107 protein-coding genes (1 of these 107 running past the window's edge) are annotated in these 113006 nt (G+C 68.5%); 64 read left to right on the forward strand and 43 right to left on the reverse strand.

Annotated elements, in window-relative coordinates; translation table 11 throughout:
- Window positions 1-40: 40 nt before the first annotated feature.
- The gene (locus tag AC1RIF_RS18255) at window positions 41-1645 is read right to left on the reverse strand and encodes an acyl--CoA ligase family protein (protein WP_492602780.1); all 1605 of its coding nucleotides are present in this window, start codon (window positions 1643-1645) and stop codon (window positions 41-43) included.
- Window positions 1646-1793: 148 nt separating this feature from the next.
- Between AC1RIF_RS18255 and AC1RIF_RS18260 the strand changes: the two genes are divergently transcribed.
- A complete protein-coding gene (locus AC1RIF_RS18260; protein WP_492602781.1) occupies window positions 1794-2645 on the forward strand; it encodes a helix-turn-helix transcriptional regulator in 852 nt (283 codons plus the stop codon).
- Here AC1RIF_RS18260 and AC1RIF_RS18265 read toward each other — a convergent pair.
- Window positions 2635-3924 carry an MFS transporter gene (locus AC1RIF_RS18265; RefSeq protein WP_492602782.1) on the reverse strand — a complete coding sequence of 430 codons (1290 nt, stop codon included), beginning with the start codon at window positions 3922-3924 and terminating at the stop codon, window positions 2635-2637. The genes AC1RIF_RS18260 and AC1RIF_RS18265 overlap by 11 nt on opposite strands.
- Window positions 3925-3998: 74 nt before the next feature.
- On the opposite strand from AC1RIF_RS18265, the gene AC1RIF_RS18270 reads away from it, so the two are divergent.
- From AC1RIF_RS18270 to AC1RIF_RS18295, 6 genes are all read left to right on the forward strand, one after another.
- A complete protein-coding gene (locus tag AC1RIF_RS18270; protein ID WP_492602783.1) occupies window positions 3999-4706 on the forward strand; it encodes a FadR/GntR family transcriptional regulator in 708 nt (235 codons plus the stop codon).
- Window positions 4707-4895: 189 nt separating this feature from the next.
- Window positions 4896-5057 (forward strand): hypothetical protein, encoded by a 162-nt coding sequence (locus AC1RIF_RS18275; RefSeq protein ID WP_492602784.1) that lies wholly within the window; start codon window positions 4896-4898, stop codon window positions 5055-5057.
- Between the two features lie 238 nt (window positions 5058-5295).
- Complete coding sequence (locus tag AC1RIF_RS18280) at window positions 5296-6456, forward strand: magnesium and cobalt transport protein CorA (RefSeq protein ID WP_492602785.1); 1161 nt, start codon at window positions 5296-5298, stop codon at window positions 6454-6456.
- A 220-nt stretch (window positions 6457-6676) separates the two neighbouring features.
- Complete coding sequence (locus AC1RIF_RS18285) at window positions 6677-7204, forward strand: OsmC family protein (RefSeq protein ID WP_492602786.1); 528 nt, start codon at window positions 6677-6679, stop codon at window positions 7202-7204.
- 74 nt (window positions 7205-7278) lie between these two features.
- On the forward strand, window positions 7279-8352 hold the full coding sequence (locus tag AC1RIF_RS18290; RefSeq protein WP_492602787.1) for an ATP-dependent DNA ligase: 1074 nt from the start codon (window positions 7279-7281) through the stop codon (window positions 8350-8352).
- 3 nt (window positions 8353-8355) lie between these two features.
- Window positions 8356-9402: a DNA polymerase domain-containing protein gene (locus AC1RIF_RS18295; RefSeq protein WP_492602788.1), complete on the forward strand. Its 1047-nt coding sequence runs from the start codon at window positions 8356-8358 to the stop codon at window positions 9400-9402.
- A 31-nt stretch (window positions 9403-9433) separates the two neighbouring features.
- Here the strand turns inward: AC1RIF_RS18295 and AC1RIF_RS18300 are convergent, their stop codons facing one another.
- Window positions 9434-10465 carry a phosphotransferase family protein gene (locus AC1RIF_RS18300; protein WP_492602789.1) on the reverse strand — a complete coding sequence of 344 codons (1032 nt, stop codon included), beginning with the start codon at window positions 10463-10465 and terminating at the stop codon, window positions 9434-9436.
- Window positions 10458-11603, reverse strand: a complete 1146-nt coding sequence (locus AC1RIF_RS18305; protein ID WP_492602790.1) for an Rv3169 family protein — start codon at window positions 11601-11603, stop codon at window positions 10458-10460. The genes AC1RIF_RS18300 and AC1RIF_RS18305 overlap by 8 nt, the downstream gene beginning before the upstream one ends.
- Window positions 11604-11711: 108 nt before the next feature.
- Here AC1RIF_RS18305 and AC1RIF_RS18310 point away from each other — a divergent pair, with 108 nt between their 5' ends.
- Window positions 11712-12344, forward strand: coding sequence for a TetR/AcrR family transcriptional regulator (locus AC1RIF_RS18310; protein ID WP_492602791.1), 633 nt, complete (start codon window positions 11712-11714; stop codon window positions 12342-12344).
- A 91-nt stretch (window positions 12345-12435) separates the two neighbouring features.
- Here AC1RIF_RS18310 and AC1RIF_RS18315 read toward each other — a convergent pair whose 3' ends face one another.
- The 4 genes from AC1RIF_RS18315 to AC1RIF_RS18330 all read right to left on the reverse strand — a co-directional run bounded on the left by AC1RIF_RS18315 (window position 12436) and on the right by AC1RIF_RS18330 (window position 18262).
- Complete coding sequence (locus AC1RIF_RS18315; RefSeq protein ID WP_492602792.1) at window positions 12436-15051, reverse strand: hypothetical protein; 2616 nt, start codon at window positions 15049-15051, stop codon at window positions 12436-12438.
- On the reverse strand, window positions 15041-15919 hold the full coding sequence (locus AC1RIF_RS18320) for an SMP-30/gluconolactonase/LRE family protein (protein WP_492602793.1): 879 nt from the start codon (window positions 15917-15919) through the stop codon (window positions 15041-15043). Before AC1RIF_RS18320 ends, AC1RIF_RS18315 begins: the two co-directional genes overlap by 11 nt.
- Entirely contained in the window at window positions 15916-17550 is a 1635-nt protein-coding gene (gene casG / locus AC1RIF_RS18325; RefSeq protein WP_492602794.1) for a steroid-24-oyl-CoA synthetase, read from the reverse strand. Before casG ends, AC1RIF_RS18320 begins: the two co-directional genes overlap by 4 nt.
- A gap of 106 nt (window positions 17551-17656) precedes the next feature.
- Window positions 17657-18262, reverse strand: a complete 606-nt coding sequence (locus AC1RIF_RS18330; RefSeq protein ID WP_492602795.1) for a TetR/AcrR family transcriptional regulator — start codon at window positions 18260-18262, stop codon at window positions 17657-17659.
- A gap of 282 nt (window positions 18263-18544) precedes the next feature.
- On the opposite strand from AC1RIF_RS18330, the gene AC1RIF_RS18335 reads away from it, so the two are divergent.
- The 10 genes from AC1RIF_RS18335 (at window position 18545) to AC1RIF_RS18380 (ending at window position 28939) form a co-directional block, all read left to right on the forward strand.
- Entirely contained in the window at window positions 18545-19807 is a 1263-nt protein-coding gene (locus tag AC1RIF_RS18335; RefSeq protein ID WP_492602796.1) for a serine hydrolase domain-containing protein, read from the forward strand.
- Window positions 19808-19820: 13 nt separating this feature from the next.
- Complete coding sequence (locus AC1RIF_RS18340; protein ID WP_492602797.1) at window positions 19821-20027, forward strand: dodecin; 207 nt, start codon at window positions 19821-19823, stop codon at window positions 20025-20027.
- A gap of 129 nt (window positions 20028-20156) precedes the next feature.
- The gene (locus tag AC1RIF_RS18345) at window positions 20157-21848 is read left to right on the forward strand and encodes an FAD-dependent oxidoreductase (protein WP_492602798.1); all 1692 of its coding nucleotides are present in this window, start codon (window positions 20157-20159) and stop codon (window positions 21846-21848) included.
- A 110-nt stretch (window positions 21849-21958) separates the two neighbouring features.
- Entirely contained in the window at window positions 21959-22972 is a 1014-nt protein-coding gene (locus AC1RIF_RS18350; protein ID WP_492602799.1) for a L,D-transpeptidase, read from the forward strand.
- A 152-nt stretch (window positions 22973-23124) separates the two neighbouring features.
- Entirely contained in the window at window positions 23125-24057 is a 933-nt protein-coding gene (locus AC1RIF_RS18355) for a carbohydrate ABC transporter permease (RefSeq protein WP_492602800.1), read from the forward strand.
- Entirely contained in the window at window positions 24054-24956 is a 903-nt protein-coding gene (locus AC1RIF_RS18360) for a carbohydrate ABC transporter permease (RefSeq protein WP_492602801.1), read from the forward strand. The genes AC1RIF_RS18355 and AC1RIF_RS18360 overlap by 4 nt, the downstream gene beginning before the upstream one ends.
- A gap of 33 nt (window positions 24957-24989) precedes the next feature.
- Window positions 24990-26321 carry an ABC transporter substrate-binding protein gene (locus AC1RIF_RS18365; protein WP_492602802.1) on the forward strand — a complete coding sequence of 444 codons (1332 nt, stop codon included), beginning with the start codon at window positions 24990-24992 and terminating at the stop codon, window positions 26319-26321.
- Between the two features lie 21 nt (window positions 26322-26342).
- Complete coding sequence (locus AC1RIF_RS18370) at window positions 26343-27437, forward strand: ABC transporter ATP-binding protein (RefSeq protein ID WP_492602803.1); 1095 nt, start codon at window positions 26343-26345, stop codon at window positions 27435-27437.
- A 22-nt stretch (window positions 27438-27459) separates the two neighbouring features.
- Window positions 27460-27786, forward strand: coding sequence for a YnfA family protein (locus AC1RIF_RS18375; RefSeq protein ID WP_492602804.1), 327 nt, complete (start codon window positions 27460-27462; stop codon window positions 27784-27786).
- 118 nt (window positions 27787-27904) lie between these two features.
- On the forward strand, window positions 27905-28939 hold the full coding sequence (locus AC1RIF_RS18380) for a type IV toxin-antitoxin system AbiEi family antitoxin domain-containing protein (RefSeq protein WP_492602805.1): 1035 nt from the start codon (window positions 27905-27907) through the stop codon (window positions 28937-28939).
- Between the two features lie 36 nt (window positions 28940-28975).
- On the opposite strand, the gene AC1RIF_RS18385 is transcribed toward AC1RIF_RS18380, so the two are convergent.
- From AC1RIF_RS18385 to AC1RIF_RS18425, 9 genes are all read right to left on the reverse strand, one after another.
- Complete coding sequence (locus tag AC1RIF_RS18385) at window positions 28976-30934, reverse strand: M13 family metallopeptidase (protein WP_492602806.1); 1959 nt, start codon at window positions 30932-30934, stop codon at window positions 28976-28978.
- An 80-nt stretch (window positions 30935-31014) separates the two neighbouring features.
- The gene (locus AC1RIF_RS18390) at window positions 31015-31155 is read right to left on the reverse strand and encodes a DUF559 domain-containing protein (RefSeq protein WP_492602807.1); all 141 of its coding nucleotides are present in this window, start codon (window positions 31153-31155) and stop codon (window positions 31015-31017) included.
- A gap of 120 nt (window positions 31156-31275) precedes the next feature.
- Window positions 31276-32259, reverse strand: coding sequence for a peptidase associated/transthyretin-like domain-containing protein (locus tag AC1RIF_RS18395; protein WP_492602808.1), 984 nt, complete (start codon window positions 32257-32259; stop codon window positions 31276-31278).
- A 197-nt stretch (window positions 32260-32456) separates the two neighbouring features.
- Window positions 32457-33389, reverse strand: coding sequence for a PaaI family thioesterase (locus tag AC1RIF_RS18400; protein WP_492602809.1), 933 nt, complete (start codon window positions 33387-33389; stop codon window positions 32457-32459).
- Window positions 33386-33682: a hypothetical protein gene (locus AC1RIF_RS18405; protein ID WP_492602810.1), complete on the reverse strand. Its 297-nt coding sequence runs from the start codon at window positions 33680-33682 to the stop codon at window positions 33386-33388. The genes AC1RIF_RS18400 and AC1RIF_RS18405 overlap by 4 nt, the downstream gene beginning before the upstream one ends.
- Window positions 33683-33727: 45 nt before the next feature.
- Complete coding sequence (locus AC1RIF_RS18410; RefSeq protein ID WP_492602811.1) at window positions 33728-34492, reverse strand: pirin family protein; 765 nt, start codon at window positions 34490-34492, stop codon at window positions 33728-33730.
- A 211-nt stretch (window positions 34493-34703) separates the two neighbouring features.
- On the reverse strand, window positions 34704-35669 hold the full coding sequence (locus tag AC1RIF_RS18415; protein ID WP_492602812.1) for a pirin family protein: 966 nt from the start codon (window positions 35667-35669) through the stop codon (window positions 34704-34706).
- A 132-nt stretch (window positions 35670-35801) separates the two neighbouring features.
- Complete coding sequence (locus AC1RIF_RS18420) at window positions 35802-38276, reverse strand: LuxR C-terminal-related transcriptional regulator (RefSeq protein WP_492602813.1); 2475 nt, start codon at window positions 38274-38276, stop codon at window positions 35802-35804.
- Window positions 38277-38576: 300 nt separating this feature from the next.
- A complete protein-coding gene (locus AC1RIF_RS18425; RefSeq protein ID WP_492602814.1) occupies window positions 38577-39458 on the reverse strand; it encodes an alpha/beta fold hydrolase in 882 nt (293 codons plus the stop codon).
- Between the two features lie 226 nt (window positions 39459-39684).
- On the opposite strand from AC1RIF_RS18425, the gene AC1RIF_RS18430 reads away from it, so the two are divergent.
- Window positions 39685-39975: a hypothetical protein gene (locus AC1RIF_RS18430; RefSeq protein WP_492602815.1), complete on the forward strand. Its 291-nt coding sequence runs from the start codon at window positions 39685-39687 to the stop codon at window positions 39973-39975.
- A gap of 37 nt (window positions 39976-40012) precedes the next feature.
- Here AC1RIF_RS18430 and AC1RIF_RS18435 read toward each other — a convergent pair whose 3' ends face one another.
- Window positions 40013-40258: a hypothetical protein gene (locus tag AC1RIF_RS18435; RefSeq protein ID WP_492602816.1), complete on the reverse strand. Its 246-nt coding sequence runs from the start codon at window positions 40256-40258 to the stop codon at window positions 40013-40015.
- A 158-nt stretch (window positions 40259-40416) separates the two neighbouring features.
- On the opposite strand from AC1RIF_RS18435, the gene AC1RIF_RS18440 reads away from it, so the two are divergent.
- Window positions 40417-40821, forward strand: a complete 405-nt coding sequence (locus tag AC1RIF_RS18440; protein ID WP_492602817.1) for a VOC family protein — start codon at window positions 40417-40419, stop codon at window positions 40819-40821.
- A 3-nt stretch (window positions 40822-40824) separates the two neighbouring features.
- Here AC1RIF_RS18440 and AC1RIF_RS18445 read toward each other — a convergent pair whose 3' ends face one another.
- Window positions 40825-41814: a sigma-70 family RNA polymerase sigma factor gene (locus AC1RIF_RS18445; protein WP_492602818.1), complete on the reverse strand. Its 990-nt coding sequence runs from the start codon at window positions 41812-41814 to the stop codon at window positions 40825-40827.
- A 197-nt stretch (window positions 41815-42011) separates the two neighbouring features.
- On the opposite strand from AC1RIF_RS18445, the gene shbA reads away from it, so the two are divergent.
- Window positions 42012-42590 carry an RNA polymerase sigma factor ShbA gene (shbA, locus tag AC1RIF_RS18450; RefSeq protein ID WP_492603135.1) on the forward strand — a complete coding sequence of 193 codons (579 nt, stop codon included), beginning with the start codon at window positions 42012-42014 and terminating at the stop codon, window positions 42588-42590.
- Between the two features lie 11 nt (window positions 42591-42601).
- Here shbA and AC1RIF_RS18455 read toward each other — a convergent pair whose 3' ends face one another.
- The gene (locus tag AC1RIF_RS18455) at window positions 42602-43222 is read right to left on the reverse strand and encodes an FHA domain-containing protein (protein ID WP_492602819.1); all 621 of its coding nucleotides are present in this window, start codon (window positions 43220-43222) and stop codon (window positions 42602-42604) included.
- 92 nt (window positions 43223-43314) lie between these two features.
- Here AC1RIF_RS18455 and AC1RIF_RS18460 point away from each other — a divergent pair, with 92 nt between their 5' ends.
- From AC1RIF_RS18460 to AC1RIF_RS18475, 4 genes are all read left to right on the forward strand, one after another.
- A complete protein-coding gene (locus AC1RIF_RS18460; protein ID WP_492602820.1) occupies window positions 43315-44151 on the forward strand; it encodes an alpha/beta hydrolase in 837 nt (278 codons plus the stop codon).
- Window positions 44152-44165: 14 nt separating this feature from the next.
- Window positions 44166-45143 carry an alpha/beta fold hydrolase gene (locus AC1RIF_RS18465; RefSeq protein WP_492602821.1) on the forward strand — a complete coding sequence of 326 codons (978 nt, stop codon included), beginning with the start codon at window positions 44166-44168 and terminating at the stop codon, window positions 45141-45143.
- A gap of 99 nt (window positions 45144-45242) precedes the next feature.
- Complete coding sequence (locus tag AC1RIF_RS18470; protein ID WP_492602822.1) at window positions 45243-45587, forward strand: YciI family protein; 345 nt, start codon at window positions 45243-45245, stop codon at window positions 45585-45587.
- A gap of 6 nt (window positions 45588-45593) precedes the next feature.
- Window positions 45594-46865, forward strand: a complete 1272-nt coding sequence (locus AC1RIF_RS18475; protein WP_492602823.1) for an RNA polymerase sigma factor — start codon at window positions 45594-45596, stop codon at window positions 46863-46865.
- A gap of 66 nt (window positions 46866-46931) precedes the next feature.
- Here AC1RIF_RS18475 and AC1RIF_RS18480 read toward each other — a convergent pair whose 3' ends face one another.
- Window positions 46932-48158, reverse strand: a complete 1227-nt coding sequence (locus AC1RIF_RS18480; protein WP_492602824.1) for an erythromycin esterase family protein — start codon at window positions 48156-48158, stop codon at window positions 46932-46934.
- A gap of 112 nt (window positions 48159-48270) precedes the next feature.
- On the opposite strand from AC1RIF_RS18480, the gene AC1RIF_RS18485 reads away from it, so the two are divergent.
- On the forward strand, window positions 48271-48978 hold the full coding sequence (locus tag AC1RIF_RS18485; RefSeq protein WP_492603136.1) for a MerR family transcriptional regulator: 708 nt from the start codon (window positions 48271-48273) through the stop codon (window positions 48976-48978).
- A gap of 100 nt (window positions 48979-49078) precedes the next feature.
- Window positions 49079-50281, forward strand: a complete 1203-nt coding sequence (locus AC1RIF_RS18490) for a PucR family transcriptional regulator (RefSeq protein WP_492602825.1) — start codon at window positions 49079-49081, stop codon at window positions 50279-50281.
- On the opposite strand, the gene AC1RIF_RS18495 is transcribed toward AC1RIF_RS18490, so the two are convergent.
- Window positions 50278-50676 carry a DUF5313 family protein gene (locus AC1RIF_RS18495; RefSeq protein WP_492602826.1) on the reverse strand — a complete coding sequence of 133 codons (399 nt, stop codon included), beginning with the start codon at window positions 50674-50676 and terminating at the stop codon, window positions 50278-50280. The genes AC1RIF_RS18490 and AC1RIF_RS18495 overlap by 4 nt on opposite strands.
- Before the next feature lie 35 nt (window positions 50677-50711).
- A complete protein-coding gene (locus AC1RIF_RS18500; RefSeq protein WP_492602827.1) occupies window positions 50712-51194 on the reverse strand; it encodes a MarR family winged helix-turn-helix transcriptional regulator in 483 nt (160 codons plus the stop codon).
- A 162-nt stretch (window positions 51195-51356) separates the two neighbouring features.
- On the opposite strand from AC1RIF_RS18500, the gene AC1RIF_RS18505 reads away from it, so the two are divergent.
- A complete protein-coding gene (locus AC1RIF_RS18505) occupies window positions 51357-52601 on the forward strand; it encodes an acyl-CoA dehydrogenase family protein (RefSeq protein WP_492602828.1) in 1245 nt (414 codons plus the stop codon).
- Between the two features lie 46 nt (window positions 52602-52647).
- Here AC1RIF_RS18505 and AC1RIF_RS18510 read toward each other — a convergent pair whose 3' ends face one another.
- Window positions 52648-53853 (reverse strand): M20 metallopeptidase family protein, encoded by a 1206-nt coding sequence (locus tag AC1RIF_RS18510; protein WP_492602829.1) that lies wholly within the window; start codon window positions 53851-53853, stop codon window positions 52648-52650.
- A gap of 98 nt (window positions 53854-53951) precedes the next feature.
- On the opposite strand from AC1RIF_RS18510, the gene AC1RIF_RS18515 reads away from it, so the two are divergent.
- Window positions 53952-54995 carry an Lrp/AsnC family transcriptional regulator gene (locus AC1RIF_RS18515; RefSeq protein WP_492602830.1) on the forward strand — a complete coding sequence of 348 codons (1044 nt, stop codon included), beginning with the start codon at window positions 53952-53954 and terminating at the stop codon, window positions 54993-54995.
- Window positions 54996-54997: 2 nt separating this feature from the next.
- Here the strand turns inward: AC1RIF_RS18515 and AC1RIF_RS18520 are convergent, their stop codons facing one another.
- A complete protein-coding gene (locus AC1RIF_RS18520; RefSeq protein ID WP_492602831.1) occupies window positions 54998-55759 on the reverse strand; it encodes an IclR family transcriptional regulator in 762 nt (253 codons plus the stop codon).
- A gap of 69 nt (window positions 55760-55828) precedes the next feature.
- On the opposite strand from AC1RIF_RS18520, the gene AC1RIF_RS18525 reads away from it, so the two are divergent.
- From AC1RIF_RS18525 to dmpG, 3 genes are read left to right on the forward strand one after another with little or no spacing between them, the layout of a single operon-like run.
- A complete protein-coding gene (locus tag AC1RIF_RS18525) occupies window positions 55829-56653 on the forward strand; it encodes a 2-keto-4-pentenoate hydratase (protein WP_492602832.1) in 825 nt (274 codons plus the stop codon).
- Window positions 56650-57594, forward strand: a complete 945-nt coding sequence (locus AC1RIF_RS18530; RefSeq protein ID WP_492602833.1) for an acetaldehyde dehydrogenase (acetylating) — start codon at window positions 56650-56652, stop codon at window positions 57592-57594. The genes AC1RIF_RS18525 and AC1RIF_RS18530 overlap by 4 nt, the downstream gene beginning before the upstream one ends.
- Complete coding sequence (gene dmpG, locus AC1RIF_RS18535) at window positions 57591-58622, forward strand: 4-hydroxy-2-oxovalerate aldolase (RefSeq protein WP_492602834.1); 1032 nt, start codon at window positions 57591-57593, stop codon at window positions 58620-58622. The genes AC1RIF_RS18530 and dmpG overlap by 4 nt, the downstream gene beginning before the upstream one ends.
- Before the next feature lie 83 nt (window positions 58623-58705).
- Here the strand turns inward: dmpG and AC1RIF_RS18540 are convergent, their stop codons facing one another.
- Entirely contained in the window at window positions 58706-60109 is a 1404-nt protein-coding gene (locus tag AC1RIF_RS18540; protein ID WP_492602835.1) for an FAD-binding oxidoreductase, read from the reverse strand.
- Window positions 60110-60395: 286 nt separating this feature from the next.
- Between AC1RIF_RS18540 and fdxA the strand changes: the two genes are divergently transcribed.
- The 4 genes from fdxA to AC1RIF_RS18560 all read left to right on the forward strand — a co-directional run bounded on the left by fdxA (window position 60396) and on the right by AC1RIF_RS18560 (window position 64154).
- Window positions 60396-60719, forward strand: a complete 324-nt coding sequence (gene fdxA, locus AC1RIF_RS18545) for a ferredoxin (RefSeq protein ID WP_492602836.1) — start codon at window positions 60396-60398, stop codon at window positions 60717-60719.
- Window positions 60716-62110 (forward strand): FAD-dependent oxidoreductase, encoded by a 1395-nt coding sequence (locus tag AC1RIF_RS18550; protein ID WP_492602837.1) that lies wholly within the window; start codon window positions 60716-60718, stop codon window positions 62108-62110. The genes fdxA and AC1RIF_RS18550 overlap by 4 nt, the downstream gene beginning before the upstream one ends.
- A gap of 64 nt (window positions 62111-62174) precedes the next feature.
- Window positions 62175-63014, forward strand: coding sequence for an IclR family transcriptional regulator (locus tag AC1RIF_RS18555; RefSeq protein ID WP_492602838.1), 840 nt, complete (start codon window positions 62175-62177; stop codon window positions 63012-63014).
- Window positions 63015-63152: 138 nt separating this feature from the next.
- A complete protein-coding gene (locus AC1RIF_RS18560) occupies window positions 63153-64154 on the forward strand; it encodes an AraC family transcriptional regulator (protein WP_492603137.1) in 1002 nt (333 codons plus the stop codon).
- 100 nt (window positions 64155-64254) lie between these two features.
- On the opposite strand, the gene AC1RIF_RS18565 is transcribed toward AC1RIF_RS18560, so the two are convergent.
- Genes AC1RIF_RS18565 through AC1RIF_RS18575 form a run of 3 tightly spaced genes read right to left on the reverse strand, consistent with a single transcriptional unit; the run spans window position 64255 to window position 67460 of the window.
- Window positions 64255-65715 carry an aldehyde dehydrogenase family protein gene (locus AC1RIF_RS18565; RefSeq protein WP_492602839.1) on the reverse strand — a complete coding sequence of 487 codons (1461 nt, stop codon included), beginning with the start codon at window positions 65713-65715 and terminating at the stop codon, window positions 64255-64257.
- Entirely contained in the window at window positions 65712-66308 is a 597-nt protein-coding gene (locus tag AC1RIF_RS18570) for an NADPH-dependent FMN reductase (protein ID WP_492602840.1), read from the reverse strand. Before AC1RIF_RS18570 ends, AC1RIF_RS18565 begins: the two co-directional genes overlap by 4 nt.
- 18 nt (window positions 66309-66326) lie before the next feature.
- Window positions 66327-67460: an LLM class flavin-dependent oxidoreductase gene (locus tag AC1RIF_RS18575; RefSeq protein ID WP_492602841.1), complete on the reverse strand. Its 1134-nt coding sequence runs from the start codon at window positions 67458-67460 to the stop codon at window positions 66327-66329.
- Between the two features lie 239 nt (window positions 67461-67699).
- Between AC1RIF_RS18575 and AC1RIF_RS18580 the strand changes: the two genes are divergently transcribed.
- The 3 genes from AC1RIF_RS18580 to AC1RIF_RS18590 are packed head-to-tail and all read left to right on the forward strand — an operon-like array spanning window position 67700 to window position 70323.
- A complete protein-coding gene (locus AC1RIF_RS18580; protein ID WP_492602842.1) occupies window positions 67700-68770 on the forward strand; it encodes a cupin domain-containing protein in 1071 nt (356 codons plus the stop codon).
- Window positions 68771-68775: 5 nt separating this feature from the next.
- Complete coding sequence (locus AC1RIF_RS18585; protein WP_492602843.1) at window positions 68776-69597, forward strand: fumarylacetoacetate hydrolase family protein; 822 nt, start codon at window positions 68776-68778, stop codon at window positions 69595-69597.
- Between the two features lie 9 nt (window positions 69598-69606).
- Window positions 69607-70323, forward strand: a complete 717-nt coding sequence (locus AC1RIF_RS18590; protein WP_492602844.1) for a maleylpyruvate isomerase family mycothiol-dependent enzyme — start codon at window positions 69607-69609, stop codon at window positions 70321-70323.
- 101 nt (window positions 70324-70424) lie between these two features.
- On the opposite strand, the gene AC1RIF_RS18595 is transcribed toward AC1RIF_RS18590, so the two are convergent.
- Window positions 70425-71030, reverse strand: coding sequence for a TetR/AcrR family transcriptional regulator (locus AC1RIF_RS18595; protein ID WP_492602845.1), 606 nt, complete (start codon window positions 71028-71030; stop codon window positions 70425-70427).
- A gap of 204 nt (window positions 71031-71234) precedes the next feature.
- Between AC1RIF_RS18595 and AC1RIF_RS18600 the strand changes: the two genes are divergently transcribed.
- From AC1RIF_RS18600 to AC1RIF_RS18620, 5 genes are all read left to right on the forward strand, one after another.
- Window positions 71235-72572 carry an MFS transporter gene (locus AC1RIF_RS18600; RefSeq protein ID WP_492602846.1) on the forward strand — a complete coding sequence of 446 codons (1338 nt, stop codon included), beginning with the start codon at window positions 71235-71237 and terminating at the stop codon, window positions 72570-72572.
- Between the two features lie 72 nt (window positions 72573-72644).
- Complete coding sequence (locus AC1RIF_RS18605; protein ID WP_492602847.1) at window positions 72645-73442, forward strand: class II aldolase/adducin family protein; 798 nt, start codon at window positions 72645-72647, stop codon at window positions 73440-73442.
- Between the two features lie 92 nt (window positions 73443-73534).
- Complete coding sequence (locus tag AC1RIF_RS18610; protein ID WP_492602848.1) at window positions 73535-74365, forward strand: SDR family NAD(P)-dependent oxidoreductase; 831 nt, start codon at window positions 73535-73537, stop codon at window positions 74363-74365.
- Window positions 74362-75903 (forward strand): class I adenylate-forming enzyme family protein, encoded by a 1542-nt coding sequence (locus AC1RIF_RS18615; RefSeq protein ID WP_492602849.1) that lies wholly within the window; start codon window positions 74362-74364, stop codon window positions 75901-75903. Before AC1RIF_RS18610 ends, AC1RIF_RS18615 begins: the two co-directional genes overlap by 4 nt.
- A gap of 108 nt (window positions 75904-76011) precedes the next feature.
- The gene (locus tag AC1RIF_RS18620; protein WP_492602850.1) at window positions 76012-76776 is read left to right on the forward strand and encodes an SDR family NAD(P)-dependent oxidoreductase; all 765 of its coding nucleotides are present in this window, start codon (window positions 76012-76014) and stop codon (window positions 76774-76776) included.
- A 48-nt stretch (window positions 76777-76824) separates the two neighbouring features.
- Here AC1RIF_RS18620 and AC1RIF_RS18625 read toward each other — a convergent pair whose 3' ends face one another.
- Window positions 76825-77361, reverse strand: coding sequence for a CGNR zinc finger domain-containing protein (locus AC1RIF_RS18625; protein ID WP_492602851.1), 537 nt, complete (start codon window positions 77359-77361; stop codon window positions 76825-76827).
- A 123-nt stretch (window positions 77362-77484) separates the two neighbouring features.
- On the opposite strand from AC1RIF_RS18625, the gene AC1RIF_RS18630 reads away from it, so the two are divergent.
- Window positions 77485-79032 (forward strand): FAD-dependent monooxygenase, encoded by a 1548-nt coding sequence (locus tag AC1RIF_RS18630; RefSeq protein ID WP_492602852.1) that lies wholly within the window; start codon window positions 77485-77487, stop codon window positions 79030-79032.
- A 2-nt stretch (window positions 79033-79034) separates the two neighbouring features.
- Here AC1RIF_RS18630 and hutG read toward each other — a convergent pair whose 3' ends face one another.
- From hutG to hutU, 11 genes are all read right to left on the reverse strand, one after another.
- Entirely contained in the window at window positions 79035-80000 is a 966-nt protein-coding gene (gene hutG / locus AC1RIF_RS18635) for a formimidoylglutamase (RefSeq protein ID WP_492602853.1), read from the reverse strand.
- Window positions 79997-81202 (reverse strand): imidazolonepropionase, encoded by a 1206-nt coding sequence (gene hutI / locus AC1RIF_RS18640; RefSeq protein ID WP_492602854.1) that lies wholly within the window; start codon window positions 81200-81202, stop codon window positions 79997-79999. Before hutI ends, hutG begins: the two co-directional genes overlap by 4 nt.
- Window positions 81203-81255: 53 nt before the next feature.
- Entirely contained in the window at window positions 81256-82695 is a 1440-nt protein-coding gene (locus AC1RIF_RS18645; protein ID WP_492602855.1) for a purine-cytosine permease family protein, read from the reverse strand.
- A 179-nt stretch (window positions 82696-82874) separates the two neighbouring features.
- Window positions 82875-84239, reverse strand: coding sequence for an FAD-binding oxidoreductase (locus AC1RIF_RS18650; protein WP_492602856.1), 1365 nt, complete (start codon window positions 84237-84239; stop codon window positions 82875-82877).
- A 13-nt stretch (window positions 84240-84252) separates the two neighbouring features.
- Window positions 84253-85329, reverse strand: a complete 1077-nt coding sequence (locus tag AC1RIF_RS18655) for a histidinol-phosphate transaminase (RefSeq protein ID WP_492602857.1) — start codon at window positions 85327-85329, stop codon at window positions 84253-84255.
- Complete coding sequence (gene hutH, locus AC1RIF_RS18660) at window positions 85326-86885, reverse strand: histidine ammonia-lyase (protein WP_492602858.1); 1560 nt, start codon at window positions 86883-86885, stop codon at window positions 85326-85328. The genes AC1RIF_RS18655 and hutH overlap by 4 nt, the downstream gene beginning before the upstream one ends.
- 157 nt (window positions 86886-87042) lie before the next feature.
- The gene (locus tag AC1RIF_RS18665; RefSeq protein ID WP_492602859.1) at window positions 87043-87834 is read right to left on the reverse strand and encodes an IclR family transcriptional regulator; all 792 of its coding nucleotides are present in this window, start codon (window positions 87832-87834) and stop codon (window positions 87043-87045) included.
- Window positions 87835-87963: 129 nt separating this feature from the next.
- Window positions 87964-88629: an IclR family transcriptional regulator gene (locus AC1RIF_RS18670; protein ID WP_492602860.1), complete on the reverse strand. Its 666-nt coding sequence runs from the start codon at window positions 88627-88629 to the stop codon at window positions 87964-87966.
- Between the two features lie 52 nt (window positions 88630-88681).
- Window positions 88682-89830, reverse strand: coding sequence for a CaiB/BaiF CoA transferase family protein (locus AC1RIF_RS18675; RefSeq protein WP_492602861.1), 1149 nt, complete (start codon window positions 89828-89830; stop codon window positions 88682-88684).
- Between the two features lie 21 nt (window positions 89831-89851).
- Window positions 89852-91015 carry an acyl-CoA dehydrogenase family protein gene (locus AC1RIF_RS18680; protein ID WP_492602862.1) on the reverse strand — a complete coding sequence of 388 codons (1164 nt, stop codon included), beginning with the start codon at window positions 91013-91015 and terminating at the stop codon, window positions 89852-89854.
- 320 nt (window positions 91016-91335) lie between these two features.
- A complete protein-coding gene (hutU, locus tag AC1RIF_RS18685; protein ID WP_492602863.1) occupies window positions 91336-93012 on the reverse strand; it encodes a urocanate hydratase in 1677 nt (558 codons plus the stop codon).
- A 264-nt stretch (window positions 93013-93276) separates the two neighbouring features.
- Between hutU and AC1RIF_RS18690 the strand changes: the two genes are divergently transcribed.
- The 3 genes from AC1RIF_RS18690 (at window position 93277) to hutC (ending at window position 98456) form a co-directional block, all read left to right on the forward strand.
- Window positions 93277-96684 carry an NAD-glutamate dehydrogenase domain-containing protein gene (locus tag AC1RIF_RS18690; protein ID WP_492602864.1) on the forward strand — a complete coding sequence of 1136 codons (3408 nt, stop codon included), beginning with the start codon at window positions 93277-93279 and terminating at the stop codon, window positions 96682-96684.
- 156 nt (window positions 96685-96840) lie between these two features.
- A complete protein-coding gene (locus AC1RIF_RS18695) occupies window positions 96841-97599 on the forward strand; it encodes an HpcH/HpaI aldolase/citrate lyase family protein (protein WP_492603138.1) in 759 nt (252 codons plus the stop codon).
- Window positions 97600-97700: 101 nt separating this feature from the next.
- On the forward strand, window positions 97701-98456 hold the full coding sequence (gene hutC / locus AC1RIF_RS18700; protein ID WP_492602865.1) for a histidine utilization transcriptional repressor HutC: 756 nt from the start codon (window positions 97701-97703) through the stop codon (window positions 98454-98456).
- 54 nt (window positions 98457-98510) lie between these two features.
- On the opposite strand, the gene AC1RIF_RS18705 is transcribed toward hutC, so the two are convergent.
- Window positions 98511-99299: an alpha/beta fold hydrolase gene (locus tag AC1RIF_RS18705; RefSeq protein ID WP_492602866.1), complete on the reverse strand. Its 789-nt coding sequence runs from the start codon at window positions 99297-99299 to the stop codon at window positions 98511-98513.
- A 54-nt stretch (window positions 99300-99353) separates the two neighbouring features.
- Here AC1RIF_RS18705 and AC1RIF_RS18710 point away from each other — a divergent pair, with 54 nt between their 5' ends.
- From AC1RIF_RS18710 to hypE, 16 genes are all read left to right on the forward strand, one after another.
- Window positions 99354-99707: an ArsR/SmtB family transcription factor gene (locus tag AC1RIF_RS18710; protein ID WP_492602867.1), complete on the forward strand. Its 354-nt coding sequence runs from the start codon at window positions 99354-99356 to the stop codon at window positions 99705-99707.
- An 83-nt stretch (window positions 99708-99790) separates the two neighbouring features.
- Window positions 99791-100120 (forward strand): hydrogenase maturation nickel metallochaperone HypA/HybF, encoded by a 330-nt coding sequence (locus tag AC1RIF_RS18715; RefSeq protein ID WP_492603139.1) that lies wholly within the window; start codon window positions 99791-99793, stop codon window positions 100118-100120.
- 3 nt (window positions 100121-100123) lie between these two features.
- On the forward strand, window positions 100124-100987 hold the full coding sequence (gene hypB, locus AC1RIF_RS18720) for a hydrogenase nickel incorporation protein HypB (RefSeq protein ID WP_492602868.1): 864 nt from the start codon (window positions 100124-100126) through the stop codon (window positions 100985-100987).
- 118 nt (window positions 100988-101105) lie between these two features.
- Entirely contained in the window at window positions 101106-102191 is a 1086-nt protein-coding gene (locus AC1RIF_RS18725) for an NADH-quinone oxidoreductase subunit B family protein (protein WP_492602869.1), read from the forward strand.
- A 40-nt stretch (window positions 102192-102231) separates the two neighbouring features.
- Window positions 102232-104025: a nickel-dependent hydrogenase large subunit gene (locus tag AC1RIF_RS18730; RefSeq protein WP_492602870.1), complete on the forward strand. Its 1794-nt coding sequence runs from the start codon at window positions 102232-102234 to the stop codon at window positions 104023-104025.
- Between the two features lie 8 nt (window positions 104026-104033).
- Window positions 104034-104966, forward strand: coding sequence for a NifU family protein (locus AC1RIF_RS18735; protein ID WP_492602871.1), 933 nt, complete (start codon window positions 104034-104036; stop codon window positions 104964-104966).
- Window positions 104963-105634 carry a DUF5947 family protein gene (locus tag AC1RIF_RS18740; protein ID WP_492602872.1) on the forward strand — a complete coding sequence of 224 codons (672 nt, stop codon included), beginning with the start codon at window positions 104963-104965 and terminating at the stop codon, window positions 105632-105634. The genes AC1RIF_RS18735 and AC1RIF_RS18740 overlap by 4 nt, the downstream gene beginning before the upstream one ends.
- Window positions 105631-106272 carry a DUF6084 family protein gene (locus AC1RIF_RS18745; protein WP_492602873.1) on the forward strand — a complete coding sequence of 214 codons (642 nt, stop codon included), beginning with the start codon at window positions 105631-105633 and terminating at the stop codon, window positions 106270-106272. Before AC1RIF_RS18740 ends, AC1RIF_RS18745 begins: the two co-directional genes overlap by 4 nt.
- The gene (locus tag AC1RIF_RS18750; RefSeq protein WP_492602874.1) at window positions 106269-107726 is read left to right on the forward strand and encodes a hypothetical protein; all 1458 of its coding nucleotides are present in this window, start codon (window positions 106269-106271) and stop codon (window positions 107724-107726) included. Before AC1RIF_RS18745 ends, AC1RIF_RS18750 begins: the two co-directional genes overlap by 4 nt.
- Window positions 107723-107842 (forward strand): DUF6893 family small protein, encoded by a 120-nt coding sequence (locus AC1RIF_RS18755; RefSeq protein WP_492602875.1) that lies wholly within the window; start codon window positions 107723-107725, stop codon window positions 107840-107842. The genes AC1RIF_RS18750 and AC1RIF_RS18755 overlap by 4 nt, the downstream gene beginning before the upstream one ends.
- Before the next feature lie 4 nt (window positions 107843-107846).
- Window positions 107847-108344, forward strand: coding sequence for a hydrogenase maturation protease (locus tag AC1RIF_RS18760; protein WP_492602876.1), 498 nt, complete (start codon window positions 107847-107849; stop codon window positions 108342-108344).
- A gap of 3 nt (window positions 108345-108347) precedes the next feature.
- A complete protein-coding gene (locus tag AC1RIF_RS18765) occupies window positions 108348-108614 on the forward strand; it encodes a HypC/HybG/HupF family hydrogenase formation chaperone (protein WP_492602877.1) in 267 nt (88 codons plus the stop codon).
- A complete protein-coding gene (gene hypF / locus AC1RIF_RS18770) occupies window positions 108611-110995 on the forward strand; it encodes a carbamoyltransferase HypF (RefSeq protein ID WP_492602878.1) in 2385 nt (794 codons plus the stop codon). Before AC1RIF_RS18765 ends, hypF begins: the two co-directional genes overlap by 4 nt.
- Window positions 110992-111738, forward strand: a complete 747-nt coding sequence (locus tag AC1RIF_RS18775; protein WP_492602879.1) for a hydrogenase assembly protein HupF — start codon at window positions 110992-110994, stop codon at window positions 111736-111738. Before hypF ends, AC1RIF_RS18775 begins: the two co-directional genes overlap by 4 nt.
- Window positions 111735-112451, forward strand: coding sequence for a D-sedoheptulose-7-phosphate isomerase (locus tag AC1RIF_RS18780; RefSeq protein ID WP_492602880.1), 717 nt, complete (start codon window positions 111735-111737; stop codon window positions 112449-112451). Before AC1RIF_RS18775 ends, AC1RIF_RS18780 begins: the two co-directional genes overlap by 4 nt.
- 2 nt (window positions 112452-112453) lie before the next feature.
- Window positions 112454-113006 carry the 5' portion of a hydrogenase expression/formation protein HypE gene (gene hypE, locus AC1RIF_RS18785; protein ID WP_492602881.1) on the forward strand. It continues 545 nt past the right edge of the window, so only the first 553 of its 1098 coding nucleotides appear in the window; it begins with the start codon at window positions 112454-112456; its stop codon lies off the right edge, out of view.

Raw genomic sequence — 113006 nt, forward strand, 5'->3', positions numbered from 1 at the left:
CCCCCCCCCCCCCCCCCCCCCCCCCCCCCCACCACTCATGTCAACTGGGCGACTTCCGCAGCTCGAACTTGAGCACCTTGCCGGTCGGGGTGCGCGGCAGGTCGAGCGGGAACACGACCTCCTCGGGCACCTTGTACCGCGCGAGCAGCCCGCGAGTGTGTTCGATGATCTCCTCGGCGGTCACCGCGTGCCCCGGCTTCACGATGACGAACGCCTTCGGGCGCTCGCCCCACTTCTCGTGCGGCACACCGACGACGGCGACGTCGAGGACCGCGGGATGCGAGATGATCGCCTGCTCGACCTCGACGGTCGAGATGTTCTCGCCGCCCGAGATGATGATGTCCTTCGCGCGGTCCTTGAGCTGGATGTAGCCGTCCGGGTGCATCACGCCCAGGTCGCCGGTGTGGAACCACCCGCCGGCGAACGCCTCCGCGGTGGCGTCCGGGTCGCGGTAGTAGCCGAGCATCACGTTGTTGCCGCGCAGCACGATCTCACCCATCGTCTCGCCGTCGGCCGGCACGTCCGCCATGGCCTCGTCGACGACGCGGGCGTTCTCGGCCTGCAGCATGCCCACCCCCTGCCGGGAGATCAGCGCCGCGCGCTCGGCGGGCGACCGGTCGTTCCAGGACTGCTGGTACTCGCAGATCGTGTACGGCCCGTACACCTCGGTGAGGCCGTACACGTGCACGACGGTCACGCCGAGGGCCTCGAGCTGCGCGATGACGGTCGGCGACGGGGGAGCGCCTGCGGTGGTGATCCGCAGCGCGTCCACCGGGTGGGCCTGTTCGGCTCCGGCGATCGTGGTGCACACGGCGGGGGCGCCGCACAGATTGGTGATGCCGAGGTCGTCGATCGCGTCCCAGATGGCGTCGGCGCGTACCGCCCGCAGGCACACGTGGGTGCCGGCCGCGGCGGTCACGGCCCACGGTGTGCACCAGCCGTTGCAGTGGAACATCGGCAGCGTCCACAGGTACTTGGTGTTGCCGTCGAAGCCGTTGTGGAACGTCTCGCCCAGGGAGTTCAGGTAGGCGCCCCGGTGGGAGTACATGACACCCTTGGGCTTTCCGGTGGTGCCCGACGTGTAGTTGATGGCGATGACCTGCTGCTCGTCGTCGACGCCCCAGTGGAGGGGCTCGTCGGTCACACCGTCGCGGCTGTGCAGGAACTCGTCGTACTGCGCGGTCACCACACCGGCGGGGACGTCGGGGCGTGGGATGGTCGAGTCCGGAATCTCGACGATCTCGGTGACGCTGCCGACGTTCTCGCGCACGGTGCGCACCGAGCCCACCAGTTCGGAGTCAACGAACAGGATCCGGGCCCCGGCGTGGTCGAGGATGTACTCGAGTTCGGGCCCGGCCAGTCGAGAGTTGAGGGCGATCAGAACACCACCGGCGAGGGGCACTGCGAAGTGTGCCATCAGCATCTCAGGGGTGTTGGGGCACAGATAGGCGATCCGGTCGCCGGGTTCGATGCGGCTGCGCAGCACTCGCGCCAGCCGCGCCACCTCTTCCGCGAACTCCCGGTACGTGTAGCAGCGGTCTCCGTGGATGATCGCGGTCTTGTCGGGGAACACCGACGCCGAGCGGTCCAGGAAGCGCAGCGGACTGAGCGGTGTGTGGTTCGCCGAGGCGGGCAGTTCGGACACGGGTACCTCCGCAGTGATCGTGAGTGACGGGCGTTACACACCGCCGGTGCCGCCGCTATGGGTCACCGTCGGGCGGCCGCTACCCTCTGAAGTGGGTATCCGCGGGGGGTGCCCGACGATCCCGACGAACAGCGCACCGAACGAACAGATGACCGACATTCTGAGGCCGAGCGACGAGGACGCGATCCGCGCCGAACTCCGAGACCTGCGCGCCAGCACGACGCTGCCGGTGCTCTTCGGAGGCTTGGTTACCGGACCCGGTGTGCGGCTGTCGGGGTTCGTCGGGACCCGCGGCGCGATGCTGCGCGATCTCGTGATCGACACCGAGTGTGGGCTGGGCGGTCGGGTGATCGCCGAACAGCGTCCCGGTGCGGTCCAGGACTATGCCAACTCCCGGCACATCACCCACGACTACGACCACGAGGTGGCGAGCGAGGGGATCGAGTCGCTGCTGGCGGCGCCGGTCGTGGTGCGCGGCACCACCCGCGCCGCGGTGTACGGGGGCCTGCGCGCCAACCTGCCGATCGGTGACGTGATGGCCGAATCGGTGATGCGGTCGGCCCGCAGACTCGCCCACGAGATCGAGATTCGCGACGAGGTGGACCGCCGGGTCGCGATGATCGAGAACGCGCGCACCGCCCCGGACGCGTACCGGGACCCGAAGCTCTCGGCGGGCATCACCGAGAGCTATCTGGCCCTGCGGGAGATCGCGGACCGACTCGACGACGACGCCCTAGGTGCCGAGGTGCGGGCTGTGGAAGGAAAGCTGCGTGGGCTCACCGTCGGCGCCACCGAGCCCGCGAGGGCGACGCTGTCTCCCCGCGAGTTCGAGGTACTCGTCCACGTGGCGCTCGGCTGCCGCAACGCGGAGATCGGCGAGCGGCTCGGTCTGCGACTCGACACCGTCAAGAGCTACATGCGCAACATCATGACGAAGCTCGAGGTCCGCAGCCGGCACGAGGCCGTGGTCGAGGCGCGGCGGCAGGGACTCATCCCGTAGCGTCACTCGACCGTCGGATCATGTTCAGCGCCAACGCGATCAGACATGCAACGGCGGCGGCGAGGGAGAACTCGGCCACCGCGGTCGACATGCCCTGGTAGGTGACGAGGAACCCCGCAGCGATCGCGGGCACCCCGAGCCCGACGTACGTGAGCGTGAAGAATGTGGCCAGAACCGCGCCACTGGACTCGCGGGCGTGCAGGGCGACGGCGGTACTGACGCGTTGCATGCCGCCGGCGAACGCCAGTCCGTGCCCGGTCCCGACGCCGGCGGTGACGACGAGAAGCAGGGCGAGGCTCGGCACGCGGTCGACGGCGAACAGCCCGAGCATCCCGGCGCACATCAGACCGAGTCCTACCTGCTGGGCGACGAGGGGATCGAGGCCGCGCATGCCCAGCTGCGCGATCACCGAGCACGACATCACCAGTGCGGCTGCGGCCGCCCCGACCAACAGGTTCGACACGCCGAGCATCTCGGAGATCCACGACGGCACCACCGACTGGAACAGACCCACCGCCGCCCACGCGATCGCGGCAGGGAAGGTTGCCAGCAGGAACACGGACCGGATCGTGCCCGGGATCCGCGGCGCCTCGATCAGGCGCCGCCGCGGCGGGTGCGACGCGGTGGGCGACTGCTCGGCGCGGTCGGGTTTCGGCAGCACCAGCAGTGCAACGAGCCCCGGGATCAGTGCGAGCCCGAACAGTGCGTAGGGCAGGACGAGTGGATGCGGCAGGTACTCGGCGGCGGCGCCGGCGAGCAGGGGGCCGAGAGCCGCGCCGGCCGCCGTGCTCGCCGTTGCGGCGCGGGCGGCCCGCACCGGGTTGTGGCCGGGCGCGTACTCGAGCAGCGCTGCGGCCCCGGCGGCCGAGCACGCACCGACGGACAGACCCTGCAGAATGCGTCCCGCGAACAACCACGCCGTCGTGTCCGCGAACGCGAGGACGGCGATGCCCCCGATGCCTGCGACGAGCGCGGTGATCAGGACCGGGCGGCGCCCGATCCGGTCCGACAGCGGCCCGAAGAAGAAGAGAGCGGGCACGAGGGCGGCCGCGTAGACGGCGAAGATCGCCGTCTGGGTGACCGGGCTGAAGCCGAACTCGGTGCGGTAGACGCCGTAGACCGCGGTCGGCATGTTCGCCCCCACCAGCAGGATCGCCAGCACATATCCGATTCCGTGGAAGTGCCGCGCCGGCCAGCGTCGGGCCGATCTCGTCGCGTGGTCGGTCGGGTCGGTCGGGTCGGTCACGGGCGGGGTCGAGGAGTCGGTGACGGGGCGCACGGAGACATCCTACGTAGGACGTCCTACGTATGCTGGACGGGGAACGTGTTCGCGGCTCGTGTGAGGATGAACCGGTGACGGTGGTGCAGAAGGAATCGGCGTATCAGCAGGCGCTCGACTGGATGCGTGCCCGGATCTCGTCCGGGGACTGGCAGATGGGCGAGCGCATCCCGACCGAGCCCGAGCTGGCGACCCTGCTCGGCGTCGGCCGCAACACCCTCCGCGAGGCGATCAAGTGCCTCACCTCCACGGGCATCCTCGAGATCCGTCGTGGGTCGGGCACGTTCGTCCGGGCACGTACCGACATCGGCGGTCTGCTCACCCGCCAGGTCGCGGTGTCGGAAATGCTCCACGTCTACGAGGTGCGCCGCGCGCTCGAGCTCGAGGCGGTGCGACTGGCATGCCTCCGACGCACCGACGACGACGTCCGACGTCTGCGGTCGGCGCTCGACCTCCGTGACCGGACCGGCCGCACCGGCGACGGCGCCGCCTTCGCCGACGCGGATCTGGCCTTCCACGTCGCCGTCGTAGCCGCCGCCCACAATCCCGTGCTGGACGAGCTGTTCGCAGGCATCTCCGAGCCGCTGCGGGCCACCTACGACTTCACCGACGGTGTCCACGAGCCCGAGTTGGGCGCGGCGCACCACGAGCGGGTGGTCGAGGCCATCGAGCGACGCGACGAGTCGCTCGCCGGGCACGGCGCCTGCGGCTACCTCGACCTGTTCGTCGCCGCGGTGCACGAGCGGCAGGCCGGCGTGGCGGGTTCCTCGAACACCGGATAGATGTACTCGGGTCCCGAGACGAAAGATGTTTTCCACGTAGCGATCTACCGACTGGGTGACCTGCCGCGGACATCCGTCCCACTGCCTTCGTGTACCCCTAGGCCGTGGTGGGTCGGGGCGGACTGTGTCGTCGGGCACAACGCTCACCTCGAGGGGTCGGTGGTCGAGGACTGGTGTCTCATCGGATCGATGTCGACGAGCCTGCAGCGTGTGGTGGTCGGCACCGGAGCGCCGGCAACCGTTGTGCCGCACCCTGATCCGGACTCCTTCGCGGCAGGCCGGTGGTGCGGTGTCGCGACGTACGTGGCCAACGCGGCGCGGTATCGCTCGGACATGGAGCGCATCGACTGACCGCTGCGGTTGTCGGGTCCGGTGCTGTCGGAGTAGGGTGTCGTCGTTCGGGTCGACCCGCGCCCGCTGAATCTGCGGGGTTCGAGGAAGAGGAGGTGGGGCTAGCAATGAGTAGCCAACCTCCGAGTACCAGTTAAACAGGACAATCCACGCCATCCAGTCAGGTGGCGTTCGACTGGTGTCCGTGGGACCGCGCTCAGCGGTTCGGCCTACGGACCTTCCCGAAAGCTGTTTTCGTATGCGTGAAAAGCGTCCGATTCGCTCGATCCTTCCTCGCCGCGCCGCCGGCACCGCCGACGACGTGGTCTCACCCGAGCATTCGATGGCACCGCGGCACCCGGGGCAGACGCCGCCGGCCGCGGCCCCGTCCGGTGCGGTGGAATCCAGCGTCGTCAACAGTGCGGTCTACCGTGACGGCCACCGGATCACCTCGCCGGCGACGCTGGCGGAGGCGCTCGCGAGCCTGCCCGACGAGTCGTCGATGGCCTGGATCGGGCTCTATCGTCCGGACGATGCTCAACTGCACGCTGCAGCAAATCAATTCGACCTGCACGAGCTCGCGGTCGAGGATGCGATCGTCGCGCACCAGCGGCCCAAGCTCGAGCGGTACGGCGACACCCTCTTCGTCGTGCTGCGCGCGGCGCGGTACCTCGACGAGTCGGAGAGCGTCGACTTCGGTGAACTGCACATCTTCTGCGGCCCGACGTTCGTGCTCACCGTCCGGCACAGCGAGTCGCCGGACCTGTCGGCCGTCCGGGATCGCATGGAGGGCGACCCGGAACTGCTGAAGTTGGGTCCCGAAGCGGTGCTGTACGCGATCCTCGACGCCGTCGTCGACGGCTACGCGCCCGTCGTCGCGGGTCTGCAGAACGACATCGACGAGATCGAGACCGAGGTCTTCAGCGGCGACCCCATGGTGTCGCGGCGTATCTACGAACTCTCCCGAGAGGTGGTCGAGTTCCAGCGCGCCACCAAGCCGCTGCTCGGCATGCTGCGCGCACTGTCCGCGGGCTTCGACAAGTACAACACCGACGAGGAACTGCAGAAGTACCTGCGGGACGTGACCGACCACGCGACCACCGTCGTCGAGCGGGTCGACGGCTTCCGGGAGTTGCTCGGCAGCATCCTCGCGCTCAACGCGACGTTGGTTTCGCAAGCGCAGAACGAAGAGATGCGCAACATGACCGAGGCCAGCTACGCGCAGAACGAGGAGATCAAGAAGGTCTCGGCGTGGGCCGCAATCCTGTTCGCGCCCACGCTGATCGGCACCGTGTACGGCATGAACTTCGACAACATGCCCGAATTGCACTGGGCCGGTGGGTATCCGTTCGCGCTGATGCTCATGGTTCTCACCTGTACGGGGCTGTACACGATCTTCAAGCGACGCGGCTGGCTGTAGACCGGGCCGGGCGGTCCGGCTACAGTCTCAGGCGTGACCCCACTTCGCGCGATCGACTCCGGTGAGCTGCTGACGCGGCGCCGCCATGTCGATTTCGCGCACGTGTGTACGTCCGGGTGTCGGCGGGTCTGATCCGACCCGCCCCCGGCGCGACCAGTTCGCTGCCGGGATCTCTTCACGCACTCGCCGTTCACACATTCTCGACGATGGGATCTCACCCGTGACCACTGCATCCGTTTCGCACCTCTCCTCGATCGTCGCCGCCACCGGCGATGCCGTCTCGAAGGACGCCCGCAAGGCGCACGTCGTGTTCAAGGCCGCGGCCCGCGCCCACGACGCCGTCGCCAGCACGGTCTCGCTCGGCAAGTACACGGTCGAGGTCGACGAGCCGCCGGCGCTCGGCGGCGAGAACACTGCTCCCAATCCGGTGGAGTACTACCTGGCCTCGCTCCTGTCGTGCCACGTCGTGACGTACCGGTTCTGGGCCGAGAAGCTCGGCATCCGGGTCGACGACATCACCGCGCGCGCCGAGGGTGACCTCGACGTGCGGGGCTTCTTCGGCTTCGACGACGCCGTGCGGCCCGGCTTCGGTGAGGTCCGCGTCGTCGTCAACGTCACCGGCCCCGAGTCGCGTGAGCGCTACCTCGAACTGCACGAGGCGGCCGAGGCGCACTGCCCTGTTCTCGACCTGACCCGCAACCCCACTCCGGTCACCACGGTCCTCGAGACGCCCACCGCGAACGGCTGATCGGGCGCGGCGGCTACGCATCGGCCGCGGCGAACAGCGCGCGAACAGCGGGCGCGGGTGTCACTATGGACGCCGTGGACCTGCCTATCGCACCACCGCTGCAGCCGATGCTGGCCAAGGCCGCGTCCGGAGTGCCCGAACAGCCGGCCGGTGAATCCGTCTGGTCGTACGAGCCCAAATGGGACGGATTCCGAGCCATCGTGTTCCGCGACGGCGACGACGTGGTGCTCGGTTCGCGTGGCGGCAAGGACCTGGCCCGGTACTTCCCCGAGATGGTCGAGGCGGTGCGGGCCGAACTGCCGCCACGCTGCGTCGTCGACGGCGAACTGGTGGTTCCCCGGGAGATCGGCGGCCGGACCCGGCTGGACTGGGGTTCGCTGTCCGAGCGCATCCACCCGGCCGACAGCCGGGTGAAACTGCTCGCGGAGCAGACGCCCGCACAGTTCATCGGATTCGATCTGCTGGCACTCGGAGACGACGACTTCACCGCGCGCCCGTTCGCCGAACGCCGCAACGCGCTGCTCGGTGCGGTGGGCGGTGGGCCGAGCTGTCACGTCACCGCGGCCACCCTCGACAGTGCGACCGCTGAACGGTGGTTCGAGACGTTCGAGGGGGCGGGTCTGGACGGCGTCGTCGCCAAGCGCCTCGACGGTCACTACCTGCCGAACAAGCGGGAGATGGTGAAGGTCAAGCACTCTCGAACCGCCGACGTCGTCGCGATCGGGTACCGGCCGCACAAGAGTCAGCCGGGCATCGGATCGATCCTGTTGGGGCTGTACGACGCCGGTGAGCTGCACATGGTCGGCGGGGCGTCGGCGTTCACCGCCAAGCGCCGGGTCGAGTTGCTCGCCGAACTCGAACCGTTGCGCGTCGGCGACGACGTCGTGGCCGAGGGCGAGGCCACCCGGTGGCGCTCGACGGCCGACCGGAGCTGGATTCCGCTCCGTCCCGAGCGGGTTCTCGAGGTGGCGTACGACCAGATGGAGGGTGGCCTCGGCGAGCGCGGCAGCCAGGCGGGGGTGCGGTTCCGGCATGCGGCGCGGTTCCTGCGGTGGCGCCCCGACCGGGCGCCGGAATCGTGCACGTTCGAACAACTCGAGGTCCCGCTCCGTTACGACCTCGCCGACGTCCTGACCGGGGAGGGCTGAATCATGGCTGCCACCAAACGTTCTCCAGCCGAGGAACTCGACGTCGACGGCGTGGCGGTCCGACTGTCGAATCCGGACAAGATCTACTACCCGCGGCTCGGCGCGGACGGGGGTACCAAGCGTCACCTCGTCGAGTACTACCGCAGGGTCGCCACCGGCGGGGAGTTGCTGCGCGCGCTGCGGGATCGGCCGACGCACATCCAGCGCTTCCCGGACGGTGTCGAGGGCGAGGAAATCTACCAGAAGCGGGTGCCGGCGAAGCGGCCCGAGCACGTCGGCTCGTGCGAGGTGACGTTCCCGTCGGGCCGCACCGCGGACGTACTGCGGGTCCGCAGCGCCGCCGACATCGTGTGGGCCGCGAACCTGGGCACCGTCACGTTCCACCCGTGGGCGGTGCGCTGTCCCGACGTCGACCACCCGGACGAGCTGCGTATCGACCTGGATCCGCAGCCCGGCACCGACTTCGGCGACGCCCGTCGCGTTGCGCTCGACATCCTGCATCCGCTACTGGACGAGCTGGGCCTGCTCGGATTCCCGAAGACCTCGGGCGGACGCGGACTACATGTGTACATCCGGATCGAGCAGCGGTGGGACTTCGTGGAGGTGCGGCGCGCCGGAATCGCGTTGTGCCGTGAGATCGAGCGGCGCAGCGGCGACCGGGCCACGACCAAGTGGTGGAAGGAGGAGCGCGGCAAGCGCATCTTCCTCGATTTCAATCAGAACGCCCGGGACAAGACCATCGCGTCGGCGTATTCGGCCCGTCGCACCCCGATCGGGACGGTGTCCACACCGGTGACGTGGGACGAACTGGCATCGGTCGAGCCCGACGACTTCACCATCGCGACCGTGCCGGCGCTGCTCGCGGGCCGGGGTGACCCGATGGCGACGCTGGACGACGTCGCGCATTCCCTCGACGGACTGCTCGAGATGGCCGAGCGTGACCTCGCGGCCGGTCTGGGCGACATGCCGTACCCGCCGAACTACCCGAAGATGCCGGGCGAGCCCAAACGGGTGCAGCCGAGCCGCGACCGGGACCTGAAGAAGGACTGACCGGTCGGGCTCGACCTGCGCGCCGGGTGCCTCAGTTCGCGTCCAGCAGTTGTTCGAGTCGGGCCATGCAGAATCCGGTGATACTCACGTTGTCACCGAGGTTCAGATGGGTGGACAGGCGCAGTAGCGGAACCGAGAGCAGTACCGCCGCGAGCACCTCGTTGAACAGCAGGTTCTGCACCTTCCAGCCGGTCAGTTCCTCGTAGCGGGCGATGGTCTCCTCCCGCGTGGGGGTGCCGGGCAGGCTCGGGTGGCCCTCGTACTCGCTACACGCCCAGTCCAGGAACAGCACCCAGGCCAGGTCGGCCTCGTGGTCGCCGAGATAGGCCATCTCCCAGTCGAGTACGCCGGCGACCGACCGGTCCGGGGTGTACAGGATGTTCGACATGCGGGCGTCGCCCCACACCAGCGTGACGTGTTCCGGATCGTAGAGGTTGCCCGCGAGCCAGGTCAGGGCCTTCTCCATGACCGGGGGCAGCTCCGGTGCCGCCCAGCGCACAGCCCAGTCGAGGTAGTTCACGATCTGCTCGACCGGCTTGTCCCCGAACTCGGGCATCGCCAGGAATCCGAGTCGCAGCTCCTCGGGGTCGAGGAGATGGACCTGCGCCATCGTCTCCACGCACTCCCACCACATCTTCGCCCGACCCTGCTCGTCGGCCTCGAAGTAGTTGCCGGCGGTGTGATAGGACGGGAAGTCGCTGGGCGCCTCGGCATCACCGATGCGGTCCATCACGTAGTACGGCGTTCCGAGCGGGTTGTCGTCCGCGTCGATCCACCGGACGCGAGGGACCGGGAGATCGGTCGGTGCGAGCCTCTCGGCAACCAGGAACTGGCGCCGCAGGTCGTAGTCCGGGAACAGCGAGACCTCGGGCGGCCGTCGGAAGACGTACCCGGCCGACGCGTGCTCGGCGCCCTCGAGGTCGAACAGGTAGGTCTCGGTGGAGAACCCGCGTTCGGTGCGTTTCCAGTCGACGATCTTCGCGTTCTGTGCGCCCGGAATGCGCTGCTGGACAATTGGTTCGAGGACTGCTGCCAGGTCCACCGGCGCGACCCGCTCAGTCATTGTTCTTGTCGGATCGGTTGGCGCTCCAGTCGGTGTAGCCGTAGCGCGGGTTCACCCCCATGAACACCATCTCCACCAGGCCGTGTCCGATCTTGTCGCCCATCCGGACCCTGCACAGCGTCTCGCTGAGCATGCTCACCTTGCGGATCTCGTCGACGTCGGTGATGTCGACGTCGAAGCTGTCGCTGAAGTCCTTGCCGCGGTACATGCCCGACGCGTAGCCGTTGTACTCGTCGTACCCGGCCAGGCCCGGCCAGAAGTCGCACACCGGCTCGACCTCGATGACGTCGGTGGTGCGGTCGGCACGGTGCACCGTGAAGGTGCCGGACTTGACGACGCGGAGGTCGTCGCGGAAATCCAGGTCGTGCTCGACGTCGATGATCGGCAGCGGGTCCTTGCCGGAGTCGATCGGGAACAGCACTTCGCCCTCGAACTGCCAGCGATCCCCGGTGTGCGTCTCGCGCTGCGCGAAATGCACCACCTCGTCGTCGAACTGGAAGATACCCATGTAGTAGAAGACACCGGCGGGCACCTCCGAGGGCTGCATGTTGCCGCCCTCGGGCAGGCTGCCGCCGCCGCCTCCGTGACGCACACCCCACGAGTGGTCGCGACCGAACCACCAGCTGTCGGGGTCGATCTCGATGCGTTCGCCGTCGATCTCGATCCAGCCGGTGATGGTGCCGTTCTGGTAGAAGCGGCGGGCGTCTTCGCGGACCCGGCCGCGGCTGCGGTGGAAGGCCGCAGTCTGCTCGTAGACAGGGAAGTCTCCGGAGAAGTCGAGCTGCAGACTCAGGCCGTGCTCGTTGGGCTCGACGGTGGAGCGCACCTTGCGCAGCGGCTCGACGATCTCGTACGTGTACGGCCCGACGCTCCACGCGTTCAGGGCCCCGGTCTGGGGGTTCAGCTCGGTGGACATCCGGACGACGCGGGCCTGTTCACCCTTGCGGGTGACCATCGCGTAGGCGTCGAGGACGTTGCGGTTCGGGTACTTCGCCAGGCCGGTCATGATGCTGATCTCGCCGGACTTGTCGAAGCCGTACATCACGATCCGCTCGGTCCAGCGCAGGTCACTCTGCGAGACGTGGTCGAGGGTGGTGGGGAGCTGGTGGATGAGCAGTTCGTCGTGCGGGGTGATCATCGGTAGGCGTCCTTTCGGTGGATGGCTGGCGGACCTCCCCGCAATCTATTACGGAGCGCTCTGCAACGTAATAGATTCGGTGAATCTCGTCCGGTACTGTCCGGATGCGTGAAGAAGAGCAGCGACCGCCGGCCCGGAGTAGTCGGTGTCGGCCGACCCCGGGACCCCCAAGTCGACCGTTCCATCCTCGCTGCAACCAGGGAAGTACTCGTGGAGACCGGGTACCAGAAGACCACCATCACCGCGATCGCCCGACGCGCCAATGTCGGTACCTCAGCGATCTACCGTCGCTGGGCCACGAAGGAATCGATCATCGAGGACGCCGTCTTCGGGATGCAGGACGCCGCGCTGCCCGCCATTACCGCCAACCTGCGCGACGACCTACTGGCGTGGACCAGGTTGTTCCTCACCCAGATCGCGGAACCCGCCACCCGCGCGGCCATTCCCGGTCTGCTCTCCGCCTATCACCACGACGACGGCGCCTACGAGCGCCTCGTGCTCAGATCCGAGGACCCGGCTCGCGTCGCTCTGACGGAACGAGTGGCCGTGGCTTTCCCCGACCGCTCCGCGGCGCAGAACACCGCGGCAGCAGATGCTGCGTTCGACCTGCTGGTCGCCGCCACCATCGTGCGCGGCCTCACCAGCGGACTCGCAGGCGCCGACGCGTTCTGCGCCCGCACCGCCGACTCGTTGACCCTGGTCGTCACGGCCGATCGCACGGAACTCGATCCGGTGTCGTAGCGGTGCGCGGTGTGCGGGGCACCGCGCTCCGGGTCGGCCGGAAACCGGTTCCGCCGAAGACGAATTCATGTACTTGCGTCGGGGGCGTGGCCTACGGTTGATGTGCGCGTCTGGCTGCGCGGGCGGCCTTCTTGGCGGAGTTGGTGATGCTCGCGAGTTCGTTGCGGGTGAATCCGAGATGTCGGGCGGAGCGCATCCAGGTGTAGAGGTCCGATGCCGCGCGATACTGGCCGAGCCGCGTGTAGCAGTCCGCCAGGTCGAAGGCGGATTTGCGGCCTCGCTCGGCGATCTCGGCGTCCGGAAAGGCGCCCGCGATGTCCAGGATCATCCGGTGGGCGTGGGTCGACTCGGGTAGGCGTCCGAGACCGGTCAGCAGTAGCGCCTTGTTGCGCAGCGCCTTGATTCGGCGGAGCCGGCGTTCGGCGGAGTCGACGGACTGGTCGTGGATGCGGAGGACGTGGTCGTAGGCGGCGATCGCGGCGACCGGGTCGCCCAGTCCGTCGACCGTGACGGCGCGGTTGTAGGTGGCCACTTCGCGGGCGTCCACGATGTCGCCGTCCGTCGCTCCGTCGGCGAGCCGTTCGAGCGCCTCGTAGGCCTCGATCGCGGCACGTTCCTCGCCGAGTCGGCCGAGCGCAATACCGAGCCGCAGGTGACCGCGTGCGTTCACCCGGCGTGCCCGGGTGTCGAGACCGGGACGGCGCAAGGCCGCGTTGCGTGCCACGACAACGAGCTCCTCCCACCGCCCGGCGTCGAGCAGAAGTCCTCCGAGCACATCCAGTGCCGCGAGCCCCAGCATGACGACGTTCGGGTCGGGATCGGCGCCGGTCTCGGCCGCGATCGCGAAGAGTAGTTCCTCCGCGTCCGCGCGTCGTCCCTCGTCGACCGCGCTGTCGGCCCCATACAGCCGCTCGCGCAGTTCGCGGTAGCGGGCCTCACCCGCCGAGCCGGGCGCCCCGTCGGTGGGGGAGGAGATCGCGAGGATCCGTCGATTCTCGGCCGCGAGTGTGACGGTGTCGCGCAGATCCGGGTCGTCGCTGTCGGCATGGGTGGCCAACAGCCCCTGCAACAGGGTCGCCGCCGTCTCGCGTTCGCCTCGTTCCGCCGCGCGTGTCGACTCGGTGAGGCGGCGCCGGGCATCCAGGCGGCGGATGCGCACGTCCGGATCGTCGGCGAACAGGTCCGCAAAGCGATGCAGCGCATCATCGATCTCGGTCGGCTCGAGCCCGGGTGACTGCCACACCGAGAAGAGGGAGTTGGCCGCCCACAGACGGACGTCGGCGTCGGCGTCGTGGGCCGAGCGGTCCACGATGTCGCGGATGACACGGCGAGATTCGGCCAGCTCGCCCGCTTCGCGCAGGAGGCGTCCTCGCCAGTACATCGCCTGGGCGATCGCGGCTGGGACGCCGGGCACACCGCGGGCCCCGGCGTACCGGTGCGGCACCCGTTCCAGCACATCGAGGGCATCGCCGCGTCGTCCGATGTCGGCGAGTCGAAGTGCCCGGTCGGTCATCGCCAGCGCGAGCGGTACCACGAGACGCTCGTCGGTCTCGTGCCCGGGGAATCGTGCATCGAGCTGCTCGTAGAGTCGCACCGCCCCTGCGGGGTCGCCGAGGTGCGCGGTCACCTCGGCGAGGCGTGACGCCACGCGCGCCCGGGCTGCCGCCGTGAGCGGGCTCGGATCCGAGCCGAAAGCGCGGTCGGCGTGGGCGAGGACCTGTCGATCCGCCACCCTCACCGTGCCTGCATCCTCGGGAGCACTCCTGAGCACCCACCACAGGATCGCCTCACGCGCATCGTCGGCGTGACAGGTGGCGTACCGGTCCACCAGTGCGGCACTGTGTTCCACGGCGGCAAGGTCGCGCTCGGTGTCGGGAAGTCTTTCCAGTACCTGGTCGAGATGCCGGGCCTGTTCGGCGGCGGCCTCGAAACCGGGATCGGCGACGGGCACAGCGAGAGCACGCAGGCCGTGGCCGATCGCCACCGCGGCCGGCACGCCCCGGTCGATCTCGTCGTCGACCAGGCAGAGCGACGCGGCGTGCAGGAGCGTCCGCGCCGAGGGGAGTGGCTCCGCCTCGGCGATCACGCGGTGCATCAGTGCGATCGCGGACTCCGGGTCGTCGCCGATGTCGTAGCGGATCTGCGCCGCCTCGTAGAGCGCGGCGATACGCAGGTGACGCAACCGATCGTCGGATTCCGCGGTGAGCGTGAGCGCCAGCGTCTCGAGGCCGACCGCGACCTGACGGCGATCACGTCCGAGGTGCCGCCGCAGGATCTCGGCGGTGAACATCGCCTCCGCGCGTGCCTGCCGCACGCCGAGCGGCTGATCGTCCCCGATGTGTCGCTCTGCGAACGACTCCGCTGCTCGCAGCACATCGACCAGGATGATCGCGTCGTCGAGCTCGTGCCGGTGGATCCACTCGATCGTCTCGAGCTCGGCGAGCGCGCGTGCCTCCCGGACTGCGTCGGCGTCGAAGCCGTCCGTGAGTTCCGTCATCCTGGTGATGCGCCGCTCGAGGGCATCGCGTGGTTCGTACGGGGCCTCCAACCGGACGAGCATCCCGGTCGCCTCGGCCACGGCTACTGCTTCCGGGTCCTCGACGGCACGTCTCTGCGCATCGAGCGCCAGCGCCAGGATGGCGTGCGCCTGCTCCTGATCACCTACCCCGAGCAGCTCGCGCGCACGGTGCACGACGTCACGAACCATCTTCGGTCCTTCCCCAGCGGATCACCGAGAGCGTCGACTCGGTCGACTCGGTCGGTAACGGGGCGAGCCGGAGGACGGCCCCGGCGCCGGCCGCGGTGACGAAGAATTCGTCCTCGCCCGGGCGTCCGCGGCAGATGTTGGTGGGCATGCTGCCCTCGGGCAACGGGTGACTCGCCTCGACGGTGCCGTCCGGGCTGAGGACATCGATCCGGTGACCCCTGGTGGTCGCGACCCAGAGGCGGTCGGCGGCGTCCACCACGAACCCGTCCGGGCTCGCCGCGGCGAGGGTCCGGACGACGCTGCCGCCCACCGGATGATTGTCCACGACATCATATTTCGTGATGTCGGCGCTGATGGTCTCGGTCAGGTAGAGGTGCGTGCGAGCGTTGTCGAATCCGATGCCGTTCACGAAGATCGGACCCTCGATCAGCAGTTCGCGGTCCCCGCTGTCGATGTCGACTGCCCATACCCGACCGGGCAGTGCCCGGTCGGGCCGGGAGAAATCGAACTGCTCCCGCGAATCGGTGACCCACAGCCGCCCGTCCGGCCCGAACACCAGGTCGTTGGGCGCACCCATCCCCGTCGTCAGGTACTCCACCTGGCCGTCACGGATCACCTGGATCCCGGGTTCGGCGGTGCTGCGGGCGGCCCAGATTCCCCCGTTCTGCGCGACGTACAGCGCGCCGTCGGGGCCGAGGGCGAGGCCGTTGGGGCCTCCTCCCACGCGGTGCTCGACCACGACGGTTCCGTCGCGGTCGAGGACGATGACCGATCCGCGGCTCATGGACACCACGGCCACGCGGTCATCGGGCAGGCAGACCGGTCCCTCGGTGAAGCCGAGTCCCTCCGCGATCAGTTCGACGTTCATACTCGCGACGGTGCGACCCTCGACTCGACCTGCGCGCGGATGACCTTGCCGGTGGCGTTCCGAGGTAGATCCTCGGTGGTGATCGTCCAGCGGGTGGGGACCTTGTAGCGCGCCAGGGCCGCACCGGTGAACTCCGTCAACTCGGCTTCGGTGACGGTGCTGGGATCGGGGACCACGACGACGGCCGCGACTTCCTGCCCCAGATCCTCGTGATCGACCCCGAGGACCACGCACTCACGGATCTCGGGATGGAGAGCGAGGCGGTTCTCGATCTCGGCGGGGTAGACGTTCTCGCCGCCGCGGAGGATCAGGTCCGATCGCCGACTCGACACGCTCAGGTACTCGCCGGTCATGGTGCCGAGATCTCCGGTGCGGTACCAACCGTGCGGGGCGGTCGCCTGTTCGGTCGCCTCGGGATTCTTCCAGTACCCGAGCATGATTCCCGGCCCGCGCAGACAGATCTCGCCCTCGACGCCGTCGGGGAGCCGATTGCCGTCGGTGTCTCGAACCTCGACCTGCATCGTCAGAATGGGGCGCCCGACGGTTGCCGGGTCGGCGACCAGTTCCGCGGCGGACGCGATCGTTGCGGCCGTGGACGACTCGGTCATGCCGTAGCTGGTGCCGAGCGACCGGCCCGCCTCGGGAAGCGCTGCACGCAGCTTCTCCCGCAGCGCCAGCGACGAGGGCGCACTGTTCACCGTGACCGTGCGCAACGATGTCAGGTCGTACCGACCGAGGTCGCCCTCGAGGATCCGCGAGAGCATCGTCGGGACGGCCCCCCAGTTCGTCACTCGCTCCTGCTCGATCAGCCCGAGTACCGCGTCGGCATCGAATCGCCCCTGATGGATCACGGCGGTGTCGCCGACCGCCAGGCGCACCACCGCGAGGTTGTGCAGTGCGGCGATGTGGAACAGCGGCGTCGCCAGGAGGAACCTGCGATCTGTGGGCGCGGCGCCGAGTTCGGTGGCGATCGCGTCGTTGAGTAGATGGAACCACAGCGCGGTGAGGACATTGCGATGCGAGTGCGTCGCACCCTTCGGGCGTCCCGTGGTGCCGCTGGTGAACAGGATCACCGCCGGATCGTCCTCGTCGGCAACATGATCGGGAAGGGTGTCGGTGGCGTGCGAAGCGAAGATCGGGTCCACGTCGGTCTCGACCGACAATGTCGGCACTCCACTGTCGCCGACGCGATCCATGCGGACGCGATCCGCGACGAGGACCTTGGGCTCGGTCAGCTCGAGCGCATGGGTCATCTCCGGCCCGGTCCACAGCGAGTTCATGCCGACCGCGACGGCACCGAGCGAGACTGCGGCCCAGAAGGTCACGATCCACTCCGGGCTGTTGGCGGCGCAGATCGCCACACGGTCACCGGGTCGTACGTCGTACTCGGTGCGAAGCGCCTCCGCCAACGCGGCGACGCGACGCCGGTGCTCGTCGAACGTGATTCGGCTCTCCCGCGTCACCAGGTAGTCGCGGTCCCCGAACCTCGCCGACGCCTGCAGCAACTCGGCGAGCGAGCGGTGCCGACGGGTGTAGACCGGAAGCTGTTGCCCCAGTACGTCTTCGACACCGATCTCGAACGGTTGTCCGGGAGCGGTGAGTCGGGCGACGATGTCATCGCGGGTGGTCATCGGTAGTGCTCCTTCCAGAACGGCGAAACAGCGGTCGGTGCGGGAGGCGCACACGGCTCCTCCGGACTGCCCGCGCAACCGAGCGGCCCGCCAGGTGCCGGTGATGCTAGCCGGAGCCCGCGGAGTCGGTCGGGTGTGCAGCCAGGACGTACAGGGCCTCGGCGAGTGAATCGACGAAGGCGTCGGCCCCCTCGGTGCCGTGCATGAGTCCCTGCATGGTCGTGGTGCCCGAGAGTAGGTCGAACAGGAACATCGGGTCCGCGCCGGGGGCGATCTCCCGGCGGGCGGTGGCACCTTCGAGCAGGTCGGCGAAGGCCTCGCGGACCGGGGCGCCGATGGCGAGCAGGCGTCGACGCGCGTCCTCGGACCGGGAGTCGGCCAGCAGGCCGGGAACCCCGGCGCGTGCTGCGGGGCGCGCGGCGCGCGCGAGGAAGACGCGCACCCACGTGGCCAGATCGGCCCGCAGGTCCCCGGTCTCCTCGGGCAGTGGATGACCGCCGGTGCCGTGCACCGCCTCCTCGATCAGCGCCTCACGGGACGGCCACCGCCGATAGATGGCCGGCGTGTTCACCTCGGAGGCCCGGGCGATGGCGGAGATCGTCGTCTGTTGATACCCGTCCGTCGCCAGCAGGCGCCGGGTCGCGGCGAGTACGGCTTGATCCTTGCCGGGGTCGCGCGGACGCCCAGCGCGGGCAGCGGTGTCAGGCTTCACTATTACATTGTAGGCCGTTACGTTAGTCGGCTCGGTCGTTTCGGAAACGTCGGATTCGAGCGATTCCACCCCGCGCCGACGACGTCCGCTGGTTCCGCTTGATCAACCGCCGCCGGCCCGGTATCAGCGGCCCAGGACGGAGGATTCGGACGAATTCGGGCGTTTGACCAGGATGTTCTCGGGCCCCGCTTGTATCGAATGTCTGTTTCGCCCCGCGGCGGCCTCTTCCGCCCGTAGGCTGCGCCAATCACAATGGTGTGAGGAGTGGGATCGGAGGTCGCGATGACGATCCAGATGGAGCGCGGAAGTGGATCGCGCGTGGCGGTGGGAGCCCCCGCACGTGTCCCGGTCCCGCCGCCGGTCGGCGTACCGGCAACCGCACAGGCACGCACCGAAATGCTGGTGGACCCACGGTTCCTGCCGCTCGCCGACCGCTTCTTCTCCATGTACCGGCAGCCCCACAACGGTGGTGGCGCGCTGGTCGCCTACGTGCGTGGCGAGAAGGTGCTCGACGTCTGGGCCGGCTACGCGGACCGGGATCGTCGTTGGAACCGGGACACCGTCTCGCTGTCCTTCTCCACCGGCAAGGGCGTCGCGAGCACGGTCACGCACCGGTTGGCCGAGCGGGGAATCGTCGACTACGACGCCCCGGTCGCCACGTACTGGCCGGAGTTCGCCGCGGCCGGTAAGGACGCGATCACCCTCCGCGACGTGCTGACACACCGCACCGGCTTGCACAAGGTCCGTGGACTGGTGCCCGGACGCCTCGGTCTGCTCGACTACGACACCGTCATCCAGGCGCTCGCTGCGGCGTCGCCGGATCCGCGTCGTCTGCGCGGGCCCGGCTACCACGCGGTGACGTTCGGATGGCTCGTCGCCGAGACGGTCTCGCGTGCCACCGGCAAACCGTTCGTCGACATCGTCCGCGAGGAGATCGCCGAACCCCTCGGGATCGACGAGTTCTGGTACCGCGTGCCGCAGGACGAGAAGCCGCGGATCGCCAAGTTGTTCCCGCACATCAACCCAGGTGGTCTGGACTGGCAGCTCACGGCGTCGGTCCTGTCGCGGGTGGGTCCACTGCGGGGGCTCGCGGAGGCCGCGATGCCGGACGGCTTCGACGCACTCGTACGGAATCCTGCGGTGCACGACGCCGTCATGCCCGGATGGAACGGCGTGTTCAGCGCCCGATCCCTCGCCCGGATGTATGCGGCCATCGCGAACGGTGGGGTCATCGACGGCACCCGATTCCTGAAGCCCGAGACCCTCGATCAGATGGGGGCCGTGCAGACCCGGGACCGTGACTACGTGCTCGGCGTCAAACTCGGCTGGCGGCTCGGCTATCACCCGCCGATCCTGGCCAGCCGCACGCAGCCCACCCGCGGCCTCGGTCACTACGGGGTGGGTGGATCGGGCGCGTACGCGGATCCCGAGACCGGCCTGGCCTTGGCATTCGTGACGAACAGGCTCGGTAACGCGGTCTCCGCGCTCGGGGATCTGCGACTGGCCAAGCTGGGTGCCGAGGCGCAGGCGATCATGCGTTCCTGAAGGAGGACTGGCGATGAGCAATCACGTCTACCGGGTCATCGAGATCGTCGGATCGTCGCCGGACGGCGTCGACGCCGCGATCGCGAACGCCGTCGGCCGCGCGAACGAGACGATGCGCAATCTCGAGTGGTTCGAGGTCGTCGAGACCCGCGGTCACATCGAGAACGGGGCCGTCGCGCACATTCAGGTGACGCTCAAGGTCGGCTTCCGGCTGGAATGAGCCGGACTGCGCCCGGCACGCCCGACCGTTTTCCGGTACAACGGAACCTCGACCCAAACTGAAACACGTTATAGTCTTGGGTCGAGATCGAGAGACTTCGGTCCGGGCACTCACAGGTAGGGAAGAACTGTGGCTTATGTGATTACGCAGGCATGCTGCAACGATGCATCGTGCGTGGACGTCTGTCCCGTCAACTGCATTCATCCGACTCCCGACGAGCCGGAGTTCGCCACGACGGAGATGCTCTACATCGATCCGCAGACGTGCATCGACTGCGGCGCGTGCGTCGACGAGTGCCCCGTCGACGCGATCTTCGGTGAGAACGAGCTCAGCGAGGCGCACTCGCTGTATCCGGAGATCAACGCCGCGTACTTCGAGAAGCACCCCATCGGGCCGGACTGGCCGGAGCTGACCCAGCCCAAGCCGCTGGATCCGGCGCTGGGGACGCTGCGCGTCGCGATCGTCGGTTCCGGCCCCGCGGCCTGCTACGCCGCGATCGAACTCACCGCCCGCCCGCGCGTCGAGGTCGACATGTTCGACCGCCTGCCCACCCCGTACGGCCTCGTCCGTGCCGGTGTCGCACCCGACCATCCGGGCACCAAGGGTGTCGCCGACGTCTTCCGGTCGGCGATGAGCAAGCGGTCCGTGCAGTGCCATTTCAACGTCGAGGTCGGGCAGCACGTCAGCCACGACGAACTGCTCGCACACCACCACGCCGTCATCTACGCGGTGGGCGCGGCCAGCGACCGTCGCCTCGGGGTTCCCGGTGAGGACCTGCCCGGTTCGCACGCCGCCACCGAGTTCGTGGCCTGGTACAACGGCCACCCCGACTACGCGAACCACACGTTCGATCTGTCGGCCGAGCGCGCGGTCATCATCGGCAACGGCAATGTCGCGCTGGACGTCGCCCGCATCCTCGTCACCGATCCGGACGAGCTGGCCAAGACCGACATGGCCGAGCACGCCGTCGAGGCGCTGCGGCACAGCAACATCCGCGAGGTCGTCATCGTCGGTCGCCGCGGACCCGCGCAGGCCGCGTACACCAACCCGGAGTTGATCGCGCTGGGACAGATGACCGACGTCGACATCGTCGTCGACCCGGACGAGGCGATCCTCGACGCGGCCAGCCGCGCTTGGGTCGACGGACCGGACTCCGAGCCGTCCGAGAAGCTGAAGGTCCGTCAGGTGGAGGAGTTCGCGAAGCGGACCGCCACCGACGGCCGCAAGCGGATCGTGCTGCGCTACCTCGCCTCACCCGAGGAGATCAGCGGCGACGGCCGCGTCGAGGAACTGCGCCTGGTCCGCAACGAACTGGTCGCCGACGAGTCCGGCAAGCTCGGCGCCCACGCCACCGATCGCACCGAGACGCTCGCCACGGGGCTGGTACTGCGGTCCATCGGATACAAGGGTCTGCCCATCGCGGACCTGCCGTTCGACGAGCGTCGCGGCGTGGTGCCCAACGAGAACGGCCGCGTCGTCGACCCCGAGACCGGTACCCCGGTGACCGGCGTCTACGTCGCGGGCTGGATCAAGCGCGGGCCCACGGGCGTCATCGGCACCAACAAGCACTGCTCCGCGGCCACCGTCGACATGCTGCTGTCGGACTTCTCCGCCGGACTGCTCGGAGCGCCCGACAGCGAACGCGAGCACCTCGGCACGCTGATCGGCGAGCGGCAGCCCGACGTCATCGACTTCCAGGGCTGGCAGCGCATCGACAAGAAGGAACGGTCGCTCGGAGCGGAGAGTGGACGTTCGCGCACCAAGATCGTCGACCTGGCCGCAATGCTCGACGCCGCTCGCGGCGAGGGCGCGGCCGGCTGACGGCGGGTCGGTGTTGTCGGCGAACACCCGATATGTCTAAATGAGATGTATCGGGCGTCCGCCGATCGCGGTGGCACCCGCACGGTGTCGTCGAACGAGGGGATGGGCGCATGACCGGGAAGTCGATCGCAGGACGTGGTTCGAGGCCCCGGCGTTGGTTCGCCCGGGCCGCAGCTCTCGTCGTCGGGGCCACCGCGGCCGGCGCCGTGCTGGTGGGACCGGCGCAGGCCGCGCCACTGGTTCCCGGCAGCGTGGAGATTCCCGGCCTCCAACTGCCCACCTTCGCGCTTCCCGAGGTGAAGCTGCCGCCGATCCCCACACCACCGCTGGTGCTGCCGCCGGGATTCGAACTGCCGCGCGAGGTGCAGGCGTTCCTGCCGCCCGGCCTGGTCGTGTCGGCCCCGCCGCCGATCGGCCCCGCGAACTTCTCGGCGCCGTCGCTGAACCCGGGACCGGGCGAGGTGGTGGGCATCGCCCAGCCGATCATCATCCGCTTCGACGAGGCCGTCGGTGACCGCGCCGTCGCCGAGCGCGCCATCCGGGTCACCACCAATCCACCGGTCGCCGGACACTTCTACTGGATCAACGACAGTCAGGTCCGCTGGAAGCCGGAACAGTTCTGGCCCGCCAACATCCAGGTGACCGTCGACGCCGGTGATTCGCACTCGACCTTCTCGATCGGCGACGCCCTCGTCACGGTTGCCGACGACAGCACCAAACAGATCACCGTCACCCGCAACGGTGAGGTGGTCAAGACGATGCCGACCTCCCTCGGCAAGCCCGGCTACGAGACCCCGAACGGCACCTACATCGTCGGCGAGAAGTTCCGCGACATGTACATGGATTCGTCCACCTACGGCGTGCCGATCGACTCGCCCGAGGGCTACCGCACGTACGTCGAGTACGCGACCCGAATCTCCTACAGCGGCATCTTCGTTCACGCCGCTCCGTGGTCGGTGCAACAGCAGGGTTACAGCAACGTCAGCCACGGCTGCCTCAACGTCAGCACCGAGGACGGCAGGTGGTTCTTCGAGAACGCCAAGAAGGGTGACCCGGTGATCGTGCAGAACACCGCCGGCGGCATCCTGAACGGCAACGACGGCCTGGGCGACTGGAACCGCTGACCCGTCCCTGATCCCGAAGGCGCTGCGCGAGAAGCTCTCGCGCAGCGCCTCTTTCGTGTGTGTGCCGTCGAGGTCGCGATCGCCGTCCGACGTTCAGATCCCATCTCGTGCGCATTCACCGGCCATTCGCCGTCGGCGGTGACACTGCTGCAGTGACATCGAGTCCGGAGAGAACTCTGCCGCAGCCGTCCGGCCGTGGACTGCTCGGCCGCCCGTGGCGCGACTACGCACTCTTCGCGGTCCTGGTGGGACCCAACCTGGTGCTGCTCGCGGTGTTCACCTACCGGCCGCTCATGGACAACGTCCGGCTCTCGTTCTTCGACTGGAACATCGCGGATCCGGTGGCCACCTTCATCGGGTTCGAGAACTACCGCGAATGGTGGAGCCGCGACGACACCTGGCAGATCGTCACCAACACCGTCGTGTTCACCCTGGCGACGGTGGTCGGGTCGATGGTGATCGGGCTGGCACTGGCGTTGCTGCTCGATCGCAAGCTCTTGGGGCGCAACCTGGTTCGATCGGCGATGTTCGCGCCGTTCGTGATCTCGGGTGCGGCGATCGGGGTCGCGTTCCAGTTCGTGTTCGACCCCAACTTCGGGCTCGTGCAGGACCTGTTGCACCGCGTCGGATTCACCTCGGTGCCGGACTTCTACCAGGAGCCCGGCTGGGCGCTGTTCATGGTCACGGTCACGTACATGTGGAAGAACCTCGGCTACACGTTCGTCATCTACCTGGCCGCGCTGCAGGGCCTGCGTCCCGAGTTGTCCGAGGCCGCCGAGATCGACGGGGCAAGCCGATGGACCCGGTTCCGCCGAGTCCTGTTGCCCCAGTTGCGGCCCACCACCTTCTTCCTGTCGATCACGGTGATGCTCAACTCGCTCCAGGTGTTCGACATCATCAACGTGATGACCCGCGGCGGTCCGCTCGGAACCGGAACGACCACGATGGTCTACCAGGTCTACAACGAGTCGTTCCGGAACTTCCGGGCCGGCTACGGTGCCACCGTCGCCACCGTCATGTTCCTCGCCCTGCTCGCCGTCACCGTCTATCAGGTGCGCGTCATGGATCGGGGTGAGCGGTCGTGACCGCGCTCGAAGACCATGTGGTCGCCCCGTCCTTGCCCGCCGAGATCGTCGCCCCGGCCGCGCGAGCACAGCGTCGCCGCGAACGCGCGCTGACCGCGCTCGGGTACGCGGCGATGGTGTGTGCGCTCGTCGTGGTGGCGTTGCCGCTGTTCTGGATCGTCATGACGTCGTTCAAGGAACGTCCGGACATCTACACCCAGCCGGTCACGTGGTGGCCCGACACCTTCCATCCCGAGAACTACGGCGAGGCGCTCACGTCGGTGCCGTTCACGACGTTCCTGCGCAACTCGGTGATCATCACGACGGCGCTGGCGGCGATCAAGTTCGTGCTCGGCGTCCTCAGCGCGTACGGACTGGTGTTCCTGCGGTTCCCGGGCAAGAATCTGGTGTTCCTGACGATCATCGCGGCTCTCATGGTCCCCAACCAGATCACCGTGATCTCGAACTACGCGCTGGTGGCAGAGTGGGGATGGCGAAACACCTTCCAAGGCATCATCGTTCCCCTCGCCGGTGTCGCCTTCGGGACGTTCCTGATGCGCAACCACTTCCTGTCGATTCCGTCCGAGATCGTCGAGGCGGCGCGGATGGACGGCGCGGGACACTTCCGGTTGCTGTGGCGGGTAGTGCTGCCGGTGTCGGGGCCGACGATGGTCGCGTTCGCGATCATCACCGTCGTCAACGAGTGGAACGAGTACCTGTGGCCGTTCCTGATGTCCGACGACGCCACGGTGGCCCCGCTGCCCATCGGACTGACACAGCTGCAGAACAACGACGGGCTCACCAACTGGGGTCCGGTCATGGCCGCCACCGTGCTGGCCATGCTGCCGATCCTCGTGATCTTCCTTCTGCTGCAACGACACATGATCAAGGGCCTCACCTCCGGTGCGGTCAAGGGCTGACGACATTTCGGACCAGGCATGGAAAGGCACGACATGGCACACATCAACCGTCGCGGATTCCTCGGACTGACCGGGGCACTCGCGGCCGGCGCCGCCCTGACCGCGTGCGCGGGTTCGGGATCCGGTTCCGGCTCCTCGGATTCGAGCACATCGAGTGCGGGTGGGACCAACACGATCACGTTCTGGTCCAACCATCCCGGCAAGTCCCAGGACGTCGAGCGGGAACTGATCAAGCGTTTCGAGGCGAAGTACCCCGACCTGAAGGTCGACCTGGTGGACGGCGGCAAGAACTACGAGGAGGTCTCGCAGAAGTTCAACGCCGCGCTGTCGGGCGGCGCCCTTCCGGACGTCGTCGTGCTGTCCGACGTCTGGTGGTTCAACTATGCGCTGACCGGGGCGATCGAACCGCTCGATCCGCTTTTCGGCGAGGTGGGTGTGAACACGTCCGACTACGTCGACTCGCTGCTCGCCGACTACCTGTTCCAGGGCAAGCACTACGCGCTGCCGTACGCTCGCTCCACCCCGATCTTCTATTACAACAAGCAGATCTGGTCGCAGGCCGGGCTGCCCGACCGTGGCCCCGCGACGTGGCAGGAGTTCGATCAGTGGGGCCCCGAACTGCAGCGTGCGGTCGGTGGCGGCAAGCTCGCCCACGGGTGGGGTGATGCCAAGAACTACCTCGGCTGGACGTACGAGGGCCCGATCTGGACCTTCGCCGGATCCTACTCCGATCAGTGGACGCTGAAGTTCGACGATCCCAGGACGATCGAGGCCGGGAACTTTTTGCGCGACATGGTATTCGACAAGAAGTACGCCGCAGTGTCCAGCGACATCGCGAACGAGTTCGCCGCCGGGATCCTTGCGTCGACGATCGCGTCGACCGGCGACCTGTCGGGCATCACGAAGACGGCGGCATTCGACTTCGGCACCGCATTCCTGCCCTCGTCCGACGGCCGACCCGGCTGCCCCACCGGAGGCGCCGGACTCGCGATCCCGTCACGCATCTCCGACGACCGGAAGAAGAACGCCCTGACGTTCATCGACTTCGTCACCAACGCCGAGAACACCGCCTACTTCTCCCAGAACGTCGGCTACATGCCGGTGCGCAAGTCGTCCGTGGAGGAGCCGTCGATGAAGGCTTTCCTCGAAGCGAATCCCAACTCGCGCACGGCCGTCGAACAGTTGGCGCACACGCGGTCACAGGACTACGCCCGCGTGTTCGTCCCGGGCGGCGACCAGGTGATCGGTACCGGGCTGGAGCAGATCGCGCTGCAGAACGCCGACGTGACATCCACGTTCGCGTCCGTCGCAACGCAGTTGCAGCAGACGATCGACCGGCAGATCACCCCGAAGCTGCCCCAGTAGCCGGACGACAGAAGGAAGGCCATGGCACACGTACAGTTCTCGGCGGTCACGCACCGCTACCCGGGCGCCGAGCGACCGGCGGTGGACCGCCTCGACCTCGACATCGCGGACGGCGAGTTCGTCGTCCTCGTCGGACCGTCCGGGTGCGGGAAGTCCACGAGCCTGCGCATGCTCGCCGGACTCGAATCCGTCGAGACGGGGCACATCCGCATCGGCGGCACGGATGTGACAGGGCTGGCCCCGAAAGCGCGCGATGTCGCCATGGTCTTCCAGAACTACGCGCTCTACCCGAACATGACTGTGGCCGAGAACATGGGCTTCGCGCTGCGCAACGCCGGAGTGAACAAGGCCGAGCGCACCGCCCGCGTCCTCGAGGCCGCGCGGATGCTCGAGCTCGAGCCGCTGCTGGGCCGTAAGCCCGCCAAACTGTCGGGCGGGCAGCGCCAGCGCGTCGCGATGGGTCGGGCGATCGTCCGGCACCCGGCGGTGTTCTGCATGGACGAGCCGCTGTCCAACCTCGACGCGAAGCTCCGGGTGAGCACCCGTGCACAGATTTCCGGGCTGCAGCGTCGACTGGGCTCGACCACCGTCTACGTCACCCACGACCAGGTCGAGGCGATGACGATGGGCGATCGGGTAGCGGTGATGTGCGACGGACGGTTGCAGCAGATCGCCCGCCCGCGCGAACTGTACGACGATCCGGTCAACACGTTCGTCGCGGGATTCATCGGGTCACCCGGGATGAGTCTGCTCGAGGCGCCGGTGGAGGGGACGACGGCGGTGCTCGGCGCTCTGCGCGTGCCGCTGCCGGTGTCGGTGCGCGGGGACGCGCGGGTCGTCGTCGGGGTGCGCCCGGAGTCGTGGACCCTGGTGGGCGAATGGCGCAGGGGCGCACTCACGGTGGTCGCGGAGTTGTTCGAGGAACTCGGCGCCGAATCGTTCGTGCACGCGGCGAACGCCGACCCGACGGACCGAACCTGGTCCAGCACCGGTGGACGGGTCGTGATCCGCGTGGACCGGAAGGTGACGGTGAACGCCGGCGAGCGCCTGCATCTGCTGCCGAAGCTCGACGAGATCAGGTTCTTCTCGGCGTACTCGGGTGAGCGGCTGAGGTGACCACCCACGCATAATCCGTGCCATGACCGTGACGCGTTCGATCCTGCTGTTCGTCCTGGCCGCGCTGTTCGAGATCGGCGGCGCCTGGCTCGTGTGGCAGGGGATCCGCGAGCATCGCGGCTGGCTGTGGGTGGGCGCCGGCATGGTGGCCCTCGGCATCTACGGGCTGGTCGCGACCATGCAGCCCGACGCCAACTTCGGGCGCATCCTCGCCGCGTACGGCGGTGTGTTCGTCGCCGGGTCGCTGCTGTGGGCAGTGGTCATGGACGGGTTCCGCCCCGACCGCTACGACATCATCGGCGCGCTCATCTGCCTGTGCGGCGTCGGCGTGATCATGTACGCGCGCTAGGCGCTCCGCGCCCGTGCGCCTTTTTGGTAGCGGGGACTACCGAAAAGGCGCACGGGGGCTGTGGATAACTTCGCGATCATGACCGGGCCATGTCGTGGTCGCGACGAACGATCCGAGGATGACTGCAATCGAGCACCTCGACCTTCGACGCCTCGTGGACGCCCAGTGTGGGATGGTCACGCAGCGTCAGGTCGCGGCCCTGGGCTACGGCCGCGGGCGCGTCCGACACCTACTGGACACGGGACGGTGGCGCCGCGTCCTCCAAGGCGTCTATGTCGTGACGAACGGCCCTCTGACCCGCGAGATGACACTGTCGGCAGCGCTGCTCTACGGCGGCGCTCCCGCGATGCTCAGCCATCGGACCGCTGCCGAGGAGTGGGGGATGTTCCAGGTCGACGAGACCGTGCCGGTGCATGTGACGGTGCCGTACGGAAAGTCCTCCAGGCCTCAGACGGCAACCGAGATGCTGCCGGCGCCGGCGTCCACACACCCCGTCCTGCGGTCGGGGTCGGTCCTGCATCCCGGCGTCGTGGTGCACCGGTCCCGCGCACACCGGCATATCGGCGTCGACTCGGCGCTCCCGCGGACGTCGAAGGCCGACACCGCGCTGGACGTCGCGATCGCCGAGCCGACCGCACGACTGGCCTACGTGTCGCTGATCACGACCGTCACCAACTCGCGAATCAGGTTGGCCGACATTCGGAAACGGATGAGCGAGCGGCGCCCACGCCGGTATCGTCGTGCACTCGAAAGCGCTGTAGTCCTCCTGGCCGACGGTGTGCAGTCGGTGCTCGAGTACCACTATGCGGTCGATGTCGAGCAGGCCCACGGATTGCCGCCGGCGCACCGGCAGGGCCCGGTGATCGTGGACGGGCGCACCCTCTACGAGGACGTCGACTATTCCGAGTGTGGTGTGCCGTTGATCGTGCGACTGGACGGCCGCTGGGCGCATTCGATGCGTGAGGTGCAATTCCGGGACCGTCGGCGTGACAATGCCGCCGAACTCGCCGATCGCCCGCGACTGGTGTACGGGATGGACGAGGTCGGCGGCATGCCGTGTGTCGTTGCCCGGGAGGTCGAAACGGTCCTCACCAGGGATGGCTGGAGGCGCGACAGCCCGGTACGCTGTCGCGCCTGTGCGCCTTCTTGGTAGTCGGCGCTACCAAAAAGGCGCACGGGCGCGAAGCGCCTACCAGATCTTGACGCGCTTGTCGGGGTCCAGGTACAGCTCGTCGCCCGGCTTCACGTCGAATGCCTCGTGGAAACTGTCGAGGTTGCGGATCACGCCGTTGCAGCGGAACTCCGGCGGCGAGTGTGGATCGACGGCCAGGCGTCGGATCGCTTCCTCGTTGCGGGCCTTGGTCCGCCACACCTGCGCCCAGCCGAAGAACACGCGCTGCAGACCGGTGAGCTCGTCGAGCACGGGGGCGTCGGTGTCCTCGGTCGCGATGCGGTAGGCCGCGAGCGCGATCGACAGGCCGCCGAGGTCGCCGATGTTCTCGCCGATCGTGAACTCGCCGTTGACGTGATGGCCCGGCAGGTCCTTCGGCTCGAACTCGTTGTACTGCTCGACGAGTGCCTTGGTGCGCTTGCCGAACTCGGTGCGGTCGTCGTCGGTCCACCAGTCGACCATGTTGCCGTCGCCGTCGTACTTGGCGCCCTGATCGTCGAAGCCGTGCCCGATCTCGTGCCCGATCACGGCGCCGATTCCGCCGTAGTTGGCGGCGTCGTCGGCCTCCGCGTCGAAGAACGGCGGCTGCAGAATCGCTGCGGGGAAGACGATTTCGTTCATTCCCGGGTTGTAGTACGCGTTGACCGTCTGCGGCGTCATGAACCACTCGTCACGGTCGACCGGGCCGCCGAGCTTGGCGATGTCGCGATCGTGTTCCGCGGCGTAGCCGCTGCGGTAGTTGCCCACCAGATCCGCCGGGTCGATCTCGACGGCCGAGTAGTCGCGCCACTTGTCCGGGTAGCCGATCTTCGGGGTGAACTTCTCGAGCTTCGCGAGTGCGGCCTGCCGGGTCTCCGGGCTCATCCACTCGAGGTCGGAGATGTTGCGGCGGTACGCCTCCTGCAGGTTCGCGACCAACTCCTGCATCCGCGCCTTGGACTCCGGCGGGAAGTGCCGCTCGACGTACAGCTTGCCGACGGCCTCGCCGAGTAGGTCCTGCACCAACGAGACGCCGCGCTTCCAACGCTCACGGTTCTCCTGAGTGCCACTGAGCGTCTTGCCGTAGAACGCGAAGTCCTCCGCGACGATCGCCTCGGTCAGGTACGGGGCGCGCGAGTGCAGAACACGCCACGTGGCCCACGCCTGCCAGTCCTCGATCGGCTGCGACGTCCACAGCTCGGCGAACGACTCGACGAAACCGGGTTGGCGCACCACGATCTCCGCCAACTGCTCGGGAGTGGCTTCGAGGCCGGAAATCCAGGTGGTCCAGTCGAATCCGCCGTACTGCGACTGGAGGTCGCCGAGCGTCACGAGGTTGTAGCTCAGTTCGGCGTCGCGGCGCTTGACGACGTCCCAATGCCCGGCCGCGAGCTTGGTCTCGAGGTCGAACACGCGCTGCGCGTCGTACTCGACGCCGGCGAGTTCGAACATCTTCCGGATGTGCGCGAGGTACGCGTCGCGGACCTCGGCGTAGTTGTCCTCGCGGTAGTACGACTCGTCGGGCAGCCCGATCCCGGACTGCGTGAAGTGCACCAGGTAGCGGGCCGAGTTCTTGGCGTCGGTGTCGACGTACTGGCCGATCGCGCCACCGACACCGGTGCGCTGCAGCCGTCCGACGATCCCGGCCAACTCGCTCAGGTCCGCGGCATTCGCGACGGCGGACAGTTCCTCGGCGATCGGGGTGAGCCCGGCCGCCTCGACGGCGTCGGCGTCCATGAAGCTCGAGTACAGGTCACCGATCTTCTGCGCGTCGGTGCCGGGCGCAGCTCCGGACGCGGACGCCTCCTGGATCAGCGTCCGCACATCCTCCTCCGCCTTGTCGTACAACGTGCGGAACGCGCCGTCCACCGCCCGATCGGCGGGGATCTCGTACTCGTCCAGCCATTTGCCGTTGACGTGCACGAACAGGTCGTCCTGCGGGCGGGTGCCCGGGTCGAGATGGGTGAGGTCGATGCCGGAATGCTGCGCAGTCGTCATCGCTCCATCTTTACACCGCCCCGACGGTGGTGGCCGATCCTGACGGATTCCTCCCGGTGGGCGACGGGAATCCTTCAGGATCACCGGCCGAGCGCGGCGAGGATCAGGGCGAGCACCGCATCGGGCTCGTTGTAGAGGTGGTGCCACGGGAAACGCAGGACGTGCCAGCCGGCGTTGACGAGGACGTTCGGCCGTTGCGGGTCGCGGTTGAACCGGTCCACGTCGCGGTTCCCACTCGGACCGCGCGCGACGGCGCGGGGACCGGCCCCGTACACCGCGGCGCGCAGGGATACCGCTGCCGTGAGTGCGCGGTTGGCACGCAGATAGACCCCCGGGCCCGGTCAGGCCTCGATGCCGAGGTTGATCGCGGCGAGGGCCCGGTCCGGCTGCTTCGACGTGGCCATCAGGCCGGCCTCGTCGAAGATCCCGTCGGTGTCGTTGCGGGTGTCCCGGCCGGTGTGGTCGGTGTACGGCGAGACGGTGGAGAAGATCTCGTCGGTGAAGGTGTCGTCGAAGTACAACTGGGTGGTGAGCACCGTCTTCTTGTCGATGTGCACCTTGACGTGGATGTGCACCGTGCGGCCGGTGTACCAGCCGGGGAAGACGGTCGTGAACTGCACGATTCCGTCGGTGTTCGTGGTCTGCGCGCCGCGCAGGTAGGTGCCGTCGTCGGTGGTGGTGGCCTCCTGGTCGCCGACGCTGTAGGAACCGTCGGACGTCTCACCGGAACTACCCGTGCCCATGCCACCACCGGGTCCGCCCTGCGGGGGCTGACCACCGGGACCGCCCTCCGGGCGCGTGCCACCGGGCGGGGGACCACCCGTACCGCCCTGGGGAGGTTGGCCGCCCATGCCACCGCCCTGGTTGGCGGCGACCGAGCTGGATTCGAATCCGGAGTACACGCCGCCGGCGTCGCAGTGCCAGATCTCGACGACGGCGTTCGCGAGACCCGTCGCGCTGCCGTCCGCGCTGCAGTTCGTCAGATCCTGCACACGCATCGCGAGATTCAGTTCGAGGCCCGGCCGGTCCTCACGGATGTCACTGCGAATCGAGTCGACGTCGAACCAGTACGGGCCCTGCGTCTCCTCGACGGCCATGACGCATCTCGGTGCCTGGTCGAGCAGCGCGAGCAGCTGCTCGTCGACGGTTCCGGTAGTCGCGGCCGCGACGGACGTGCCGGACGCGGCGGTCGTCGTCGCGGTCGTCATGGAGCCACCGCCACCACCGCACGCAGCGAGCAGTCCGCTCAGACTGACGGTTCCGCCCAGCGCGAGCGCCCGTCGGCGGCTGATCCGCAGCCGGCTCAGCTTCACGTCCTTGTTCACGCGACATCCTCCACCTCTCAGCAAATGATTCGAGAACCATCGTCGGCGGGCGGGCTGGCGTGAGGCTGGACGTCCGCTGGGAGTTGTCTGTGAGCCTGCACCGCCGTCAGACGTCGAGCTCCAGATCGATCGCGGCCAGGACCCGGTCGGCGGCTGATCTGCAGCCGGCTCGGTTCCACTTCCCGGCGCATGCGGTCTCAGAGCAACTGCGCGCTCGCGGCCGCCCTGATGAGCACCTGCCCGGAGGCGTCGACCAGGCGGGACTCGATGAGCGCGACTCGGCGTCCGGCCCGGACGACCTCCGCCTCGGCGTGGATGTCGGGCCCGTCGATGGCGGGGGAGCGGACGAAGTCGACGCGCAGGTCGAGAATCCGGTACTGCTGGTCGACGGCGGTGAGGGTCTGAGTGACGAGACCGTTCACGAGATCGGCGGCACTGATCAGGATGCCGCCCTGGATGGAGCCGAGCGGGTTGCTCATCCACTCCCGCGGCGCGAACGTGGCCGTCACGCTGCCGCGCTCCACGTCGGCGAGCTGGACGTCGAGCAGACCCGCGAGCGGTCCGCGGGCGATCCGTCCCGACGCGATGCCGTCGACGATGTCCAGGCCGGCGCGGCCGGCGAGTTCGTCCGCGGCGGCGGTCGGTTCCGGTGTCGGGATCGGCAGTCGTTCGCCGCTGAGGACGGCGTCGGCATTCGCGCGCGGTCGGGTCACGACGACACCGCGGGACTGCAGGACCGCCAGCGTGTTGCCGCGGTCGTCGTGCATCGTGCCGGCCGCGAGCCCCATCCCGGTGTCGAGGTCGAGGTGGGGTGCGTCGCCGACGGAGACGACGGTGCCGTGGGCCGGCATCGGGGCGGCGAGGGTTGCGGACATCTGCGAGAGCACCATGCCGGCGCCCTCCGGGATCGAGTTGCCCAGCGCGCCGCCGGGGCACGCGTCGGCGAGCACCCCGACCGACCCCAGGACGGTCTGCCCACGGTGGTCGTGGAAGCGCGGCCCGACGTCCTGCGCCAGCACCAGATGGCCGGGACGGATCTCCCGCGCCTGCACACCCATGAAGATGTTGAGCCGGTCGATCCGTTCGGGGGCTGTGCGGCTGGTCTGGACGTCGTCGGCTGTCGCGGTCATCGGTCTTGTGTACCACCAACGCTCGCCGGCGCCGAACCGCTGTCCCAGCTGTGCACTCGCCCGGGCCGACACCAGCAGACCGCCGTCGGCACCGACGCGAAGAACGCACCGGCCACCGCGTCGTCCGCCACCACACCGACGGAGCCGAGCGTCGTCGCGCCCCGGTGATCGTGGAACCGGAGCCCGACGGGCTGCTCGAAGCGGGCCCCCGCCGCATTCATCGCGAGGGTCCGCACGCCCATCACGGTGTTGAGGGGGTCGATACCGCGAGGCGCCGTGGAAACCGGTGTCATGCCCGCCTGGTCAGCAGGCGGGAGGGACGTGGGGCTGTCGGAATCTCAGCCGCCGAGACGGGCGTGCATCTCCCACACCAGGATCTCCCCGCCGATCTCGGAGGTGATGGTCTGCCCGCCGGACGAGCTGAGCCGGACGGCGTCACCCTCGTAGAGCGTGCCGACACCCTCCATCTCGGCGGTGCCCTGCGCGACGAACACGTGCACGAACGGTGCCTCAGGGACCCGCACCGCCTTGCCCGGCTGGAGGCGGGCAGCGTGCAGCGACGCGTACTTGTTCTTGATGCGGATCGCGGCGTGGTCCCGATGCTGCGGCATGCCCGACGCCACCGGCACCAGCCCGCCGGTCAGCAGTTCGTCGTCGATCTCGAGCTGTTCGTATCCGGGGGTGATCCCGGGCTCGTCGGGTGCGACCCACATCTGGACGAAGTGCACCGGCTCGCTGTGCTCGTCACCCTGCAACCGCCACGAGTCGTTCTTCTCCGAGTGCAGGATTCCGGTGCCCGCGCTCATCCGCTGGGCGAGACCGGGATAGATGACGCCGGAGTGGCCGATGGAGTCCTGATGCACCAGAGATCCCCGCAGCACCCAGGTGACGATCTCCATGTCCTTGTGCGGGTGGGTGTCGAAACCCTGCCCGGGCTGGACGATGTCGTCGTTGTTCACCAGCAACAGACCGTGATGGGTGTTGTCCGGGTCGTAGTGATGGCCGAACGAGAACGAGTGCTTCGAGTCCAGCCACGGGATCCGGGTCTTCAGGCGGTCGCCCGAGCGGTGGACGTCGATGTGGGGCGTGGTGAGAGCTGGCATGCGGTCCTCCTCGGTGACAGTCGCGTTCGGGGCTTTCGCGCTGTCGCGTCACCAGCGTACGAAGTGGGACCCGTCGGCGCCGAATCAGTGGTGTCGAATCGGTCTCGGAGTGTTCACGGACGCGTGACGGGCGAACCGATCACGACGGCGCGGATCTCACCGCATTCTGTGATCGGTTGCCCGCCAGCGTCTTTGGAGTAGGTCTGGCGACTCAGTCGAGTGATTCGTGCGCGGCCGGGACGGATCCGAGCCGGCCGGCCTGGAAATCCTCGAAGGCCTGCATGACCTCCGCCTTGGTGTTCATGACGAACGGACCGGCCATCGCGATGGGTTCGCGGATGGGCTGCCCGCCGAGGACGAACACCTCCAGCGACTCGGTGCGTGAGTCCTGGGTGTCGGCGGCCGCGATCGTGATCGAGTCCCCGCGGCCGAAGACGGCGGTCTGGCCGGACGAGATCGGTCGACGATCGGCGCCGACGTATCCGTCGCCCGCGAGGACGTAGACGATCGCGTTGAAGTCGCGGTTCCACGGGAGGGTGACGCTCGCGCCCGGTGCGACGGTCGTGTGCGACAGCGCGATCGGGGTGTACGTCGAACCCGGTCCCTGGTGTCCGGCGATCTCACCCGCGATCACGCGGACCAGCGCGCCGCCGTCGTGGCTCGAGAGGAGCGCGACCTTGCTGCCGGTGATGTCCTGGTAGCGGGGAGCGGCCATCTTGTTGCTCTTGGGGAGGTTGACCCACAACTGCACACCGTGGAACAGGCCGCCACTCATCACGAGGTGTTCCGGCGGGGTCTCGATGTGGAGGATGCCGCCGCCGGCGGTCATCCACTGGGTGTCGCCGCCGCCGATGGTGCCGCCACCGCCGTTGGAGTCCTGGTGCTCCATGATCCCGTCGATCATGTAGGTGACGGTTTCGAAGCCACGGTGCGGGTGCCACGGGGTGCCCTTGGGCTCGCCCGGTGCGTAGTTCACCTCGCCCATCTGGTCCATGTGGATGAACGGGTCGAGGTGGGCCAGGTCGATGCCGGCGAATGCGCGGCGGACGGGGAAGCCCTCGCCCTCGTATCCGACCGGGGCGGTGGCGACACCCAGGACGGGACGGTCGACCGCTGTGGGGTCGGCCGCCTCGATGCGGGGCAGCGCGAGGATGTTGTCGACGGTCACGGCAGGCATGGAGCTCTCCTCGGATCTATTAGTTGAGGATTCAACTAGTTCACCGTAGCTCAACACCTCGGGCGTGGATCTATTCCCCACCCCGTCCGGGTGGAGTGCACGCGGATCGGCCCCCGAACCCGGGGCCTCGAATCAACCGGACGCGTCGGGCGGGGATCCGACGAGTCCGAGCCGGGCCGCGGTGAGCAACGCGTCGGCGCGCGAGTGGACGCCCAGCTTGCGGTAGACGCTGCGCAGCTGGGTCTTGACGGTGTTCTGGGAGACATACAGCGTCCCGGCGATCTCGGCGATCGACGACGTGGACGCCAGGACATTCAGCACCGCGGACTCGCGGTCGCTGAGATCCACCAGCCGGATCCGGTCCGGGAAGACCGCCGACCCGGGAGGCGGAACCGCAGTCAGCCACTGCTCCGGCAGCGTCACGCCCAGCGCCGACATCTGCGCGATGCGGCCCGACGGCAGAGACGCGAACGGGCGGACCGATCCGGTCTGGCCGAACAGTGAGACCGCCCGCTGCAGCATCAGCCGAGCCTGGGCCTCGTGTGACAGATCGAGGTGTGCGGCAGCTTGGATCAGGGCCGACTCCATCCGGATCCGCGGATGGGCACAGTCCGTGACGGACGGCCGCACACAGTCCGCCAGTGCCGCCGCCGGGCGTCCGCTCGAGAGATTCATGCGTGCACGGGCCATCGAGGTCCACGGCCCGCGGTCGGTTGCATTCTCGACGGTCCGCCAGGCCTCGTTGCCTCGCCCCAGCGCCGAGTACAGGTCCGCCTCGGTTGCGGTGAGCAGTGACGCGGCCATCGATCCCGGGGCGAACCAGCGCTCGTAGACCGCGACCGCCCGGTGCAGGCGGTCGAGCCCGGCGCCGGCCTGCCCGCTCACGAGTTCCAGCTGGCAGTTCACGTACAGCGCGAATGCCCACAACTCCTCGTCGTCCGGCAGGTCGCCCAGTTCGGCGAGGACCTTCGCGGCGCCGTCGAGTTCCATGCGGTCCAGAGCGACCAGCGCGCCGGCCACGAGTCCCCCGACCCGAACCATCGCGTTGACCCATCCCCCGGCGCCCTCGTGCCGGCGTTCCTTGTCGAGCCAGGCCTCGGCGTGGCCCAGTTCGCCGATCAGGGCGTAGTTGAGAGCGAGGCTTCCGGCGGCGTTGCGGGCGACGAAGTCGGTTCCGGCCGGACGGTTGCTGGTGTAGGCCCGTCGGAGTTCGGCCGAGGACCGGGACAGATCGCCGTGCAACTGGTGCGTGATGCCCCACTGCAGCCGCAGCAGGGGAAGGAACGCCGCCACCGTCTCTGGCTGCAGTTCGACCGCGCGATCACCGAGTTCCGACATTCGCACGGTCAGCTCGGACGCCTGCGTGAAGTTGCCGGCGATCCGCAGGATGAACGACTGCACGCTGCTGACGGAGAGCGCGTCGGCGACCGCCGGGCCGCGCGCCGTCGTGTCGACGTCGACGGTGGACGGCGCCAGATCGGGCAGTTGAGCGGAGTCGGAGCCGAACCGCAGGAACAGTTCCCGGCCGGCCCGGATCGTGACGTCGTTGTCGGCAGCGTGGTCGGGAAGTGCCGCCAGGCTTTCCCGGACGAGACGGAAGTGCCGCGAAATCAGCGCGACCCAGTTGTCCTTCAGGATCGACACCGTCTGGTCCCAGTCCTGCCCCTCGACGGCGTACGTGAGCGCCCGAGCGGCGTCGTCCTGCTGGAGGAACCACCGAGCCAGGTCGCTCGACGCGCGCAGCGGACCGGCCGGGGCCTCGTTGCGGACATCGCGCATCAGGGACTCGCGGATCGGCGGTGGGTACTGCCATTCCGTGTCCTTCGGCCACGGCAGGCGGACCAGTACGCCGGCGGTTTCGAGTTCCTGCAACCTGTCGGCGGCGTTGTGGTCTCCGGTCAGCATCTCGGCCACGTCGACGGTCAGGGTTTTCGCCGCCGCAGTCGTCAGGATGAAGTCACGCAGTTCCGCGAGGTCCGGATCGCCCAGGATCTCCCGATCGACGCAGCGGTCGATGGATCGTTCCAGGGCCTGGCGGGCGAGTTCTCCGCTCTGCTCGAAGTCGGCGCCGAACGGGCGCGCGACGGACAGCGCGGCCTGCACAAGGGGCGGGAAGCCACCGGTGATGTCCTGCACGGCAGCCATCAGGTGCGGCGCCAGTTCCACGCCGCGCGCACTCAGCACCGCGCGTGACTCGTCGAGTGTGAACATCAGATCGGTGGCGGAGATCGCGACATGGTCGACGTCGAGCATCGCATCGCTGAAGACGCGTGAATCCCGCGTGGTGGCGACGACGTGCAGTCGCGGATCCCGATCGAGAAGCCCGAGGATGCGTAGCTCGGCCACCGGATCGTGCAGACGATCGACGTCGTCGAGGACGAGCACGACAGGGCCGGAAGCCGTCTCGGGAGTGGATCGGAGTACCGCGTCGACGCGGTCCGTCACGATGTTCCAGTAGTCGTCCGTTCCGGCCTGCGGTGCCGGCGTGTCTATCAGGACTGTCGGCCCGGACGGACGTTGCGCGGACGCGATCCAGGTGGTGGTGAAGGCGGTCTTTCCCGCACCGCGGGGTCCGTGGACCACCGTCAATGCGGGCAGTTCCGACATCAGTGCGAACAGTCGTGGGCGATCGAGCAGGAATCTGCGTGCACGGTCGCGTCGTCTGCCCGGATTCGGTCCTTCAGTTTGTGGTCCCACTCATATACCCCCAGTCCTCCACCGACATACTTCGATGGTCGGAATCGCCCCCACGAAACCTTGAACGTGCACGTGGCCGCCTTTCGAGGCCACGTGCACGTCAATTGAATAGTTTCACAACCCTCTGTGGGCGGGAGGGGAATCGCCGACCCGGGACGGGAGTGTGGTGCGTGTCTCTCACGGGCCCGGATTCGTGTTCGGTGCGGCCGCTCACGCGACTGGCGAGAGCCTCGTCGAGGACGGCACGGCCGCGTGGTGAAGGCCGGCTCGGGCGACGAGCCGGACCACCGCGTGTGCCACGTCGGCCGCCTGATCCAGGATCACCGAGTGGCCGGCGTCGTGCAGTCGCACCAGTTCGGCGGACGGTAGGCCCGCCGCGATCGCCACCGAATGCTCGAACGGCGTCAGCAGATCGGCGGAACCGCCGAGCACGAGCGCCGGGATGGTGCGGAGCGCCGCCAGGGAACCCGACTCGTCCAGTCCCACGAACGACCGGAGGAATCCGTACATGGTGACGACCGATGTCTGGTTGTCCAGCGTGAGGGTCAGGACGCGCTGCATCAGCCGGGGCATCCGTTCGACACCGAACTGGAACAGCGACACCACCGGGTGCCGGAGGAACCGGCCGAGGCCGGATCGGGTGATGCCGCTCGCCGCTGTCGACAGCAGCGCGACCCCGACGACGCGTGAGCCGACGGCACCCGGGTTCTGGCGGGTGTAGGCCAGCGCGGCCATGCCGCCCATCGAGTGGCCCACCAGCACAACGGGCCCGGTCGGGACGGTCGCCCGGATCACCGCGTCGAGATCGCGACCCAGTTGGTCGATCGTGTACGTGTCGGCGGGCGCACTGCCCGACTCGCCGTGGCCACGGTGGTCGTAGAAGACCATCCGGACCGACGGACCCCATTCCCGGACCAGGTGCGAGCGCAGCCGCGCCCACGAATGGGAGTGCAGGCAGTGTCCGTGGACGAACACTGCCGTGACCGGCGCATCGGACGGCCCGTACTCGCGCACCGCCAGCGCCACCCCGTCCTCGGACTGCACGACGTGCCGGCGGCCGCGGCCGTCTTCGGTGTTGCGCCTGGCGGTCATGACGCCCTCCCGGGTCGAGGTGGTGTGTATCCACCAATCTCGTACCTCGGGCGCCGCGCGGACAGTGGCCCGGGGGATGGCGGGGGACTCACCGAGGTGGCCGGCTCCGACCCCTCGGGTTGGTTGCCGAACTGTCGGTAATCGTGCGCAGGTGTCCGGTGCGGGAGGACAATCACCACGAGTGCAGTACGAGAGCGCAAACGGAACATCGGACCGGGAGGCTTTTGTGAACTACTTCGAAGACGACTCGCGGAATTTCTCCGGCAGGGTGCGCGAGCATCCGGGCGAAGCGATCGAGGATTCCCGCAACTGGCCGGGATACGCTCTGGTCGGGATCGCGATCGTGACGCTCGGTATGGCATTGGTCGCGGCGGGCTACGGGTTCCAGGGGTGGGCGTGGATCGCCGGGACGATCTGCGCGGTCAGCCTGGTGATCGGGCCGGTACTGGTCCTCCGTGAGCACCGGCGGATCAAGAGGCTCGACGATCTGGGATTGCCGGACGGCTTGGGCTACTGAGCCGGGCGGCCGCGCGCCGGCGGCCTCGGTGCGGCCGTCAGGTCGGCTGTTTCTGTGCCCAGTCCTTCGCGATCTCCGGGTAGCCGGCCGCGATCTGGTCGACCCGTTCCGGGGTCGCCGATTCCAGTTCGGCGCGGTGGCGCTGTGCCTCGGCGAGGGACCCGGTGAATCCGTCCGCAGTGGGCACCGGCGACGGCTCGTCCGCGGTCGGTGCGTTCAGTTCCAGCGTGTGGATGATGCCGTCGAGTCGGTTTGCAACGAAGTGGCGCTTGTCCTCACTCATGAATCCATGACACCACCGCGACGCCGGTGTGCATACCCCTCTTGCACCGTCCGTCCGGTGCGTGCGATGAGTTTTCCGTTCAGCACCGGTCTGTCCCGGTGTGAGCATCTCGCAGGCTCGCCCCACCCGAACGTCACCCTCGAGTCAGGAGTTCCCCGATGTCCCGATTGATCTTCGTGAACCTGCCGGTTCAGAACGTCGCTGCCACCCGGAAGTTCTTCGGGGACCTCGGCTTCGAGTTCAACGAGCAGTTCTGCGACGAGAGCACCGCATGCATGGCGATCAACGACTCGGCGTGGATCATGCTCTTGCAGGAGAGCCGCTTTCGTGACTTCATCGCCGACGACATCTGCGACACGACGAAGAGCCGCGAGGTGCTCACGTGCATCTCGGCCGACAGCCGTGAGGGTGTGGACTCGCTGGTCGACGCCGCCATCGCGGCCGGCGGCACGAAGTGGATGGACCCGCAGGATCACGGATTCATGTACGGGCGGTCCTTCCGCGACCTCGACAACCATGTCTGGGAGGTCATGTGGATGGATCCGGCCGCGAGCGGGCAGTAGCCGTCAAGGGTGGGCGGGCAGCCCGAATCTGTCGAACAGTTCGGTGTCGAAGAAGCACGTGACGTGCGCGACCCCGCGTTCGGTGACGTCCAGGACATGCAGTTGGAATGGCCGGTGGACGCCGTCCTCGCCTCGCATGTACAGGCCGAGCGCGGGCTGCCCGTTCGCCGACGTCGGGAGCAGTCGCATGTCACCGGCGCCCTCGGCGGGGCACTTGTTCTTGATGAGGCGAGCGATGTCGGCGCCGCCGACGTACCACCCGACGAACGGCGGCATCTCCCACACGGCGTCGCGGGTGAACAGTTCCACGAGTCCGTCGATGTCGTACCGCTCGAATCCGTCGACGTACCGGCGGAGTAGTTCGCGTGTCTCGTCGGACTCGGGTTCGACGAGCGTGTCCGGGGTGGGCGTGGCCTCGGACAGCTGCGCCCGAGCGCGTTGCAGCAGACTGTTCACCGCCGCCGTGGACGTGCCCAGGGCGGTGGCCACCTCGGCAGCTTTCCACTGCAGCACGTCCCGCAACACCAGCACCGCGCGCTGACGAGCCGACAGGTGCTGCAGCGCGGCGACGAAGGCCAGTCGTACCGATTCGCGTCCCGCGACGACGGTTGCGGGGTCGTCTGCGCCCCAGCCCGAATCGCCCCACACCATCGAATCCGGAATGGGTTCGAGCCACGGCACTTCTCCGCGCTCGACCAGCTCGTCTGCCGGATCGGAACTGGGCGCACCCAGGCCGGTCGGCAGCGGGCGGCGCGCCCGGCCCTCCAGCGCCGTCAGGCACGTGTTGGTCGCGATCCGGTGCAGCCACGTGCGGATCGACGAACGGCCGTCGAAGTTGCCGTACCCGCGCCACGCTCGCACGAGCGTCTCCTGCAGCAGATCCTCGGCATCGTGGAGTGACCCCATCATCCGGTAGCAGTGCGACAGTAGTTCGCGCCGGTAAGGATCTGCGGCAGCGAGGAATTGGTCGTCGACGCTCTGCTCAACGGTCATGTTCCGAACCCTAGTGGCGCCCCCCGACAAGCGGAACGATCCGATGCGGGCGGGGTGTGCGACTCCCACCCGAGGGTGTCTGTCGGCGCGCCCGCGACACGCCGAGGATCGAATGCATGGAGCGGTCGACCGTGCCGCCCGGTGAGGGAGAGCGACAAATGTACGGGATCGTCTGCAACACGAAGCGAATCGGTGAGATGACCGCCGAGCGGGCCCGAGAGGTCCTGGACGACTGGGTGCCCAGCGCCGTCGAGGGCGACGACGAGGCGCGCTCGGAAGTGCTCGCCGTGGTCTACCCCCTGGTGCGCCGGTACTGCTACGCCCGGTTGGGACGCGGGGCGCTGCGCGAGGTCGCCGAGGACGTGGCCCACGAGGTCTGCGTCGCAGTGTTGACGGCGTTGCCGCGGTACCGGGAGCAGGGCGCATCGTTCCTGACCTACGTGTACGCGATCGCCGGACACAAGGTGGTGGATGCCCGCCGCGCCGCCGGTCGGACCTGCGACCCGCTCGACGAGGCCACCGACCCCGTCTGCCCGGATGCCGGCCCCGAGGAACGGGCGATCGCCTCCGAGTGCGGCGCCCATGCCCGCGCGCTGGTCGACTCGCTGCCGGAGCGCTACCGCGAGGTCGTGGTGATGCGCGTGATGTGGGGGATGTCGGCGGCGGAGACCGCGGCGGCCCTCGGCACGACGGCGGGGGCGGTCCGGATCGCGCAGCACCGCGCACTCGGCCGGCTCCGGGCACAGTCTCCCCGGGTAGTGGAAACGGCGGCCTGAGTGCGCCACAGTCACAGATCGTGCTCGGTGATCACGCCGCTGTGCAGTGCCTTCTCCACCAGTCGGAGGCGCTTCTGGTTCTGAGGCAGCTTCTCGACGCCGAACTTCGCGAACAGTGCGCGCAGGTGCGTCTTGACCGCATCCACGCTGAGGAACACCTCGTCGGCTATCTGCTGGTTGGACGCCGGATTCGCGAACGCCGCATTGTGCTTGTACGGCCGGCACAAGGCGATCAGGATGGCCCGCTGCGTCGCTGTGAGCGAGCGGACGGTCGGAATGTCCGCGGCGATGCGGGTCGGTTCCCCGCCCTGACCGGACAGGTCGCGGAACACGAACGCCGAGTTGCCGATCCGGATGCTGTCGCCGTTGCGTAGTCGTCGCCGGCCCGAGATCCGTTCACCGTTGACGAAGGTGCCGTTGCGGGACAAGCCGTCGTCGGCGATCGTCCAGTCGGTACCGATCCATTCGATCGTCGCGTGCAGCCGCGACACCTCCGGGTCCGACACCAGTGGAACGTCCGCGTCGGACGAGCGGCCCACCGTCACCCGCGGGGTGTCCACGGACAGCGTCAATTCGCGCGGACACCCCGTCTGGTCGGTGTACCGCAGGCAGGGCGCGTCGATTGCACTCATCGCCACTCCTCGGGGACGTTTTCATCGTGCCCGTAGGAACCGGCGGCTGACAAGCACCCCACAGTGGCGTCGACCGACCTACACTCGCACTCGTGCAGCACACAGAGTCGGAATTCGCCGGGGTGTACGGAACCCGCATCGTGTACGACGTCTGGCGGCCGGACGGTCCGCCGACGGCAATCCTCCTGCTCACGCACGGCCTGGGTGAGCATGCGCGCCGCTACGGCCACGTCATCGCCCGGCTCACCGCGCTGGGTCTGGTGGTGTACGCACCCGACCATCGCGGCCACGGTCGTTCCGGTGGGAAGCCGATCGAGCTGCGCAACTGGTCGGATTTCACCGACGATCTCCACCAGCTGTCCGCGATCGCGATCACCGAGAATCCGGGGCTCGACCGTTTCCTGCTGGGCCACAGCATGGGTGGTGCGATCGCGCTGTCGTATGCGCTCGACCATCAGGACGAGCTGGCGGGTCTGATCCTGTCGGCGCCCGCGGTCGACGTCACCACGGGCAAGCCCAAGATCGTGATCGAGATCGGGAAGCTCCTCGGACGCTTCGCTCCCGGTGTCCCCGTCGAGACGCTCGACGCGAAGGCGGTCTCGCGCGACCCCGCCGTGGTCGCGGCGTACGAGTCCGACCCGCTGGTCCATCACGGAAAGGTCAAGGCGGGCATCGCGCGCGGGATGATCATCGCCGCCGAGAGTTTCCCGGCCCGGTTGCCGTCCCTGACCCTGCCGATGCTGGTCATGCACGGCACCGAGGACCACCTCGCCGACATCTCGGGCAGCCGGATGATCGCCTCGCGCGCCGGATCGAAGGACTTGACGTTCAAGACGTACGACGGTCTGTACCACGAGGTGTTCAACGAGCCCGAACGGGACAAGGTGCTCGACGATCTCGTGGATTGGCTCCGTCCGCGCCTGAAGTGACGTAATATTCCGGAATGACCGATCCTGCAACGACACTCACGCACCGGACGGTACGCGTCGGGGACATCGACATGCACATCGCCGAGCAGGGCGCCGGCGACCCGATCGTGCTGTGTCACGGCTTCCCCGGCCTCTGGTACAGCTGGCGCCACCAGCTGTCGGCGCTGTCCGCCGCCGGCTACCGGGTGATCGCCCCCGACATGCGCGGCTACGGCCGCACCGACGTGCCGTCGGACCCCCGCGAGTACGACCGTCGGCACACCGTCGACGACATGGTCGGTCTGCTCGATGTGCTGGGCATCGAGCAAGCGGTGTTCTCCGGCCACGACTTCGGTGCGCAGCTCGTGTGGGACCTGCCCAACTGGGCGCCGGGCCGGGTCCGGGGACTGATGCAGTTGAGCGTTCCACGGATGCCGCGGTCGCCCGTCCGGCCCACCGACGGCTTCCGGTATCTCTCGTCCCAGCACTTCGTGCACCTGCACTACTTCCAGGAGTACGGCCCGGCCGACCGCGAACTCGGCGCCCACCCGCGAGAGTTCCTGTCCAAGATCTTCCACGCACTGAGCGGCGCCAATCGTTACCTCGACTGCTGGGACTTCCCGTCGGAGGGCAACGGCTACCTCGACGTGCTGCCCGAACCGCCGGCGTTGCCGTGGTCGTGGCTGAGCGAGGACGAGTTCGGCTACTACGTGGACGAGTTCACGCGCACCGGATTCACCGGTGGGCTCAACTGGTACCGCGCCGACGACTACGTGTGGGAGCAGAACGAGGAACTGCACGGGCGTCCGGTCACCGTCCCCACGACGTTCATCGCCGGCGCGAAGGACCCGGTGCTCGAGATGATGGGCGAGAATCCGTTCGAGACGATGGCCTCGATGGTGCCGGGCCTGCGCTCGACCCACGTGATTCCCGACGTCGGGCACTTCGTACAGATGGAGGCGGCCGAGGAGGTCAACACCGCGATGCTCGAGTTCCTACGCGGGCTCGACTGACGGCGCGAAAGAAAGTTCGCCGGCGCTGTCCTTTCGGGGCCTTTTCGTTCGTCGTCATGGTGTACCGCAACAACGAACAGCTCTCGAGAGGAACCGATCATGAAGTATCTGCTGCTGATCAACGCCGAGTCCGCCGACGCCGCGAGTGGCTGCACCCCCGAGGACTGGATGGTCTACGACAAGGAGGTCAAGGACGCCGGGATCTTCGTCTCGGGGGAGGCGCTGGCCGACCTCGTGACCGCCACGAGCATCCAGGTGGGGGAGGACGGCGCCCGCACCGTCACCACCGACGGACCGTTCGCCGAGACCCGTGAGGTGCTGGGCGGTTTCTACGTCATCGACGTGCCGGACCTGGACGTCGCGCTCGACTGGGCCGCCCGCTGCCCGGGATCGCGCGGTGGCGGCCGGATCGTGGTGCGCCCCATCGCCGACTTCGGCAACTGACGACCGATGGGCCGGGAGGACAGCGGCCGCGCTGCCGACGCGGAGGCGTCCGTCGAGGCGGTCTTCCGGGAGGAACGCGGCCGCCTCCTCGCCGCCCTGGTCGGCCGCTTCGGCGATCTCGACCTGGCGGAGGAGGCCACGTCGGAGGCGATCGAGGCCGCGCTACGGCACTGGCCGGTGGACGGGGTGCCGTCCAAGCCCGGGGCCTGGCTGTTGACGACGGCCCGGCGCCGGGCCGTCGACCGACTGCGTCGTGACCAGGCACTCGCGGCGAGGATCGCGGTGCTGCAGGTGGAGGCGGATCGCGCGGATCCCGCGCCGCCCGCGGACGCCGGCGGGGAACTGCCCGACGAGCGACTGCAGCTGTTCTTCACGTGTGCGCACCCGGCGCTGCCGGTCGAGGATCGGACGGCGCTGACGCTCCGCTGCCTCGCCGGCCTCACGACACCCGAGGTTGCCCGGGCCTTCCTCGTACCGACCGCGACGATGGCGAAGCGGATCACGCGGGCCAAGAAGCGGATCCAGGACCTCCACATCCCCTTCCGGGTACCGGGAGCCGACGAGCTTCCGCAGCGGCTGCCCGGCGTCCTGCAGGTGCTGTACTCGATCTTCACCGAGGGCTACGCGGCGAGTGCCGGGGAGGACCTGCAGCGGGTCGACGTCGCGGAGGAGGCGATCCGCCTGACCCGGATCCTGCACCGCCTGATGCCGGACCAGCGTGAGGTGTCCGGGCTGCTGGCGCTGATGCTGCTGACCCACGCCCGCCGCGACGCCCGTACCGGGCCCGGCGGTGCGCAGGTTCTGCTCGACGACCAGGACCGCGACCGGTGGGATCGCGCGATGATCGAGGAAGGCAGCGCCCTGGTGCTCGTGTCGCTCACCGGCGGCCCGCCCGGCGCGTACGGCGTGCAGGCCGCGATCGCCGCGTTGCACGACGAGGCCGACGACGTCGCCGACACCGACTGGCCGCAGATCGTGGCGCTGTACGACGTGTTGCTCGCGCTCACCCCGTCTCCGGTGGTCGCACTCAACCGGGCTGTAGCGGTCGCTATGCGCGACGGCCCGGAGGCGGGTCTCGCGCTGCTGGACGATCTGGCCGACGAACCACGCCTACGCGACCATCACCCCTACGCTGCAGCACGCGCGGAACTGCTGGCCCGGACCGGACGACGACGGGAGGCAGCCGAGGCCTACCGCCGCGCCCTCGACCTGGCCGGGACCGAACCGGAGCGCGCGTACCTGCGGCGCCGACTCGCGGACACGCAGGACTACAACTAGGGCGCCTCGCCTCGGGCTCACGACCACGCGGCGCGGTTGTGGGCGCGGATCTCGCAGTGAGCGCGGCTACCAGTACTGATGCTGTCTGCCGTCGGTGTCTGCGACGTAGACGACCGCGTCGGCGCCGCCCAGGTCGGCCGGGCCGAGTGGGATGTGGCCGGGCACGATCGGTTGGCCCGTGCCGGTCGACGCGGGCAGTGCGGCGAGAAGGGCCGGTGCCGGGAACAGGGCGCGTCGGATGGTCGCCTCGGCCAGCTCGTGCTGGAGGGTGCCCGGATCGTTGTCGAGGCCGGCGTCGGTTGCCAGGAAGACGTAGCGTTCGCCCAGGGCGATTTCTGCGAGTGCTCCTGCGCTGCAACAGTTCACGTCGTCCTCGGCGGTCGACGTGGTGGACTGCGCGCGTCGGAGGAGCGTGTTGTGTGCGAACACCAGGCTCGGCCCGCGGTGCCGTTCCTGGGCAACGATCGCGAGCAGGTTCTCGGCCATCATCTCGGCGCGCAGGCTGAGCAGGGTCGCGATGCGATCGGGCACGGGACTGGCCATGGCCGCGTGATATCGCAGCAGGCCCAGGGCGGTGCGCGCGTGTGCCGCGGCGCGGTCGTAGCCGGGCGGATCGGCCGGGCGCAGGCCGGGCGCCGCACGGTGCAGCGCGCTGGCGAGATCGTCGGCGACGATGCGCAGGGCGCGAGCGCGGTCGGAGCCGCCGATCGACGCCGCCGGGTCGAACATGGCCGCCTCGTTCGTCCAGACCCGGTCCCCGCCGTCCCCGTCGAGCAGCGCGTCGAGGTCGCGGACCGATTCGGGCCGCAGTGCCTGGGGTAGGTAGTCGGTGACTGCGGACAGTGCGTGTCGTGGGCTCGGCGCGCCGGAGAACTCCAGCGGCGCGTCGAATCCGTGGAAGCGGACCCGGTCCTGCGGCGCGAGGCCGGTGTTGTGCGCGCGGAGCCATTCGACGAGTTCGCGGTTGCCCGGTACGGCGCCGAACCCGTGGCTGAACCCGGTCGAGAGCACCGCGTCGATCTCCGTCGTCCCCCCGCCCACGTAGTCGTCGACGACGGACGCGGCGAAGACATCGGTCTCGAGCACGATCGACCGGTACCCCCGCTGGACGAGAAGGCCGAGGAGTTCGTTGCGCAGCAGTGGGAACGCCGCGATCCCGTGTGTCGGCTCGCCGAGGGCGAGCAGGGTCGGCGGTTCGGCCCGCGTGGCGAGGAGTGCGTCGAGCGCACGGCCCAGGCTTGCCGGGTCGTCGAGTTGGTGCCCGATGGCGCGTAGCGATGTGGCGGTGGACATGAATTCTCCTTCCGGAAAGGACCACCTTCGACGCTATCGTTGAAGATTCAGGTGAAACTTTTCCGAGTTGTGCCTGGAATACAGGCAACCAAGCCTCAATCGGAGGTGCACGCTGCGTCCCATCGATCTCGCCCGCGAGCACGGGTTGTCCGCGCAGGCGATCCGCAACTACGACGACGCCGGCATTCTCCCGCCGTCCGAGCGCAGTGAGACCGGCTACCGGCGGTACACGCCCCTGCACGCGCAGGCGCTTCGCGCCTTCCTCACATTGCGCAGCGGCCACGGGCACCGGCAGGCGACGGCCATCATGCGCGCGACCAACCGCGGCGATACCGAGTCGGCATACCGGATCGTCGACGCCGCGCACGTCGCGCTGCTCGCCGAACGCGACACCCGCACCGAGGTCGCAGCGGCCCTGGACGGTCTGTCCACCGCGATGCCGCCGCCCGTGCACGGCCCACCGCTGACCGTGGGGGAACTCGCCCGTCGGCTCGGTGTGCACCCGGCCACGCTGCGCACCTGGGAGTCGCAGGGCATCCTGCGTCCGGTGCGTGACCGCGCGACCGGCTACCGCCGATACGGGCCGGACTGCGTGCGGGACGCCGAGATCGCACGACAGCTCCGCCGTGGCGGATACCCGCTGCACCGGGTGGCGCAGTTCGTCGAATCGGTGCGCGGGGCGGGCGGGCCGGAGGCGTTGAGCGCCTTCCTCGACACCTGGCAGGACCGGCTGATCGCGCGTAGCCGTGGCCTTCTCGCCGGCGCGGCCCAGCTCGACAGCTACCTCACCATGCTCGAACAGGTGCACCAGCCGCGGTAGCGATCAGGGAGGGCGACGGACTCTGCGTCGCGTCACACGTCGAAGTGCCGGCCTGTCCGATGCGCCACGGTCGCATGGCGTGCGGCGTATCGTTCCGGGCATGCCGTCCGAGGACGAGCTGACCCGATACGCGCCCGACGCCGCGGTGATCGCGATCCTGGACAGATTGGACGCCAGGTTCGATGCCCCCGCGCAGGTCGGCATGCGCGGCGCTCCCGTCCCGCAGCGTCCGGAATTGTTGCAGCGCAGCACCCGTCGCTTCTTCGCGCTGGCCTCCCGGGTAATTCGGGAGAATCGGATGTTCACGGCGGACGAGCTGCGGCCGGTCCGGGAGGGTGCGGTGCAGGCCGCCGCGGACGGGGCGTCGTTGTCTGCGGTCCTCCACAGTTGGCACCGCTTCGGTCGGATCCTGCTCGACGAGTGCCGTGTCGCCGCGGCGGGGGAGCGGGCGGCCGCTCTGGTCGACATCGCGGCAGCGGTGCTGCGACTGCAGGAGGTCGTCACGCGCGCCGTCGTCGAGTCCTACGAGAGTGAGCGGATCGCGCTGGAGGGGGACGAGCAGCCGTCGAAGGAGTTGTTGGCGCGTCTGCTGCTCGCCGGGCAGGACGCCGATCCCACCGCCCGTTGGTGTGGAATCGAGTTGGCGGACGAGTACTCGGTCCTCGCGATCAGACGGGACGATCCGCCGTCGGACCCGCCCGGTCGATGGTCCGATCAGGCGCGCACCCGGCGCGTGATCGATGCCTGGGGGCCGCCGCCCATCCTCGCGATCCTCGAAGCGGACGGTGCGACGTTGCTGGTGCCTCGCAAGGCCGCCACCGATGCCGACTGGTACCGCGTGGCCGTCGAACTGGTCGCGGAAGTGTCGAACACCGCCCCCGCCCAGGTGACGGCGGCGGTGACCGAGCCCGCCGCACGTGGGGGGTTGGAGGGGCCGGGGGAACTGGCCCGTGAACTTCTCGAGCTGGCGGCACGCATGGGTCGTGGCCCCGGCGTGTACCAGGTGAAGGACCTGGCGTTGCCGTTCCAGCTGTCCCAGCCGACTGCGGGGCAGCGGTACCTGGCGGACTGGCTGCTGCCGCTCGATCCGTACCCCGAACTGTTGGAGACGCTCGACGCCTTCCTGCACCACGACCTCGACCGGGGTCGGACCGCGCATGCGCTCGCGGTGCATCCCAACACCGTCAACAACCGGCTGGGTCGGATCCGGGACCTCGCCGGCATCGACCCCGGCTGCTACGAGGGCATCATGACGCTCGGCTCGGCCCTCGACGCCCGACGTGCGCGGGGAGGGAACCGCTAGTACGTGTGCGGGTGTGCCTTCTCGTACGCGGCCTTCTCGGCGTTGTAGCGCGCAACCTTCTTGGGGTTCTCCAGGTCGGAAGGCAATCCGTGCCGCTCGAGGCGTCGTCCGCGATTCTGATCCATGTACGCGGCCGAGTAGAACAGCGCCAGGAAGAGACCGAGGAGGATCATCGCCCCTCGCAGCCACAGCGGGCCGGGGAAGAGGAGGAACGCCGCGAAGATCGGGATGAACGGCACCATGCTGCGCACCATGTGGCGCGGCACCGCCCAGTCCCCGATCAGGTCGTTGCGGACCCAGTCCTGCATCGAGTCGGGAAGCTTGCGGCCGCATGCGTACGCGATCCACTGGAACGGATTGGGCCGCTTGGCCTTCGAGGTTGTCTTGTTGGACATGTCCGGTGTACCTGTACCTGTCTGGAAGGGTCGGTTCACCCGTGCAGCGCACCGGCGCACAGGGCGGCGGCGTTGACGCGGGTGAGGACGGAGTGGAGCTCTTCGAGTTCGGCGAGGCTGACACCAAGCCGCTGAACCACCGCGCCCGGAATCAGTTCGGCCCGGTCGCGCAAGGCCTTGCCGGCGTCGGTGAGCTCGACGATGAGCTGCCGTTCGTCGGTGCTGCTGCGGGTGCGGGTGATCAACCCGCTCGACTCGAGTCGCTTGAGGAGCGGTGAGAGCGTCGGTGAGTCGAGTTGCAGGGCCTGCCCGATCTCCTTGACGGACATCGGTGCGTCGCCCCACAGCGCGAGCATCACGAGGTACTGCGGGTGTGTCAGACCCATGGGCTCGAGGAGGGGGCGGTAGACGGCGAGTACCGCACGGTTGGCCACCGCGAGTGCGAAGCACACCTGGCGGTCCAGAGCCAGTGGGTCTGCGTCACCCCAGTCGATGTCCTGCTCGATGGTCGTCGTCATGGGATGAATAATACACGATTAAGTCGTGCACTAACTAAATCTCCGGACCGGGAGCGCCGACTCGCGCAATGAGAACCTGTTCTATATTCGGGTGTGACGGCCGCCACGAGCGGCCCCACCTGCTGCTACCCGGCTCTTCGACACGCACCGACTGGAGTTCACATGTACGAGTGGTCCGATACCGATCTGATGTTCCGTGACGCCCTGCGTGGCTTCATCGACAAGGAGATCAAGCCGCACGTCGACAAGCTCGAGAGCGGTGAACTGCCCCCGTTCGAGATCATCCGCAAGATGTACGCCACGTTCGGCATGGACGAGATGGCCAGCGAGGCGCTGGAGAAGGCACTCGCGAAGGAGGAGGCGAAGGAGCGCGGCGAGACCGTCCCCGAGTCCGGTGAGAAGGGCGGCGGGTTCAGCGGCGCCGGCAGCATGGGCGTCATCCTCAACAGCGAACTGGCGGGTGTGAGCCTGGGTCTGGTCGCGTCGATGGGTGTGAGCCTCGGCCTGACGGTCGGCACGCTGCGCAGCCGCGGCACCCTGGCGCAGAAGAAGCGTTGGCTGCCCGAGCTCGTGACGATGGAGAAGGTGGGCGCGTGGGCCATCACCGAGCCCGACTCCGGCTCCGACGCGTTCGGTGGCATGAAGTCGTACGTCCGCCGTGACGGAGACGACTACATCCTCAACGGCCAGAAGACCTTCATCACCAACGGCCCGTACGCCGACGTCACGATCGTCTACGCCAAACTTGACGACGGTGACGCCTCCGTCGACCGTCGTGACCGCAAGGTCCTCGGCTTCGTCCTGGACAAGGGCATGGAGGGCTTCACGCAGAGTGCGCCGTTCAAGAAGATGGGCATGAACTCCTCGCCCACCGGCGAACTGTTCTTCGACAACGTCCGCATCAGCAAGGACCGCCTGCTCGGCGAGACCGAGAACCCGGCCAAGGGCGACGGCAAGGAGAGCGCGAAGGAGTCGTTCGCGGCCGAGCGCATCGGCATCGCGTCGCTCGCTCTCGGCATCATCAACGAGTGCCAGCGCCTGTCCATCGACTACGCCAAGAACCGCAAGCTGTGGGGCAAGGAGATCGCGCAGTTCCAGCTCATCCAGCTCAAGCTGGCCGAGATGGAGGTCGCCCGACTCAACGTGCAGAACATGGTGTTCAACGCCATCGAGCGCACCGCGAACGGCAATCCGGTGACGCTCGCGGAGGCGTCGGCGATGAAGCTGTACTCGTCGCGCGCCGCCACCGAGGTCGCGATGGAGGCCGTGCAGCTGTTCGGTGGCAACGGTTACATGGCCGAGTACAAGGTCGAGCAGCTCGCGCGTGATGCCAAGTCGCTCATGATCTATGCGGGCAGCAACGAGATCCAGGTGACCCACATCGCGAAGGGCTTGCTGGCCAAGTGATCCCGGCCCCGGTCCGCACGAGGGGAACGTGCGGACCAGGGGCCGTTCACGCCGCGCTGTCGGCGGCCGCCAGTCGCCGGAGCGCGAGTTCGCTGTAGAGCGCGGCGCCGTCGCCGAGGACGGCGTCGTCGAACTCCGCGAGAGGCGAATGGTTGAACGCGGCCGTCGCCGGATCCCGGTCCGCGGGGCACGCGCCGAGGAACACGAACGCCCCCGGGATCTCGTTCAGGACCCGCGAGAAGTCCTCGGACGCGGACGCCGGCTGCGGCTGCCACGCGAACCGCTCCGGACCGTAGGTGTCGGTGACGACGTCGGCGACGAACGCGGCCTCGGTGTCGTCGTTGACGGTCACCGGATACTGCTCGGCGTAGTCGACGTCCACCTCGAGTCCGTGCGCGACGGCGATACCCCGGCACACCCGGGTGATGCCCGCCCGGACCTTCTCCTGGCTCTCGGCGGAAAAGGTGCGCACCGTGATGTCGAACCGGGCGTCGTCGGGAATGACGTTGGCCGCGGTGCCGGCGTGGAAGGTGCCCACGGTCAGCACGACCGGGTCGAACGGGGCGAACGTGCGGGTCGCGAACGTCTGCAGCGCCGTCACCATCTCGCAGGCCGCGGGAATCGGGTCGAGTGCCGCGTGCGGGGACGACCCGTGGCCGCCGCGGCCCAGCACCCGCACCGTCGCAACGTCACTCGCGGCCATCAGCGGGCCCTTACGGGTGACGAACACGCCGCCGGGTGCTCCCGACGCACTCACGTGCAGCCCGTAGGCGGCGATCGGGCGGGACCCCGAGGCCTCGAGTACCCCCTCGGCCAGCATGTGGCCGGCGCCGTCGTATCCCTCCTCGCCGGGCTGGAACATGAACACCACGTCGCCCGCGAGGTGCTCGCGGCGCGCCGACAGCAGTTGCGCGGCACCCACCAGCATCGACGTGTGGAGGTCGTGGCCGCACGCGTGCATCCGGCCCGGCAACGTCGACGCGTACTCGACGCCGGAACGCTCGCCCACCGGCAGCGCGTCCATGTCGCCGCGCAGCAGCACCGTCGGGCCGGGCCTCGCGCCGCGCAGGACCGCCGTGACCGAGCTCAGCGACTCCCCGGTGCCGACCTTCAGGGGCAGTCCGTCGAGCGCTGCCAGCACCTTCTCCTGGGTACGCGGGAGATACAGGCCCACTTCGGGCTCGGTATGGAGGGTGCGGCGCAGGCGAACCAGATCCTCGTGCAGATCCTTCGCGTCCTCGGTCAACGACACTTACGTCTCCTCTCCTCGGTGATGCGCGCGCTGTCCGGCGGCACGAGGAATGATGCACATGACGTGCATCACAACCGTCGGAATTGCAGGATTTTGCCGTGAACAAGAAGCCTGCTCAGGAATATGTCGCGGTGGACGAGCTCGACCTGAGCCTGATCAACACGCTCCAGTTGGAACCGCGGGCGTCGTGGTCCACGGTGGGCGCCGCTCTGGGTGTCGATCCCGTGACGGCCGCCCGCCGTTGGGCACGGCTGTCCGACACCGGATCGGCCTGGGTGACGGCGCATCCCGCGGGGCCGCAGACGGCCGCGCTGGTGGAGATCGAGTGCGAGGCCGGGCAAGTGCGTGCGACCGCCGAAACCCTGGTGCGGTGGCCGCACGTGCTGACCGTCGAGCACACCAGCGGTTCGCGGGACCTGCTGCTCACCGTCAGCATGCCCGACCTGGTGTCGCTGTCGGACATGTTGCTGACGTCCGTCGAGTCGCTGCCCGGGATTCGTTCGACCCGAACTCATCTCGTGATCCGCCCGTACTCGATGGGCGGCGACTGGCAGTTGCAGGCACTCGACGCGGAGCAGCGTGCCCGGATGGAGGCCCGGGGGCGTCGGGTCGGGTCGGCGCTGCAGCCGCTCGACGCGACCGATCGTGCACTGATCCGGATCCTGTTCCGGGACGGCCGGGCCCCCCTCACCGAGATCGCGGCCGAGCTCGACTGCAGTGTCAGCACCGCACGGCGCCGACTGAGAGTGCTGCTGGATCGGCACGCCGTGCTGCTGCGTTGCGATGTTGCGCAACCACTCTCGGGATGGCCGATCTCGGTGTGGATGTGGGTGCGGGTGCCGGTCGACGAGTGCGACGACGTGGCCCGACGTCTGGTCGCGCGGCCGGAGACCCGTGCGTGTCTGGTCATCACCGGCGCGCCGGCGAACTTCTTCTACTCGGTGTGGGTTCGTTCGCTCGAGGACGTGCACCGTGTGGAGCAGTCGCTGCGCCGAGAGGTGCCGTCACTCGAGATCCTCGACCGCTCCGTCACCCTCCGATTCTTCAAGCGGATGGGACGCATCCTCGACGTTGCGGGGCGCAGCGTCGAGTGCGTGCCCATGGACGTCTGGTCGGATCCGGTGGAGGGGGCGCGGGGCTGACGTCAGCGAAGTCGTTCGCGGCGGGCCATGGTGCTGCGCAGCCCCTCGGCGGCCGCCCGGACCGCGTCGACCTGGCTCTCGGGCCGGTAGCGGTTGGTCGGCCCGGTGACGCTGATCGCCGCGACGATGCGGTCGTCCGGCCCGAACACCGGCGCGGCCACGCACGCGATGCCCAGCGCCGACTCCTCGCGCTCGAAGGCCACCCCGGTCTCCACCACCTTGTCGAGCTGGCTGCGCAGGATCCCCGGCGCCACGACCGTGTGCGGGGTCCTGCGGACCATCGGGGAGGACAGAACCTCGCGGCGCAGCTCCGGATCGGAATTCGCCAGCAGCGCCTTACCGATCGCGGAGCAGTGCAGGGGGATCCGTCCGCCGGTGCGGGACGGAGAGTTGGCCTGCCGGTGGCCACCGATCTTCGCGACGTAGACCACGTCGTGGCCGTCGCGGACCCCGAGGTGCACGGTCTCGTGAGTCCGCTCGTACAGATCCTGCAGGAACGGCATCGCCATCTCGAGCAGACTGCGCTCGAGCGAGGCGAGCATCCCGAGTTCGAACAGGCCGCCGCTGAGCCGGTAGCCGTCGTCCACGCGGTCGAGCAGCCGATTCGCGACCAGTTCCTTGGCGAGACGGTGCACGGTCGCCTTGTGCAGTCCGGTCCGGCGGACCAGCTCGGCGAGGGGGACCACGTGGTCCTCGGGGCGGAAGGCGCGCAGGATCGTCACCGCCTTGCCGAGAACCGTGTCGAGGTTGGTGGCGCCGGTCATGCGTCGAGCGTATCGCTGAGTGAGACGAAAGGTTGGCCTGCGGGGCTTCCGCCCAGCACAGTAGGCATCATGAGCCAGCCCACGAACTCCACCGCGGTGAGCGAGTCCGCCATCGCTGCAGCCGCGGAACGCCTCGCGTCGGCCGCCGCGGCCGGTGTGCCCTGTGCGCCCATCCGTGACCTGATCGGCGCCGACGACCTCGCGGCCGCGTACGCCGTACAGAACCGCGTCAACGACCTGCGCATGCAGGCGGGCGCCGTCGTCGTCGGCCGCAAGATCGGCCTCACGTCGGTGGCCGTCCAGCAGCAGCTCGGTGTCGACCAGCCGGACCTCGGCGTTCTCTTCGACGACATGCAGTACGCCGACGGCGAGGACGTCCCGATGAGCGTGCTGATCCAGCCGAAGATCGAGGGCGAGGTCGGCTTCGTGCTCGGTGCCGACCTGATCGACGGCCCGCTCGACGCCGCGCAGGTGCGCGACGCGATCGAGTACGCCGTCGCCGCACTCGAGATCTGCGACAGCCGCATCGAGAACTGGGACATCCGCTTCGGCGACACCGTCGCCGACAACGCGTCGTCCGGCGTCTACGTCCTCGGCACGCAGCGCCGCACCCTCGACGAGTTCGAGCCCAAGGACGTCGTGATGTCGATGGCCGTCGACGGCCGCGAGGTGTCCAGCGGCAACGGTGCAGCCTGCCTCGGCGACCCGATCGAGGCGGTCGTGTGGCTCGCCCGCACGGCACGTGAGCTGGGTCAGCCGCTGAAGGCCGGTCAGGTGATCCTGTCCGGTGCGCTCGGCCCCATGGCAACCGTCGAGGCCGGCAACGTCGTCACCGTCTCCGTGTCCGGACTCGGTGTCGTGACCACCCGTTTCAAGGAAGGAACCGAGGCATGAGCAAGGTCAAGGTCGCGATCATCGGATCGGGCAACATCGGCACCGATCTGATGATCAAGGTGCTGAACCATTCGGAGCACCTGGAGATGGGCGCGATGGTCGGCATCGACCCCGCGTCCGACGGTCTCGCGCGCGCCGCGTCCCTGGGCGTGCCGATCACCGCCGAGGGCGTCGAGGGCCTGGTCGGCCTCCCCAACTTCGACGAGATCGAGATCGTCTTCGACGCGACGTCGGCGAAGGCCCACGTCGTGAACGATGCGCGTCTGCGCCCGCTCGGCAAGCGCATGATCGACCTCACCCCCGCCGCGATCGGCCCGTTCGTGGTGCCGGCCGTCAACGGTGACGATCACCTCGACGCGACGAACGTGAACATGGTGACCTGCGGTGGCCAGGCGACGATCCCGATGGTCGCGGCCGTCTCCCGGGTCGTCCCGGTGGCGTACGCCGAGATCGTCGCGTCGATCGCGTCGAAGTCCGCCGGCCCGGGCACCCGCGCCAACATCGACGAGTTCACCGAGACCACCTCCGGTGCCATCGTGTCGGTCGGTGGCGCCAAGCGCGGCAAGGCGATCATCATCCTGAACCCGGCAGAGCCGCCGCTGATCATGCGCGACACGGTCTTCTGCCTCGTGGACGCGCCGGACCCGGCCACCCACGACCAGATCCGCGAGTCGGTCGCGAAGATGGTCGGCGACGTGTCGGCGTACGTGCCCGGATACCGCCTCAAGCAGCAGGTCCAGATCGCCGAGATCCCCGCGGATCAGCCGGTCGAGACCCTGCTCGCCGACGGCAACCGGCCCACCCACCAGGTGTCGATTTTCCTCGAGGTCGAGGGCGCAGGACACTACCTGCCCGCCTACGCAGGCAACCTCGACATCATGACCTCTGCCGGACTGCAGATCGCTGAGCGGATCGCCCAGAAGAAGGAAGCCACCCGATGAGCACCAACCCCACCATCTTCGTCCAGGACGTCACGCTGCGCGACGGTATGCACGCTGTGCGCCACCGCATCTCGCCGGAGGACGTCAAGCGGATCGTCAAGGCTCTCGACGACGCCGGTGTCGACGCGATCGAGGTCGCGCACGGTGACGGTCTCGCCGGCGGTTCCGTGAACTACGGCCCGGGTTCCAACACCGACTGGGAGTGGATCGAGGCCGCGGCCGACGTGCTCGAGCGCGCCCGCCTGACCACCCTGCTGCTGCCGGGTGTCGGCACCATCGAGGAGCTCAAGCACGCCTACAAGTTGGGTGTGCGATCGGTGCGCATCGCGACGCACTGCACCGAGGCCGACGTCTCCGCGCAGCACATCGAGACCGCCCGTGAGATCGGCATGGACGTCTCCGGCTTCCTGATGATGAGCCACATGGCGCCCGCCGAGGAGCTCGCCAAGCAGGCCAAGCTGATGGAGTCCTACGGTGCGAACTGCGTGTACGTCACCGACTCGGGCGGACGCCTGACGATGAACGGTGTCCGTGACCGTGTCCGCGCGTACAAGGACATCCTCGACGAGGGCACCGAGATCGGCATCCACGCACACGAGAACCTCTCCCTGTCGGTGGCGAACAGCGTCGTCGCCGTCGAGGAGGGCGTGTACCGAGTCGACGCATCGCTCGCCGGCCACGGCGCCGGTGCCGGCAACTGCCCGATCGAGCCCTTCATCGCGGTCGCCGACCTGCACGAGTGGAAGCACGGCTGCGACGTCTTCAAGCTGCAGGACGCCGCCGACGACATCGTCCGCCCGCTGCAGGACCGCCCGGTCCGAGTCGACCGCGAGACACTCACCCTCGGCTACGCGGGTGTGTACTCGAGCTTCCTGCGTCACGCGGAGACCGCGTCGGCGCGCTACGGCATCGACGTCCGTACCCTGCTGCTCGAGGCCGGCAAGCGCAAGCTGGTCGGTGGCCAGGAGGACATGATCGTCGACATCGCACTGAACCTCGTCGCCGAGCGCGAGGGCAAGAGCGCCTGATTCCGGGCATCCCCTTCTCGGGCGCTGTGACCGCATCGGTCACAGCGCCCGAGCTGTTCTGTGCGGCAAGAAGAATGGCCGCACTACGAGGAGTCGCGCTGGGGAGGTCCATCCAGTGAGGGGATCAGAACTTGGGGGTTGAGGATGTTGGTCGGGTCGACCGCCTGCTTGATACGACGGTTGAGAGCGAGGAGTTCCGGTGACAGGCCGGCGGCCAGAGCGGCCCGCTTCTGGCGTCCGATGCCGTACTCGGTGGGAACAGTGCCGCCGAGTGCCGCGACGAGTTCATGAATCTCCCTTCGCGCCACGGCTGCGGCGATGGCGGCCGGTTCGTCGTCATGCGGGTAGCTCAGGACAGGGTGGGTCACCTCGTCTGCGGCGTGCGTACAGCTGACGATGGTCGTCCGGTGTCGCTCCGCGATAGCGGCCAGGCCGTCTGTCAGCTCCGGGAGGCGCTGACCGGGTACGGCGACGTCGTCGCTGATCACGGCACCGACCTTCTCCAAGGCCTCGTAGATCGCGTGACGCGGGCGGTCGAACAGTTCCCCTTCGAACCCGTCATCGGTTGCAAAAACAGCTGTGGCACCCTGGCTTTCGCAGATCCTTTCCATCTCGTTGATCTCGCTCTCGGCTGCGACACCGGCGTCGGAGCGAGCGATCAGCAACGCGCCCGCCGTCCGGTCGAGATCCATTCTGAGGAAATCCTCGGCCACATTTACCGCGGCGTTGTCCATGATCTCGAGTTGAGACGGCCTGAGAACGGACGCGATGTCCTGCGACGCAGCAGCCGCCGCGGCCATGTGCGGGAAGTACGCCACCAGCGTGTGAGGTGCAGCCGGTCGGGGGACGAGTCGAAGGGTGATGCTGGTGATCACTCCCAGCGTTCCCTCGCTTCCCACGAAGAGCTTCGTCAACGCCAGTCCGGGGGAGTCCTTCACGCGGGTCCCGCCGAGTTCGACGGCCGTGCCGTCGGCGAGAACGACCGTCATGCCCAGGACGTAGTCACTCGTGACGCCGTACTTCGTGCAGCATGGGCCGCCTGCATTGGTTGCGACATTGCCGCCGATCGAGCAGATCTCGAAAGACGACGGGTCCGGTGGGTAGAACAAGCCGGCTGCCGCGGCGGCCGACTTTACGTCGATGGTGGTCGCACCCGGCTCGACGACGGCCGTCCGTGATGCGCGGTCGACGGTGATCGCGGTCATCCGTTCCAAGCTGAGGGTGATGGCCCCGTCGATCGCGGTGGATCCGCCGACCACGCTGGTACCCGCGCCCCGGGGAACGACTGGAACGCCGTGCTCGACGGCGAACCTGAGTACTTCTCGGACGTCCGTCAGGTCGGCAGCACGCACGACGGCGGCAGGCATCCCCGCATCCGGATCGAAACTCCAGTCCTTCCTGTAGGACTCGAGCAGGTCCGGATCTGTGAGGACCGCGCCCGGTGAGAGTCGTTGTGCGAGTGAGTTCAGAGCTTCGCTGTCAGGCATGCGGGCCACGATATCCCGAGGGGCAGTGAAAGTTTCGAGTACATGTGTCGTATGTCACCGGAATCGGCTGCTGCGCTGGGTGGATCCGGGGCGAGGGGAGTGTCCGGCAGGTGGGGGCGCCGGCATCCCGGCTGTCGATGCGCTGCACTCGTTGCCCGGATGGGATGTATTACCCAGCATGGCAGGGGATTTCGTGTTCTGCGCGAATCGCAGCTGCCGTCGGTTTCGCCCGCCGAATCCGGGCGGACTTGAGCTCAACCGCAGTTGAGGTTCTAGCCTCGTGCGCATGACCTATGTGATCGCGCTGCCGTGTGTGGACCTCAAGGACAAGGCGTGTATCGAAGAGTGTCCTGTCGACTGCATCTACGAGGGCGATCGGATGCTCTACATCCACCCCGACGAATGCGTGGACTGCGGTGCGTGCGAGCCGGTCTGCCCGGTCGAGGCGATCTACTACGAAGACGACCTACCGCGTGACTTCGCTGCCTACTACACCGCGAACGTCGAGTTCTTCGATGAACTCGGCTCGCCTGGAGGCGGCACCCGGACCGGTCCGATCGGCCGCGACCACCCCTTCGTCGCGGCGGTCCCGCAGAAGGTCGGCCATTGATTTCCCCCCGAACGTCCGAGGAGATCGACGCTGAGGCGTTTCCATTGCAGGTTGCCGTGGTCGGGGCCGGACCGGCCGGGATCCACGCATCCGACATCCTTGCCCAGCTTGCGCCGGGAACGCAGATCGACCTGTTCGAGCGTCTGCCCGTTCCCTACGGACTGGTCAGGTACGGGGTTTCGCCCGATCATCCGAAGATCAAGAAGATCATCGACTCTCTTCATGTGGTCCTCGACGGCAGCACCATTCGCGTGCTGTGCAATGTCGAAGTCGGCACCGACATCACCGTCGGCGAGCTCCGCGAATCCTACGACGCCGTCATCATCGCCACCGGAGCGTTGCGGGACGCACCACTGGATATTCCCGGCATTCACCTGCCGGGATCGTTCGGTGCCGCGGACTTCGTCTCCTGGTACGACGGTCACCCGGACGCGTCGACGACATGGCCGCTGCACGCCGAATCGGTGGCCGTCGTCGGCGCGGGCAATGTCGCCTTGGACGTGGCCCGCATGCTGGTCAAGCACGCGCACATGTTGTCGGGCACCGACGTTTCCGACAACGTGTACGAAGGGCTCGAGGCCAACCCGATCCGTGACGTGCATCTGTTCGCCCGTCGCGGCCCCGCCGACGTTCGCTTCTCACCGATGGAACTGCGAGAACTCGGCAATCAGTACGATGTCGACGTCGTCGTGAATCCCGCTGATCTCGAACCTGATCCGCACCTCGACCGGATGACACGGCAGTTCACCCCGGTTCGCCATGTCGTGGAAACCATGCGGGAATGGGCGGCCATCCCATCGAGCCGACGCACGGCGTCGAGGCGGGTACATCTGCACTTCCACCAAGCCCCGGTGGCGGTCCTCGGCGGCGATGCCGTCACCGGGCTGCGCACCGAGATCATGACCCCTGACGGGTACGGACACGTAGCTGGGTCGGGAGCCTTCGTCGAGCACGAAGTGCAAGCGGTGTACCGCGCGATCGGGTACGCGAGCACACCCGTGGCCGACGTCCCGTTCGATCACGGGACCAGAACCGTCCCGCACGTCAGAGGGGCTGTCGTCGACGGCGAGGGCAACCACGTTCCGGGCCTGTTCGCCACGGGGTGGATCAAGCGGGGGCCCGTGGGGCTGATCGGATCGACGAAATCCGATGCACGACAGACCGTCGAGACCCTGTTCGAACGGACGGTCGGGGCTCGCGCACGTGCGGGACGGCAGGCTGCCGACAAAATATTGTGGGACAGGGGCGTTCGACCGACGGGCTGGGACGGCTGGCTCCGGATCGATTCGGCGGAAAGGAGGCTCGGCGCCGCACGGGGCCGGGAACGAGTCAAGATCGTCGGGCGCGAAGAGTTGACCGCCATCGCCAGCCCGTTCCACCCCCGGTTGTAGCAGGTGCTGCCGGCCACCTTCCGGAGCCTCGTGTGCGCGGGGGTGGAGGCAATAGAGTTCGGTCATGCAGAAGAAACCGTCGACCACCAGGGCGGCGACGACGATCACCCGGCCGCCGTACGCGCTCGGATCGGTCGACAACGCGCTGCGTCTGCTGCAGATGCTGCGCGACGTGGGCGCCCTGCGGCTGAAGGAGGCCGCCGAGGAACTCGGGACCGCGCCGTCCACCGCGCACCGGCTGCTCGCGATGCTGGTCTACCGCGGGTTCGCGGTTCAGGACGAGCAGCGTGTCTATCACCCCGGGCCGGCGATGGGAGTGGGCCCCGCTCAGTACGGGTGGACCCGGGAGCTGACGGATGTGTGTCGTCCCCATCTGGACGCTCTGGCCGAGCTGAGCGGTGAGACGGTCAACCTCCTCGTCCGCGTGGGCTCGCAGGTACGTTTCCTCTATTCGGCCGAGACGAATTCCATGCTGCGGGTGGGTGATCGGCAGGGGCAGGTGCTGCCCGCCGAACGCACCGCGGGCGGACGGATCCTGTTGGCCGAGTTGCCGCCGGAGACGCTGGAGCAGCTGTACCTGCGGCCGCCGGAGGCGTCGGACGTCGATCCGGTTGCGGCGCCGGGCTACGACGTGGACCGTCGGCTCGACGGGAGCGCGTTCGAGATCTTCCGAGCGGAACTGGAGGCGGCACGAGCCGTGGGCTTCGCGGTGAACGTCGAGCAGACCGAGGCGGGTGTGGCTGCGTTCGGCCTGGCACTGCGCAACGGCCGGCGGCAGGCGATCGCCGCGCTGACCGCCGCGGTGCCGACGGCGCGCTACCGGCAATACCTCGACGGACGTCTGGTCGCGCAACTACGCAGCACCGTGCGGGACGTCGAAGTCGAGATCGCGCACGTCGGCTGAGGCGGGGGTTTCCGCGATCTCGGAATCCCCGAATTGTTCGTAGGGGGTCGATCTCCGTGGTTCCCCTGGCTATCATCGACGATATTGCCGGGGTTTGTCGGGAATCCCCTGTCCGGAACCATTCTCGCGGAGGTCGGAATGACGCTGCCATCCTCGGCGTTCGAACCGCTTCATCAGCACGGGCGATTACGCACGGACGACGTCGATCTCGCCCAGACGGTCGTGTCGGAGGTGTACGAACCGCACGTTCTGGAACCGCGGGGGACGAGTCGCCTGGATGCGCGGTTGAACGCGGTGCAGAACGGGTCGCTCACGTTAGGTTATCTGACTTACGGTGTGGGAGCGACAATCACGCTTCCGCCCAGTGAGCATTGGTATCACGTCAACATCACTCTGTTGGGTGGCAGTCGCGTCTCACGCGGAGACTCGGTTCGGGGTGAGACCACTGCGATGGCGGGGGCGGCGATGCTGGTGCCGCACTGTTCGCAGACGATCGAATGGGACTCGGACACGGCGCAGTTCGCGCTGCGGGTCCCGCGGGTGGACCTCGAAAGTCACCTGGAGAATTTGACGCAGAGTCCCATTTCCGGGCCCATTGATTTCGGCCTCGTGGTCGATTTGAATTCCAATGCGGGGAGGGGATTGCTCCGCTGTGTGGAATTCATGCGTTCGGAATGGGACGACGAAGGAATTCTCGCGCAACGCGATGATTCCCGGCGGCAGTTGGAATCTCTGACGCTCACGAATCTCGTCATGGCGGCGGACGGACCGCACCGGGAGCTGCTCGACCGCCCCTCACCGACGTCCGTTCCCGACGCCCTGCAACGTGCCCTCGACCATGTCCACGACCACGCTCGTACTCTGCCGACCCTCGCCGACCTGACGACGGCGGCCGGCATCGGTGCCCGCACGCTGCAGAATCAGTTCCTCCGGCACCTGGGCCGCACCCCGATCCAGTACATCCGGGACGTCCGACTGCGGGGTGCGCGCGCGGACATACTGCACGCCGCCTCCCCGGAGACCACCGTGACCGATGTCGCGACGTCGTGGGGGTTCTACAACCTCGGCCGCTTCTCTTCTCTGTACCGGGAGACGTACGGGGAGTCCCCGTCGGAGACACTGCGGCGGTGCCGCTCGTGATGCTGCGGCGGTGCCGCTCGTGATGCTGCGGCGGTGCCGCTCGTGATGCTGCGGCGGGGGGGGCGTCGTCCGGTGCGCCGACGCCCCCACCGCTCGCGGCTCAGATCACCTGAACCACGTGCTTGTACTCCTGGAACTCCTCGAGCGCGCGGTGACCGTTGAGGCGTCCGAGGCCGCTCTGCTTGTAGCCGCCTTCCTCGAACTGGTCGACGACCACGGCCCATCCGTTGGTCCAGACGGTGCCGGCGTCGAGGGCGTCCGCCATGCGGAGTCCGCGGGCGCCGTCGCACGTCCACACCGAAGCTGCGAGTCCGTACTGGGTGGCGTTGGCCATCCGGACGGCGTCGTCCTCGGTGTCGAAGACCTCGAACGTCGCGACCGGGCCGAACAGTTCGCGTTGCACGAGTGGGGAGTTCACGTCGTCGACGGCGAGGAGCGCGGGCCGGAAGTAGGCGCCGTTGTCGAGGGCGGGATCCTCGGGCCGTCCGCCCCGGACCAGGATCTCCGAGTCGCCGGCGTGCTCCGCGAGCAGCGCCTCCAGCCGGTCGCGTGACGCGACGTCGATCATCGGCCCCATGTGCGAGGTGTCCTCGTCGCCCGGGCCGACCTTCACTCGTTCGAGTGCCTGGACGAGTGTCTCCCGCACCCGGTCCGCCACCGACCGCTGGACGAGGATTCGGCTACCGGTCATGCAGAACTGCCCGGTGAAGGTGGTGATCCCGGCGACGATGGTGCCCACTGCCGCGTCGAGGTCGGCGTCGTCGAACACGATCATCGGCGTCTTGCCGCCGAGTTCGAGGGACAGGCGCTTGAGGGTGGCGCCGCCGGCCGCCATGATCTCCCGGCCCACGGCGGTGCTGCCGGTGTAGCTCACGGCGTTGACGTCCGGAGAGGAGACGAGCAGTTTCGCGCCGTCGCTGCCGGACTCGGTGAAGATGTTGAGGACGCCGTCGGGCAGGGACGGGCAGTCGGCCAGCAGTTCGGCCAGGCGCGCGTTGACGAGCGCTGTCTGTGCCGCCATCTTCATCACCACGGTGCATCCGGCCGCCAGTGCCGGCGCGAAGGACCGCACCGACAGCACCACCGGTGAGTTCCACGGGACGATGACGCCCGCGACCCCGATCGGCTCGGACAGCAGCATCGAGTAGACGCCGTCACGGACCCGGCCGCCGCGGCCCGAATCGGTGAGGGCCTGTGCCGCGTAGTACCGCAGCTTCGACGGCGTCAGGCTGAGCTCGAAGTCGGCTTCCGGCAGGATCTTTCCGTTCTCGCGGGCGAGCAGCATCGCGAGCTCTCCGGATGCGGCTTCGATCCGGTCCGCCATCTCCTCGAGTACCTTCGCGCGCAGGTGCCGGTCGCGCCGCCACGCATGGGTGACGAACGCGTCCTTGGCGATCCTGATGGCGTCGTGCACCTGCTCGGAATCGGCCTCGTAGTAGGTGCCGAGGGGTTCGCCGGTCGCCGGCGAGTACGACGTTCCGGTCGTGCTCGACGGCACCCAGTTTCCGCCGATGTAGTTGCGGGCCGTATCGGCTCGCAGCGCCGACTCGATCGTGGTCATGTCGTCTTCCTTGTCGCCGGGGTCGAGGCGTCGGGCGCCTGCGACCGGGTGAATCGCACATGGAGGGGGTCGGGCCCGAAGTGGTGCCCGGGCAGGCGCTCGGCCAGCACGGTCAGCTGTTCGACGAACTCGCGCAGGTCGGCGCGTGCCTCGGCCGGGATGTCGTCGGACGCGAAGGTGCGGTCCACGAAGAACGCGCCGTTGGGGGCGGTGAGGGCGCCGAACCAGGCCAGGACGTCCCGCAGGTGCCGCTCCGCGGAGAGGAAGTGGTGCGGGGCGGCCGCCACGGTGAGGATCCCGACGGGCTTGTTGCGCAGCGCCTCGTTGGGCAGGGCATCGACGAGCAGCTTGAGCGTGCCGGTGAACGACCCGCGGAACACCGGGGAGGCGAGCACCACCGCGTCCGCGGCCTGCACGCGGTCGACCGCGTCGTCGCCCCAGAGCGCGACGACAGGATCAGCAGTGGGTTCGGGGCACAGCCGGTCGACGATCCAACCCGGATATCGCGCCCGCACGTCGTCCTCGATCAGGCCGAGTGCGCGCGCGAGCTTGCCCGGGGGTGTCGGGCTCCCGTAGACGGTGAGAAGTTTCATGTCACAACCGCTTCCGGGTCACTGGCGCAGGCCGGCTTCGCGCATGAGCGGCAGCACCCGCTCACCGAAGTACTCGAGTTCCTGGGCGTAATCGAGGAATCCGACCATCATGCCGCCTACACCGGCCTGCTCCAGCTCGAGGAGCTGGTCCACGATCTGCTCCGGCGTGCCGATGAGCGGGTATCCGCCGTAGCCCAGGATGAACCGCTCCTGCATGGCCTTGATCTTGTCGAAGGACCCGCTCTCGGAACCCAGTCCGCCGGACACCTGGCGCGCGACGTCCCAGTCGCCCTGCTCGAGGATGTGGTCGAGAAGTTGCTTGGTCTCCTTCTCGGTGTCGCGGCAGATGATGTTCCCGTAGCTGAGGATGCCGAGGTCGCTACCCTGCTCCCGGGCGATGCCGCGCACGCGTGACGCGGTGTCCTTCGCCTCGGCGGGATCGGAGAACGCGATGAAGTTGAAATCGCATTCACGAGCGCAGAATTCGAGTCCTGCCGGAGAGTTGCCGGCATTCACCAGTACCGGGTACGGCTGCTGGATCGGCTTGGGGGACGAGAACGCGTCCTTGATCTCGAAGAACTCGCCGGTGAAGTTCACTCCCTCGCCCTCGGTCCACATGCGCTTGACGATCTCGATCCACTCGGAGCCGAAGCGGTAGCGGACGTCGTGTTCGCGCTGGGTTCCGCCGAACATCTCCATCTCGGCCTTGTACCAGCCCATGGTCATGTTCAGTCCGTGCCGCCCACCGGAGATGTGGTCGACGGTGACCGACTCCTTCGCGGCCACGATCGGGTGCTTGGTCGGCACGTGAATCGTGGTGAACACCATGATGTTCTCGGTGGCCTCGGCGATGCCGGCTGCCCACGCATGGGTCTCGTAGTTGGAGCCGTTGAAGTTCGTCTCCCCGCCCATGCCGCGGTAGCGCGCCACGGGGAGCATCGCCTCGAAGCCGAGTCGGTCGGCCAGTTGCGCGATCTTCTTGCCGTGTTCCCACGTCAGTTCGTACGTGGTCTCGGCGTGCGTGGCCATGAGCCCGTGGCTGACGTTGGAACCGAAGATGCCGAGCTTCATCCGGTTGTCGTTGAACATTGCGACGCCGCTGGCGCGGCGGGCCTCGAGCAGGTCTTCGTAGCTCATCGTCGGGGTCGACATGTCGTTCTCCTCTGCGGGGGACAGGGCACCGGCCGTTTCGTCGGCCGGCAGGTCGGTGGGGGTGTGCAGGCACGGTAGGCAGGGGGAACGCGCCGGAACTATGCGCGAAGCGCAACGGTGCAGGCCGCTTTGCGCAGCATTCGGCGCAAGTTCCGCACTGCAGAATTGGGTGGGTTTCCACGGGAGTAGCTACGTACGTTGAGGCGGATGTCGCACGCGAGTGCTCACGAGGAGAATCGATGACTGCCGCAGAAACCCACGATCCTGCCCTGGATCAGCTCTACGCCGACTTCGCGACCGAGAACCTCAATCCGTTGTGGACGCAGCTCGGCGATCTGATGCCGATGGCGCCTACGTCGAAAGCCGTTCCGTTCGTGTGGAAGTGGTCCACGCTGTACCCGCTGGCCCAGCGGGCGGGTGACCTCGTGCCCGTCGGTCGTGGCGGAGAGCGGCGGGCGATCGCGTTGGCGAACCCGGGCCTGGGTGGGGTCCCGTATGTGACACCGACACTGTGGGCGGCGATCCAGTACCTGGGTCCACGTGAAACGGCACCGGAACATCGACACTCGCAGAACGCGTTCCGCTTCGTCGTCGAGGGCGAGGGCGTGTGGACGGTCGTCAACGGCGATCCCGTCGCGATGCGCCGCGGCGACTTCCTGTTGACTCCGGGCTGGGCCTTCCACGGTCACCACAACGAGACCGATCATCCGATGGCGTGGATCGATGGACTCGACATTCCGTTCGTGAACTACACCGACACCGGGTTCTTCGAGTTCGGAGCCGACGGAGTCACCGACACCTCGACCCCGGACGTCTCACGCTCGGAGCGACTCTGGGCGCATCCGGGTCTGCGGCCGCTGGTCGGCGTCGATGCGAAGACCAGCTCGCCGATCGCGTGCTACCGGTGGGAGCACACCGATGCCGCACTGCGGGAGCAACTTGCGCTCGAGGGCGAGGGATACCCGGCCACGTCCGAGCCCGGTCACGCCGCCGTGCGATACACGAACCCGACCACCGGCGGCGACGTGATGCCGACGATCCGCGCCGAGTTCCACCGGCTACGCGCCGGCACGACGACCCGCGCCCGCCGGGACGTCGGCTCGGTGGTGTTCCAGGTTTTCGAGGGCGAGGGCCGTTTCCGGCTCGGCGACCGGGCCCACGACGTCGCGAAGGGCGACATGATCGTCGTTCCGTCGTGGGTGCCGTGGGATCTCGAAACCGATCGCGGGATAGACCTGTTCGCCTTCTCCGACGCTCCGATCGTGGAGCGTCTGCACTTCCATCGCACTCATGTTTCCGAAGGAGCCTGATCCTCATGCGTCTCGCCACTCTCCGTCTCGACGGTGGTACCGCGGCCGTTCGCGTCGATTCCGACAGCTCGGCCACCGTCGTCGACGGGTACGCGGACCTGTCGGCGCTGCTGAACGATCCGGACTGGCAGACCGTCGCCGAGAACGCGTCCGGAGCGATCGTCGACCTGGCCGGCGCCGACTACGCGCCGGTGGTGCCGAGTCCCGGGAAGATCGTGTGCGTGGGCCTGAACTACGGCACCCACATCAAGGAGATGGGTCGCGAGCTGCCCGAGTACCCGACGTTGTTCTCGAAGTTCAAGGAGGCGCTCACCGGCCCGTACGACGATGTCATCGTGCCCGCGTATGCGGCGTCGCAGCTGGACTGGGAGGCCGAGCTGGCAGTGGTGATCGGCAGGCCGGCTTATCGGGTGCACGAGGCCGATGCCGAGGACTACATCGCCGGCTACTCGGTGATCAACGACTACACGATGCGTGACTACCAGTACCGCACGCTGCAGTGGGACCAGGGCAAGACGTTCGAGAAGACCAGCGGTTTCGGCCCGGTCCTCGACACCGACTACCGGCTGGGTACGAAGATCGAGACCCGTCTCGAGGGCGAGGTCATGCAGTCGGCCACCACCGACGACCTGGTCTTCACTCCGGTGAAGCTCGTGGAGTACATCTCGCACATCGTGACGCTGCAGCCCGGCGACGTCATCATCACCGGCACCACCGGCGGCGTCGGTCATGCGCGCAAGCCCGCACGCTACATCGGTGACGGGGATACGGTCGAGGTGAGCATCGAGGGACTCGGCTCGGTGCGCAACAAGACCATCGTCGAATAGGAGCGTTTCGTGGGTTTCGACGATCTGGATCTGGCCGAGCGACTGAACATCGCGCGGGAGGGCACCGCGTACTTCGCGCAGAGGCTCGCGGTGCTGTCCGACGCGGACCTGTCGGGTCCGAGCCTGCTCGACGGGTGGACGCGTAAGCACCTCGTCGGGCACGTCGCCTACAACGCCGCCGCGTTGTGCCGGATCCTGGACTGGGCGGCGACCGGTATCGAGACACCGATGTACGGGTCGATGGAGCAGCGAGGACGGGAGATCGAGGAGGGCGCGACGCTCAGCGCGGGCTCGTTGCGGAATCTGTTCGTCGAGAGGGCAGCTCAGCTCGACGAGAAGTGGCGCACGCTGCCGGACGCCGCCTGGGACGCCGAGGTGCGGACCGCGCAGGGACGGATGGTGCCGGCGTCGGAGACAGCGTGGATGCGCAGCCGTGAGGTGTGGATCCACGCGGTCGACCTCGGCAACGGCGGACAGTTCGAGGACTTCCCGGCCATGGTGCTCGACTCGCTCCTCGACGACATCGTCGGGATGTGGCGACGCAAAGGCGACGGTGCCGGACTGGTCCTCGAGGTCGGCGGGCGCAGGCTGGTGGTCGTGCAGGAGGACACGCCGGTCACGGACACCGTCGTCGGACCGCTTGCCTCCGTGGTGCGCTGGGCCGCCGGCCGTGGGGCGATCGGCCTCACCGCCGCTGCCGATACCCGGCCACCGCGCTGGCTCTAGGAGGCTGCGACTCGCAGTGTCGATCCGGCCCCGCTACCGACTCCCCGTCGGCGGCGGGGCCGGACCCGTTTGTCCGCACGGCGCGGACGTTTCGAGGTGGATCATTCCGACGGCGCGGTTATGAGGCCGTCGACGGCGAGTTCGACGTGTTCGCGGATCGCGTCGTCGGACAGGGGTTGGTGGCCGACGATGAGCCGGAAGTACAGCGGGGCGTAGAGCAGATCGAGGATCACATCGGGGTCGGCCTTCTTGATCACTCCGCTCGCGATCGCAGCGCGCACGATCTCGGTGCCGTGTCGGCGCCGGGCGTTGATGTAGCCGTCGCGGAAGGCTTGTGCAACGTCCGGATCGGTCTGGCTTTCGGCGATCAGCGCGCGGATGGCGGTTCCGGTAGGCCCGCGAAACGAGTCGGCCATCTGGATCAAGGACTCGACGATCTGGTCGCGGGTCATCTGTTCGGGGTACGGCAGCGTGTCGCCGGACTTGCTCAGAAACGCGCTCATGATGACTGCGGCGCGGTTGGGCCACCACTTGTAGATCGTGACCTTGCTGACGCGGGCACGTGCGGCGATCGCTTCCACCGAGGTTGCTTCGAGGCCGTCCTCGATGAGTAGTTGGTAGGCGGCATCGAGAATGGCGCGTTCGGAGCGTGGCGCGTTTCGCCGGGGCGCACCACGAACTTCTTGTTCGGCATCCGGGGTTGACATCAGCGGACCGCTCCCTACATGATCTGTACGTTCAGTTCAGTTAGTGACTTGTCACACAGGATAGCGGACATGCGGTCCGCGTCCCATCTCCGGTTGAAGTCCTCGATTCTCACCGAATCGCGACAACCGCACGGTCGGCCGCCTCGACGGGTGTGGCGCCGTGTCCAGACCTCCTCCACTCGTATCCTCCAACAAGGGAGACTGATGACGACTATCCCCTCCATCGATGACTCGATCGCGGCACCGACGATCAAGCGGGTCATGTGGAAGATCCTGCCGCTTCTCGTCGTGTGCTACGTGGTTGCATTCATCGACCGCGTCAACCTCGGCTTCGCCTCGTCGCACTTCCAGTCCGATCTCGGTTTCACTGCAACGCTTTTCGGCTTCGGTGCGGGAATCTTCGCGATCGGGTACTTCATCTTCGAAGTCCCGAGCAATCTGATCCTGCACCGAGTCGGCGCACGCATGTGGATCGCCCGGATCATGGTGACGTGGGGGCTCGTCTCGGCCGGATTCGCGTTCGTGCAGGCGGAGTGGTCGTTCATCGCATTGCGCTTCCTGCTCGGAGTGGCGGAAGCGGGATTCTTCCCGGGCATCATCCTGTACCTGAGCCTGTGGTTCCCCCGTCACGTACTCGGCAGGGCGACCGCGATCTTCATCCTCGGCCTGCCCATGGCGATGCTCATCGGCGCACCCCTGTCGACGGGCATCATCTCGTCGATGCACGACGTTCTGGGTCTGCGTGGCTGGCAGTGGATGTTCGTACTCGAAGGAATTCTTGCCGTCGTGATCGGCGTCGTCGTCTTCTTCGCCATGACGGACGAGCCGAAGAAGGCCTCGTGGCTCACCGAACCCCAGCGCACCTGGCTGATGGGCGTGCTGGCGGCGGAACGCTCGGCCAAGGAGAACGTGAGGCGATACGGCGTCCTGGAGGTTCTGCGTAACCGCAAGGTCTTGGTCCTCTCGGCGTGCATCTTCTGCAACATCACGGCACTTTTCGGCATCACTCTGTGGATGCCGCAGATCATCAAGGGTTTCGGTGGTCTGAGTACGACGGCATCCGGCCTGCTGACCGCCGTGCCGTATCTGTTTGCGGGAATTGCCATGGTGCTCAATGCGCGCCATTCGGATCGCACCGGTGAGCGTCGATGGCACATCCTGGTGCCGGCCACGGTCGGCGCTTGCGGACTGATCCTGGCTGTGGCGGCCCCGTCGCCGGCGTGGGGAATGGTGGGGCTGTGCATCGGCGCGTCGGGCATCCTCAGCTCCAACATCCTGTTCTGGGGCATTCCGTCGATGTTCCTCACCGGAGCTGCGGCCGCTGCCGGGATCGCGATGGTCAATTCCGTCGGCAACCTCGGCGGCTTCGTCGGCCCGTACCTGACAGGGTGGGCGAGGGACCTGTTCGGCAACTTCTCTGCCGGAATGTACGTGCTCGCGGGCCTCGCCCTGCTGTACGGCCTGTCGACCTTCGCGTACCTCACCTTCAACAAGTCGCCCGTCGCCGACGAGCCCAAACCTGTTGCGGTGGAACCCGCTTGACTTTAACTGAACTATACGTACAGTTCATTACATGACTCGGCTCACCTTCGACGGGATTTCTTGGAGGCAGATGTGACCACCACGGATGCGGACTTCACCAGCTTCGACCTTCCGGCCACGCGGATCGCGGAGACCGGACCGATCACGGCCGCCGAGATCGCCGTCCGGCAGGATCTGGCCGCGGCGTACCGGCTGTGTGCTTTGTACGGATGGGACGACCTCATCTACACGCACATCTCGGCGCGCGTTCCGGGAGCCGAACACCATTTCCTGGTCAACCCGCTGGGGTTGGGGTTCGACGAGATCACCGCGTCGAGTCTGGTGAAGATCGACCTCGACGGCAACGTCATCGGGGATTCGCCACACCGGCCGAATGCCGCTGGATTCGTCATCCACGGTGCGATTCACAGCACCCGCGAAGACGCGCACTGCGTCATGCACCTGCACACCGAAGCCGGCATGGCTTTGAGTGTCCTGGAAGAGGGACTGCTGCCACTCACACAGCACGCCATGCGTTTTCACGATCGGATCGGGTACCACGACTACGAGGGCATCGCGCTGACGATGGACGAGCAGCGGCGCCTCGTCGCCGACCTCGGCGACAACGCCGCCCTGATCCTGCGCAACCACGGCACGCTCACGGTCGGACGTAGTGTGGGGCATGCATTCACCGAGACCTTCTATCTGGAGAAGTCGGCCCGCACGCAGTTGCTGGCGCAGGCGACCGGTCGGCCGCTGCGCGTCCCCGACGATGCCCTCAGGGCGTTGACGGTCCGGCAGTGGACCGACGACCTGGGGGTCTCGAACGATCGGGAGTGGCCGCATCTGCTGCGGAAGCTCGATCGGATCGACCCCACCTACAGGGACTGACCCGGTTCCGTGGCAAAGGGACTGCCAACTCGTGCCGCCGGGGATGTCCTCCGGCAGCGACGTTCACGGGAACTTCGGGAGAGAGGATTGCGATGACCAACCCAGGCACTGAGCCCCGCGGTTCGGGGCAACTACGCCGACGCCGGGACGGCCACGCGGTAGTGGTCACCGGTGCGGCCGGCGGAATCGGGGCAGCCGTCGCGCGCCGCCTGGCCACCGACGGCTGGACGATCGTGGCGGCCGACCTCGACCCGGCCGGGTGCAACCCGCTGGTCGAGGAGTTTCCCGGCCGTACCAGCGCGATCGCCCTCGACGTCTCCGATCACGAGGCGGTGGCCGCTGCCGCGGCCACGCTGAAGGCTGCAGGCACCCCGGTGGCGGGCCTGGTCAACGTCGCCGGGGTGCTGCAGGATGTCGAGTCGCTGTTGACTCATGATCCCGAGGTCGTGCGGCGAGTCTGGGACATCGACTACTTCGGCGCGCAGGCCTGCACCCAGGCGTTCGCGTCACTCATGGTCGAGGGCGGTGGCGGTGCGATCGTCAACATCACCTCGATCAACGCTCATCGGCCGCTTCCGTTGCACGCCTACGCCCCTGCCAAATCGGCTTTGGCCACCGCGACCACCATCGCAGCCGGTGAGCTGGGCCGGTTCGGTATCCGCGTCAACGCCGTTGCTCCCGGGTTCACCCTCACCCCGACGCTGCAGGCCAAGCTCGACAGCGGGGCCCGAGACGCCACCGCGATGACCGACCACGCGGCGCTCCGACGGCTGGTGGCACCGGCCGAGATCGCTGCTGCGGTGAGCTTCCTGCTCGGGGACGATGCCGCAGCGATCACCGGAATCAGCATCCCGGTCGACGCCGGCTGGACGGCGACCGCGCACTGGATGGACTTCGGCCAGCAGCTCACGGAGACACGATGACTCATCTGCCCACCTTCTGCGAACACTGGTCACGGGCCGCCTCCGCCCACGGCGACGCTCCGTTCCTCCTGTTCCACGACGACTCCGGCGTCACCGAGTACACGTACGAGGAGTTCGACGACATCGTCGGTCGCACCGCAGGAACCCTGCGGGACCACGGTGTCGGGGCCGGAGCGTCCGTGCACGTCGCGCTGCGGAACAGCCCGGGCTTCCTGGCGATCTGGCTCGCGGTGGCTCGTCTCGGTGCATGGTTCGTGCCGGTCGACCCGGCCTCGTCCCCGCGAGATCTCGCGAACCAGATACGGCGCACGACACCGGTGGTCGGGATATGCGCTGCCGCGCGGGCCGAGACCTATCGCGCCGGCGCCAGCGATGCGGTCCCGATGGTCCTGGAGCTGGGGGAGAATGCCACCGACGTAGCTCTGGGTGGGCCGCTCGTCGTGGGCTCGCCGGTAGCGGATGCTGCGGTGGGTATCGCCCCGTCGGATCGACTTGCTGTGATGTTCACCTCGGGCACCACGTCGGAACCGAAGGGTGTGGTTCTCACGCAGGAGAACTACTCCACGGTGGCGGAGACCATGGCGACGGCCGTCGACCTCGATCCCGAACATCGTTGGCTGGTCACGCTTCCCCTCTTTCATGCCAATGCTCAGTACTACTGCTTCGCACCGGCAATCGCGGTCGGGGCGAGCGTCGCATTGACGCATACATTCTCGGCATCACGATGGGTGCAGCAGGCCCGCGATCTCCGGGTCACTCACGCGAGCCTGTTTGCTTCGCCGATCCGGATGATCCTCGCTCGCTGCGGTGAGAGTCCGGATCCGCTTGCACTGCAACATGTATGGTTCGCCCAGAGTCTGGGTCGTGAGCATCACGAGCAGTTCGCCGAGATCGTCGGCCGTCGTCCCCGGCAGCTCTACGGCATGACCGAGACTGTCGCCGCCGTTACCGGCGACACCAGTGAACCGCTACGCCACGATGTCATCGGTCTTCCGCTCGGCGGACGCCGGGTCGACGTCGTCGACGTGGTGACCGGGCAGGCGACCTCTCCGGGTGAACCCGGGATGCTGCGGGTCCACGGAACCCGTGGTGTGGACCTGTTCTCCGGCTACCTCGACGACCCCGAGACGACTGCTCGCGGATTCACCGACCAGCCCGATGGCACCAGCTGGTTCCACACCGGAGACCTGGTCGCCGCGGACCCGGAGAGCGGAGCGATGCGCTTCGTCGGCAGGGCGGACGACGTCATCAAGGTCTCGGGCGAGAACGTCAGTCTCACCGAGGTCGAGTCGGTGATCGCGCAGGCCCCAGGGGTGTTGGAAGCCGCCGTCCTCGCTCAACCCGACCCGATTCGGGACCAGGTTCCGGTGGCCTACATCGTGGCCAGGCAGGCGACGCCGCGTCTCGATATCGCCGCGCTCGCGGACTGGGCCGCGGCCAACCTCCCGCCCGCCGCGCGTCCCCGGGACTGGCACCTGATCGACGAGCTCCCACGAACGAGCGTCGGCAAGGTCCGTCGTTTCCGGATCGGACGGTGATGGAGCCGAGGCGGTCGGGCGCAATGCCGCCGCCGGGCACACTCGTGAATCGAGCGCCCCTCCGGGAACCGAACGTCGGTCCGTGACACACACAGGAGAGATCTCCTCATGACGAATACTGCAGATTCCGCCCTCGGCCTTCTCGGCGTCGATCTCGACGGCCAGAAAGTGGTGATCGTGGGCGCCGGCGGTATCGGCTACGAAATCGGCCGGGTCTGTGCCGCACTGGGGGCACGCTTGACGCTGTTCGACGTCGCCGAGCCGGATCCGACGGTCTTCGAGTCCTTCGCGAACCGGGACAGACATCAGTGGGTCGTTGCCGACATCACCGCTGCTGCCGAGCAACACCGCATCGTCGATCACTGCGCGGATGCGGACGCGCTGGTGATCACCAGCGCCGTCTGCCCGGACGAGACCCTGATCGACCCCGAGGACGACGACGCCTGGACGGACAGCTTCCAGCGGGTCTTCGCGATCAATACCGCTGCGCCCATGCGGATCTGTCAGCGCGTTCTGCCCGCCATGGCGGAGCGTGGACGGGGACGCATCGTGCTGGTGAGTTCCCTCGGTAGTCGCAACGGCGGGCTCCTGTCCGGCGCTCAGTACGCCGCGAGCAAGGGTGCGCTCAATTCGCTCGTGCGGTGGCTGGCGATGCGTGCCGCCCCGGCAGGCGTGAGTGTCAACGCTGTCGTCCCCGGCGCGACCGAGACCCCCATCCTCGGGGGCCGTCCGATCGACGCGTCCCGTATCCCGGCCGGTCGCATGGCGCAGCCGATCGAGGTGGCGCGCGCCGTCGCGTTCCTCGCCAGCCCGGCGGCCAGTTACATCCACGGCGCCAGCCTCGACGTCAACGGTGGGGCGTGGATGGGCTGAACGTCGCGGAGCTGCCGGGATTGCGGCGGGTGCGTGAAGAGGGAGTATTCACCGAGTCGAGCGCTCGAGGCGATGGTTCGCGACGCGAGCTCGGGTCGCGCACCGAGGTGTGCAGTATCGCTGGGGCGCCCGGCGTCCGGTATCGATGAAGAAGTCGTCGCACCCGGGTGCCTCGCACGTGCCCCACGCGCACGATTCCTTCTCGCTGAGCCAGAGTCCGAGCGCGAACGCGGCCGTCGAGGCGAACCATTGCGCACGGTTCGACGTGTCGGAGCGCAGATGCATCGACCACGGGCGCCCTGGAAGTTGGACGAGCTGCGGGTGGGCCGGATAGCGGTTCAACGTGGTGTTGATCCGCCGGACGGCCGTGTCGGGTTCCCGAGCGGCGAGTATGTCGACGATGTCGTCGATGGCGGCACGGAGTTCGGTGGCATCGCCCCGGTTCGGCAGCGTGGTGCCCGGTGAGGAGTGTCGGTCGACGAGAGTTTGGAAGTCGTCGACCGAGAGATCCGGGTCGTGTCGGTACGCGTTCGCGACGTCGACGACGAACCGCAGGCCGCGAGGATTGTCGCCGCGCAGATCCACGTTCAGCTCCTTCGGAAAAAGAGTGGACAACTACCGGTCACTGTAACGTAAATTTTATTTGAATGGCGTTACAAGGTCGGAGGGTTCCGGGTCTGTGTGGACCCCGGTGGAAGGAGGGCGTGAATGCGTCGTCATACGAATGGTGTCGTCATCGTCGGGGGCGGTCCGGTCGGGCTGGTGTTGTCGATCCTGCTCTCCCGCAGGGGTGTCAGGAATGAGCTGGTAGAAACGCGCTCGCGAACGTCGGTGCACCCGAAGGCGCGTGGGATCTCGGCTCGGTCGATGGAGGTGCTGCGCGGGATCGGACTCGAGGACCGGGTGAGGTCGGCCGGGTTGCCTGCTGAACACGTGTCGATGTTCCGCGGATCGACGCTCGTCGCGCCCGATTTCGTGCGCACGACCGTGGACACGGGGGTAGGCGACCGAGCGGTCACCCCCGCACCCGGGGTGATCTGCTCGCAGGACGTCCTAGAGGCGATCCTGTTCGTGGAAGCGCGCGAACTTGCCGGGGATCGAATCCGATTCGGTACGGAGTTCGTCTCGTTCACCGAGGACCGTGACGCTGTGTCCGTCGAACTGCGGGACGTGGATACCGGCGCCCGTTCACTCGTCGAGGCCGCGTACTTGGTGGGCTGCGACGGCTCGCGCAGTGCCGTCCGGCGCCGGTGCGACATCGCGATGGACGGCGAGACCGGGCTGGGGCACTACTTCAGCGTCCGTTTCCGCGCGCCGTTGGGCGCACTCGTCGCCGACAGGGCCAGTGTGTCCTACTTCCTGACCCCGCCCGGCCGGGGTGGGTTCATGGCGATCGACAACGACACGGACTGGATCTATCAGTACCCCTATGACCCTGAGGTCGAGGATCCGACGGCCTTCGAGGAATCTCGTTGGCGCGAGATCGTCCGTGCCGCTGCCGGTGTCGACGACCTCGACGTGTCGGTCGTCGACACGTCGGCGTGGCGGATGGACGCCACCCTGGCCTCCGCGTACCGACACGGAAGTGTGTTCCTGGCCGGCGATGCGGCCCACGCCGTTCCGCCGACCGGCGGGCACGGGATGAACGTCGGAATCGGCGACGCCGACAACCTGGCGTGGAAACTTGCCGCCGTCCTCTCCGTCGGGGCCGGTGATCGACTCCTGGATACCTACGAGACCGAGCGCAGGCCCATCGCCAGGCAAGTCATCGACGTCGCCCTGGGCAACGCCGGCGCCCGCGGCGGGTACCGCATCGACGACGAACTCCTGCTGACTGCGCGGTACGGGTCGGATGCCGTCGTCGGTGCCGCCGTCTGTGCGGGCTCGTCGATCGACCCCGGCGGATACACGCCCTCGGGCCGGCTCGGGCAGTTACTTCCGCATGTGCGCCTGACTGGGTCAGCGGCGCGTTCGACCCTCGACATGATCGGCCTCGGGTTCACCCTGATCCACGGTCCCGGCGCGGGTGCGCAGTGGAGCAAATGTATCGACGACACTGCCCGACATGGTTTTCCGATCGCGGGGTCGGTCCCGTCCGACGAGACATGGCACCGGCTCCGGAGCCGGTGCGGGCTCGCGGATGCCGGTGCCATTCTGGTGCGCCCCGATGGGCACATCGCCTGGCGCGCCGAGGACTCCGGGGCCGGTGACACGTTGACGGCGGCATTGGCCTCGCTGCTCGCAATGACCTCGTGAGATCAGCGCGCCGGCGGAACGTGCCCGGTGACGATGCGGTGGATGAGCCGGGCCGCGGTGCGGGCGGTGCGGTTGTCCACATCCAGAGCCGGATTGAGTTCGGCCACGTCGACGACGGCGAGCTTTCCGCTCGCGCTCACCCGATCGCACACGTGCTGGATGATCTCGAGCGGCACCCCGTAGGCGGCCGGTGCACTGACACCGGGCGCGACACCGGCGGGCAGCACGTCGAGATCGATCGTCAGGTAGACGATGTCGACGTCGTCGAGGAAGTCGGTGAGGAACTCGTCGACCCGGGCCCGATCGGCCACGCCGCAGTGATCGTCCAGCAGGTACCGGACACCGAGGCGGTGCGCGGTGTCGAACAGGACGTTGGTGTTGCTCGGCTGGCTGATGCCGATCACGTCGTAGCGGTGGCTGGTGCCCGCGGACTGCTCGGCCTCGGCGATCTGCCGGAACGGCGTGCCGGAGCTGGGGATCGGGTCGCTGCGCAGGTCGAAGTGGGCATCGAGGTTGAGGATGCCCAGGCGCGGGCGTCGGCCGCGGAGCTGCGAGCCGGCGACACCCAGATAGGTGCCGTACGCGACCTCGTGGCCACCGCCGAGGACGACGGGCAACCGTCCCGCATCGATTGCTGCCGTCACGGCGCGCCCGAGGGCGGCCTGGCCGGCCTCGAGCTCCTCACCCGTCACGGCGACCGTGCCGGCGTCGGCGAGCGGCAGCGGTTCGGCGAGCGCCATGGAGGCGAGAGCGCCGCGCAGCGCATCGGGGCCCGCGGCGGCGCCGCGTCGTCCCTTGTTGCGTCGGACGCCCTCGTCGCTCGCGAAGCCGATCAGCACGCTGCCCGTGCCCGGCTCGGGGGAGTAGGGCGCGATGGCCTGGTGCCAGCGCAGGTGCTCCGGGGTGTCGCCGTCCGTGCGGCCGGACCACGACGCGGGGGCGATGTCGACGACGATCTCGTGGCTCATGCGACACCTCCGACAGACGAACCGGCCAGCACGCCGTCCTTGAAGACCTCGCGGATCAGCGGCACACCCGGCCGGTAGGCGAGGTGCAGGTACGACGGTGCATCGAGCGCGATCGCGTCGGCTCGCGCACCGATCCGCAGGCTGCCGACGTCCTCGCGCTGCAGTGCACGGGCGCCGCCCGCGGTCGCGGCCCACACGGCTTCGGCGGGCGTCATGTGCATGTCCCGGACGGCGATCGCGATGCAGAACGGCAGGCTCGTGGTGTAGCAGGTGCCGGGGTTGCAGTCCGCGCCCAGCGCGACCGTGACACCGGCGTCGAGCAGCGCGCGAGCACCGGGGTACTGGTTGCGGGTGGAGAAGTCCGCGCCCGGCAGCAGGGTCGCCACCGTCGAGCTACCGGCGAGCGCGTCGATGTCCGCGTCGGTGACGTAGGTGACGTGGTCCACCGAGGCGGCACCCATCTCGACGGCCAACTGGACACCCGGGCCCTCACCGAGCTGGTTGCCGTGCACGCGGGGGATCAGGCCGTGCGCGACGCCTGCGCTGAGGACGGCGCGGGACTGTTCGAGGGTGAACGCGCCACGCTCGCAGAACACGTCGATCCACTTCGCGTACGGGGCGCACGCCGGGATCATCTCGTCGACCGCCATCGCCACATACTCGTCGCCGCGGCCGGCGTACTCGGGTGGCGGGACGTGCGCGGCCAGCAGCGTGACCTCGTCGGTGAACCGGCCCGCGACCTGCACACTGCGCAGCTCGTCCCGTGTGCTCTGGCCGTAACCGCTCTTGATTTCCACGGTGGTGCTGCCCGAGCGCAGCGACTCGTCGAGCAGGCGGCGCACGTTCGCGGCGAGCTGGTCGTCGCTCGCGGCCCGCGTCGCCTCGATCGTGGTGCGGATGCCGCCGGCGGCGTACTTCTCGCCGGACATGCGAGCCGCGAACTCCTCGGCCCGCTCGCCCGCGAACACCAGGTGCGAGTGGCTCTCGACGAAGCCGGGGAGCACGGCCCGTCCGCCGAGATCGAAACCGGTGTCGGCGGCCGGGGCGTCCGCGGAGTCACCCACCCACGCGACCACGCCGTCCTCGAACACCACCGCTGCGTCGTGCCGGACACCCAGCGCTCCGTCGCCCAGCGAGGGGTCGTTCGTGACGAGGGTGCCGATGTTCGTCAGTGCGGTGGTCCGGGGACCGGTCGTGGTCACGTGAGGCTCCTAGGTGACTTTCGAGAGGGGGAATCGGTGATCGGTGACCGGGATCAGACCCGGCTGTCGACCATCGCGGTGTGGGCGGGGTAGATCATCGCGGCCGGCGGGTTGTTGGTCCGCTTGGCGACCGGATAGTAGATCGCGCCGGTCAGGACGATGCCGACGATCCACGAGATGTCCGCGCCGCCGAGCATGTCGGTGATGGGGCCCGTGTACATCTTCTGCGCGAGGAACGGGATCTGGGCGAGCACACCGACGGCGTAGACGACCAGGGCCGGGACGTTCCAGGCTCCGTAGCGCCCGTTCGGGTCGTACAGCGCCGGGATGTCGATGCGTTCCTTCGAGATCAGGTAGTAGTCGATCAGGTTGATCGCGCTCCACGGCGTGAACACCATGAGCAGTACCAGGACGAAGTTCTTGAAGTTGTCCAGGAAGTCCGCGCTCGCCGCGATCGCGATGAGCATCGAGACGACGGTGAAGCCGAGGATGTAGAACGAGCGGGCCTTCGTCGAGATCTGCGACCGGCCGTCGAACGCGGTGACGGTGGTGAGGATCGACATGAAGCCGCCGTACGCGTTGAGGACGTTGACCGTCAGCTTGCCGGTCACGATCACCAGGTAGATCAGGAACGCGATGATCGCCGGACCGGCGAGATCACCCATGAAGCCGACCTGGTTGCCGAGGAAGGCGTCGCCCGCGACGGCCGCGACGAGCGCGCCGAAGGTCATCGACCACTGCGATCCGAGGACGCTGCCGAGGAAGGTCGACCAGAACGTGGTGCGCTCGCTGGTCTCACGGGGCAGGTAGCGGGAGTAGTCGGCGACGTAGGGGCCGAACGTGAGCTGCCAGCCGGCGCCGAGGGAGATCGCGAGCAGGAACGTCACGACGTCGAAGTCGACGATGCCGACGTAATCGAAGACGTCGTACTCGAGGAACAGTCGGACGGCCAGGTACGTGAAGCCGACGATGCCGACGACGGTCGCGACGCGGCCGACGATGTGGATCAGCTTGTAGCCGGTGACGGCGACGAACGCGGTGAGCAATCCGAAGATCACGATGCCGACCGCGGCGTTGTCGATGCCGAGCACCTTGTTCACGGCCTGACCGGCCAGGACCGTGCCGGTGGCCGCGAAGCCGAGGTACATCAGGATCACGAGCACGAGGGGCACGACCGCGCCCTTGACGCCGAACTGGGCGCGACTCGAGATCATCTGCGGCAGGCCCATCCGCGGGCCCTGCGCCGAGTGCAGTGCCATCACGGCACCGCCGAATACGTTGCCGATCAGCAGGCCGATGATGGCCCACAGTGCGTCGGCGCCGAAAACGACAGCGAGGGCACCGTCCACGATCGCGGTGATCTGCATGTTCGCGCCGAACCACAGCGTGAACTGGCTGCGAGGGGTGCCGTGGCGCTCGTCGTCGGGGACGACGTCGATGGTGCGTCGTTCCGGGGTGAGGAGCACCTCGGATGTGCTGCCGTCGTGTGTCATTGGGCCTGCTCTTTCTGCGGTGACCGCACCGTGCGGCGGGGTCGACTTCCGGGGGTGATGCCCACCTTCTTCATGCTTGTGCGCTGGATCACGCCATGCCAGTGGGAAATGTATAGGCCTGTATATACAGGTCTGTCAACATCCAGGTTTGTATCCGGATTGTTTGCCCAGGTCGTCGGTCAGAAGCCCTTCCCGGGATTCATCAGACCGAGCGGATCGAACGCGGCCTTCACCGCGTGATGGATGTCCAAACCAGCCTCTCCCACTTCGAGCGCCATCCAGCGTCGCTTCAACACTCCGACGCCGTGCTCACCTGTCAGCGTGCCACCCAGCTCGAGCGCGCGCCGGAACACCTCGTCGGCGGCCGTCCAGACGGCATCCGGGACCGACCCGTCCGCGAGGCGATCGAACACGAACGTCGGGTGCACGTTGCCGTCGCCGGCGTGCGCGACGGTCATCACCGTGACGTCGTGTCGGCGCGAGATCTCCTCGATCGACTCGACCATCTCCGGCAGCCGTGATCGTGGTACCCCGACGTCCTCGACCAGGCACTGGCCGAGGCGTTCGGCCGCCGGGTACGCGAGCCGGCGGATCTCGAGCAACTGGGCCGACTCGGCGGGGTCCTGGGAGACCGCGACGAAGTCGGCGCCCGCCTCGGTGAAGTGGCGTTCGATCGCGGCGGCGGCCTCGTCGGCGTCCGGGCCGTCGGCCTGCGCGATGAGCATCGCCTCAGTGCCCGACTCGAGGCCGATGCGCTTCCACTCGTCGATCGCGACCAGGGTGGCCCGGTCGATCAGTTCGAGCAGGCTCGGTCCGATCCCGGCGCGCACCACCGCGGCGACGGCGTCCGCGGCCGCCCGCAGCGACGCGAAGCTGCCGACGATCGTCGCGGGCTCGCGGCGCGGCCGCGGGCGCAGGCGCACGGTCGCGCTCGTGACGATCCCGAGGGTGCCCTCGGAGCCGACCATCAGCCCGGTGAGGTCGTAGCCCGCGACCCCCTTGACGGTGCGGTGCCCGGTCCGCAGGATCCGACCGTCGGCCAGCACCACCTCGAGACCCAGCACCGAGTCCCGCGTGACGCCGTACTTGACGCAGCGCAGCCCGCCCGCGTTGGTCGCGATGTTCCCGCCGATCGTCGAGATCTGGTAGCTACTCGGGTCGGGGGCGTACATCAGGCCGTGCTCGGCGGCCGCCCGGTCGAGGTCGGCGTTCACCACGCCGGCCTGGACCACCGCCAGCTGGTCCGCGGCGTTCAGCTCGACGATGTCGCGCATGGCCGCGGTGGACACCATCAGGCAGCCGTCGATCGCGGTGGCGCCGCCGGCCAGGCCCGAGCCGGCGCCGCGGGGGACCACCGGAACACGATGAGCGGTGGCCCATTTCATGGCGGCGGCGACGTCCTCGGTCGAGTTCGCGATCAGCACCGCGAGCGGGCGACCGGGGATCGCGAGGTGCGCCTCGTCCCGGGCGTAGGCGTCCATGACGTCCGGGTCGGTGACGAGTCGGCTCGAGCCGAGGGCGTCGGAGAGGGCGGTGAGAGACATCGGGTTCCTCGTATCAGTTCTGTCGGTCTGCGGTGAAGGCATCGACGGCGGCGAGCACAGCGTCCTCGGCGTCGCGGTCGCCGACGGTCACCCGCACGCCCTCTCCGGAGAACGCTCGCACAGACACTCCGTGCGCGACGCAGGCGGCATCGAGGGAAGCAGCCTGGTCACCCACCGGGATCCAGACGAAGTTTCCTCCGCTGGCGGGGGTTTCGATGCCCCGGTCGGTGAGTCCCGTGCGCAGGTGCCGGCGTCCGACCCGCACCGACTCCACGATCCGGTCGGTGTGTCCGGGGTCGGTGAGCGCGGCGCACGCCGCGGCCTCGGCGACCGAACTGAGGCCGAACGGCGGGGCGGCGGCGTGCAGGGGAGCGGCGACGGCGGAGTCGGCGATCGCGTAGCCCACGCGCAGGCCGGCCAGGCCGTACGCCTTCGAGAACGTCCGCAGCACCACCACGTTCGGGTACTCGCGCAGCAGTTCCACGCCGTCGACCTGCTCCTCGGCGAACTCGCGGTACGCCTCGTCGAGGATCACCAGGACATCCGAGGGCACGTGGTCGAGCAGTCGCCTCAACTCGGTCTCGGTGAGTTCTGTGCCCGTCGGATTGTTCGGATTGCACACCAGCACCGCGCGGGTGCGGGGCGTCACCGCGGCGATCATCGCGTCGACGTCGTGCCGCTGCTGCGCATCCAACGGAACCGGAACCGCTGTGGCACCGGCGATCCCGATGAGGATCGGGTACGCCTCGTAGCTGCGCCACGCGTGGACCACCTCGCTGCCCGGCCCGGTGAAGGCCGTGAGGACCTGCTGCAGCAGTGACAGCGACCCGGCGCCCGTCAGCACCGCGTCGGCCGGGACGGACAGCCGCTCGGCCAGCGCCGCGACGAGGTCGTCGGCGAACAGCGTCGGGTAGAGGTGGCCGTGTGCACCGGCGCGGGCGATCGCCTCGACGACGGCCGGGGACGGCGCGATGGTGGATTCGTTGCTCGACGCGCGCCAGCGAACCGTCGCCGCGCCCGAGGCCTTCGAATACGCGGGCAGCGCGTCGATCTCGGGCCGGGCCCGGGGCAGACTGACAGTGCGGGTCACTGCAGGGCGCCGATCTCTTGCTCGGCGGCCGCCACCAGTGTGCCGGACGCCGCGAGCGCGACGGCCCGATCGATCTCGGGGGCGAGGAATCTGTCGGTGCCCGGACCGGGAACGCTTTCGCGCAGGGCTCGGACCACGGCACCGGTTCCGGGTGCGGGCTGCAGCGGGGTACGCAGGTCGATACCTCGTGCTGCGGTGAGGATCTCGATCGCCAGGACCCGGGTGAGCCCGTCCACGGCGCGGCGCAGCTTACGGGCGCCGGACCAGCCCATCGAGACGTGGTCCTCCTGCATCGCGGACGACGGGATGGAGTCGACGCTCGACGGTGCCGCCAGCCGCTTGAGCTCGGAGACGATCGCGGCCTGCGTGTACTGCGCGATCATCAGTCCGCTGTCCACGCCGGGATCGTCGGCCAGGAACGGCGGCAGACCGTGGTTGCGGGCGACGTCGAGGAACCGGTCGGTCCGGCGCTCGCTGATGCTCGCGACGTCGGCCGCGACGATCGCGAGGAAGTCGAGGACGTAGGCCACGGGGGCGCCGTGGAAGTTGCCGTTCGATTCCACCCGGCCGTCGAGGGTGACGACGGGATTGTCGACCGCCGAGGCGAGTTCGCGGTGCGCGACCGTGCGGGCGTGCTCGACGGTGTCGCGCGCACCACCGGCCACCTGCGGTGCGCAGCGCAGCGAGTAGGCGTCCTGCACGCGGGTGTCCTCGGGGCCGGCGTGGCTCGCGACGATCGGCGAATCGGCCAGCAGCCGAGCCATGTTGGCGGCGGCCGCCGCCTGTCCGGGGTGAGGGCGCAGTGCCTGCAGGTCGGCGGCGAACACTCGGTCGGTGCCGAGCAGGCCCTCGACGCTCATCGCGGCCGCGATGTCGGCCAGCTTGAGGAGGTGGTCGAGATCGGTCACGGCGAGCGCGAGCTGGCCCAGCATGCCGTCAGTGCCGTTGATGAGGGCGAGCCCCTCCTTCTCGGCCAGGACGACGGGGGTGAGCCCGTGCTCCGCGAGGGCGTCGGCGGCGTCGAGCAACCGGCCGTCGGCGGTGCGGACGGTTCCCTCGCCGGTCACCGCGAGCGCGACGTGCGCGAGCGGCGCGAGATCGCCGGAGCAGCCGAGGCTGCCGAACTCGTGGACCACCGGCGTGATCCCGGCGGTGAGCAGGTCGGCGTAGGCCTGCGCGACCTCGGGGCGCACGCCCGTGCGTCCGGTGGCGAGCGTGGACAGGCGCAGCAGCATCAGTGCGCGCACCACCTCGCGCTCCACCTCAGGGCCCGACCCGGCGGCGTGCGAGCGGACCAGGCTGCGCTGCAACTGGGTCCGCAGCTCCTGCGGAATGTGCCGGGTGGCGAGCGCGCCGAAGCCGGTCGAGACGCCGTACACCGGACGCGGGTCGACGGCGAGGTCCTCGATGCGCTTGCGTGAGCGGGTGATCTCGGCGAGCGCGCCGTCGGTGAGGCGCACCCCGTGACCGCGGCGTGCGACGTCGACGACGTCCTGGATCGTGACGGGTCCGAGTCCGACCTCGACGAGGTCGGTGGACTGTGTGGTGAGGGTCATGAGCGCTCCGAAGGCAGGGACGGCTCGGCGGTCTCGACGGATCGGCGGCCGTGAAGTTTGTGTCTCGTATACGAGACCACAGTCTCGTATGTAAGACAATAGGCGGGTCGGAGTTGTCGTACCGAGAACGGGCGGGTGGGCGGTTCAGGACTCCGGTTCAGGACTCCATGGAGGACTCTTCGACCATGCGGTCGCTGAGACTGTCCGAGAAGTGCGCCGCCGCGTCCGTGACGAGCTGGGCCAGTTCGTCCGTCTCGGCGTCGGTGCGCGCCCCGGTCAGGTACGCGACGCCCAGTGCGGCGACCGGACGGCCGTCCCGCGTGACGACGGGGCCGGCGATGCACGTGACGCCGTTGGTGGTCGAGTCGCGCTCCACCGAGTACCCCAGTTCACGATCTGCCTGCAGGAGCGCCCGCAGGTCGTCGAGCGACGTCGGTCCCTCCCCGGTGCGCGTCGGCCACGTGTAGCCGGCGTAGAGCGCGCTCAGCTGCTCCCGGTCGAGACGTGCCAGGATCGAGCGTCCGACGGCCGTCAGGTGGGCCGGCAGCCGGGTCCCGACCTCGGTCACCAGCCGAACGCCGGGCTTGAGCGGCTCGCGTTTGTCCAGATAGATGACGTCGGTGCCCTGCAGGACCGCCAGGTGTGACGTCTCGTCCGCGGCCTGCGTGAGGGCGACCATGTGCCGCTGCCCCTCGCGGTGCAGCGGACCGGACCGCATGTACGACGCCCCTACCTCGAACGCGGAGACACCGAGCGTCCACGCCCGCTGGTCGGGCCAGTACGCGACGAACCGCCGGTCCCGCATCACGTTGAGCAGGTGGTGCGTTGTGCTCTTGGGCAGGTCCAGCGCACTCGAGATCTCGGTCGCGGCCATCGGGACACCCCGTCGGGCGAGCAGATCGAGCACGTCGAGTACCCGCTCCGCGGACTTGACCCGGCTCGTCGACATCGATTGTCCCCTTCCGATCCCGGCCCGATCGGCCGGAGTGCCGCGTCATTGTCTCGAATACGAGACCGCGGCACCAAACTTCTCAGTTCCCGAACCGCCGTGGGTGGGGCCGGGGCCGGGGGCCTCGGACTACGACGGGACGGTGCGTCCCAGTTCGGCCGACAGTCGCGCGCAGCGCTCGACGAGGACCTGCCCGTGCTGGGCGCAGACGTCGTCGTCGAGTCGGAAGGTGGGTCCGACGACGCTCAGTGCCCCCACGATCCGGCCGATCGCGTCGTAGATCGGGGCGGCCACGCCGGTGGAGTGGTCCTCGATGGTGTCGTGGGCGATGGCGTAGCCGTCCGCGCCCACCTCGCCGAGCAGGGCCGCGCCCACCGCGGTCCCGACGAGGGGGACGGTCTGGCCGACCCACCCCATGTGCCGGATGGCGTGGGTGCCCTCGATCTGCCCCATGTACAACGCCGTACCCCGGGGCCCGGGAGCCGACAGATACGTCGACTCCCGGGTGATCTCGGCGATCTCGGCCATGGCCGGCTGTGCCCGCAGGAGCAGTTGGTTGTCGGCGATGGCCTTCGCGCCGATCTGCAGTAGCCGGGGACCGACCCGGTAGACGTTGTCCTCGCCACGCAGGACGAACTCGGTCTGCTCGAGGCTGCGGATCAGCCGCAGCGCCGTGCTGGTCGCGAGGTCGGTCGTCTTCGCGGCGTCGGCGAGGGTCAGTCCACCGTGCTCGATGATCGCGCCGAGCAGTTCGAAGGTGCGACTGGCGCTGCGCGTCACGTCACCGGGGGCCATGCGTGTCTCCCATGCCGAGGGCGTCGACCGTTCGGCCGACCGTTCGACGAATCTATCGTGCGGGTGTTCCGCCGAGGACCTCGTCGTGGTGCTCGTCGAGGAGCGGGCTGCGCCGCACCGCCGGACGCGCGCTGTCACCGAAGACGACCGGCTGCCGGACGTACGACACCGTGCCCGCCTTGGGGTGCTCGAACGTCTCCACGACGCCGCGGTATCGGGCCTGCTCCGATCCGAGCGCCTGCTGGACGTCCCACACCTCGGATCCGGCCAGTCCGGCGGCGTCCAGCAGGTCGAGGACCTCGGCTACGGTGCGGCCGACAGCCCACGCCTCGATCTCCTTGCGCAGTGCGGGCTCGTTCTCGGTGCGCAGGGCGTCCTCGGTGAACCGGGGATCGGTGATCAGTTCCTCGCGGCCCATGGTCCGGGCCAGCGTCTGGAAGCCCTTCTCGCTGGCGATCGCGAGGACGAACAGGCCGTCGTCGGCGCGGTAGGTGTCGAACGGCGTCGACACGGGGTGCCGGTTGCCGACCCGCTTGGGGGTCTCGCCGGACGCCTGCAGTTGGCTGTGCGCGGTGGGCAGCATCGCGAGCATGCTGTCGAACATCGCGACATCCAGGTGCTGCCCCTGGCCGGTGGCACGGGCGGCCAGCAGCGCGGTGCTGATGCCCCACGCGGCGAAGACGCCGGTGATGGTGTCGCCGAACGATTCGCCGAGACGCGTGGGGCCGGAGTCCTCGGTGCCGGTGATGCTCATGACGCCGGACAGGGCCTGGACCACGAGGTCGTAGGCCGCGGCGCCCGCCATCGGACCCTTCTGCCCGAAGCCGGAGATCGACGCGTAGACGATCTTCGGGTTGCGGGCGCGCGCGGCCTCGTAGTCGATGCCGAGCCGGCTGGTGACGCCGGGGCGGAAGTTCTCGACGACGACGTCGGCGTCGGCGATCAACTGCAGCAACGACTCCCGGTCCTCGGGGTCCTTGAGGTCGAGTGCGATGGAGCGCTTGCCGCGGTTGAGGACGTTGAAGTAGATGCTCTCACCGTCGCGGAACGGTCCGAGGTGGCGGGAATCCTCACCGGCCTTCGACTCGATCTTGACGACGTCGGCGCCGGCGTCGGCGAGCAGCGCGGTGCAGAACGGGCCCGCGAGCACGCGGGACAGGTCGACGACGCGGACGCCGTCGAGTGGGGGAAGCGCGGTCATGATGTTGTCTCCCGGTCGTTCTCAGTACTCGGTGGACCGGATCGACGGGGCGTTGCCCGCGATGGTCAGCAACTGGATCTGCGACGTGCCCTCGAAGATGCGCAGGATCCGGCAGTCGCGGTAGAGACGCTCGATCTCGGACTCACGCATGAATCCGGCGCCGCCGTGGATCTGGACGACCTGGTCGACGATCGAGAAGCAGGCCTCGGTCGCCACGAACTTGGAGATCGAGGCGGCGCGACGCAGGTCCTGGCCGGCGTCCTTGACGTCGGACGCCCAGTCGGCGGTCACGCGCGAGGCGACGAGCTTGGCGTCGCACTCGCCGAGCAGCAGCTGGATGGCCTGGAACTCGAAGATGGGGTGCCCGAACTGCTTGCGCTCGGACGCGTACTCGCGGCCGAGTTCCCAAGCGCGCAGCGCGATTCCGTTGGCCATCGCGGCGACGTCGATGCGGGCGCGGTTGAGGGCGGTCAGCGCGATGTTGCCGCCGCGGCCCTCGGTGCCGATCACGGCGTCGTGCGGGAGGACTACGTCGTCGAGGTAGACGGTGTAGGTGGGCGCCGAGCGGATGCCCATCTTGTCCTGCGGCTCCGAGTAGCTGATGCCGGGCGTGCCCTTCGGGACCGCGAAGGCGGTGATGCCGCGGAAGCCGGCCGAGGGGTCGGTCTTGGCGAACAGCACGACGAGGTCGGCTTCGCGGGCGTTGGAGATGAAGGTCTTGGAGCCGGACAGGTGCCAGCCGTCGTCCTCGCGGCGCGCCACGGTGCGCATGGAGGCGATGTCCGAGCCCGCGTCGGGCTCGGTGAGCGCGAAGCCGGCGAGGACCTCACCCGAGGCCAGTCCGGGCAGCCAGCGCTTCTTCTGCTCCTCGGTGCCGCCGACCAGGATCGGCTCGAGACCCAGGTAGTGGGCGGTGTAGATCGAAGCCAGCGCGGCGTCGGCGCGGGCGACCTCCTCGACCGCGACCAGCTGGGCGCGGGTCGACAGGCCGAGGCCGCCGAACTCCTCCGGGACGGAGATGCCCATCAGGTCCTGCTCGGCGAGCCGGCGCATCAGGCGGGCGGGGAACTCCTTGGACTCGTCGCGCTCGGCGGCGCCGGGAAGGATCTCCGCGTTCGCGAAAGCGCGGACGGTGCTGCGGAATTCGGACAGGTCGAGGGTGTCGTCGAGCGTCTGAGCGGTCACGGGTAACTCCTGGATGAACGAGAGGGGGAATCGCTAGATTTCATCTAGTGGAAGTTGATTGCCGTCTAGTGGCATGCGACGACTATTGCATCCGATCCTGTCGTTTGTCCAGAAGGAGTTCGTCCGTCCCGCCGGGCCCGGAAACGACGACGAGCGGCAACGCGCAGGGGGGATCGTCCTGCGCGTTGCCGCTCGTCGTGGGTCGACGTCGGTCGCTCGTCACCGAGCCGACGTCAGTGCCACCGGCACGGGCTCACGCTGGTCGTCGTGAGCCCGTGATCCGGCGGGTGGATCAGTGGTCCGAAATCACTCGTTCTCGGTCAGTTGTTCTCGGTCATCGGGATGCGCACGCCGCGCTCGCGCGCGGTGTCGATGGCGTGCTCGTAGCCGGCGTCCGCGTGACGGATGACGCCCATGCCCGGGTCGTTGGTGAGCACGGCCTCGATCTTCTTCGCGGCCAGTTCGGTGCCGTCGGCGATGCACACCTGACCGGCGTGGATCGAGCGGCCCATACCGACGCCGCCACCGTGGTGGATCGACACCCAGGACGCGCCGGACGCGGTGTTGACGAGGGCGTTGAGCAGCGGCCAGTCGGCGATCGCGTCCGAGCCGTCCTTCATGGACTCGGTCTCGCGGTACGGCGATGCGACGGAACCCGAGTCGAGGTGGTCACGGCCGATCGCGATCGGCGCGGACAGCTCGCCGCTGGCGACCATCTCGTTGAACTTCAGGCCGGCCTTGTGGCGCTCGCCGTAGCCGAGCCAGCAGATGCGGGCGGGCAGGCCCTCGAAGGCGACCTTCTCGCCCGCCATCTCGATCCAGCGCTTGAGGTGCTCGTTCTCCGGGAACAGCTCGAGGATCGCCTTGTCGGTCGCGGCGATGTCCTTCGGGTCGCCCGACAGCGCGGCCCAGCGGAACGGGCCCAGGCCCTCCTCGAAGAGCGGGCGGATGTAGGCCGGGACGAAGCCGGGGAACTCGAACGCGCGGTCGTAGCCGGCCTTGCGGGCCTCGTCGCGGATGGAGTTGCCGTAGTCGAAGACCTCGGCGCCCTTGTCCATGAAGCCGACCATCGCCTCGACGTGCGCGGCCATCGCCTTGCGCGAGTCCTCGGTGAACTTCTCCGGGTCCTTCGCGGCCAGATCCTTCATGTCGGCGATGTCGACGCCGATCGGCAGGTAGGACAGCGGGTCGTGCGCCGACGTCTGGTCGGTGACGATGTCGATCGGCGCGTCCATCTCCAGCAGTGCCGGGAAGATCTCGGCGGCGTTGCCGACCAGGCCGATCGACAGCGGCTTGCGCGCGTCGCGGGCCTCGGTGGCCAGCTGCAGCGCGTGCTCGATGCTGTCGGCCTTGGTGTCGAGGTACTTGTGGGCGATGCGGCGGTCGATGCGGGTGACGTCGCAGTCGACGCAGATCGCGACACCGTCGTTCATCGTCACGGCGAGCGGCTGCGCGCCGCCCATGCCGCCCATGCCGGCGGTGAGGGTGATGGTGCCGGCGAGGGTGCCGTCGAAGCGCTTACGGGCGATGGCGCCGAAGGTCTCGTAGGTGCCCTGCAGGATGCCCTGCGTGCCGATGTAGATCCAGGAACCGGCCGTCATCTGGCCGTACATCATGAGGCCCTCGGCCTCGAGCTTGCGGAACTGCTCCCAGTTGGCCCAGTCACCGACGAGGTTGGAGTTGGCGAGCAGCACGCGCGGCGCCCACTCGTTGGTGCGGAAGACACCGACCGGCTTGCCGGACTGCACCAGCATGGTCTCGTCGTTCTTCAGCGTCTTCAGTGTCGCAACCATGGCGTCGAACGCGGCCCAGCTGCGGGCGGCGCGGCCGGTGCCGCCGTAGACGACCAGGTTGTCGGGGTGCTCGGCAACCTCGGGGTCGAGGTTGTTCATGAGCATGCGCAGCGCGCCCTCCTGCTGCCACCCGAGGGTGTTCAGCTCGGAGCCGCGGGGGGCGCTGACCGGGCGGGCCTCGTGGCCGGGTGAGGTGATGTCCATCGGGTAACTCCTAGCGAATCGGGCGGTGAGGGCGCGGTGGTGTTCGCGGTTTCGGTCCGACGCCGTTGTCGTCCGTATCCGTGGGGGCGTAGCTGTTGTGCGCTGGCTCACGTTCTGCAACTATGACTTGTATATTCCTGTCTATACAAGCTGATGTCAAGGGGCAACCGGCAGTGCCGCCCCCGACATCGCGAGATGTTCGACCCGATGAACGGACACGACGACCAGTCGGGTGCAGCGTGGCACCCGGCGGAAGGTTCCCAGATGAACACCGTCTCCACCCACACCGATCCGATGCCGAACCCCCGCGAGATCGACGATGCTCTCGCCCGTATCTTCCGCAGTTGGGACGAGCGCCTGCTCGCCGGCGCGGACCCCGCAGCGCGCGAGCAACTCGCCGAGTTCGTAGCGGAACTACCCGCCGGCTACAAGCAGGACATCAGCCCGGAGCGGGCGCGCACCGACCTCGTCATCCTCGGCGGACTCTCCGACGGTGCGGTCGACGTACGGATCGTCCCCGACGCGACCACCCGCGGCACCCACCGATTGTCCCTGTACGTCGGCGGGCGTCCTGCATCGCTCGGGGACCTGATGCCGCTGTTGCAGAGCCTTGGTGTCGAGGTGCTCGACGAGCGTCCCTACGCTCTCGCCTCGCCGGCGGGAATGCCGTGCTGGGTCTACGAATTCACGGTTCGGTACGCCATCGCACCGGTCGACGGGTTCGACGGCTTCGCCGCCCGGTTCGGTGGCGCCGTCCAGGCGCTCTGGCAGGGCGTAGCCGAGCCGGACCGGCTGAACGAACTGGTGGCCCGGGCGGGTCTGCAGTGGCGCGAAGTGACCGTCCTGCGTGCCTACGCCGAGTTCCTGCGGCAGGGCGGATTCCCCTACAGCAGTGCGTATGTCGCCGATGCGCTGTGCCGCCACCCCGAGATCGCGTCGGCTCTGATCGGGTGTTTCACCGCGCGCTTCGATCCGGCCGTCCAGTCCGGGGACGGTGGGGACGCGTCCGCCGCCGCGGCCTCGGCGCTGATCGAGACGGTGCTCGGACTCGACGAGGACCGGATCTTCCGGGCCCTCCTCGGGGCCGTCCGCAACACCGTGCGTACCAACCACTTCGCCGCTCCCCAACGGGAGACCCTTGCGCTGAAGTTCGATTCGCGCCTGATCGAAGAACTGCCGGAGCCGCGGCCGCGGCACGAGATCTTCGTCTACTCCCCGGCCGTCGCCGGGGTGCACATGCGCTTCGGGTCGGTCGCGCGCGGCGGTCTGCGGTGGTCGGACCGTCGGGAGGACTTCCGCACCGAGGTGCTCGGTCTCGTGAAGGCGCAGGCGGTGAAGAACGCCGTGATCGTGCCGGTCGGCGCCAAGGGTGGCTTCGTGCTGCGGCGTCCTCCGGCGCCGACCGGGGACGCCGAATCCGACCGCACCGCGCTCCGGGAGGCGGGTGTCGCCGGGTACCGCATGTTCATCCGCAGCCTGCTCGACCTCACCGACAACATCGATCGGCGCACCGGGGCTGTCCTTCCCGCGCGCGGCGTGGTCCGCCACGACTCCGACGACACCTACCTCGTCGTGGCGGCAGACAAGGGCACCGCCTCGTTCTCCGACATCGCCAACGAGGTCGCGGCCGAGTACGGCTTCTGGCTGGGCGATGCCTTCGCGTCCGGCGGATCGGTCGGCTACGACCACAAGGCGATGGGCATCACCGCGCGAGGGGCGTGGGAGAGCGTCAAGCGCCGCTTCCGGGAACTCGGCATCGACTGCCAGCGCGAGGATGTCACGGTCGCCGGAATCGGCGACATGAGCGGCGACGTCTTCGGTAACGGGATGTTGTGCAGCAGGCACATTCGTCTGGTCGCCGCGTTCGATCATCGTCACGTGTTCCTCGATCCCGACCCGGATCCCGAGGCCTCGTACGCGGAGCGGGAGCGGCTGTTCGCACTACCGCGCTCGTCGTGGGCGGACTACGACCGCACGATCGTCAGCGCGGGCGGCGGGGTCTGGGACAGGACCGCGAAGTCCGTGCCGATCAGCGATCAGGCCAGGCGCGTTCTCGGCCTCGACGACCACGTCACCGAAATGACTCCCCCCGAACTGATCCGGGCGATCCTACGGGCTCCCGTCGACCTGCTGTGGAACGGCGGCATCGGCACCTATGTCAAGGCCTCGACGCAGACGCACACCGACGCCGGCGACAAGGCCAACGACGCCGTCCGGGTGGAAGGGTGTGAACTGCGCGCCCGGGTCGTCGGTGAGGGCGGCAACCTCGGCCTCACCCAGGCGGCGAGGATCGAGTTCGCCTGCGCCGGAGGACGAGTGGGCACCGACGCCCTCGACAACTCCGCGGGTGTCGACTGCTCCGACCACGAGGTCAACATCAAGATCCTGCTCGACGACCTGGTGAGTGCAGGCGGACTCGGGTCGGCGGAGCGGCCGCACCTGCTCGCCGAGATGACGGACGAGGTCGCCGCGCTCGTCTTGGCGGACAACGTCTCCCAGAACGAGTTGATGGGAACGGCGCTGGCCGACGCGTCCGAGATGCTCGGGGTGCACGGACGTCTGATCACGGCACTCGAAGCCTCCGGAGCTCTCGACCGGACGCTCGAGGTGCTGCCCGACGCGAAGTCGATCAGCGCGCTGCGGCGGGCCGGTGCAGGACTGTCGGCCCCGGAACTGGCGACCCTCATGGCGCACGTCAAGCTCGATCTCAAGGGTGCCCTGCTGGCCGGGGATCTGGTCGACCACGACGTGTACCTGCCGATCCTTCGCGAGTACTTCCCGCAGCCGCTTCGTCGCGATCACGAGGCGGCCGTCGACCGGCACCCACTGCGCCGCGAGATCGTCGCGACAGCACTGACCAACGACGTCGTCGACCGCGGCGGTATCTCCTACGTCTTCCGGCTCGCGGAGGAGGTGGGGGCCACGGCGGACGACGCGGTGCGGGCGTTCAGTGTGGTCAGCGACGTGTTCGGGCTGCCTGGCCTGTGGGCCCGGATCGCCGCCGCCGACGTTCCCAGCGAGGTGGCCGACGAACTGATCCTCGTCACCCGCCGACTGCTCGACCGGGCGTCCCGCTGGATGCTGCACCGGCGGCCGCAGCCGCTGGCCGTGGGAGCGGAGATCACGCGGTTCCGTGAGCAGATCGAACATGCGTCGGCGCTGCTCGAAGGATGGCTGGTCGGCGCGGACCGGACCAACCTGCGGGACCGTACGCGTGCGATCGCGGAACGTGGCGCTCCCGAGGACCTCGTCCGCGAGGTCGAGTTGGCGCTCGACAGGTTCGGACTGCTCGACGTGGTCGATATCGCCGATCGGGCCGAGTGCGACCTGGCCGTCGCCGGTGAGCTGTACTTCCGCCTGTGCGAACGGGTGGGCCTCGTGCCGCTCCTCAACGGGGTGTCCGACCTGGGCAAGGAGAGCCGGTGGGATGCGCTGGCGCGGTTGTCGCTGCGTGACGAGCTGTACGACAGCGTGCGGGCCCTGACGTCGGACGTCCTCGCGCGGGCCGTGCCGGGCGACGACACCGAGCGGATGATCGCGGATTGGGAGGAGCGCAACGAGTCCCGACTGCGCCGCGCACGAAGCACGCTCGCGGAGATCTCCGCGTCCGGGCAGCGGGACCTGGCCGCATTGTCGGTCGCGTCGCGGCAACTGCGGCGGATGGCCGGTTGATCCGCAGACCTGACCTGTTCGCCATCCACGAGAGGAAACGTCATCACTATCCTGAACTCCTGCCGAACCGGTGAGTCCGTCGGAGCGGTCTCTCCACGAGACGCGCGTTCGTGGCTGCTGCTGCCCGGAACACGCACAACCGAACTCGACGAGCGCATTCGGCGGTACGGCCCCGACGCCGTCGTCCTCGATCTCGAGGACGGTGTCGCGCCGGGAGACCGGGCCCGCGCCCGCGACGAGATCCATGACTGGGCAGCGAGCGGTGGGAGGGCGTGGCTCCGTGTGAACGCCGCCACGACTGCGGATTGGAGCGTGGACCTCGCGTTCGCGAGCCGGTGTCCGGGGATTCTCGGGGTCGTCCTCGCGAAGGCCGAGTCGGCGGAACAGGTCGACGCGACTTCGGCCGCCCTGGGCGACTTCGTCGGCGGTCTGATCGCCCTTGTCGAGTCCGCGACCGGGGTGGTGGAGGCGGTGTCGATCGCGCGCGCGAAGTCGTTGACCCGCTTGGCGTTCGGGAGCGGCGACTTCCGTCACGACACGGCCGCGGCGGACGATTCGGCAACGGTCATGGGGGCGCGGGCGCACCTCGTCCTGGCGAGTCGATCGGCCGGGCTTCCCGCGCCGATCGACGGACCGTCACTCGCTGCCGAGGTGGGCGGACTCCGCGACTACTGCCGTCGTTCCATCGCGACCGGGATGGGCGGCATGCTGTGTGTGAAGCCGGACCACATCGGCACGATCAACGCCGGGTTCGCACCCAGCCCGGAGGAGGTGCGCAGGGCCCGGGACCTCCTCGACCACCGCACCGACAGCATCGACGGCAGCTATCTGCCCCGTCTGCGCGCGGCCGAGGCGGTCCTCGACCGCGCCCGGACGTACCGGATCGACCCGGCCGAGCGCCCCCTGTGTCGATGAGCCGATGACCAGCACCGTTACGGCGCCGTGCTGGTCGGTAGACTTCGTGGGCCGAGTCGACCAGCGGAGCGGTGGGACTTCTCGAGGAACAGGGGCAGCGGATGGCAGTGGTTGACGTCGACGCGGAACTGGCCGCGCTGTTCGACGAGGCCGGCGGCGAGTCCGTGCCTGCCTACGAACGGGTCAAGAAGTTGGTGGCCGAGCAGATCCGTTCGGGCCGTTGGTCGGAGGGCGACCAGCTGCCGTCCGAGAACCAGTTCGTAGGCGCGCTCGGTCTGTCCCGGATGACGATCAACCGCGCGCTGCGAGAACTGACCAGTGACGGCCTGATCGTTCGGATGATGGGTATCGGCACGTTCGTCGCCAGCACCAAGACCCCGTCACCGCTGTTCGAGGTGAAGAACATCGCGGACGAGATCCAGGAGCGTGGCCACCGGCACCGCACCGAGGTGATCTTCGTTCGCGAGGAGGACACCGACCACTCCCAGGCATTCCTCCGGGATGCGGTCGGCGCCAAGGTGTTCCACTCGGTTCTCGTGCACTACGAGGACGACAAGCCGATCCAGGTGGAGGACCGTCTGGTGAACCCGGCCGAGGCGCCCGACTACCTCGACCAGGACTTCACGACCATCACGCCCAACGACTACCTCACCCGCGTCGCGCCGCTCGTGCGCGGTGAGCACGTCGTCGAGGCCGTTCTCGCCAGCCCGGAGGAGTGCCGGCTGCTGCAGATCGACCGCGGCGAGCCGTGTCTGCTCATCCGGCGTCGGACCTGGTCCGAACACGGCCTGGTGAGCGCTGCGCGGTTGATCCACCCGGGATCGCGCAACCGGCTCGAGGGTGCCTTCGCTCGCTGAGGGCCGCGCGATCGTGAAGGGTTTCCGGCGCATACCGTCGGAGATCCTTCACGGTCATTGCTCCTCCAGGAACGGCTTCACCACCGCCAGGACCTCGGGGGAGGCCGCGACGGTGGTGGCGTGGTCGAAGCCGGGAATCACCGCGAGCCGGGACCCGGGAATCAGCGTCGCCAGCTTCTTCGTGTCCGACAGCCGCGGCCGGTCTTCGGAGCCGACGAACAGCATCGTCGGAACATCCAGCGCCTCGAGCGCCGCGTCGGGCACGCCCGGTTCCTCCTCGGACCGGCGCAGGTACGCGACCAGGGCGCGGGTGTCGTTGGCGTCGAACGCGGCTCGGGTGGCGGCGTCGAGTGGCCAGGGGCGGTACGCGTTCCACCGGTCGAGGAAGGCCGTCATGCCCTCGTGGTCGAGGACGTCGATGCAGCCGGGGAAGAACAGCTTGTCGAACGAGCCGGCCTGCGGGCGCGAACTGCCGCCGCCGACGGTGAGGGTGCGCAGGCGTTCGGGGGCGCTGACCGCGAGTGAGAGCCCGACGCGTCCGCCGAACGAATAGCCCAGGTAATGGGCCCGCTCGTGCCCCAGCGCGTCGAGCACCGCGACGATGTCGCCCACCACCAGGTCCATCGCGTACGAGTCCGGGTCGTGCGGGGTACCGCTTCGGCCGTGTCCGCGCATGTCCGGCAGGATCAGCTGGTACCGATCCCGCAGGGCCTTGACGTATCCGAACGCGCGCCAGATCGCGCTGGACAGCGCGGTGCCGTGCGCCAGCACCAACGGCGGCCCGTCGCCGATCACCCGATACGCGATCCCGACGTCGTCGACGGGGTTGACTGCCTGCTGCATGACCACCCCTCTACGTTAGGTCGCGATCGGGATCGGCAGACCTACACTGAGGCCGTGCCCGAGATTCCCGCTATCGACCCGGATCACGCCCGCCGCGCGGCGCAGGCGCTAGAGACGCCGGACATCGGAGCGTGGGCCAACCGCTTCGAGCTGCTCTCCGACCCCAACCGGCTGCGGCTGCTGCTGTGCCTGCACCACGCCCCCGACATCTGCGTCACCGACCTCGCCGTGGCACTCGGGATGACGGGCACCGCGGTGTCCCACGCTCTGCGCCTGCTGCGGCAGCAGGGCTGGGTGTCGGCCGAGCGCTCCGGCCGCACCGTCCGCTACCGCCTGATCGACGACACGGTGCACGAGCTGTTGCACACCATCGGGGCCACCCACTTCCACGAGCACGACGCCGGCTGATCCCGCTTCACCGAATCCTCTGTTGCCGGTCGCGAGTGCGGCCTATCGTGACTTCGGACAGCCTCCGTCCGGAGGGACCCGTGATGCACGAGATGGCGATCACCCAGAGCGTCGTCGACGCGGTGTGCGAGCGCGCCGGCGATCGTAGCGTGCGCAGCATCCGGTTGCAGGTCGGCTGCCTGTGCGCGGTGGTGCCCGACGCGATGCAGTTCTGCTTCGAACTGGTCACGGAGGGCACGGTCGCCGAGGGCGCTCGGCTCGACATCGAGGAGCCTCCCGGACTGGCGCACTGCCGTGGCTGTGACACGGACTTTCCCCTCCGTGACCTGGTGCTGCTGTGTCCGTGCGGCAGCGCCGACGTCGAGGTCCTCTCCGGCCGCGAACTGCGGATCATGTCGATGGAAGTGGGTTGAACCATGTGTGCAACGTGTGGCTGCGGCAAGGTCGACGAGGCCGGCGGGACGGCCGGAACCCGGATCAGCGTGCCGGGCGCTGCCGGGCACTCGCACGAGCACGAGGACGGTCGGGTCCACACACGTGACCACCCGCACGACCATGACCACGCGCACGACCATGACCACCCGCACGGTCATGGCCATGCACACGAACATTCCCACGAGCCGGCCGCAACCGAGACGATCACGCTCGAGGAGAAGATCCTGGCCAAGAACGACGCGCTCGCGCAGGAGAACCGCACGTGGCTCACCGAGCGCGGGGTGCTCGCGTTCAATCTGATGAGCTCACCCGGCTCGGGCAAGACCACGCTGCTCGAGCGCACGGTTCGAGACCTGTCCGAGACCGGTCCGATCTCGGTGATCGAGGGCGACCAGGAGACCCTGCTCGACGCCGAACGGATGCGTGCCACGGGATGTGCTGTGGTGCAGGTGAATACGGGATCCGGCTGTCACCTCGACGCAGCGATGATGCGCGGTGCGCTGGATACGCTGCATCCCGCGAACGAATCGATGGTGTTCGTGGAGAATGTCGGAAATCTGGTGTGCCCGGCCCTGTTCGACCTTGGCGAGCAAGGCAAGGTTGTCCTAATATCGGTGACGGAGGGCGACGACAAGCCGTTGAAGTACCCGCACATCTTCGCGGTCGCCGACCTCGTGATCGTCAACAAGACGGACCTGCTCCCGTATGTCTCGTTCGACCCGGCGGTGTGCGAACGGAATGCACGATCGGTGAATCCCGGTGTGCAGGTTCTGAATCTGTCCGCGACCAGCGGCGAGGGGTTGGACCGGTGGTACCGGTGGATCGCCGAACGCCGGCTGGGATGAGCGCCTGCCGTTGACATAGCGCCCCGGTCCGCGCCTTAATTGTGGTGGGCGTCACGCAAGTGGGCCGAAGGTCGACTCCGGTGACGCAGGGGCAGGTGCGCCCCGGGGAGTGGCCGACATGTCGACACCGACCAAAGCTGCGAAGAAGTCAGGGCACGCGAAGGCCGACGAGACGGACGAGGGACTGATCCACATCCTGTGGATCAATGCGGGGCTCAGTTGCGACGGCGACTCCGTCGCACTCACCGCAGCCACCCAGCCGAGCGTCGAGGAAATCGTCTTCGGCGCGCTGCCGGGTCTTCCCAAGATTGCCGTGCACTGGCCGTTGATCGACTTCGAGTGCGGGCCCGCGGGCGGCGCCGACGACTTCCTGGAATGGTTCTGGAAGGCCGACCGCGGCGAACTGGAACCGTTCGTGCTCGTCGTCGAGGGCTCGATCCCGAACGAGAAGTTGCACGACGAGGGCTACTGGTGCGGGTTCGGCAACAACCCGGAGACCGGACAGCCCGTCACGACGAGCGAGTGGCTCGACCGGCTCGCGCCGAAGGCCACCGCGATCGTCGCGGCGGGCACGTGCGCCTGCTACGGCGGTATCCATGCGATGGCCGGCAATCCGACCGGGGCGATGGGCGTACCCGACTACCTCGGATGGGACTGGAAGTCGAAGGCGGGCCTGCCGATCGTGTGCGTGCCGGGCTGCCCGATCCAGCCGGACAACCTGTCCGAGACTCTGACCTACCTGCTGTACCAGGTGACCGAGCAGGCTCCGATGATCCCGCTCGACGAGCAGCTGCGACCGCAGTGGCTGTTCGGGCAGACGGTGCACGAGGGCTGTGATCGCGCCGGCTACTACGAGCAGGGCGACTTCGCGACCGAATACGGTTCGCCCAAGTGCATCGTCAAACTCGGCTGCTGGGGGCCGGTGGTGAGATGCAATGTGCCCAAACGAGGTTGGATGGCGGGTATCGGTGGCTGCCCCAACGTGGGCGGCATCTGCATCGGGTGCACGATGCCCGGATTCCCGGACAAGTTCATGCCGTTCATGGACGAACCTCCCGGCGGCATTCTGTCGAGCTCGGTGTCCGAGGTGTACGGGTCGGTGATCCGCACACTGCGCGGTGTCACCGGCAGGACGCTCGAGAAGGAACCGCACTGGCGCGCACCGGGGCGCCTGCTCCGGACCGGGGCCGTCCGCACCTGGTAGCGCGAACACACGTGATCGCCGAGGGAAAAGAGGCATCTCGATGACTTCAACCGTGCCCGAGCCGAAACAGGGGGCGACCGACGACAAGGGCCTCGTCGAGATGGCCTGGGACCCCATCACCCGCATCGTCGGCAGTCTCGGGATCTACACCAAGGTCGACTTCAAGAACAAGACCGTCGCCGAGTGTCACAGCACGTCGTCGATCTTCCGCGGCTACTCGCTGTTCATGAAGGGCAAGGATCCACGCGACGCGCACTTCATCACCAGCCGGATCTGCGGGATCTGCGGCGACAACCATGCGACGTGCTCGTGTTACACGCAGAACATGGCGTACGGGGTCCAGCCGCCGCACCTGGGGGAGTGGATCGCCAATCTCGGCGAGGCCGCCGAGTACATGTTCGACCACAACATCTTCCAGGAGAACCTGGTCGCGGTGGACTACTGCGAGAAGATGGTGTCCGAGACCAATCCGGGTGTGCTGGCGCAGGCCGAGAACACCCCGGCGCCGCACTCCGACGAGCACGGCTACCGGAGCATCGCCGACATCATGCGGGCGCTCAACCCGTTCACCGGCGACTTCTACCGGGAGGCGCTCCAGGTCAGCCGACTCACCCGAGAGATGTTCTGTCTCATGGAGGGTCGGCACGTGCATCCGTCGACGCTGTACCCAGGCGGCGTGGGAACGGTCGCGACGGTGCAGTTGATCACCGACTACACGACGCGGCTGATGCGCTACATCGAGTTCATGAAGAAGGTCGTGCCCATGCACGACGACCTGTTCGACTTCTTCTACGAGGCGCTGCCGGGATACGAGCACGTCGGTGAGCGGCGGGTGCTGCTCGGGTGCTGGGGTGCCTTCCAGGATCCCGAGGTGTGCAACTTCGCCTACAAGGACATGACGGACTGGGGTCGGAAGATGTTCGTCACCCCGGGCGTGGTCGTCGACAACAAGTTGGTGACGACGGACCTCGTCGACATCAACCTGGGCATCCGCATCATGCTGGGGTCGTCGTACTACGACGACTGGTCCGACCAGGAGACCTTCGTCAGCACCGATCCGCTGGGCAATCCCGTGGACCGCCGCCACCCGTGGAACCAGCACACCAATCCCAAACCGCAGAAGCGCGACCTCGAGGACAAGTACAGCTGGGTGATGTCGCCGCGGTGGTTCGACGGCAAGAACAACCTCGCCCTCGACACCGGCGGCGGTGCCCTGGCCCGGATGTGGTCCACCGCGCTGGCCGGGCTGGTCGAGACCGACGAGGTGATGGCCACCGGGCACAGCGTCAAGATCGACCTCCCGAAGACGGCGCTCAAGGGGCCGGCGAGCTTCGAGTGGCGGATCCCGCAGTGGAGCAACACGATCGAGCGCAACCGGGCCCGCACGTACTTCCAGGCGTACGCGGCCGCGATGGCCCTGCACTTCGCGCGCAAGGCACTGGTCGAGATCAATGCCGGCCGGACCAAGACGTGGGAGTCGTTCGAGGTGCCCGACGAAGGCATCGGCTGTGGCTTCACCGAGGCGGTGCGCGGGGTGCTGTCGCACCACATGGTGATCCGGGACGGCAAGATCGCGAACTACCACCCGTATCCGCCCACTCCGTGGAACGCGAGTCCGCGTGATGCCGAGGGCATCCCGGGTCCGTACGAGGACGCGGTCACGGACCTGCCGATCTACGAGGAGAACGGCCGGGACGACTTCAAGGGCATCGACATCATGCGGACCGTGCGCAGCTTCGATCCCTGCCTGCCCTGCGGTGTGCACATGTACCTCGGTGACGGGCAGACCCTCGACAAGCTCCATTCTCCGACGCAGTCCATGACCGGGGAATGAGGTGAGGAATGGGGCCGGCAGACGACGAGAGACAGATCCGGGCGCACGAATCCGATCGCTGGCGGGGAGCCGGCGATCGGATCGAGGCGCTGCTCGACGCCTCCGCGGCCGGAGGACCGGTCGCGCGTGAGCGGGCCGAGCAGCTCGTCCGCGAGGTGGTCGACCTGTACGGCGAGGCGCTGGACCGGATCCTGGTCGCCGCCTCCCACACACCCGGGCTGATCGACGCGCTGGCGCGCGACGAGTTGGTGTCGAGCGTGCTGTTGGTGAGCGGTCTGCATCCGCACGACGTCGACACGCGGGTGCGGACGGCGCTCGACAGCGTCCGCCCCTACCTGGGTTCGCACGGCGGCGACGTCGAGTTGGTGGACGTGTCGGACGGCGTCGTGCGGCTGCGCCTGCTGGGCAGCTGTCACGGGTGTCCGTCGTCGGCGGTGACGCTGCAACTCGCGGTCGAGGGTGCCGTGCAGGCGGCCGCACCGGAGGTCACGGCGATCGAGGTGGAGACCGACGAACGCGAGAGCGCGCCCACACCCGGTGTGTTCTCGGCGGAATCACTGCTCTCGCACGTGCGGGAGTCCGCTCCCCCCAGCGGAAACTGGTTGGCGGTACCGGAATTCGCCGAGCTGGAACCGGGCGAGGTCGGCGGATTCACCGTCGGGGGGCTCACGATGCTGGTGTGCCGGCTGGGCGACGATCTGTTCGCGTACCGGGACCGGTGTCCCGCGTGCGGGAACTCGATGGCGGGCACCGCGATGGCACGCCGCGCCGGTGGACCGGTGAACGATGCGGTCCTGCGATGTCCGAGTTGCCGCGCCCACTACGACGTCCGGCGAGCCGGCGCCGGCGTGGAGGCCCCGGACGATCATCTCGACCCACTGCCGGTCCTGGTGCGTGACGGCGTGCTCTCGGTGGCCGTGCCCACGGCGGTGACCGGGTGAGCGCGCCGCGTGGCCCAGGCACCCCCACCGGATCGGCGTTGGGGGTGCTGCGTCGTATCGTGGCGACCAGACCGGATGCGCCGGCAGGGGAGCGGTGCGAGATGTGCGCGGCCCCGATCGCCGACGAGCACTCGCACGTCGTGAACATGGCCGGACGTCTGCTGATGTGCGTGTGCCGCCCGTGCTTCCTGCTGTTCACCGAACCCGATGCGGTGCTGAAGTATCGGGCCGTGCCGGACCGGTTCCTGTCGTTCCCGGATTTCCGGCTGGGGCCGGGGCAGTGGGACGGACTGGAGATCCCCGTCGGTCTCGCCTTCTTCTTCCGCAACTCCGAGCAGGACCGGACGGTCGCGTTCTATCCGGGACCGGCGGGTGCGACGGAATCGGAACTCCCGATCGCTGCCTGGGATTCCGTGGTGGACGCCAATCCCGCGCTCCGCACCGTGGTCGACGACGTGGAGGCGCTGCTGATCCGTGTGCCGAACACCGGACCCGGTGGCGCCGAGTGCCACCTGCTGCCGATCGACGCCTGCTACGAGCTGGTGGGCAGGTTACGGCGCTGCTGGCGCGGCTTCGACGGTGGGCAGGACGCCCGACGCGAACTCGACGACTTCTTCGCACGGATCGTACGGCGCAGCGTCGCGGTGCGCGAGGGAGGTGCGTCGTGACGGCGGTGGACTTCACGGTTCTGTCGATCGCGCCGGAGCCGTTCGCGGTGACCCCCAACCTGATCGCGCGGGTCCGGATCACCGAGAGCACGGGCGCGACGGTGCACGCGCTGGTGCTGCGCTGCCAGATCCGGATCGAGCCGCGGCGCCGCCGCTACTCGGATGCGGAGGAGGCGGGGCTGCTGGACCTGTTCGGACCCAGGGAGCGCTGGGCGTCGACCCTGTCGACCTTCCCGTGGCTGCACACCACCGCGGTGGTGCCCGGGTTCGCCGGCGAATGCGTCACCGAGCTCGTCATGCCCTGCACGTACGACTTCGAGGTGACCGCGTCGAAGTACCTGCACGCACTCGAGGGCGACACGGTCCCGCTCAGCTTCCTGTTCAGCGGAACCGTCTTCACGAAGGGCAGCAACGGTTTCGGGGTCGAGCAGGTTCCGTGGGACCGCGAGGCGCAGTTCGACATGCCGGTCGAGGTGTGGCGCGAGCTGGTGCGGCAGAGCTTTCCGTCGGACGGGTGGGTCCGCCTGGACCACGACACGATCGCGGCGCTGCTGCGGTTCAAGGCGGCGCGCGGACTGCTCGGGATCGATCAGGCCGTGACCGAACTGCTCGACGGTGCGGGGGAGGTGGCGACATGACGGAGGTCCGCGATCTGGAGCGGCTGCGGGCGGTGGCCGACGCCGTCCTGTACGAGGGCTACCTGCTGTACCCCTACCGGTCCACCTCGGCAAAGAACCGGTCGCGCTGGCAGTTCGGTGTCGTGGGCCCTGTCGGCGCCGCCGAGCGGGGAAGCGGCGAGGACTCGTCGATGCACGTCGACTGTGTGCTCGACCGGGCATCGGACGCCGTCGTGCTCGAGCCGGTGCTGCGGTTCCTGCAACTGCAGGTCCGCACCGCCGAGCACGCCGACGAGGACGGGTACGCGCCCGTTCCCGAACTCGTGGCGGACGGGCAGACGTGGGTGAGCTGGGACGAGGCCGTGGAGGTGGAGATTCCGCTGGGCGCGTTCACACTGCCCGAACTGCTCGCCGGCACCGGCAGCGATATCCGGGTCCCGGGCGGAGCCGACACCGAACGCATCGGCGCCGCCGGGCGGCTGGTCCGCGAGCGGTTCCCGTTGCGCGGCCGGGTCGATCTGCGTGCGGTACGGGTCGGCGGCGCGATCCGGCTGGGCATCGACGTCACCAATGACGCGCGACTGGACGACCTGGCGTCGTCGGAGGCGACCGGCGGCGACGGTAAGGACGACCGGGACGATGCGATCCGGCACTCGTTCATCGGCGCGCACCTGGTGCTCTCGGTCGTGGGGGCGCGTTTCGTGTCGCTGCTCGACCCGCCCGCCGAGTTCGCCGACGCGGTGACCGGTTGCCGGCAGTTCCGGTGCTACCCGGTGCTCGCGGGCGGGCAGGACCCGTCCGCGCCGGGAACCAGCGACATCGTCCTGGCGTCGCCGATCATCCTGTACGACCATCCGGAGGTGGCGCAGGAGAGCGGCGGAGACCTGTTCGACGCCACCGAGATCGACGAGATCCTCACCCTCCGCGTCATGACGATGACCGACGCGGAGAAGGCCCAGGCCCGCGCGACCGATCCACGGGCGGCGCAGATCATCGACCGGTGCGACAACATGTCGCCCGCCGAGATGCAGCAGTTGCACGGCGCACTCCGTGATCCGCGCGCGTTCGGTGCCGGGCTCGCCGAACCCCCGACCTTCGTCACCCCCGGCGGCCTGGTTCCCGAGGTGCCCGACGACGTCCCGTGGTGGGATCCGGCCGCCGACACCACCGTTCGTCCCGGCGTCGACGGCGTCCTCGTCGGCGGGGTGCGTGTCGCGAAGGGGAGTCTGGTGCGACTACGGCCGTCGCGCCGTGCCGACGCGCAGGATCTGTTCTTCGCGGGCCAGGTGGCCCGGGTGGCCACCGTGCACGCGGATGTGGACGGCGGAACGCACGTCGGGGTGGTGCTCATGGACGATCCCGCGGCCGAACTGCACGACTGGTACGGCCGCTACCTGTACTTCGCGCCGGACGAAGTGGAACCACTCGATTCGCAAGATGTTTCGGCGAACGAGCGAGAGGAGAATGAGTCATGAGGGCAGTAGGAATGTTCTCCACCGTGCTGTTCGCGGCGGTGGCGGCGGCGGGCGTGTGGATCGCGGTGCGGTCGATCCCGGACATGCAGCGGTATCTGCGGATGCGTCGGATGTGACGACATGAGGTCCGCCCCGGCGCCGCGTGTCCTGCTCGCGGGTATCGGCAACATCTTCCTCGGCGACGACGGCTTCGGGCCGGCGGTGCTGCGGGCGGTGGCCGACGGCCCGCTCCCGGAGGGCGTGCGCGCGGTGGACTACGGGATCCGGGGCATGCACCTCGCGTACGACCTGCTGGACGATTGGGAGGGGTTGGTCCTGGTGGACGCGGTGCCGGACCGCGGTACCCCGGGCACGGTGCGCGCGTTCGAGGTGAACCGGGACCATCCCGACACGGCGCCGCAACTCGACGCGCACGGGATGGATCCGGCGTCGGTGTTCGCGAGCCTCGCGGCGCTCGGCGGCACCCTGCCGCGCACCGTGGTGATCGGGTGTCAGGTACGGGACGTCGACGAGGGCATCGGGCTGTCCGGACCGGTCGCGCGGGCGGTGCCCGCCGCCGCGGCCACGGTGCGCGCCGTCCTCGAGCAGTTCGGTGCCGGCGTCGGGGTGGAGGGCTGAGCGATGTGTCTGGGAATCCCGGGACAGGTGATCCGCATGCTCGACGGCTACGGCGGCCAGCTGGCGCTCGTGGACGTGGAGGGCAGCGAGCGCAAGGTCAACATCGGCATGCTCGAGGACACGAACCTCGCGCCCGGCGACTGGGTGGTGATCCACATGGGTTTCGCGGTGGAACGCGTCGACCGGGCCGGTGCCGAGCAGGCGATGGCGGGGTTGGAACTGATGGGTCGCCCGCGTGACCCGCAGCGTGACCGGGGAGGTCCGCCGTGACGGCCGAGGCCGCCGATGCCGCGGTGGTGGGTCGTGCCGCGGTGGCGCGGCACCGGTTGACGGTGCGCGGGGTCGTGCAGGGTGTGGGATTCCGCCCGTTCGTCGCGCGTCTGGCCGGCGAACTCGGCCTCGCGGGCCTGTGCGGCAACGACGAGGTGTCGGTGTTCGTCGAGGTGGAGGGCCCGCCCGGTGTGTTGGCCGAGTTCGCCGAGCGGGTGCGGCGCGACGCGCCGCCGCTGGCCGTGGTGCTGGACGTGACGGTCGCGCCGATGCCGGCGCACGGCGACGGCGCACGGGAGTTCCGGATCGTGCCCAGTGTGCACACCGCCGGTGCGCGGACCCTCGTCCCGCCCGACGTGGGGATCTGCGTGGACTGCGCGCGCGAGATGGCCGATCCCACCGACCGTCGGTACCGGCACCCGTTCGTGAACTGCACCAACTGCGGTCCCCGCTTCACCGTCGTCACCGATCTGCCGTACGACCGGCCCGCGACCACGATGGCGCGGTTCCCGATGTGCCCGCAGTGTGCTCGGGAGTACCACGATCCCACCGACCGGCGATACCACGCGCAGCCGATCTGCTGCCCGGACTGCGGACCGCGAATCTTCCTGGAGGCGGGCGGCGGTCGGATCGACGGCGACGACGCGGTGCTCGAGTGGGTGCAGCGGGAACTCGCATGCGGGGGCATCGTCGCGGTCAAGGGGATCGGCGGATTCCACCTGGTGTGCGACGCCGGCAACCCCGCCGCGGTGCGACGACTGCGGGCGCGCAAGCACCGTCCCGCCAAACCGTTCGCGGTGATGGCGGCCGATCTGCCGGCGGTCCGGACGGTGTGCACCGTGAGCCCCGCCGAGTGCGAGGTCCTGCAGAGTCCGGCACGTCCGATCGTGTTGCTACGGAAGGCAGCCGGAGCCGGGTTGGTCCCGGAGGTGGCGCCGGGCCTGGACGAGCTGGGCGTCCTCCTGCCGTACGCACCGCTGCACCACCTGCTGTTCACCCCGGTGCCGGGTAGCGACATCCGCCCACCGCGGATGCTGGTGATGACGTCCGGGAACCGCGGCGGCGAGCCGCTGTGCGTCGACAACGACGATGCGCGGCAGCGACTCGGTGGCATCGCCGACGCCTTCCTGATGCACGGCCGGGACATCGCGGTCCCGTGCGAGGACTCGGTGTTGACCGTCGTGGACGGCGACCCGGCGCCGATCCGCCGGTCCCGCGGCTACGCGCCGCTGCCGGTGTTGCTGGATCGGCCCGGGCCGACCGTGCTGGCGGTGGGTGCCGAGGTGAAGAACACCTTCTGCCTCACCCGGCAGGACTTCGCCTTCTGCTCCGGGCATCTCGGCGACATGGGCAGCCTGGAGAGCCGACGCGCCTTCGACGCGTCCGTCGCGCTGCTGTCGGCGCTGCACGACGTCCGGCCCGCGCTGGTGGTGGCAGACGCGCATCCTGGGTACGCGACCCGGAGTTGGGCGGAGGACTTCAGTGCCCGGACGGGCGTCGACCTGCACACCGTGCAGCACCACCACGCACACGTCGCGGCGCTGGCCGCCGAGCATCGATTGATCGGAACACCGTTGCTGGGCATCGCCTTCGACGGCACCGGTTACGGCTGCGACCGCACGGTGTGGGGCGGCGAGCTACTCCGGGTGGGCGCCGATCTCCTCGACACCGAACGCGTGGGGCACCTGCAGCCGTTCTCGCTGCCGGGCGGCGACGCCGCGGTCCGCAATCCGGCGCGGGTGGCGCTGGCGCTGTTGCACGAGGCCGGTCTCGACCCCGACGAGCTGCCGTGCATGCGGGCGCTGGACGACGATGAACGAGGCGTCGTCACAGCACAGTTGGCGTCCGGGATCGGATGCGTCCGGACCACGAGCGTCGGCAGGCTGTTCGACGGCGTCGCCTCGCTGCTCGGGATCCGGCACCGGGTGAGCTACGAGGCGCAGGCCGCGATCGAACTCGAGGCGCTGGCCCGTGACGCCCACACGCCCGCACCGATCGGGATGCGGATCGCCGACGGGCAGTTGCTCCTCGGGGAACTGCTGGACGGTCTGGTGACGGGTCTTCGTGCGAGAACACCGGTCCCGGATCTGGCGCTCGGATTCCACCGCGCCCTGGCCGCGGCCACCGCGGACCTCGCCGCCGAGGTCGCCCGGGAGACGGGTGTCGGCACCGTCGGACTGACGGGCGGCGTGTTCCAGAACCGGCTGCTGACGTCGTTACTGCGGCACCGGCTGGAGGGAACGGGGCTGACCGTGCTGACCCACCATGTGGTGCCGCCCAACGACGGGGGGCTCGCACTGGGGCAGGCGGTGCTGGGACTCGCGGCGCTCGCGACCGAGCGCCGGACGCGGACCGATGCGATCGATGGGGTGACACCATGACGACGAGCGACACGACGGTCGAACTGATCGACCGCGAACTGTCCGCGGATCTGGCGGCGGCGGCGCTGTCGCTGGCCCGCCGGTTCCAGCACGGCGCCACGCTGTGGGTGGTCTCGCCGCAGTGGGAACCGCATGCACACCACGTGGCGGTGGAGTTCGTCCATCCCGTCATCATGGGTAAGCGTGCGCTGCCGTCGGTGTCGCTCGTGGAGCCGGATCCGGTGGCGCAGTGCCGCGTCGCGGCCCGGCCCGGCGATGTGATCCTCGCGGTGGCGTCCGCGGATCAGCCGCAGGTTCGCGACATCATGCGTCGGGCCCCGGCCTGGGGTACCGACACGATCTGGATCGGCTCGGGACCGCGACCCGACGCCGGCGCGGCCACTCACATTCTGTGGGTGGACTCCGACGACCCGATGGTTCCCGCGACCGGACGGTTCGTGCTGATGTATCACCTGCTGTGGGAGCTGACACACGTGTGCTTCGAGCACCCCGGTCTGCTCCGGGACCCGGAGCGCGCCGACTGCGCGGACGACGGGTGTGTCACGTGCAGCGACGAGGGCAGGATCGCGGAAGTGATTCTGGTGCCGGCGAATCCGTTCGACGATGTGTTGGTGCGGACCGCCAAGGGGGAGGAACGGGTGGATGCGACGTTGATCGGCGACGTCGCCGAGCGGGATCTGCTGCTGATCCACGGCGGTGCGGCGATCACCCGGGTGCAGCCCGATGAGGAGGTGCAGTCATGACCGGCACGACACCGGAATCCGGCTCACAGGGCACGGACTTCCTGTACCCCTTCATCGACGCCCACGAGGAGGGCGCCGACGCGCTGCTCGACGATCTCGCCGCATCCGCTCGGGGGAAGGCCGCGGAAAGTGCCCGGCTGCAGCGGGACTCGATCTCCGAATGGGGCGGTCAGATCGACGAGGCCGGGGCCCGGATGGCCGCGCGGTTCGTCGACGGCGGTCGGCTCTACACGTTCGGCAACGGCGGCAGTTCCACGGACGCGGCCACGCTCGCGTCGCTGTTCAGCCGGCCGGCCCTGGGCCGGCCCGTCGCGGCGTGGTCGCTGGCCGCCGACCAGGCGGTGGTCACCGCGCTCGGCAACGATGTCGGGTTCGATCTGATCTTCTCCCGGCAGATCATCGCGCACGCCCGCTCGCACGACATGGCGATCGCGCTGTCGACGTCCGGCAACTCGGACGACCTGATGATCGCACTGACGGAGGCACGACGGCGCGGGCTCCTCACGATCGGGTTCGCGGGGCACGACGGCGGCCGGATGGCCGTCACCGACGACCTGGAGTACTGCTTCACCATTCGGTCGCAGAGCATCCACCGCATCCAGGAGAGCCACGCCCTCGTCGGCTACCGGCTGTGGTCGGCGGCCCAGGAACACATGTCGCGGCGCGACATCTCACCCGAACACTCGACCGCGACACCGGGACAGGAGGGTTAGCCATGGCGACAGAACCCACGACGGCCGCCGAACGTGAGGACCGGGTGCTGGACCGGATCGCCTCCTTCCGCAAACGCCGGCCGCGGCTGCTCGAGGACGTGGTGACCCTGGCGCACGGGGCGGGCGGGAAATCGTCCGCCGCGCTGGTGGACTCGGTGTTCGTGGAGGCGCTGCGCAATCCCCAGCTCGAGCAGCTGGGGGACGCGGCGGCCCTCACCCTGCCCGCCGGCGAGCGGATCGCGTTCTCCACGGACTCGTTCGTGGTGCAGCCGTTGCAGTTCCCGGGAGGATCGATCGGGAACCTCGCCGTCCACGGCACCGTCAACGATCTCGCGGTGTCGGGTGCCCGGCCCCTGTGGTTGTCGGCGGCGTTCGTCATCGAGGAGGGGTTTCCCATCGCCCTGCTGCGCGAGATCGTCCGCGACATAGCCGATTCCGCAGCGCAAGCCGGTGTCCATGTGGTCACCGGGGACACCAAGGTGGTCGGGAAGGGCGCCGCGGACGGCGTCTACATCTGCACTGCCGGGGTAGGTTCGCTGCCCGTCGACCGGAAGC

The organism is Prescottella sp. GW823-FHT02E09 (assembly GCF_058797375.1).

Coding starts and splice junctions, on each gene's coding strand:
- AC1RIF_RS18260 (WP_492602781.1), top strand. CDS start 1,794: ATGACCGACATTCTGAGGCCGAGCGACGAGGACGCGATCCGCGCCGAA.
- AC1RIF_RS18275 (WP_492602784.1), top strand. CDS start 4,896: ATGTCGACGAGCCTGCAGCGTGTGGTGGTCGGCACCGGAGCGCCGGCA.
- AC1RIF_RS18280 (WP_492602785.1), top strand. CDS start 5,296: ATGCGTGAAAAGCGTCCGATTCGCTCGATCCTTCCTCGCCGCGCCGCC.
- AC1RIF_RS18295 (WP_492602788.1), top strand. CDS start 8,356: ATGGCTGCCACCAAACGTTCTCCAGCCGAGGAACTCGACGTCGACGGC.
- AC1RIF_RS18300 (WP_492602789.1), bottom strand. CDS start 10,465: ATGACTGAGCGGGTCGCGCCGGTGGACCTGGCAGCAGTCCTCGAACCA.
- AC1RIF_RS18305 (WP_492602790.1), bottom strand. CDS start 11,603: ATGATCACCCCGCACGACGAACTGCTCATCCACCAGCTCCCCACCACC.
- AC1RIF_RS18315 (WP_492602792.1), bottom strand. CDS start 15,051: ATGGTTCGTGACGTCGTGCACCGTGCGCGCGAGCTGCTCGGGGTAGGT.
- AC1RIF_RS18320 (WP_492602793.1), bottom strand. CDS start 15,919: ATGAACGTCGAACTGATCGCGGAGGGACTCGGCTTCACCGAGGGACCG.
- casG (WP_492602794.1), bottom strand. CDS start 17,550: ATGACCACCCGCGATGACATCGTCGCCCGACTCACCGCTCCCGGACAA.
- AC1RIF_RS18335 (WP_492602796.1), top strand. CDS start 18,545: ATGACGATCCAGATGGAGCGCGGAAGTGGATCGCGCGTGGCGGTGGGA.
- AC1RIF_RS18340 (WP_492602797.1), top strand. CDS start 19,821: ATGAGCAATCACGTCTACCGGGTCATCGAGATCGTCGGATCGTCGCCG.
- AC1RIF_RS18350 (WP_492602799.1), top strand. CDS start 21,959: ATGACCGGGAAGTCGATCGCAGGACGTGGTTCGAGGCCCCGGCGTTGG.
- AC1RIF_RS18365 (WP_492602802.1), top strand. CDS start 24,990: ATGGCACACATCAACCGTCGCGGATTCCTCGGACTGACCGGGGCACTC.
- AC1RIF_RS18370 (WP_492602803.1), top strand. CDS start 26,343: ATGGCACACGTACAGTTCTCGGCGGTCACGCACCGCTACCCGGGCGCC.
- AC1RIF_RS18375 (WP_492602804.1), top strand. CDS start 27,460: ATGACCGTGACGCGTTCGATCCTGCTGTTCGTCCTGGCCGCGCTGTTC.
- AC1RIF_RS18380 (WP_492602805.1), top strand. CDS start 27,905: ATGACTGCAATCGAGCACCTCGACCTTCGACGCCTCGTGGACGCCCAG.
- AC1RIF_RS18385 (WP_492602806.1), bottom strand. CDS start 30,934: ATGACGACTGCGCAGCATTCCGGCATCGACCTCACCCATCTCGACCCG.
- AC1RIF_RS18400 (WP_492602809.1), bottom strand. CDS start 33,389: ATGACCGCGACAGCCGACGACGTCCAGACCAGCCGCACAGCCCCCGAA.
- AC1RIF_RS18405 (WP_492602810.1), bottom strand. CDS start 33,682: ATGACACCGGTTTCCACGGCGCCTCGCGGTATCGACCCCCTCAACACC.
- AC1RIF_RS18410 (WP_492602811.1), bottom strand. CDS start 34,492: ATGCCAGCTCTCACCACGCCCCACATCGACGTCCACCGCTCGGGCGAC.
- AC1RIF_RS18415 (WP_492602812.1), bottom strand. CDS start 35,669: ATGCCTGCCGTGACCGTCGACAACATCCTCGCGCTGCCCCGCATCGAG.
- AC1RIF_RS18420 (WP_492602813.1), bottom strand. CDS start 38,276: ATGTCGGAACTGCCCGCATTGACGGTGGTCCACGGACCCCGCGGTGCG.
- AC1RIF_RS18425 (WP_492602814.1), bottom strand. CDS start 39,458: ATGACCGCCAGGCGCAACACCGAAGACGGCCGCGGCCGCCGGCACGTC.
- AC1RIF_RS18435 (WP_492602816.1), bottom strand. CDS start 40,258: ATGAGTGAGGACAAGCGCCACTTCGTTGCAAACCGACTCGACGGCATC.
- AC1RIF_RS18440 (WP_492602817.1), top strand. CDS start 40,417: ATGTCCCGATTGATCTTCGTGAACCTGCCGGTTCAGAACGTCGCTGCC.
- AC1RIF_RS18445 (WP_492602818.1), bottom strand. CDS start 41,814: ATGACCGTTGAGCAGAGCGTCGACGACCAATTCCTCGCTGCCGCAGAT.
- shbA (WP_492603135.1), top strand. CDS start 42,012: ATGACCGCCGAGCGGGCCCGAGAGGTCCTGGACGACTGGGTGCCCAGC.
- AC1RIF_RS18455 (WP_492602819.1), bottom strand. CDS start 43,222: ATGAGTGCAATCGACGCGCCCTGCCTGCGGTACACCGACCAGACGGGG.
- AC1RIF_RS18465 (WP_492602821.1), top strand. CDS start 44,166: ATGACCGATCCTGCAACGACACTCACGCACCGGACGGTACGCGTCGGG.
- AC1RIF_RS18470 (WP_492602822.1), top strand. CDS start 45,243: ATGAAGTATCTGCTGCTGATCAACGCCGAGTCCGCCGACGCCGCGAGT.
- AC1RIF_RS18475 (WP_492602823.1), top strand. CDS start 45,594: ATGGGCCGGGAGGACAGCGGCCGCGCTGCCGACGCGGAGGCGTCCGTC.
- AC1RIF_RS18480 (WP_492602824.1), bottom strand. CDS start 48,158: ATGTCCACCGCCACATCGCTACGCGCCATCGGGCACCAACTCGACGAC.
- AC1RIF_RS18490 (WP_492602825.1), top strand. CDS start 49,079: ATGCCGTCCGAGGACGAGCTGACCCGATACGCGCCCGACGCCGCGGTG.
- AC1RIF_RS18495 (WP_492602826.1), bottom strand. CDS start 50,676: ATGTCCAACAAGACAACCTCGAAGGCCAAGCGGCCCAATCCGTTCCAG.
- AC1RIF_RS18500 (WP_492602827.1), bottom strand. CDS start 51,194: ATGACGACGACCATCGAGCAGGACATCGACTGGGGTGACGCAGACCCA.
- AC1RIF_RS18505 (WP_492602828.1), top strand. CDS start 51,357: ATGTACGAGTGGTCCGATACCGATCTGATGTTCCGTGACGCCCTGCGT.
- AC1RIF_RS18520 (WP_492602831.1), bottom strand. CDS start 55,759: ATGACCGGCGCCACCAACCTCGACACGGTTCTCGGCAAGGCGGTGACG.
- AC1RIF_RS18525 (WP_492602832.1), top strand. CDS start 55,829: ATGAGCCAGCCCACGAACTCCACCGCGGTGAGCGAGTCCGCCATCGCT.
- AC1RIF_RS18530 (WP_492602833.1), top strand. CDS start 56,650: ATGAGCAAGGTCAAGGTCGCGATCATCGGATCGGGCAACATCGGCACC.
- dmpG (WP_492602834.1), top strand. CDS start 57,591: ATGAGCACCAACCCCACCATCTTCGTCCAGGACGTCACGCTGCGCGAC.
- AC1RIF_RS18540 (WP_492602835.1), bottom strand. CDS start 60,109: ATGCCTGACAGCGAAGCTCTGAACTCACTCGCACAACGACTCTCACCG.
- fdxA (WP_492602836.1), top strand. CDS start 60,396: ATGACCTATGTGATCGCGCTGCCGTGTGTGGACCTCAAGGACAAGGCG.
- AC1RIF_RS18555 (WP_492602838.1), top strand. CDS start 62,175: ATGCAGAAGAAACCGTCGACCACCAGGGCGGCGACGACGATCACCCGG.
- AC1RIF_RS18560 (WP_492603137.1), top strand. CDS start 63,153: ATGACGCTGCCATCCTCGGCGTTCGAACCGCTTCATCAGCACGGGCGA.
- AC1RIF_RS18565 (WP_492602839.1), bottom strand. CDS start 65,715: ATGACCACGATCGAGTCGGCGCTGCGAGCCGATACGGCCCGCAACTAC.
- AC1RIF_RS18570 (WP_492602840.1), bottom strand. CDS start 66,308: ATGAAACTTCTCACCGTCTACGGGAGCCCGACACCCCCGGGCAAGCTC.
- AC1RIF_RS18575 (WP_492602841.1), bottom strand. CDS start 67,460: ATGTCGACCCCGACGATGAGCTACGAAGACCTGCTCGAGGCCCGCCGC.
- AC1RIF_RS18580 (WP_492602842.1), top strand. CDS start 67,700: ATGACTGCCGCAGAAACCCACGATCCTGCCCTGGATCAGCTCTACGCC.
- AC1RIF_RS18585 (WP_492602843.1), top strand. CDS start 68,776: ATGCGTCTCGCCACTCTCCGTCTCGACGGTGGTACCGCGGCCGTTCGC.
- AC1RIF_RS18595 (WP_492602845.1), bottom strand. CDS start 71,030: ATGTCAACCCCGGATGCCGAACAAGAAGTTCGTGGTGCGCCCCGGCGA.
- AC1RIF_RS18600 (WP_492602846.1), top strand. CDS start 71,235: ATGACGACTATCCCCTCCATCGATGACTCGATCGCGGCACCGACGATC.
- AC1RIF_RS18610 (WP_492602848.1), top strand. CDS start 73,535: ATGACCAACCCAGGCACTGAGCCCCGCGGTTCGGGGCAACTACGCCGA.
- AC1RIF_RS18615 (WP_492602849.1), top strand. CDS start 74,362: ATGACTCATCTGCCCACCTTCTGCGAACACTGGTCACGGGCCGCCTCC.
- AC1RIF_RS18620 (WP_492602850.1), top strand. CDS start 76,012: ATGACGAATACTGCAGATTCCGCCCTCGGCCTTCTCGGCGTCGATCTC.
- AC1RIF_RS18630 (WP_492602852.1), top strand. CDS start 77,485: ATGCGTCGTCATACGAATGGTGTCGTCATCGTCGGGGGCGGTCCGGTC.
- hutG (WP_492602853.1), bottom strand. CDS start 80,000: ATGAGCCACGAGATCGTCGTCGACATCGCCCCCGCGTCGTGGTCCGGC.
- AC1RIF_RS18645 (WP_492602855.1), bottom strand. CDS start 82,695: ATGACACACGACGGCAGCACATCCGAGGTGCTCCTCACCCCGGAACGA.
- AC1RIF_RS18650 (WP_492602856.1), bottom strand. CDS start 84,239: ATGTCTCTCACCGCCCTCTCCGACGCCCTCGGCTCGAGCCGACTCGTC.
- hutH (WP_492602858.1), bottom strand. CDS start 86,885: ATGACCCTCACCACACAGTCCACCGACCTCGTCGAGGTCGGACTCGGA.
- AC1RIF_RS18665 (WP_492602859.1), bottom strand. CDS start 87,834: ATGTCGACGAGCCGGGTCAAGTCCGCGGAGCGGGTACTCGACGTGCTC.
- AC1RIF_RS18670 (WP_492602860.1), bottom strand. CDS start 88,629: ATGGCCCCCGGTGACGTGACGCGCAGCGCCAGTCGCACCTTCGAACTG.
- AC1RIF_RS18675 (WP_492602861.1), bottom strand. CDS start 89,830: ATGACCGCGCTTCCCCCACTCGACGGCGTCCGCGTCGTCGACCTGTCC.
- hutU (WP_492602863.1), bottom strand. CDS start 93,012: ATGGACATCACCTCACCCGGCCACGAGGCCCGCCCGGTCAGCGCCCCC.
- AC1RIF_RS18690 (WP_492602864.1), top strand. CDS start 93,277: ATGAACACCGTCTCCACCCACACCGATCCGATGCCGAACCCCCGCGAG.
- hutC (WP_492602865.1), top strand. CDS start 97,701: ATGGCAGTGGTTGACGTCGACGCGGAACTGGCCGCGCTGTTCGACGAG.
- AC1RIF_RS18705 (WP_492602866.1), bottom strand. CDS start 99,299: ATGCAGCAGGCAGTCAACCCCGTCGACGACGTCGGGATCGCGTATCGG.
- AC1RIF_RS18715 (WP_492603139.1), top strand. CDS start 99,791: ATGCACGAGATGGCGATCACCCAGAGCGTCGTCGACGCGGTGTGCGAG.
- hypB (WP_492602868.1), top strand. CDS start 100,124: ATGTGTGCAACGTGTGGCTGCGGCAAGGTCGACGAGGCCGGCGGGACG.
- AC1RIF_RS18725 (WP_492602869.1), top strand. CDS start 101,106: ATGTCGACACCGACCAAAGCTGCGAAGAAGTCAGGGCACGCGAAGGCC.
- AC1RIF_RS18730 (WP_492602870.1), top strand. CDS start 102,232: ATGACTTCAACCGTGCCCGAGCCGAAACAGGGGGCGACCGACGACAAG.
- AC1RIF_RS18735 (WP_492602871.1), top strand. CDS start 104,034: ATGGGGCCGGCAGACGACGAGAGACAGATCCGGGCGCACGAATCCGAT.
- AC1RIF_RS18750 (WP_492602874.1), top strand. CDS start 106,269: ATGACGGAGGTCCGCGATCTGGAGCGGCTGCGGGCGGTGGCCGACGCC.
- AC1RIF_RS18755 (WP_492602875.1), top strand. CDS start 107,723: ATGAGGGCAGTAGGAATGTTCTCCACCGTGCTGTTCGCGGCGGTGGCG.
- AC1RIF_RS18760 (WP_492602876.1), top strand. CDS start 107,847: ATGAGGTCCGCCCCGGCGCCGCGTGTCCTGCTCGCGGGTATCGGCAAC.
- AC1RIF_RS18765 (WP_492602877.1), top strand. CDS start 108,348: ATGTGTCTGGGAATCCCGGGACAGGTGATCCGCATGCTCGACGGCTAC.
- AC1RIF_RS18775 (WP_492602879.1), top strand. CDS start 110,992: ATGACGACGAGCGACACGACGGTCGAACTGATCGACCGCGAACTGTCC.
- AC1RIF_RS18780 (WP_492602880.1), top strand. CDS start 111,735: ATGACCGGCACGACACCGGAATCCGGCTCACAGGGCACGGACTTCCTG.